The 110,530-nt window shown below is 62.1% G+C and carries 111 protein-coding genes, 2 tRNA genes and 1 pseudogene (2 of these 114 only partly in view); 65 read left to right on the top strand and 49 right to left on the bottom strand.

What is annotated here, in order from left to right:
* The 3 genes from ACP154_RS13975 to ACP154_RS13965 all read left to right on the top strand — a co-directional run.
* A protein-coding gene (locus tag ACP154_RS13975; protein WP_421858074.1) for a helix-turn-helix domain-containing protein crosses the window boundary here: on the top strand, nt 1–499 show its 3' portion. Its footprint begins 902 nt before the window's first position; 499 of the gene's 1,401 nt are visible here — the last part of the coding sequence; its start codon lies off the left edge, out of view; the stop codon is at nt 497–499.
* A gap of 70 nt (nt 500–569) precedes the next feature.
* On the top strand, nt 570–1,652 hold the full coding sequence (locus tag ACP154_RS13970) for a hypothetical protein (RefSeq protein WP_421858077.1): 1,083 nt from the start codon (nt 570–572) through the stop codon (nt 1,650–1,652).
* The gene (locus ACP154_RS13965; protein WP_421858080.1) at nt 1,652–2,173 is read left to right on the top strand and encodes a helix-hairpin-helix domain-containing protein; all 522 of its coding nucleotides are present in this window, start codon (nt 1,652–1,654) and stop codon (nt 2,171–2,173) included. Before ACP154_RS13970 ends, ACP154_RS13965 begins: the two co-directional genes overlap by 1 nt.
* 14 nt (nt 2,174–2,187) lie before the next feature.
* Here the strand turns inward: ACP154_RS13965 and meaB are convergent, their stop codons facing one another.
* The 8 genes from meaB to ACP154_RS13925 form a co-directional block, all read right to left on the bottom strand.
* Nucleotides 2,188–3,156, bottom strand: coding sequence for a methylmalonyl Co-A mutase-associated GTPase MeaB (gene meaB, locus ACP154_RS13960; RefSeq protein ID WP_421858083.1), 969 nt, complete (start codon nt 3,154–3,156; stop codon nt 2,188–2,190).
* A 60-nt stretch (nt 3,157–3,216) separates the two neighbouring features.
* On the bottom strand, nt 3,217–3,732 hold the full coding sequence (locus ACP154_RS13955; RefSeq protein WP_421858086.1) for a CC0125/CC1285 family lipoprotein: 516 nt from the start codon (nt 3,730–3,732) through the stop codon (nt 3,217–3,219).
* A gap of 69 nt (nt 3,733–3,801) precedes the next feature.
* Nucleotides 3,802–4,317 carry a CC0125/CC1285 family lipoprotein gene (locus ACP154_RS13950; RefSeq protein ID WP_421858089.1) on the bottom strand — a complete coding sequence of 172 codons (516 nt, stop codon included), beginning with the start codon at nt 4,315–4,317 and terminating at the stop codon, nt 3,802–3,804.
* Between the two features lie 177 nt (nt 4,318–4,494).
* Nucleotides 4,495–4,932: a peptidase S1 gene (locus tag ACP154_RS13945; RefSeq protein ID WP_107713518.1), complete on the bottom strand. Its 438-nt coding sequence runs from the start codon at nt 4,930–4,932 to the stop codon at nt 4,495–4,497.
* Between the two features lie 294 nt (nt 4,933–5,226).
* Entirely contained in the window at nt 5,227–5,658 is a 432-nt protein-coding gene (locus ACP154_RS13940; protein WP_421858093.1) for a peptidase S1, read from the bottom strand.
* A 268-nt stretch (nt 5,659–5,926) separates the two neighbouring features.
* The gene (locus ACP154_RS13935) at nt 5,927–6,247 is read right to left on the bottom strand and encodes a heavy metal-binding domain-containing protein (protein ID WP_009800528.1); all 321 of its coding nucleotides are present in this window, start codon (nt 6,245–6,247) and stop codon (nt 5,927–5,929) included.
* A 74-nt stretch (nt 6,248–6,321) separates the two neighbouring features.
* Nucleotides 6,322–8,463, bottom strand: a complete 2,142-nt coding sequence (scpA, locus tag ACP154_RS13930; protein WP_421858096.1) for a methylmalonyl-CoA mutase — start codon at nt 8,461–8,463, stop codon at nt 6,322–6,324.
* The gene (locus ACP154_RS13925) at nt 8,460–10,427 is read right to left on the bottom strand and encodes a methylmalonyl-CoA mutase family protein (RefSeq protein WP_421858099.1); all 1,968 of its coding nucleotides are present in this window, start codon (nt 10,425–10,427) and stop codon (nt 8,460–8,462) included. Before ACP154_RS13925 ends, scpA begins: the two co-directional genes overlap by 4 nt.
* A 143-nt stretch (nt 10,428–10,570) precedes the next feature.
* Here ACP154_RS13925 and ACP154_RS13920 point away from each other — a divergent pair, with 143 nt between their 5' ends.
* Nucleotides 10,571–11,392, top strand: a complete 822-nt coding sequence (locus ACP154_RS13920; protein ID WP_421858102.1) for a DUF2793 domain-containing protein — start codon at nt 10,571–10,573, stop codon at nt 11,390–11,392.
* Nucleotides 11,393–11,411: 19 nt separating this feature from the next.
* Here the strand turns inward: ACP154_RS13920 and ACP154_RS13915 are convergent, their stop codons facing one another.
* A complete protein-coding gene (locus ACP154_RS13915; protein WP_424993791.1) occupies nt 11,412–12,425 on the bottom strand; it encodes an alpha/beta fold hydrolase in 1,014 nt (337 codons plus the stop codon).
* A gap of 252 nt (nt 12,426–12,677) precedes the next feature.
* On the opposite strand from ACP154_RS13915, the gene ACP154_RS13910 reads away from it, so the two are divergent.
* A complete protein-coding gene (locus ACP154_RS13910) occupies nt 12,678–13,082 on the top strand; it encodes a response regulator (protein ID WP_421858108.1) in 405 nt (134 codons plus the stop codon).
* On the opposite strand, the gene ACP154_RS13905 is transcribed toward ACP154_RS13910, so the two are convergent.
* A complete protein-coding gene (locus ACP154_RS13905; protein WP_421858110.1) occupies nt 13,079–14,461 on the bottom strand; it encodes a sensor histidine kinase in 1,383 nt (460 codons plus the stop codon). The two genes, ACP154_RS13910 and ACP154_RS13905, sit on opposite strands and share 4 nt — an antisense overlap.
* 130 nt (nt 14,462–14,591) lie before the next feature.
* Nucleotides 14,592–14,666, bottom strand: a tRNA-Thr gene (locus ACP154_RS13900).
* Nucleotides 14,667–14,781: 115 nt separating this feature from the next.
* Here ACP154_RS13900 and ACP154_RS13895 point away from each other — a divergent pair.
* The 9 genes from ACP154_RS13895 (at nt 14,782) to ACP154_RS13855 (ending at nt 19,958) form a co-directional block, all read left to right on the top strand.
* On the top strand, nt 14,782–14,931 hold the full coding sequence (locus ACP154_RS13895) for a hypothetical protein (RefSeq protein WP_421858113.1): 150 nt from the start codon (nt 14,782–14,784) through the stop codon (nt 14,929–14,931).
* 152 nt (nt 14,932–15,083) lie between these two features.
* Complete coding sequence (gene murA, locus ACP154_RS13890) at nt 15,084–16,361, top strand: UDP-N-acetylglucosamine 1-carboxyvinyltransferase (protein WP_421858116.1); 1,278 nt, start codon at nt 15,084–15,086, stop codon at nt 16,359–16,361.
* Entirely contained in the window at nt 16,362–16,808 is a 447-nt protein-coding gene (locus tag ACP154_RS13885; protein WP_421858118.1) for a DUF2948 family protein, read from the top strand.
* Nucleotides 16,809–16,836: 28 nt separating this feature from the next.
* Nucleotides 16,837–17,310: a UPF0262 family protein gene (locus tag ACP154_RS13880; protein WP_107713507.1), complete on the top strand. Its 474-nt coding sequence runs from the start codon at nt 16,837–16,839 to the stop codon at nt 17,308–17,310.
* 2 nt (nt 17,311–17,312) lie between these two features.
* Nucleotides 17,313–17,735 carry a low molecular weight phosphatase family protein gene (locus ACP154_RS13875; protein WP_421858122.1) on the top strand — a complete coding sequence of 141 codons (423 nt, stop codon included), beginning with the start codon at nt 17,313–17,315 and terminating at the stop codon, nt 17,733–17,735.
* 154 nt (nt 17,736–17,889) lie between these two features.
* The gene (gene infA / locus ACP154_RS13870; RefSeq protein WP_009800516.1) at nt 17,890–18,108 is read left to right on the top strand and encodes a translation initiation factor IF-1; all 219 of its coding nucleotides are present in this window, start codon (nt 17,890–17,892) and stop codon (nt 18,106–18,108) included.
* A 7-nt stretch (nt 18,109–18,115) separates the two neighbouring features.
* Complete coding sequence (locus ACP154_RS13865) at nt 18,116–18,700, top strand: Maf family protein (protein ID WP_421858125.1); 585 nt, start codon at nt 18,116–18,118, stop codon at nt 18,698–18,700.
* Nucleotides 18,697–19,761, top strand: coding sequence for a ribonuclease E/G (locus tag ACP154_RS13860; RefSeq protein ID WP_421858128.1), 1,065 nt, complete (start codon nt 18,697–18,699; stop codon nt 19,759–19,761). The genes ACP154_RS13865 and ACP154_RS13860 overlap by 4 nt, the downstream gene beginning before the upstream one ends.
* Nucleotides 19,758–19,958: a DNA gyrase inhibitor YacG gene (locus ACP154_RS13855; RefSeq protein ID WP_421858132.1), complete on the top strand. Its 201-nt coding sequence runs from the start codon at nt 19,758–19,760 to the stop codon at nt 19,956–19,958. The genes ACP154_RS13860 and ACP154_RS13855 overlap by 4 nt, the downstream gene beginning before the upstream one ends.
* A 69-nt stretch (nt 19,959–20,027) precedes the next feature.
* Here ACP154_RS13855 and ACP154_RS13850 read toward each other — a convergent pair whose 3' ends face one another.
* A complete protein-coding gene (locus tag ACP154_RS13850) occupies nt 20,028–22,664 on the bottom strand; it encodes a TonB-dependent receptor domain-containing protein (protein ID WP_421858135.1) in 2,637 nt (878 codons plus the stop codon).
* Between the two features lie 194 nt (nt 22,665–22,858).
* On the opposite strand from ACP154_RS13850, the gene ACP154_RS13845 reads away from it, so the two are divergent.
* From ACP154_RS13845 to msrA, 8 genes are all read left to right on the top strand, one after another.
* Nucleotides 22,859–22,934 (top strand) — tRNA-Phe (locus ACP154_RS13845).
* Nucleotides 22,935–23,260: 326 nt separating this feature from the next.
* Nucleotides 23,261–23,701: a hypothetical protein gene (locus ACP154_RS13840; RefSeq protein ID WP_421858138.1), complete on the top strand. Its 441-nt coding sequence runs from the start codon at nt 23,261–23,263 to the stop codon at nt 23,699–23,701.
* An 87-nt stretch (nt 23,702–23,788) separates the two neighbouring features.
* Nucleotides 23,789–27,367 carry a S8 family peptidase gene (locus ACP154_RS13835; protein WP_421858140.1) on the top strand — a complete coding sequence of 1,193 codons (3,579 nt, stop codon included), beginning with the start codon at nt 23,789–23,791 and terminating at the stop codon, nt 27,365–27,367.
* Nucleotides 27,368–27,568: 201 nt separating this feature from the next.
* Complete coding sequence (locus tag ACP154_RS13830) at nt 27,569–28,291, top strand: helix-turn-helix domain-containing protein (protein WP_421858143.1); 723 nt, start codon at nt 27,569–27,571, stop codon at nt 28,289–28,291.
* Nucleotides 28,292–28,338: 47 nt separating this feature from the next.
* Complete coding sequence (locus ACP154_RS13825) at nt 28,339–29,868, top strand: serine hydrolase (RefSeq protein ID WP_421858146.1); 1,530 nt, start codon at nt 28,339–28,341, stop codon at nt 29,866–29,868.
* A 13-nt stretch (nt 29,869–29,881) separates the two neighbouring features.
* The gene (locus ACP154_RS13820; protein WP_421858149.1) at nt 29,882–30,322 is read left to right on the top strand and encodes a phosphoribosyltransferase; all 441 of its coding nucleotides are present in this window, start codon (nt 29,882–29,884) and stop codon (nt 30,320–30,322) included.
* Between the two features lie 112 nt (nt 30,323–30,434).
* Complete coding sequence (msrB, locus tag ACP154_RS13815; RefSeq protein ID WP_421858152.1) at nt 30,435–30,905, top strand: peptide-methionine (R)-S-oxide reductase MsrB; 471 nt, start codon at nt 30,435–30,437, stop codon at nt 30,903–30,905.
* On the top strand, nt 30,905–31,435 hold the full coding sequence (gene msrA / locus ACP154_RS13810; protein ID WP_421858155.1) for a peptide-methionine (S)-S-oxide reductase MsrA: 531 nt from the start codon (nt 30,905–30,907) through the stop codon (nt 31,433–31,435). The genes msrB and msrA overlap by 1 nt, the downstream gene beginning before the upstream one ends.
* Nucleotides 31,436–31,446: 11 nt before the next feature.
* Here msrA and ACP154_RS13805 read toward each other — a convergent pair whose 3' ends face one another.
* The 3 genes from ACP154_RS13805 to ACP154_RS13795 are packed head-to-tail and all read right to left on the bottom strand — an operon-like array spanning nt 31,447 to nt 33,487.
* Complete coding sequence (locus ACP154_RS13805; protein WP_421858158.1) at nt 31,447–31,824, bottom strand: helix-turn-helix domain-containing protein; 378 nt, start codon at nt 31,822–31,824, stop codon at nt 31,447–31,449.
* Between the two features lie 23 nt (nt 31,825–31,847).
* Nucleotides 31,848–32,162, bottom strand: a complete 315-nt coding sequence (locus ACP154_RS13800; protein WP_421858162.1) for a hypothetical protein — start codon at nt 32,160–32,162, stop codon at nt 31,848–31,850.
* A gap of 20 nt (nt 32,163–32,182) precedes the next feature.
* Entirely contained in the window at nt 32,183–33,487 is a 1,305-nt protein-coding gene (locus ACP154_RS13795) for a pyridoxal phosphate-dependent aminotransferase (protein WP_421858164.1), read from the bottom strand.
* A gap of 179 nt (nt 33,488–33,666) precedes the next feature.
* Between ACP154_RS13795 and ACP154_RS13790 the strand changes: the two genes are divergently transcribed.
* Nucleotides 33,667–34,641, top strand: a complete 975-nt coding sequence (locus ACP154_RS13790) for an NADPH:quinone oxidoreductase family protein (RefSeq protein WP_421858167.1) — start codon at nt 33,667–33,669, stop codon at nt 34,639–34,641.
* 128 nt (nt 34,642–34,769) lie between these two features.
* Complete coding sequence (locus tag ACP154_RS13785; RefSeq protein WP_421858170.1) at nt 34,770–36,155, top strand: serine hydrolase domain-containing protein; 1,386 nt, start codon at nt 34,770–34,772, stop codon at nt 36,153–36,155.
* On the opposite strand, the gene ACP154_RS13780 is transcribed toward ACP154_RS13785, so the two are convergent.
* A complete protein-coding gene (locus tag ACP154_RS13780) occupies nt 36,152–37,141 on the bottom strand; it encodes a LysR family transcriptional regulator (protein WP_107713493.1) in 990 nt (329 codons plus the stop codon). The two genes, ACP154_RS13785 and ACP154_RS13780, sit on opposite strands and share 4 nt — an antisense overlap.
* Before the next feature lie 101 nt (nt 37,142–37,242).
* Between ACP154_RS13780 and ACP154_RS13775 the strand changes: the two genes are divergently transcribed.
* The 7 genes from ACP154_RS13775 to ACP154_RS13745 all read left to right on the top strand — a co-directional run bounded on the left by ACP154_RS13775 (nt 37,243) and on the right by ACP154_RS13745 (nt 43,036).
* Entirely contained in the window at nt 37,243–37,827 is a 585-nt protein-coding gene (locus tag ACP154_RS13775) for a hypothetical protein (protein ID WP_107713492.1), read from the top strand.
* Between the two features lie 15 nt (nt 37,828–37,842).
* Nucleotides 37,843–38,496 (top strand): GNAT family N-acetyltransferase, encoded by a 654-nt coding sequence (locus ACP154_RS13770; protein WP_421858174.1) that lies wholly within the window; start codon nt 37,843–37,845, stop codon nt 38,494–38,496.
* The gene (locus ACP154_RS13765; RefSeq protein ID WP_107713490.1) at nt 38,493–39,077 is read left to right on the top strand and encodes an isochorismatase family protein; all 585 of its coding nucleotides are present in this window, start codon (nt 38,493–38,495) and stop codon (nt 39,075–39,077) included. Before ACP154_RS13770 ends, ACP154_RS13765 begins: the two co-directional genes overlap by 4 nt.
* A 149-nt stretch (nt 39,078–39,226) precedes the next feature.
* A complete protein-coding gene (locus tag ACP154_RS13760) occupies nt 39,227–40,276 on the top strand; it encodes an isoaspartyl peptidase/L-asparaginase family protein (RefSeq protein ID WP_421858177.1) in 1,050 nt (349 codons plus the stop codon).
* Nucleotides 40,277–40,380: 104 nt separating this feature from the next.
* Complete coding sequence (locus ACP154_RS13755; RefSeq protein ID WP_421858179.1) at nt 40,381–40,683, top strand: hypothetical protein; 303 nt, start codon at nt 40,381–40,383, stop codon at nt 40,681–40,683.
* A gap of 54 nt (nt 40,684–40,737) precedes the next feature.
* Nucleotides 40,738–41,877: a homogentisate 1,2-dioxygenase gene (locus ACP154_RS13750; protein WP_421858181.1), complete on the top strand. Its 1,140-nt coding sequence runs from the start codon at nt 40,738–40,740 to the stop codon at nt 41,875–41,877.
* A gap of 145 nt (nt 41,878–42,022) precedes the next feature.
* Nucleotides 42,023–43,036 carry a fumarylacetoacetate hydrolase family protein gene (locus ACP154_RS13745; protein WP_421858183.1) on the top strand — a complete coding sequence of 338 codons (1,014 nt, stop codon included), beginning with the start codon at nt 42,023–42,025 and terminating at the stop codon, nt 43,034–43,036.
* 68 nt (nt 43,037–43,104) lie between these two features.
* Here ACP154_RS13745 and hspQ read toward each other — a convergent pair whose 3' ends face one another.
* Nucleotides 43,105–43,476: a heat shock protein HspQ gene (gene hspQ / locus ACP154_RS13740; RefSeq protein WP_421858186.1), complete on the bottom strand. Its 372-nt coding sequence runs from the start codon at nt 43,474–43,476 to the stop codon at nt 43,105–43,107.
* Between the two features lie 173 nt (nt 43,477–43,649).
* On the opposite strand from hspQ, the gene ACP154_RS13735 reads away from it, so the two are divergent.
* From ACP154_RS13735 to ACP154_RS13725, 3 genes are all read left to right on the top strand, one after another.
* A complete protein-coding gene (locus ACP154_RS13735; protein WP_424993790.1) occupies nt 43,650–44,813 on the top strand; it encodes a Ppx/GppA phosphatase family protein in 1,164 nt (387 codons plus the stop codon).
* Nucleotides 44,800–45,540, top strand: a complete 741-nt coding sequence (locus ACP154_RS13730; protein ID WP_421858195.1) for an RlmE family RNA methyltransferase — start codon at nt 44,800–44,802, stop codon at nt 45,538–45,540. Before ACP154_RS13735 ends, ACP154_RS13730 begins: the two co-directional genes overlap by 14 nt.
* Nucleotides 45,541–45,648: 108 nt before the next feature.
* A complete protein-coding gene (locus tag ACP154_RS13725) occupies nt 45,649–46,419 on the top strand; it encodes a Coq4 family protein (RefSeq protein WP_421858198.1) in 771 nt (256 codons plus the stop codon).
* Here ACP154_RS13725 and ACP154_RS13720 read toward each other — a convergent pair.
* Nucleotides 46,416–46,793, bottom strand: a complete 378-nt coding sequence (locus ACP154_RS13720; protein ID WP_107713483.1) for a hypothetical protein — start codon at nt 46,791–46,793, stop codon at nt 46,416–46,418. The genes ACP154_RS13725 and ACP154_RS13720 overlap by 4 nt on opposite strands.
* Before the next feature lie 170 nt (nt 46,794–46,963).
* Between ACP154_RS13720 and guaB the strand changes: the two genes are divergently transcribed.
* On the top strand, nt 46,964–48,436 hold the full coding sequence (gene guaB, locus ACP154_RS13715; RefSeq protein WP_107713482.1) for an IMP dehydrogenase: 1,473 nt from the start codon (nt 46,964–46,966) through the stop codon (nt 48,434–48,436).
* Nucleotides 48,437–48,522: 86 nt separating this feature from the next.
* On the opposite strand, the gene ACP154_RS13710 is transcribed toward guaB, so the two are convergent.
* Complete coding sequence (locus tag ACP154_RS13710) at nt 48,523–49,575, bottom strand: bifunctional transcriptional activator/DNA repair enzyme AdaA (protein ID WP_421858203.1); 1,053 nt, start codon at nt 49,573–49,575, stop codon at nt 48,523–48,525.
* 249 nt (nt 49,576–49,824) lie between these two features.
* On the opposite strand from ACP154_RS13710, the gene ACP154_RS13705 reads away from it, so the two are divergent.
* Nucleotides 49,825–51,141: an RsmB/NOP family class I SAM-dependent RNA methyltransferase gene (locus tag ACP154_RS13705; protein WP_421858206.1), complete on the top strand. Its 1,317-nt coding sequence runs from the start codon at nt 49,825–49,827 to the stop codon at nt 51,139–51,141.
* Between the two features lie 47 nt (nt 51,142–51,188).
* On the opposite strand, the gene ACP154_RS13700 is transcribed toward ACP154_RS13705, so the two are convergent.
* The 3 genes from ACP154_RS13700 to ACP154_RS13690 all read right to left on the bottom strand — a co-directional run bounded on the left by ACP154_RS13700 (nt 51,189) and on the right by ACP154_RS13690 (nt 54,390).
* Nucleotides 51,189–51,986 (bottom strand): copper resistance protein B, encoded by a 798-nt coding sequence (locus ACP154_RS13700; protein WP_107713479.1) that lies wholly within the window; start codon nt 51,984–51,986, stop codon nt 51,189–51,191.
* Complete coding sequence (locus tag ACP154_RS13695; protein ID WP_421858209.1) at nt 51,983–53,899, bottom strand: copper resistance system multicopper oxidase; 1,917 nt, start codon at nt 53,897–53,899, stop codon at nt 51,983–51,985. Before ACP154_RS13695 ends, ACP154_RS13700 begins: the two co-directional genes overlap by 4 nt.
* A gap of 74 nt (nt 53,900–53,973) precedes the next feature.
* Nucleotides 53,974–54,390, bottom strand: a complete 417-nt coding sequence (locus ACP154_RS13690) for a hypothetical protein (protein ID WP_421858212.1) — start codon at nt 54,388–54,390, stop codon at nt 53,974–53,976.
* A gap of 110 nt (nt 54,391–54,500) precedes the next feature.
* Between ACP154_RS13690 and guaA the strand changes: the two genes are divergently transcribed.
* From guaA to ACP154_RS13675, 3 genes are all read left to right on the top strand, one after another.
* Nucleotides 54,501–56,069: a glutamine-hydrolyzing GMP synthase gene (gene guaA, locus ACP154_RS13685; protein ID WP_133723515.1), complete on the top strand. Its 1,569-nt coding sequence runs from the start codon at nt 54,501–54,503 to the stop codon at nt 56,067–56,069.
* 3 nt (nt 56,070–56,072) lie between these two features.
* On the top strand, nt 56,073–56,273 hold the full coding sequence (locus ACP154_RS13680) for a SlyX family protein (protein ID WP_133723514.1): 201 nt from the start codon (nt 56,073–56,075) through the stop codon (nt 56,271–56,273).
* A 178-nt stretch (nt 56,274–56,451) separates the two neighbouring features.
* Nucleotides 56,452–56,862, top strand: a complete 411-nt coding sequence (locus tag ACP154_RS13675; protein WP_107713474.1) for a hypothetical protein — start codon at nt 56,452–56,454, stop codon at nt 56,860–56,862.
* A 60-nt stretch (nt 56,863–56,922) separates the two neighbouring features.
* Here the strand turns inward: ACP154_RS13675 and ACP154_RS13670 are convergent, their stop codons facing one another.
* The 3 genes from ACP154_RS13670 to ACP154_RS13660 all read right to left on the bottom strand — a co-directional run bounded on the left by ACP154_RS13670 (nt 56,923) and on the right by ACP154_RS13660 (nt 59,742).
* A complete protein-coding gene (locus ACP154_RS13670) occupies nt 56,923–57,606 on the bottom strand; it encodes a type 1 glutamine amidotransferase domain-containing protein (protein WP_107713473.1) in 684 nt (227 codons plus the stop codon).
* Between the two features lie 69 nt (nt 57,607–57,675).
* On the bottom strand, nt 57,676–58,173 hold the full coding sequence (locus tag ACP154_RS13665) for a DUF4126 domain-containing protein (protein ID WP_421858217.1): 498 nt from the start codon (nt 58,171–58,173) through the stop codon (nt 57,676–57,678).
* Between the two features lie 9 nt (nt 58,174–58,182).
* Entirely contained in the window at nt 58,183–59,742 is a 1,560-nt protein-coding gene (locus tag ACP154_RS13660; RefSeq protein WP_421858219.1) for a LytTR family DNA-binding domain-containing protein, read from the bottom strand.
* Nucleotides 59,743–59,828: 86 nt separating this feature from the next.
* On the opposite strand from ACP154_RS13660, the gene ACP154_RS13655 reads away from it, so the two are divergent.
* The gene (locus ACP154_RS13655) at nt 59,829–61,319 is read left to right on the top strand and encodes an alpha/beta fold hydrolase (RefSeq protein ID WP_424993789.1); all 1,491 of its coding nucleotides are present in this window, start codon (nt 59,829–59,831) and stop codon (nt 61,317–61,319) included.
* 65 nt (nt 61,320–61,384) lie between these two features.
* On the opposite strand, the gene ACP154_RS13650 is transcribed toward ACP154_RS13655, so the two are convergent.
* Together ACP154_RS13650 and ACP154_RS13645 are read right to left on the bottom strand one after the other, a co-directional pair.
* Nucleotides 61,385–63,586 (bottom strand): M3 family metallopeptidase, encoded by a 2,202-nt coding sequence (locus ACP154_RS13650; RefSeq protein ID WP_421858225.1) that lies wholly within the window; start codon nt 63,584–63,586, stop codon nt 61,385–61,387.
* Nucleotides 63,587–63,704: 118 nt separating this feature from the next.
* The gene (locus ACP154_RS13645; protein WP_133723507.1) at nt 63,705–63,971 is read right to left on the bottom strand and encodes a hypothetical protein; all 267 of its coding nucleotides are present in this window, start codon (nt 63,969–63,971) and stop codon (nt 63,705–63,707) included.
* 139 nt (nt 63,972–64,110) lie between these two features.
* Here ACP154_RS13645 and ACP154_RS13640 point away from each other — a divergent pair, with 139 nt between their 5' ends.
* From ACP154_RS13640 to der, 8 genes are all read left to right on the top strand, one after another.
* Nucleotides 64,111–64,695, top strand: a complete 585-nt coding sequence (locus ACP154_RS13640; RefSeq protein WP_107713468.1) for an NnrU family protein — start codon at nt 64,111–64,113, stop codon at nt 64,693–64,695.
* 45 nt (nt 64,696–64,740) lie between these two features.
* Nucleotides 64,741–65,118, top strand: a complete 378-nt coding sequence (locus tag ACP154_RS13635) for a DUF6249 domain-containing protein (RefSeq protein ID WP_421858228.1) — start codon at nt 64,741–64,743, stop codon at nt 65,116–65,118.
* 26 nt (nt 65,119–65,144) lie between these two features.
* Nucleotides 65,145–65,687 carry an RNA polymerase sigma factor gene (locus tag ACP154_RS13630; RefSeq protein WP_107713466.1) on the top strand — a complete coding sequence of 181 codons (543 nt, stop codon included), beginning with the start codon at nt 65,145–65,147 and terminating at the stop codon, nt 65,685–65,687.
* Nucleotides 65,684–66,040, top strand: a complete 357-nt coding sequence (locus ACP154_RS13625; RefSeq protein WP_421858231.1) for a hypothetical protein — start codon at nt 65,684–65,686, stop codon at nt 66,038–66,040. The genes ACP154_RS13630 and ACP154_RS13625 overlap by 4 nt, the downstream gene beginning before the upstream one ends.
* Before the next feature lie 88 nt (nt 66,041–66,128).
* Entirely contained in the window at nt 66,129–66,956 is an 828-nt protein-coding gene (gene panB / locus ACP154_RS13620; protein WP_421858234.1) for a 3-methyl-2-oxobutanoate hydroxymethyltransferase, read from the top strand.
* 80 nt (nt 66,957–67,036) lie between these two features.
* A complete protein-coding gene (locus ACP154_RS13615; RefSeq protein WP_421858236.1) occupies nt 67,037–67,795 on the top strand; it encodes a tetratricopeptide repeat protein in 759 nt (252 codons plus the stop codon).
* On the top strand, nt 67,792–69,195 hold the full coding sequence (locus ACP154_RS13610) for a PQQ-binding-like beta-propeller repeat protein (protein ID WP_421858239.1): 1,404 nt from the start codon (nt 67,792–67,794) through the stop codon (nt 69,193–69,195). The genes ACP154_RS13615 and ACP154_RS13610 overlap by 4 nt, the downstream gene beginning before the upstream one ends.
* Nucleotides 69,196–69,220: 25 nt before the next feature.
* Complete coding sequence (gene der / locus ACP154_RS13605; RefSeq protein ID WP_107713461.1) at nt 69,221–70,600, top strand: ribosome biogenesis GTPase Der; 1,380 nt, start codon at nt 69,221–69,223, stop codon at nt 70,598–70,600.
* A 53-nt stretch (nt 70,601–70,653) separates the two neighbouring features.
* Here the strand turns inward: der and ACP154_RS13600 are convergent, their stop codons facing one another.
* The 8 genes and pseudogenes from ACP154_RS13600 to ACP154_RS13565 all read right to left on the bottom strand — a co-directional run bounded on the left by ACP154_RS13600 (nt 70,654) and on the right by ACP154_RS13565 (nt 79,050).
* Nucleotides 70,654–71,373, bottom strand: a complete 720-nt coding sequence (locus ACP154_RS13600; protein ID WP_421858242.1) for an SDR family NAD(P)-dependent oxidoreductase — start codon at nt 71,371–71,373, stop codon at nt 70,654–70,656.
* Entirely contained in the window at nt 71,370–72,842 is a 1,473-nt protein-coding gene (gene purF, locus ACP154_RS13595) for an amidophosphoribosyltransferase (RefSeq protein WP_421858245.1), read from the bottom strand. The genes ACP154_RS13600 and purF overlap by 4 nt, the downstream gene beginning before the upstream one ends.
* On the bottom strand, nt 72,839–73,426 hold the full coding sequence (locus ACP154_RS13590; RefSeq protein WP_107713458.1) for a CvpA family protein: 588 nt from the start codon (nt 73,424–73,426) through the stop codon (nt 72,839–72,841). Before ACP154_RS13590 ends, purF begins: the two co-directional genes overlap by 4 nt.
* Nucleotides 73,427–73,447: 21 nt before the next feature.
* Entirely contained in the window at nt 73,448–74,818 is a 1,371-nt protein-coding gene (gene radA / locus ACP154_RS13585; RefSeq protein ID WP_421858248.1) for a DNA repair protein RadA, read from the bottom strand.
* Nucleotides 74,819–74,896: 78 nt separating this feature from the next.
* A pseudogene (locus ACP154_RS13580) lies at nt 74,897–75,645 on the bottom strand (ABC transporter ATP-binding protein).
* A 5-nt stretch (nt 75,646–75,650) separates the two neighbouring features.
* Nucleotides 75,651–76,418: an MlaE family ABC transporter permease gene (locus tag ACP154_RS13575; RefSeq protein ID WP_107713455.1), complete on the bottom strand. Its 768-nt coding sequence runs from the start codon at nt 76,416–76,418 to the stop codon at nt 75,651–75,653.
* Nucleotides 76,415–77,506 carry an alanine racemase gene (alr, locus tag ACP154_RS13570; RefSeq protein WP_421858255.1) on the bottom strand — a complete coding sequence of 364 codons (1,092 nt, stop codon included), beginning with the start codon at nt 77,504–77,506 and terminating at the stop codon, nt 76,415–76,417. The genes ACP154_RS13575 and alr overlap by 4 nt, the downstream gene beginning before the upstream one ends.
* Nucleotides 77,507–77,568: 62 nt before the next feature.
* Nucleotides 77,569–79,050: a replicative DNA helicase gene (locus ACP154_RS13565; RefSeq protein ID WP_107713453.1), complete on the bottom strand. Its 1,482-nt coding sequence runs from the start codon at nt 79,048–79,050 to the stop codon at nt 77,569–77,571.
* Nucleotides 79,051–79,279: 229 nt separating this feature from the next.
* Between ACP154_RS13565 and ACP154_RS13560 the strand changes: the two genes are divergently transcribed.
* Both ACP154_RS13560 and ACP154_RS13555 read left to right on the top strand, forming a co-directional pair.
* On the top strand, nt 79,280–79,831 hold the full coding sequence (locus ACP154_RS13560; RefSeq protein WP_421858258.1) for an RNA polymerase sigma factor: 552 nt from the start codon (nt 79,280–79,282) through the stop codon (nt 79,829–79,831).
* The gene (locus ACP154_RS13555; protein WP_421858261.1) at nt 79,824–80,195 is read left to right on the top strand and encodes a DUF6768 family protein; all 372 of its coding nucleotides are present in this window, start codon (nt 79,824–79,826) and stop codon (nt 80,193–80,195) included. The genes ACP154_RS13560 and ACP154_RS13555 overlap by 8 nt, the downstream gene beginning before the upstream one ends.
* A gap of 65 nt (nt 80,196–80,260) precedes the next feature.
* Here the strand turns inward: ACP154_RS13555 and rplI are convergent, their stop codons facing one another.
* From rplI to rpsF, 3 genes are read right to left on the bottom strand one after another with little or no spacing between them, the layout of a single operon-like run.
* The gene (rplI, locus tag ACP154_RS13550) at nt 80,261–80,878 is read right to left on the bottom strand and encodes a 50S ribosomal protein L9 (RefSeq protein ID WP_107713450.1); all 618 of its coding nucleotides are present in this window, start codon (nt 80,876–80,878) and stop codon (nt 80,261–80,263) included.
* Between the two features lie 14 nt (nt 80,879–80,892).
* The gene (gene rpsR / locus ACP154_RS13545; protein ID WP_022701996.1) at nt 80,893–81,147 is read right to left on the bottom strand and encodes a 30S ribosomal protein S18; all 255 of its coding nucleotides are present in this window, start codon (nt 81,145–81,147) and stop codon (nt 80,893–80,895) included.
* Between the two features lie 13 nt (nt 81,148–81,160).
* A complete protein-coding gene (rpsF, locus tag ACP154_RS13540) occupies nt 81,161–81,511 on the bottom strand; it encodes a 30S ribosomal protein S6 (RefSeq protein WP_421858264.1) in 351 nt (116 codons plus the stop codon).
* A 247-nt stretch (nt 81,512–81,758) separates the two neighbouring features.
* Here rpsF and fabD point away from each other — a divergent pair, with 247 nt between their 5' ends.
* From fabD to ACP154_RS13495, 9 genes are all read left to right on the top strand, one after another.
* Nucleotides 81,759–82,700 (top strand): ACP S-malonyltransferase, encoded by a 942-nt coding sequence (fabD, locus tag ACP154_RS13535; protein ID WP_421858267.1) that lies wholly within the window; start codon nt 81,759–81,761, stop codon nt 82,698–82,700.
* Between the two features lie 6 nt (nt 82,701–82,706).
* Nucleotides 82,707–83,444, top strand: a complete 738-nt coding sequence (gene fabG, locus ACP154_RS13530) for a 3-oxoacyl-[acyl-carrier-protein] reductase (protein WP_107713447.1) — start codon at nt 82,707–82,709, stop codon at nt 83,442–83,444.
* Nucleotides 83,445–83,630: 186 nt separating this feature from the next.
* Nucleotides 83,631–83,867 carry an acyl carrier protein gene (locus tag ACP154_RS13525; protein WP_009800441.1) on the top strand — a complete coding sequence of 79 codons (237 nt, stop codon included), beginning with the start codon at nt 83,631–83,633 and terminating at the stop codon, nt 83,865–83,867.
* A 15-nt stretch (nt 83,868–83,882) separates the two neighbouring features.
* Nucleotides 83,883–85,172, top strand: coding sequence for a beta-ketoacyl-ACP synthase II (gene fabF / locus ACP154_RS13520; protein ID WP_421858270.1), 1,290 nt, complete (start codon nt 83,883–83,885; stop codon nt 85,170–85,172).
* A gap of 14 nt (nt 85,173–85,186) precedes the next feature.
* On the top strand, nt 85,187–86,239 hold the full coding sequence (mltG, locus tag ACP154_RS13515) for an endolytic transglycosylase MltG (RefSeq protein WP_421858272.1): 1,053 nt from the start codon (nt 85,187–85,189) through the stop codon (nt 86,237–86,239).
* Between the two features lie 15 nt (nt 86,240–86,254).
* Complete coding sequence (locus ACP154_RS13510) at nt 86,255–87,136, top strand: YicC/YloC family endoribonuclease (RefSeq protein WP_421858274.1); 882 nt, start codon at nt 86,255–86,257, stop codon at nt 87,134–87,136.
* A 5-nt stretch (nt 87,137–87,141) separates the two neighbouring features.
* Nucleotides 87,142–87,798 carry a guanylate kinase gene (gene gmk / locus ACP154_RS13505; RefSeq protein WP_107713443.1) on the top strand — a complete coding sequence of 219 codons (657 nt, stop codon included), beginning with the start codon at nt 87,142–87,144 and terminating at the stop codon, nt 87,796–87,798.
* 65 nt (nt 87,799–87,863) lie between these two features.
* Nucleotides 87,864–89,123, top strand: a complete 1,260-nt coding sequence (locus tag ACP154_RS13500) for a DUF2254 domain-containing protein (RefSeq protein ID WP_421858276.1) — start codon at nt 87,864–87,866, stop codon at nt 89,121–89,123.
* A gap of 88 nt (nt 89,124–89,211) precedes the next feature.
* On the top strand, nt 89,212–91,200 hold the full coding sequence (locus tag ACP154_RS13495) for a S9 family peptidase (RefSeq protein WP_421858279.1): 1,989 nt from the start codon (nt 89,212–89,214) through the stop codon (nt 91,198–91,200).
* Nucleotides 91,201–91,224: 24 nt separating this feature from the next.
* Here ACP154_RS13495 and rsmA read toward each other — a convergent pair whose 3' ends face one another.
* The 6 genes from rsmA to ACP154_RS13465 all read right to left on the bottom strand — a co-directional run bounded on the left by rsmA (nt 91,225) and on the right by ACP154_RS13465 (nt 98,855).
* Nucleotides 91,225–92,079 (bottom strand): 16S rRNA (adenine(1518)-N(6)/adenine(1519)-N(6))-dimethyltransferase RsmA, encoded by an 855-nt coding sequence (gene rsmA, locus ACP154_RS13490; protein WP_421858281.1) that lies wholly within the window; start codon nt 92,077–92,079, stop codon nt 91,225–91,227.
* A complete protein-coding gene (gene pdxA / locus ACP154_RS13485; RefSeq protein WP_421861444.1) occupies nt 92,076–93,062 on the bottom strand; it encodes a 4-hydroxythreonine-4-phosphate dehydrogenase PdxA in 987 nt (328 codons plus the stop codon). The genes rsmA and pdxA overlap by 4 nt, the downstream gene beginning before the upstream one ends.
* On the bottom strand, nt 93,062–94,297 hold the full coding sequence (locus ACP154_RS13480) for a peptidylprolyl isomerase (protein ID WP_421858284.1): 1,236 nt from the start codon (nt 94,295–94,297) through the stop codon (nt 93,062–93,064). The genes pdxA and ACP154_RS13480 overlap by 1 nt, the downstream gene beginning before the upstream one ends.
* 81 nt (nt 94,298–94,378) lie before the next feature.
* Entirely contained in the window at nt 94,379–96,553 is a 2,175-nt protein-coding gene (locus ACP154_RS13475; protein ID WP_421858287.1) for an LPS-assembly protein LptD, read from the bottom strand.
* A gap of 71 nt (nt 96,554–96,624) precedes the next feature.
* Entirely contained in the window at nt 96,625–97,728 is a 1,104-nt protein-coding gene (locus tag ACP154_RS13470; RefSeq protein ID WP_421858289.1) for an LptF/LptG family permease, read from the bottom strand.
* A 2-nt stretch (nt 97,729–97,730) separates the two neighbouring features.
* Complete coding sequence (locus ACP154_RS13465; protein WP_421858291.1) at nt 97,731–98,855, bottom strand: LptF/LptG family permease; 1,125 nt, start codon at nt 98,853–98,855, stop codon at nt 97,731–97,733.
* Nucleotides 98,856–99,011: 156 nt separating this feature from the next.
* On the opposite strand from ACP154_RS13465, the gene ACP154_RS13460 reads away from it, so the two are divergent.
* The 4 genes from ACP154_RS13460 to ACP154_RS13445 all read left to right on the top strand — a co-directional run bounded on the left by ACP154_RS13460 (nt 99,012) and on the right by ACP154_RS13445 (nt 102,067).
* On the top strand, nt 99,012–100,481 hold the full coding sequence (locus ACP154_RS13460) for a leucyl aminopeptidase (RefSeq protein WP_421858293.1): 1,470 nt from the start codon (nt 99,012–99,014) through the stop codon (nt 100,479–100,481).
* Between the two features lie 59 nt (nt 100,482–100,540).
* Nucleotides 100,541–100,990: a DNA polymerase III subunit chi gene (locus tag ACP154_RS13455; protein ID WP_421858295.1), complete on the top strand. Its 450-nt coding sequence runs from the start codon at nt 100,541–100,543 to the stop codon at nt 100,988–100,990.
* On the top strand, nt 100,987–101,283 hold the full coding sequence (locus tag ACP154_RS13450; protein ID WP_421858297.1) for an I78 family peptidase inhibitor: 297 nt from the start codon (nt 100,987–100,989) through the stop codon (nt 101,281–101,283). Before ACP154_RS13455 ends, ACP154_RS13450 begins: the two co-directional genes overlap by 4 nt.
* 79 nt (nt 101,284–101,362) lie before the next feature.
* On the top strand, nt 101,363–102,067 hold the full coding sequence (locus ACP154_RS13445) for a hypothetical protein (RefSeq protein WP_421858300.1): 705 nt from the start codon (nt 101,363–101,365) through the stop codon (nt 102,065–102,067).
* A 28-nt stretch (nt 102,068–102,095) separates the two neighbouring features.
* On the opposite strand, the gene ACP154_RS13440 is transcribed toward ACP154_RS13445, so the two are convergent.
* Both ACP154_RS13440 and ACP154_RS13435 read right to left on the bottom strand, forming a co-directional pair.
* A complete protein-coding gene (locus ACP154_RS13440; protein ID WP_421858303.1) occupies nt 102,096–103,721 on the bottom strand; it encodes an acyl-CoA synthetase in 1,626 nt (541 codons plus the stop codon).
* A gap of 117 nt (nt 103,722–103,838) precedes the next feature.
* The gene (locus tag ACP154_RS13435; RefSeq protein ID WP_421858306.1) at nt 103,839–105,728 is read right to left on the bottom strand and encodes an ABC-F family ATP-binding cassette domain-containing protein; all 1,890 of its coding nucleotides are present in this window, start codon (nt 105,726–105,728) and stop codon (nt 103,839–103,841) included.
* Nucleotides 105,729–105,836: 108 nt separating this feature from the next.
* Here ACP154_RS13435 and ndk point away from each other — a divergent pair, with 108 nt between their 5' ends.
* Nucleotides 105,837–106,259, top strand: a complete 423-nt coding sequence (ndk, locus tag ACP154_RS13430; RefSeq protein WP_107713428.1) for a nucleoside-diphosphate kinase — start codon at nt 105,837–105,839, stop codon at nt 106,257–106,259.
* Nucleotides 106,260–106,320: 61 nt separating this feature from the next.
* On the opposite strand, the gene ACP154_RS13425 is transcribed toward ndk, so the two are convergent.
* Entirely contained in the window at nt 106,321–107,772 is a 1,452-nt protein-coding gene (locus ACP154_RS13425) for a S41 family peptidase (protein WP_421858309.1), read from the bottom strand.
* 131 nt (nt 107,773–107,903) lie between these two features.
* Here ACP154_RS13425 and ACP154_RS13420 point away from each other — a divergent pair, with 131 nt between their 5' ends.
* Nucleotides 107,904–109,136 carry a winged helix-turn-helix domain-containing protein gene (locus ACP154_RS13420; RefSeq protein WP_421858312.1) on the top strand — a complete coding sequence of 411 codons (1,233 nt, stop codon included), beginning with the start codon at nt 107,904–107,906 and terminating at the stop codon, nt 109,134–109,136.
* On the opposite strand, the gene arfB is transcribed toward ACP154_RS13420, so the two are convergent.
* Both arfB and ACP154_RS13410 read right to left on the bottom strand, forming a co-directional pair.
* Nucleotides 109,133–109,546, bottom strand: coding sequence for an alternative ribosome rescue aminoacyl-tRNA hydrolase ArfB (arfB, locus tag ACP154_RS13415; protein WP_107713425.1), 414 nt, complete (start codon nt 109,544–109,546; stop codon nt 109,133–109,135). The two genes, ACP154_RS13420 and arfB, sit on opposite strands and share 4 nt — an antisense overlap.
* A 1-nt stretch (nt 109,547) precedes the next feature.
* Nucleotides 109,548–110,530 carry the 3' portion of an MFS transporter gene (locus ACP154_RS13410; RefSeq protein ID WP_421858314.1) on the bottom strand. It continues 334 nt past the right edge of the window, so the window shows 983 of its 1,317 coding nt (coding positions 335–1,317); the start codon falls outside the window, past its right edge; it ends in the stop codon at nt 109,548–109,550.

The raw sequence follows: 110,530 nt of genomic DNA, 5'->3' as shown, positions 1-110,530 counted from the left end.
TGAAGTCAGTTTTGAGCAAGTCTGCCATCGCCTGACCACGCTGCATCGCCCTGGGGCGCGCGGCGTACCGTTCTTCATGATCCGCATCGATCAGGCCGGCAATGTAACCAAGCGGTTCGGCGGCGGGGTTCTGGCTTTCGCCCGGTCGGGCGGCGGCTGCGCCCGCTGGCGGCTCTATGATGTGTTCCGGGCGCCCGAACAGTTACAGGTGCAGGGGCTTGAACTGACCGATGGCAGCCGGTTCATCTCCATCTCCCGCGCGGTCACGCGTCCCCTTGCGGATGGCGGAGCGGCGCTGAACGCGGTCGCGGTGGGATGTGAAGTCAGCGCGCAGGACCGGATCATCTACACCTCTGGCGAGCGCTTCACCCCGATTGGCCTGTCCTGCCGTTTGTGTGATCGGAACGATTGCGCCGTGCGTGCGTTTCCTCCTATGCAACGCGCCCTGCGCGCCGATCCTCATCTGCGCGGCGCCGCGCCGTTCAGTTTTGGGGAGTAATAAGCTTTTCCATCCTTGGGAGTAGGTCGTATGATCATACTCTCTCAGCCGCCGATTCCGGATCGCCGTCATGCTGTCTCCACGTCGAAAAGCCGCTCTCATCGCGGGCGCAGTCTTCCTTGTGCTCGGGGGCGTCGCCATCCACGCCAGTCCGATGTCTGCGCAGGTGCTTGAAGAGCGTCTTCAAGGCGCAGCGGATGATGCGCTATACGCCATGCGCGCGGATGAATGGGCGCGTGTAGAGATGAACGGGCAGTCCGCCACGCTCAGTGGCCTGGCGCCCTCGCGCCAGGCGCGCGATTCTGCATTGCAGGCCGTCGCGACCGCCAGCTGGGCGGGCGGCGTCGTTGCTGGCGGTGTGACTGAAGTGGTTGATCAGACCCGCTTGCCAGGCGAGGCGGAGAGTTTCGCCCTGCGGCTGGACCTGACAGGCGGGCGCATGCGTCTGGACGGCTTGATACCCGATGCTGAAACCGGTGAGCGCCTGGCAGAGCTGGCGCGTGAGCAAAGTTCTGGACGCGTGGACGTCCACTTCCGGCTCGCCCCGGGCGCAGCGCCCGCTGGCTGGGAGCCGATGGTGTCTGACGTGATCCTGGCCCTGGGGCAATTAGATGCCGGGGCCGGGCTTGTCACACGGGATCGCGCCGCCCTGACCGGCCTTGCGCCCAGCTCCGCCGTTGCGAGAGATGTGCGGCGCCAGTTTCTGGATGCGCCAGCGGGATATCAGTCTGCCGCACTCGTTCGGGCGGATGGCGAAAGCTATCAGGCCCGATACACAGACGCGGGTTTGTGTGAATTGCTGATCCAGGGCGCGCTGGGGCGTCGCCCTATCGCCTTCGCGCCAGGTCGTAATGGTTTGACTGCCGAGAGCCGAGCTGCACTGCGCCGTGCAGGCGAAGTTTACGCCGCCTGTGTGGGCGCAGGGGATTTGATCATTGCCGTGCGCGCCGACGAACCTGGCGACCAAGGCGCTAGCCTGGCGCTGATGCGCGGGGAAGCGGCTGCGGACGCCATGGCTGAAGCCGGGGTGGAGCGTGCTTATTTTCTGGCAGAGGCGGCGCCGCTGGGCGCCCAGGACGCATTGCAGTTCCGGTTGACGCCTCGACCTGACCCCGAACCCGTGACCGCCGAACTGGAAGAGGAACAAGGCTGATGATGTGGCTGATCTGGAATATGTGGATCCTGTTGCTGCTGGCCTTTATCGGCGGCGTTGTGACAGGCTGGATCCTGCACGGCAAATCCGACGAAACGCCGAAATCCGGCCCGCGGGGACTGCTTGAACCCGCCCAGGGACCGCACAGTCACGCCAGCAGCGCGACAGTGGACGCTGAGCCGCTCAAGGCCGAACCGGCGGCGCCGAAAAAGCGCGCCGCGGACTTGTTGCAAGAGGCGGCGCCGGATTTGGTCGCGTCTACGGACACGGACGCCTCTGCTGAGACGTCAGGCGCCGCCGAGCCAGTAACCGAGACCGCGCCCGTCAGCGATGACCTCACCAAGATCAAGGGGCTTGGGCCGAAAGCGGCGGCGAAACTGTCTGAGAACGGTGTGACGTCCTTAGCCCAGATTGCGAACTGGACAGCGGACGATGTGGCGCGCATGGACGACCTGATCAATGGTCGCGGCCGGATTGAACGTGACGACTGGGTGGGGCAGGCGAAAGCACTGTCCGCCTAGGCGCTCTTGGCGCTTTAGGTCTGGTTGGCCCGCCATAGCCGCTCTGCAGCTTCACTGGCGGGCAAACGGCCGTCCGCCACAGCTCGTTCAAGCTCCGGCGCAAGCGTTTTGATGTCGGGATCAGCGTGAAAGCTCTGCAAGACGCGCTCTTCCACCATCGACCACAACCAGCGCACTTGCTGGCCGGATCGTTTGGCGTTCAGCGCGCCTGCATTTTCGAGCGTCTGGCGGTGCTTCTTGATCGTCTCCCACAGCGCTTCAACGCCGTCTCCGGTCAGGCCTGAGCCTCTTAAAACCGCAGGATTCCAATGGGGGCTCACGGGCGCGAACAGATGTAGCGCCGCCTCCAAATCGCGCTGGGCGCGGCGGGCGCGGGTGTCGTTTTCCCCATCCGCCTTGTTTACGAACAGGATTTCAGCCAGCTCAAGAAGCCCTTTCTTGATGCCCTGCAGCTCGTCTCCGGCGCCGGGCAGCATCAGGGCGACAAAGACGTCCACCATATCCGCGACGACCGTCTCGGACTGGCCGACGCCCACGGTCTCAACAATCACCACATCATAGCCAGCCGCTTCGCACAGCAGCATGGATTCACGGGTTTTGCGGGCGACGCCGCCCAGGGAGCCGGCGCTGGGCGAGGGCCGGATAAAAGCGTTGCGGTCCACCGACAGCGCGCCCATCCGGGTCTTGTCACCCAGAATGGACCCCTTGGTGCGTGACGAAGACGGGTCCACCGCCAGCACGGCCACCTTGCGGCCCTGCGCGGTCAGATGCCCGCCCAGCCGCTCTATCAAGGTGGATTTGCCCACACCCGGCACACCGGTCAGCCCGACGCGCCAGGCCTTGCCCGTGCGGTCCATCACGTGTGTGAGCAGATCCCGCGCTTGGGCCTGATGCTCCGGGCGCGTGGATTCCACAAGGGTGATGCCGCGGGCGAGGGCGGCGCGATCCCCGTCGATCAGCTTGTTTGCGAGCGCATCTGTCATGGGTCTGTTCAAACGCGAGCCGGGGTGCGGGGCAAGCGCAATTGTGTCATTCGTGCGTGATTAAGGATAAGAGCCGATGATCACCACCGGATCATAAGCGCCGCCCGGACGCGCGCCGCGCCCGCCCTCCACGTCGAGGATTGCGGTGATCTGGCCTTGCGGGCCCTCCCGCAATATCCAGTTTCGCACCAGCCCCATCGGTCCGGCGCGCTGAACCTCGTCCACATAAGCGGGTCTTATGTCGCCTGACCGACTGACCGGACGATAGCCGTCTGCATGACGTGACGCCGCATCATATCGAATGCGAAACCAGTCATAGCCCGCGTTATGAACGGTCTCGGCGGCGTGGCGCAGGGCGTACTGCTCAACCTGCGCGTCGTCGGTGCGGGCGTGAGCGGTGTACCAGACCCGCCAGGTTTCAGGTCCCGTCCGTAGTGCGTCATAGCCCAATCCGTCCACGCTGGCGCTGGCCGGGCCATAAGCGATGAGCGGCGGGCTGAAAAAAGCATTGGAGGTGACCGCGCACCCGGTCAGAGCGACCAGGGCGAGCGGTCCCGTGAGCCATATCGCGCGCATACCCGCCTCGATCCTGTGACTATCCGCCTTGAAAAATCGACCGGTTCGCGGGTTTTCGCAAGTCAGTCGCTAGAGGGCGTTCGGGGCGTAGGCGCCGGCGGGGTTGGCCATACGCGCCGCGTCATAGGCGCCCTCAGGGCGGGGTTCGCCGCGGCCAGCGATAATCTCGAGGCTGAGTACGGTTTCCGTCTTGCCGGCGCCAGGATTGATGGCGATGCCGACGCCAACGCTGGAGCCGCGAAAGCCGCCTGTGCCGAAAGTCTGGCCGATCGAGCCGCCCACGCGCACTGGCCGCTCGTTTTCATCGCCCTCGGTGTCGACCTGGCGGTGGACTACCGTGAACCAGTCATACCCGTTGGTAATCGCAAGCTCGCCCGCGCGCCGCAAGGCTAACCGCTCGATATCATCCTCATCCTGACCGCGTGCGCCCGTATAGCGAATGCGCCAACGGTCGTTTTCAATCCGATAGTCGGAATAGCCTACCCCATTAGAATAGGCGCTGGACGGGCCGTAAACCGGTCCGGCGCTGGATGCACAGGCCGCCAGGGTGAGTGCAGTCAGGCTGACAAGGAGGGTGCGATGCATGGCAAATCTCCTGAAACGGATAGGCCGTCAGACTAACCTGATTGTCATGGCGAAACAGGGGCAAATCCGCGCTTGGGCGGAATGAATGACGGTTTCGGTGTTCTCAGGCGCCGTGATCAACAAAAAACGGCGCCCGATAGGGGCGCCGCTTCATGTCGTTTGATCAGGCGAAACGCCTTAGTATTCGGTGACGTAGAGCACTGCGGAGGCGGTGCCGCCATTATAGGTGCCGACCCAGATGTCATACTGGCCGCCCTGGTTGAACACCATTGCCGGGTCTAGACCATTCGCGTCGTCATTGCAGTACCAGCTGCCGTCCGGACCGTTGACCACAAGCGTGGTGTCCGAACCCGAGCGCGCGCCGATCGTCATGCGACCGCCCGACCACTGCAAACGCACGTCCGGCGCGTTGGAGATGTTGCCCGCGCAGCTGCCGCCCAGGCGGGAGGCGTTGATGGAGCCGCCTGCAACGATGTTGACTTCGGACGGATCCGGCAGGAAGCCCGGCGACAGCGAATAGGTGCCGAAATTCGGGTTCAGGCTGTAATCTTGAGCGATGGCGGCGGTGCTGGCGACTGCAGCGACGGCGATGGCGGTCAGGAAAGTGGTTTTCATGGCGTCCCCCAAAAGAGATTAAATGTACTGGCGATGACCGCCAGCCTAGTGCTCGCTTCGCGTATTGCGCAAGTCGGATGCGAGACCGGGGCACCATGACCTGCCAAACATGAACGCAAGGTGATCAAGGCGCAAAACACCATTAGTTTATTCTAATTGAGAGTTTGGGACCTGGACGTGACATCGGCCCATCACAAAGAACGGGCGGTTCAGGACTATTTGCCACGGCATGAACAGAAAAGGCGGCGCCCGTGATGAGCGCCGCCTGTCGGTCATCTGAGTGAAGCCAAGCGCCTAGTATTCGGTGACGTACAGGGTCGCCGGCGCTGTGGAGCCTGCATAAACGCCAACCCAAACATCATACTGGCCAGCGGCGCTGAAGGAGAGGGCCGGGTTCAGCCCGTTCACATCGTCAGAGCAATACCATTGGCCGTCCGGCGCATTGATCACAAGGGTGGTGTCGGCGTTGGAATTGGCGCCAATGGTCATGCTGCCGCCGCCCCACATCAGGCGCGCATCGGGCGCGTTGGCGATGGCGCCGGCGCAGCCAACGCTGGACGCGTCGAGCGAGCCGCCTGCGGTGATCGGAAGCTCTGCGGGATCGGGCAGGAAGCCGGCGTTCAGCGAATGCGTGCCATAGGTCGGGTTCAGGCTGTAATCTTGAGCAATGGCGGCGGTGCTTGCGATGGCGGCCACAGCGATGGCGGTCAGGAAAGTGGTTTTCATAATGTCCCCCAAAAGGAATTGATCGTCTGGCGCCTGTCGCCAGCCCGGCGTCGCCACCTTGGTTCATTCTGGCGGCGAATGCGAGAGGACCGTGCCCCGTAAAACATGAACGCAAGGTGAGCATAAGCTGCGATCAGGAATAATTTCGCGTTCATCATAAGGGGGTTGGAGGAAGGGGTACGTTCTTCACACGATGTCATCCCCCGCTTCATGCGGGGGATCCATGCCGGTCGGGCAGAGCTGTTCCAGCGCTTCAGAAGAAAAACGGCTACCCCAGGACCACCGCCGTGCCCGATGCTGACACCATCAGCATGGAGCCTTGCTCACCGATCACTTCATAGTCGAGGTCGACGCCGACCACGGCGTTCGCGCCGAGCTTGCGCGCTTCGTCTTCGAGCTCTGACAAAGCAATCTGGCGCGCCTCGCGCAGGGATTTCTCGTAAGAGCCTGACCGGCCGCCGACAATGTCGCGAATACCGGCGAACAGATCGCGGAACAGGTGCGCACCCAGAATGGCCTCGCCGGTGACGACGCCCTTATAGTCGTGGATATGGCGGCCTTCGACGGAGGGTGTGGTGGTGACGATCATGGGGAGGCTCCTTCGCTTTTGTCTTTGAGACCAAGCGTGGAGCTTCCCTAGATGGATGTCACCTTACGGTCCTGTCAGGCCGCGCCCGCCTTGGCGACGATTTCAATTAGCTCCACCGCCGAATCCGCGATCACCGTGCCGGGCGGGTAGACCGCGGCGGCGCCCATATCTTTCAGGATCGGCACGTCCTCGGGCGGGATGACGCCACCGACGATGATGGTGATGTCGGGGCGGCCCATTTCGGCGAGCTGTTTCTTGAGCTCGGGCACCAGGGTGAGGTGACCGGCGGCGAGGGATGAGGCGGCGACGACATGGACGTCGTTCTCCACCGCCTGACGGGCGGCTTCCTCGGGCGTCTGGAACAGCGGGCCGATATCCACGTCCCAGCCGAGATCGGCGAAGGCGGAGGCGACGACCTTCTGGCCGCGATCATGGCCGTCCTGACCCATCTTGGCGATCAGGATGCGCGGGCGGCGCCCCTCATTTTCCGCAAATCTGTCAGAGGCTTCGAGCGCCTTCTTGACCTTGGCGTCATCCCCTGAGGCTTTCAAGAACACCCCCTGAACCGATTTGATTTCCGCCTTGTGGCGGCCGAACACCTTTTCCATGGCGTCCGAGATTTCCCCGACTGTCGCCTTGGCGCGGGCGGCCTCGACGGAGAGCTGCAAGAGGTTGCCGCCGCGCTCGGCCGCATGGGTCAGCGCTTCGAGCGCGCTTTCAACGGCTTTGGGGTCACGTTCGCCGCGGAGCTTTTCAAGTTTGGCGAGCTGTTCGGCGCGGACCTTGGAATTGTCCACTTTCAGCACCGGAATATCTTCCGGCTCGTTGAGGCGGAACTTGTTGACGCCGACAATCGTCTGCAGACCGGAATCGATCTTGGCCTGGGTCTTGGCGGCGGCTTCCTCGATCCTCAGTTTGGGCAGGCCCTCTTCGATGGCTTTCGCCATACCGCCGAGCTGATCCACTTCGGCGATATGATCGAGCGCGCGGGCGGCGAGATCATGGGTCAGGCGCTCGACATAATAGCTGCCGCCCCACGGATCGATGGCGTCGGTGAGGTGCGCCTCTGTCTCAAGCACCAGCTGAGTATTCCGAGCGATACGGGCGGAGAAGTCGGTCGGCAGGGCCAGCGCTTCATCCAAGCTATTGGTGTGCAGAGACTGAGTGTGGCCATCGACCGCCGCCATCGCCTCGACCGCGGTGCGGCCCACATTGTTAAACACGTCCTGGGCGGTCAAAGACCAGCCCGAGGTTTGGCTGTGGGTGCGCAGGGCGAGGGATTTGGCGTTCTTGGGATCAAACCGCGCTTTCACAAGGCTGGCCCAGATCAGTCGCGCGGCGCGCATCTTGGCGATCTCCATGAAGTAGTTCATGGACACGCCCCAGAAGAAGCTCAGCCGCGGTGCAAATGCGTCCACATCCAGCCCCGCCTCGACGCCCGAGCGGATGTAATCAAGACCGTCGGCGATGGTGTAGGCGAGCTCGAGATCGGCGGGGGCGCCCGCCTCCTGCATGTGATAGCCGGAGATCGAGATCGAGTTGAAACGCGGCATCTCCTTCGCGGTATAGGCGAAGATATCGGAGATGATCCGCATGGAGGGGCGCGGAGGATAGATATAGGTGTTGCGCACCATGAATTCTTTCAGGATGTCGTTCTGGATCGTTCCTGAAAGCTGTTTATGGCTAACGCCCTGTTCCTCGGCGGCGACGATGTAGAGCGCAAGAACCGGCAGCACGGCGCCGTTCATGGTCATGGACACGCTCATCTGATCGAGCGGAATGCCGTCAAAGAGCTGGCGCATGTCGAGAATGGAGTCGATGGCGACGCCCGCCATGCCCACATCGCCAATCACGCGCGGATTGTCGCTGTCATAACCGCGATGGGTGGCCAGATCGAAGGCCACCGAGAGGCCTTTCTGGCCGGCCTTGAGATTGCGGCGGTAAAACGCGTTGGATTCTGCAGCCGTCGAGAAGCCGGCATACTGACGGATCGTCCAGGGGCGCTGGACAAACATGGTGGGGTAGGGGCCGCGATGATAGGGCGCGGCGCCGGGATAGCCGTCGGTGAAATCAAGCCCGGCCACGTCTTCGGCGGTATAGGCGGGCTGGATGGGCAGCTCTTCCGCCGTCATGAAGGGCGCGCGCTTCGGGCTTGGGCCGGATTGGATGTCGGGATGGCCCAGACCGATCTGGGTGAAATCCGGATGCTGGCTCATGCGCTCACTCCCAAAACCTTATGAGCGCGTTCGCCATCATGAAGGCTATGGCTGCGCATATGGATGAAATGGGCGACGCCGGGAATGGAGCCGGGCTTGCCCGCCACCCAGACCTCGCTCGCGCCGGCTTGTTTGAGCGCTTCTGCCAATTCTTCCGCCATGTCTGAATAGGCGTCATCCGTGCCGCAGATTACGGCGAGTTTGCAGCCGCTGCCTGCAAACGAATCCGCACAGGCGTCGATATCGGCGTATTCGCGCGCCTGATCGGTTTCAACGCCGGACACGGCTAGACGGTTTGATGCGAAGCTGGCGCGGGCGTTGAAATCCGCGAGCGCACCCAGCGTGGCGAGGAAGGCCTTGGGCGCATGACCGGTCTTGTTCGCATGGGCGTCCGCTGCGTCACGCAGCGCTTCAAAAGGCTCCGCCATGCGCATATATCGCAAGGGCGGCCAGTTCTGGTCCGGCGCGTCCAGAAGGCGGATGGCGTGGCCTTGGGCCGCGGCTTCAAGTTTGTCGGCGAAGGGCTGCGGCGCCAATGTCGGCGCATCAAGCTTGGGCGGTGTATAGCTGCGCTGGCCCGCCTCGACGGGACGCTCTTCCAAATTGGCGTATTGCGTCACGCCTATCAGGCTTTCACGGCCCTCTGCGTATTGCGCGACATAGGCGTCACGCGTTTTGGCGACTTCGTTTTGCAGCCAGCCCGCCTTGACCGTTTCAAACAGACCGCCGCGGCGCTCGATTTGCTGGAACAGATCCCAGCCCGCCTGCGCGAGGCGATGACCGAGAGTTTCGTGCAGATAGCTGCCGCCCGCCGGGTCTGCGGTCACGCCCAGATGGCTCTCTTCCATCAGCATGATCTGAAGATTGCGGCCGACACGACGGGCAAACGGCGTCGCCGCGCCCAGCGGTTCGTTGAACGGTCGCACGGTGATGGAGTCTGCTCCGCCCGCAGCCGCCCCAAGGCCCGCGCAGGCGTTCCGGATCAGATTGGTCCAGGCGTCGCGCGCCGTCAGCATGCGTGAGGAGGTGATGGCGCAGATGCGCATGCCCTGGGCCTCTGGTGAACAGCCAAAGGCTTCCGCTACGCGCGCCCAGACCCGCCGCGCGGCTCGCAGTTTGGCGATGGTCAGATGCACATCCGCATCGGCGGCGAAACTAAACTCCAGCGCCCGGGCCGCCTGATCCGGCGTCAAGCCATGATCGATGAAGGCGCGCATATAGCTGGCGCCGCCGCTGCAAGCGAAAGCGAGCTCCTGCGCCGCCGAGCCGCCCGCTTCATGAGGGGCGTTGGCGGTTATGGAAACGACCTTAATCTGGGGGGCGTGATCGGCGCACCAGGCAGCAGCCTCCGCCGTTCGTTCGAGGCGTTCCGGCAGGTTTTCGGCGCCGCCGCCGGCCAGGGATTTCTGCCCGATCGGTGACAGGCCGAGTCCGCCTTTCAGTGTGCTCAGATCCAGTCCCTGATCGCGCATATAAGCCAGCGCCAGTGCTGCATACTGCGGCGCCATGCGCGAGGGTTGCAGATAGACCGGCGCGAGATCGAGCATGACCCCGTCCAGTACGGTTTTCAGCTCATCGAGCGTCCGGACCGCGACGCCCATGGCCCCTGTAGGATCGAGGCTGAGAGCAATCTCGCTCACTCCGCCTGACAGCTCGCTCAACAGGGCGGCGTTTGCGGCCTTGGGATCTGGATCGTCAATAGTCTGGCGGATTCCCCAGGGCAGATAGGGATCACGCTCCGCCGTCAATCCGCGAAGATAGGGCGCGGCGCCTGGCGCGGGCAGTGGTCCGATTTCGTCACGGTCTGTTCGCGTGAATAAGGGGCCACGCGCAACACCGTCGAGGGTTTTGCGAACGAGCCGCTCCAGCGGGGCGCCCTTGAGGGCGGCCTCTGCCATGACGCGCCATTGCGCGTCGTTGATGGCCTCAAATCCCTCGGCCAGGGGGCGGATAGAGTCAGTCATAGCGTGTGGGTACACCGGCTTCGCCGATTAGAAAAGCCGCCCGTGTCGGCGTTTCGCCATTGCGGAAAGCGGCTCGGCTTATCCGCCACCGCCGCTCCGCCTTCTAAGCTTGGCCGTTGTCAGCGATGAAAGGAGCTATCCCCATGCAAGATCGCACTCCCCGGCTGGACCTGCCATGGCTGATGCCGGCCCAGGCTCAGAAACATGTGACCGTCAATGAAGCGCTGGCGCGTCTGGACATGCTGGTCCAGGCCAGCGTGCTGAGCCGCACGGTCACGCATCAGCCGCCAACGCCAGCGGAAGGAGATGGGTATCTGCTGCCAGATGCGCCTCAGGGCGAAATGTGGTCATCGCAGAGCGAGGGCGTTCTGATGGTGTTTCATGAGGGCGTCTGGACCGTGATTGAGCCTTGGGCCGGGCTCGCGGTCTATGTGGCGGATGAAGCGGTGAGCCTGGTGCATGACGGTGCTCAATGGAAAACGGTTTCAGATCAGGTCCGCACGCTGGGTGAACTTGAAGCGCTGGGTGTGGGGACGCAGGCGGATACGGTCAATCGCCTGGCTATCAAGTCCACCGGCGTCCTGATGTCAGCAGATGACGCCGGCCCGGGCGATATGCGCCTGACGCTGAACAAGTCTGACGCTTCGCATACGACAAGCCTGGTGTTTCAATCAAACTGGTCCGGACGCGCCGAGTTTGGTCTGGCGGGCGAGGAGGCGTTCTCCATCAAGGTCTCAGATGACGGCGCCGATTGGCTGGAAGCGCTGAAGGTGTCGCGAGCGGATGGTGTTGTGAATCTGTCGGGGCTGGCGGTGCATTCAGACCGGCTCAGCTTGAGCGCAAGTCACACGCCAGCGAACGCGACTGCGCCAGGCGAGACGGGCGAAATATGCTGGGACATGGCTTATCTTTATGTCTGCGTCGCACATAATCAGTGGCGGCGCGCAGCTTTGGCGGCGTGGTGAGCGGTCGCGCGCTTCCAGCTTAGCGCCGATCGGACGCCAGCGCCTCGAAAACGGCGCGGACTTCACGATGCACCGGTGTGGTCATGACATGCCCGGATCGCTCCACCCAGTGCAGGCGCGCATGAGGCGTGACCTCGGCGAGTCGTTGGGACGCGCGCCCCGGGCAGACCAGATCATACCGGCTCTGGATGATGTGAACCGGCATTGTCAGCCTGTGGGCGTTGTCCAGAATCTGCCCTGGTTCCAGAAAGCAGTCATGGGCGAAATACCAGGCCTCTAACAGCGAGTGCGCCGTCAGCCAGTCGGCGCCACGCTCGGCATAGTCCTTTTTGATCTCAGCATTGGACTTGTCGAGCCAACCCAGCGTTTCTTCATACTCGCTCCATCGGTAGAGAACCGATTGCTGAAGGGTGTCCAGCGGGGTGTCCGGGTCTTCAAGTCCCGCCAGAAACGGCCGGCCGGCGGCGATTTCATCTTGCATCTGCGCCAGCGCCCAGCGTCGAAATTCAAGCGGGGTTTGATAGGCGGTCGGCACGCCCTGCATCAGGCGTTCAAGCGCGTCAGGACGGATCGACCCTGCGCCCGCAGGATCGTGAAACCAGTCCATTTCCTCGCGTTCGCCGAGCAGCACCCCCTCAATCACCAGGGTTTCAACGCGATCTGGATGGGCTTGCGCATAGGCGAGCGCCAGCGTGGAGCCCCAGGACGGGCCAAACAGGGTCCATCGCTCCAGACCCAGCGCCTCTCGCACGCGTTCCATGTCCTCGATCAGGTGTGCAGTGGTGTTGGTCTTGAGCTCGAACAAGGGGCGTGAGCGCCCGCATCCGCGCTGATCAAACAGAACGATGTTCCATCTGCTGGGGTTGAAATAGCGCCGGTGCCGCGGGCTGGCGCCGGACCCTGGTCCGCCGTGCACAAACAACACTGTGGGCGCGTCAGCGTCGCCCGAGCTCTCGACATAAATCTCGCTACCCTGTTCGTCTGGAAGCCAGGTGCTTGAATAGGGCTCAAGCGCGGGGAAGAGCGGGGTCATGAGAGGCATTAAGGTGGGCCTGGAGTGGGGAGAATGGAATAAACTAAGAATTTTAATCGCTTACGATCGTAGCCTGTAGTCCGCCTTAGGCCAACTGGTCGGCGTTGATTGCTGTTGCGAATAAAAATATAAGTCTCGTCGCGTTAATAACCACAGCCTTGATTTGTTTTGTGCGTTGAATTGTCTACTAGTTATCGTCAGGTGTGTGATTAAAAACATGTCTTAGGCACGCTGCGACACAGGACCCACCAGATGACACAAACCATTCTGTTTGTTGAAGATGACGAGACGGATCGATTGTTTCTCAAGCTTAGTCTGGACGAAACAGATCTGGGTCTGAACGCGAGCTATTGCGAAGACGGTCTGCAAGCGCTTGAGTATCTCAAATCCAATGACGCGCCAGACCTGATCGTGACGGACTTGTCCATGCCCGGCATGGACGGGCTGGAGCTCACGCAGACCCTCAAGTCTGACGAGGTCTTCAGCATTATACCGGTTTTGATGTTATCCACATCCAACAGCAAGATTGATGTGCGCCGCTTTTACAGCAAGTCAGGCAACGCCTATATACGCAAACCGGAATCCCCTGAAGGCTATCAGCGGGTCTTAAGCGAGATTTCCCGCTTTTGGTTCGAGGTCGCAGAGCGGGGCGTCTAGGCGCCCATGCTCTCCGGTTGGGCTAGTGGAAGCGTGAATTGAATACTGGCGCCGCGTGGCTCACGCGCTCCGATGCTGATTTCTCCGCCATGGGCTGCAATGATGGTCTGACACAGGGTCAGACCCAGACCGCGTCCTGAACTCTTTGACTGTTTGGCGGCATCACCGCGCACCAAGGGACGAAAGAGCTCTGCGGACACTTCGGCGGGGATGCCGACGCCATTATCATCAACATAAACGGTCAGCATGGTGTCTTCCCGGGCAGCGTGGACCCTGACCTCAAGCGTGATATCCGGCTTGGCGTATTTCAGCGCATTTGTGAGCAAATTGATCGCGACCTGCCGGATCAAATCTTTGTCGCAATACGCCTCACCCAAATCCTCGATTTGAATATGGCGGGGCGCCTTGCGGTGTAAAAATGCGATTTCGTCTACGGCCTGCCGGAATATCTCGCCGATATCCTCCAGCGAGGTTTGTGGGGGTTGATCGTTGTGCTGCGCGAGATTCAGAAAGCTCTCAACGAGTGTGTTGGCGCGGTTGAGGCTATGCCGGGCCCGGTTCAAATGCGCGCTTCGGTCGTCATCGCTCGTGGCGCGCTGTATCAGATGCAGCAGCATGCTGGTCTGCCTGAGCGGAGCCTTGAGATCATGCGCCACCAGGGCTGTGAAATTCTCCAACGCGGCATGGCTTTCGCGCATGCGTTCAAGCGTCAGGGACTGGGTTTTCAGAGAGGCGCTCAAATCCGCCAGATGAGCCCGGGTCTGTCGCGCTGCCTTCAAGCGGTTTGCGACCATGCGGGCGGACATGAGAATAATAAAACCCAGCATGAGCAACTGAAGTGATGGCGTCAGTATGCTCTGTGTCACACTCAGCCGGCTGAGTCGGTCCATGCCCGAAATCATGATGTCATCCAGGCGGGCGTCCATTTCAGAAAGCTGATCGAGCGCTGGCCGGTCATCCACGCGCACCTGCGCATCCAACTCAGCGATAGGAACATTGTCAGCCCAACCGCTTTGCACCACGCCCAAACGATCAGTATAGGCTGTAATGGTGTCCCGGACCGCAGTCAGATCCTGATCCAGTCCAAGCTCTGCATTGTAGGCTTGGAGACGTTGGAGCCGCACATCCAGTGCATGGGCATTGGCGCGCACGGCGTCCCTGTAGGACGCGTCGCCCCGGATCACATAGTTTTTGAAATTATGGATCAGCCCGCCAAAGCCCAGCTCGTCATAAAGCTGTGTGGTTTCATGGCGACTGGCTGAAATGGTCTCAAGAAGTGCAGACTGTTGCTGACGCAGCTCCCAGTGAACCCTGATATCAATGGCGGTGATAATGATGAGTCCGGCCAGCCCGGCGAACAAGGCCCAATACCGTCGCATGCTACCCCCGCGGCAAAACCGGATGACGGCGGATGACTCACTCAGTCCGGTTTGTTCTTAACTCAATAGCTACGACAAATGCATCCGCAGACAAGCGCGATTATACAAATGGATTATCTGAGTGGTGGAATGGTGCCGCTAGAGTGAATTGAACACTCGACCTCTCCCTTACCAAGGGAACGCTCTACCCCTGAGCTATAGCGGCGTCCGGAGGCAAGAGCATGCTCTCGCGTCGTCGGAGCCGGGCTTATAGCGTTTGATTCTTCTCGCGCCAAGACCGGGCTTGACCTCTTTTGCAGATATAAGGCAGTTGAGTGCCCATGAGCACCTCAGATCACAAGCCTGCCAAGGGCGAAACCTCGCCCACCGATCGTGAGCAACGCCTGGCCCAGGCCTTGCGCGCCAATTTGCGCCGACGCAAGGCGGCCGCGCGCAAGAGCGATGCGCCAAAACCTGATGCAGGGTCATAAGCCCGTCAGCGCCCTTGCGTTCAAAGCGCGGCGTCTACAAATCTTCGCCTCTGTGACGCCCTTATTTCGTCATCGTGCGAATGCCCTTAGAAACGGGCGCAGCAGGGTGGGGCGCTGGCGTCGGCGCGCGCTTCTAGAACCATGAGGGCAGTATGGACAGCATTTCTATTCGCGGCGGATCGCACCTTTCCGGGGATATCGAGATTTCAGGCGCAAAAAACTCCGCGCTGAAACTGATGGCCGCCTGTCTGCTCACGGACGGGCCGTTGGAGCTGACGCGCATGCCGCGGCTGGCTGACACGCGCTTTCTGGGGCATTTGCTGGCGCGGCTGGGCGTGACCGTGGAAGAGCGGGCCGGAGCAAAGCTGTTCATGCACGCGAACACTCTCGGCGAGCCCTTTGCGCCCTATGATCTGGTGCGCAAGATGCGGGCGAGCTTCAATGTGCTCGGGCCTCTGATCGCCAGGGTCGGTCATGCCAAGGTCTCCTTGCCGGGCGGGTGCGCCATCGGCGCCCGGCCCGTCGATCTGCATTTGCAGGCGCTTGAGGCGCTGGGGGCCGAGATCGAGCTGTCCGAAGGATATGTAAACGCCAAGGCGCCGTCTGGCGGCCTGACAGGCGCGCGGATCGTCTTTCCCATGGTCTCTGTGGGCGCCACCGAGCACGCCATGCTGGCGGCTGTTCTGGCGAGGGGCGAGACAGTGCTGGAAAACTGCGCCCGCGAGCCTGAAATCGCGGATCTGGCGGGGTGCCTGAACGCCATGGGCGCCCATGTGAGCGGCGCCGGGACGGCTACCATCACCATTCAGGGCGTTGAGACGCTCCATGGTGCGAACTGGGCCGTGGTTCCAGACCGGATCGAGACCGGAACCTACGCTATGGCGGCCGCCGCGGTGGCGGGCGGCGACGTCCTGCTCAAAGATGCGATCTTTGACCATAATGGCGCGCTCTGGGCCTTGCTGCGCAAGGCGGGGGTCGAGGTCCAGGCGGAAGAGGGCGGCGTCCGCGTCAGACGCGAAGGAGCGCTCAAGGCGGTTGATATGCAAACAGCGCCCTTTCCGGGGTTTCCCACAGACCTTCAGGCGCAATTCATGGCGCTGATGAGCCTTGCCGAGGGCGCGTCTGTGATCCGCGAAACCATTTTTGAAAACCGATTCATGCACGCGCCGGAATTGTCGCGTCTGGGCGCTCGGATCGATGTGCGCGGCAATGAAGCGGTGGTGCGCGGCCCGTGTGCGCTGAGAGGCGCGCCGGTGATGGCCACCGATCTGCGCGCATCTGTCAGCCTTGTCATCGCCGGTCTTGCTGCTGAAGGTGAGACGATGGTTAGCCGAATCTATCATCTGGACCGGGGATTTGAGCGCCTGGAGGACAAGCTGTCCGCCTGTGGCGCGCAAATTCGCCGCGTCTCTGAAACTGCGGAGAACTGAATGACCGGCTACACGCCGATGCGCCTGCTCGCACAATCGCCGGATGATCTCACCGTGCTCTCGGCCGCCTTGCAGGACGCTGTGGGGCTATTGGGTGATTTTCAGTATGAGCCCAAGGCGCGTCAGTTCACCCTGGCGCTCAACCGGTTCCGCTGGGAAGGGCCCAGCAAGGGGCATGGCGAGCGCGTGCGCGCTGCGCTGCAAGTCGGCTCTGTGCTCAAGGCGCAGGCCAAGCGCCTTAATCAGGCCAATGAAGACGGTGTGATCAGCCTGCTGACGCTGGCGTTTGAGCCTGAGGAAGCGCCGGGCGGGGTGCTCAGCTTCACCTTTTCAGGTGGCGGTGAGCTGCGTCTTGAGGTGGAATGTATTGATATGGCGCTAGCGGATGTGTCTGAGCCCTGGCGGGCGGCGGCGCGGCCGAGCCATCCAGATAAAGACGAGGCATGATCCGCAAGAGGGTCGACAGGAGTTCTCTATGACCGATCAGCGCCTGGTCGCAGTCGAGCTTGACCAACTGACCATCGGCAAGGCCGATGAGGCCGTGGAGCATGAGCGCCGCGTGGCCATTGCTGATCTCTTGGATTCCAACACGTTTCATCCCGCCGAGTCCGAAGCCGGGCCCTATGCGCTGCGTCTCGCCATCGAGGACCAGCGCCTGGTGTTCGACATCAAGCGCGAGAACGGCGACGCCGTCCGTATGTTCGTGTTTTCGCTGGGACCGCTGCGTCGCATCATCAAGGACTATTTCTTGATGTGTGAAAGCTATTATGCGGCTGTGCGCGATGCGCCCCTGGGCCAGATCGAGGCGATCGATATGGGCCGTCGCGGGGTGCACAACGAAGGCTCCGAGCTGCTGCGTGAGCGCTTGCACGGCAAGATCGAAGTGGATTTTGACACCTCGCGGCGCCTGTTCACCCTGATTTGCGCGTTACATCGGCGAGGCGCCTGAACATGGCGGTCCCCTCCGTCGTTTTCGTGTGCGGCCGCAATGCGGTGCGCTCTCCCATGGCTGAAGGCTTCTGGAAAGCGCGCTTCGGCGCCGATTGCCTGGCGCGCTCCTGCGGCGTCGAGCCCGCCGCCTGGCCAGACGGCTTCATGATCAACGTGATGGGTGAGAGCGGGGTTGATCTCTCAAGCTTTGAATGTCGCGATCTGGCTGACACCGCAGATGATCCTGTCGAACTTGTGGTGTGTCTGTCCCGGGACGCCGATCCCGCCGCCAGCGCTTTTGCCGATGCGCGCGGGGCGGAGTATCACCTCTGGGCGATTCCCGATCCGGCCGAGGCGGAGGGCCGTCATGAAGCGCGCCTGGACGCCTATCGTGCTGCGCGCGACGCCATAAAAGCGCGTATTACAGCCTATAATCCGGACTAGTCCTTACAACCGCGCTCGACGATCGCCGCGATCACGCTTATATAGCGGCTCGAGACCGCCCGACGCTGGCATGATTTCTCATGCCTGAGCGTACGGGGTTTTTGCGTTTGGCGCACTCGCGCCTGAAAATACGCCATTGATCAAGAGGAGCTGCATGGCGAAGGAAGAACTGCTGGAGTTTCCAGGCGAAGTCGTGGAACTGCTGCCCAATGCGACCTTTAAGGTCAAACTGGAAAATGATCACGAAATCATCGCTCACACCGCGGGCAAGATGCGCAAGAACCGCATCCGCGTGCTGGCGGGCGACAAGGTGCTGGTCGAAATGACGCCTTACGACCTGACCAAAGGCCGCATCACTTATCGCTTCAAATAAGGTGAGCGTGGCGCCTGATTCCGTGCGCGCGCCCTTTGTGCTGGCGAGCGCCTCTCCGCGTCGACGCGATCTGCTGGTCGGGATCGGCGCGCCGCCTGATCAGATCGCGCCTACCGATATTGACGAGACCGAGCGACCTGGCGAGCTGCCGCGCGATCTGGCGCTGCGCCTGGCGGTAGAGAAGCTCGCCGCCGCTGAGCATCCAGGCGCATTTGTGTTGGCGAGCGACACGGTTGTGTCCGTCGGTCGCCGCATCCTGCCCAAATCGGAAGACCGCGAGACCGCCGAGGCGTGCCTCCGGCTTCTGAGCGGTCGCAATCACAGGGTTTATACCGGCGTCGCGGTGCGTGCGCCGGACGGTCGCGAAATCAGCCGTGTGGTTGAGACCCGGCTAGCCTTCAAACGGCTGAGTGATGACGAACTCACGGCCTATCTGAATAGCAGAGAGTGGGACGGAAAAGCGGGCGGATACGGCATTCAGGGCCGCGCCGGCGCCTATATCAGCAAGTTGATCGGCTCTTACACCGGAGTGATGGGACTTCCGGTTTATGAGGCGCGGCAGATGCTGGTCGGATTGGGATACAAGTTTTGAGAATCGTCGCTGCTGACCATGTGGGGGAAACCCGGGCTGCTGTCCTTGAGGGTGATCGCGCCATCGAGCTGCATCTGGAGCGCTGGTCCGAGCGCGGCCAACGCGCCTTGCGCGGCGAAGTGTTTCGCGCCCGCGTCACCAAGGTGGACGGATCGCTGAACGGTGCGTTTTGCGAGATCGGGCGCGGCCCCACAGCCTTCCTGCCCTTCGGCAAAGCCGGTCGCCCTGAAGGCTTGCATGAAGGCGCCGCCATCGGCGTTCAGATCGCACGCGAACAGTTTCAGGAGAAGGGCCCCACGCTCACCCTGTTTGAGGTCGAGCCGGGCGATGCGCCCGAAATCGTGGTCGCCGCGCCGCCGCTGGCTGAGCGTCTGTCCATGATGTATGAAGCGCCTGTGCGTACGCCCAAAGAGGCGGATGTTGCGCTTGATGAGTTGTTTGACGAAGCGCTTGAGGCTGTGGTCCCGTTGACGGGCGGCGGCAAGCTGATCATCGAACCTGTCACCGCCATGACGGTTATCGATGTGGACGCCGCCGGGCGCCAGTCCCAGGGCGGCGCACCGAAAATGGCGCTGGATCTGAACAAGACCGCCGCGCGTGAAGCGGCGCGCCAGATTCGATTGCGCGGCATTGGCGGCGTTGTCGCGATTGATTTCCTGCCGCTCAAGAAGAAGCAGGATCAGAGCCAGCTTGATCAGACGCTGAAGGGCGCGTTCAAGCGCGACCCCGCCAAGGTCGATGTAGCGCCGCCCAGCCGGTTCGCGATTGTCGAGCTGGCGCGCCAGCGTCTGGGACGCGCCCTGCATGAAATCTGTTGGGAGCGCTTTGGTGTCGAGAGCGTGGAGACCTGTGCGCTCGCCGCTCTGAGACGGCTTGAGGCGGAAGGCCAAGCCAAGCGCGGTGGCCGACTGGCGCTCCTGGCCGGTCAAGAGGTTCACGCCTGGCTGGACACTGATCCTGTCGGGTGGTCCAGGGCGATGAAATCGCGCCTCGGCGACCGGTTCGAACTGGTTCTGGATGAAGCCAAGGGGGCGCGCGATTTTGAGGTGCGTCCGCTATGAGCAAATCCAAACCCGGCTGCCCGATCTGCAAAAAACCTGTCGACCCCAAATACCGCCCGTTCTGTTCGGCGCGCTGCGCGGATGCAGATCTGGGGCGCTGGTTCTCCGGCGCTTACGCCGTGCCTGGAGAGCCGGTTCCGCCCGAAGCCTTACCGCCTGAAGCGCGTGGCGACGAGGAGGGCGGTGATCAACACTGATCCGCTCTCTGCTACAAAAAAGCCCCGCAGCACTGCTGCGGGGCTTTTGTTTGATCTGAGCTTAGAGCTCTAGCGCTTTACGCTGATCCGTGCATACAGCACGCGGCCGCGCGCATCATGCACCTTGGTGTCATAGCCCAGCGGCGTATTCACGGTGGGCGCGGCTTCATCAAAGACATTCAGAGCGCCCACAGAGGCCGTCAGGACATGGCCGCGCACGTCTTCGCTCCAGCCCGCCTGCAGGTCGTAGGCGGTCCAGCTGTCGATCTCGGAGCCGCCGTTCTCATCATCGTCATAAGAAGAGATGTAGCGCGCCTGGGCGTTGACGCTCCACGGCCCATTCATCCAGCCCGTCCGCACACTAGCGCGCCATTGCGGCAGAGAGCGGGCGAAGTTTGTGAAATTGCGATTGCCGGCGGCGTCGATTGTGGTGTTGAGCACCGGGTCAAAAAGCGTGAATTCGTCGATATAGACCGCGTCTAGCCCCGCATTGATCTGACCGAACCGGCCCAGATCCATGCCGTCATGGGATAGGGCGAAGTCCACGCCCTGCGCCTCGACGCTGGGGGCGTTGACGAAGTTGGCGCGCACCAGCACCACATCACCGGCCTGGGACAGCTCGACGCGCGGGTCGTTATAGATCCCGTCAGCGGCGAAATCGGCGGCCAGAATGGCGTTGGCGCTCTCTTCTACGATCAGGTCTTCGATCTCAAGCCGCCAGGCGTCCACGCGCGCGCTCCAGCCTGCTTGGCGCCAGCTGGCGCTGAGCGTGACGCTGTCAGAGGTTTCCGGATCGAGCGATTGGGACCCTACAGTGCGCACCGGGCGGAACAGGCTCTGATTGCCCAGGGTGAGCGATTGCAGCGTGGTCGTGGCGCTGACCTGCTGATGCAGGGAGGGCGCGCGGAAAGACTGCGACCAGCTCGCTGACAGGGTCAGCGTCTCGGTCACATCCACCGCCAAACCGACTTTGGGATCGGTGGAGGAGAAGGCTTCAAGGTCTTCATGCCGCGCCGCCAGCGTCAGCCGCGCGCGATCGTGAAGCGGGATGACGCTTTCCGCGAACAGGCTGACCACGTCGCGCTCGCCTGCATAATCGGGGCCGCCGACGATGAACAGGAAGGCGTCGTCATTGAAGGTCTGGCCGTGATTGACCTCCAGGCTTTCCGTGCGCAGCTGACCGCCGACGGTCAGGGACACGTCGCCAGCCGGCAGCGCAAACAGCGCGGCCGTGGTCAGGCTGGCGTCCAGACTTGTGAGTTCGGACGTGGAGGTGCGGATATCCTCGCCCAGCATCCAGGCTAGAAGGTCAGGATCATTATAGCGCGGATCGGACGGGTCAGTGACCAGGCCGCCCGAGCCGAACGGGTTAAACCAGTAACAGCCCGCGCTCTGATCGCCCGCGCTGGCGCCGGTTTGGCAATTGGCGCCGCCAAAGCCATTCAGCGCCGCGCTGACACGGTCTCCAATATGGTCGGTGATGGTGGCTTCCAGCTCATTGCGGGAATAGGCGAGGGTGACTGCGCCTGTCCAGGCCCGGCCCAGAGCGTCAAAGTCATGCTCCAGCCCGGCGTCCAGCCGCAGCGTGTCATGATCAAAGCGACGCCGCGCCGCGCCGGCGCTAACGCCCCGCGGGCGCCCGTTCCAGATCACGTCCTGCCCGAAATAATTGCCCGGATTGGCGACGTGGATGGTGGGAAAGCTCAAAGCGGGCAGGGAAGGGGAGTTGCCGCGCGTCAGCTGTGTATCGGCCCAGGCCGCCCGCACTGTGAGGCGCGTACCGCCGAAATCGCCCGTCAGCGCGCCATAGGCGTTGAGCCGGCTCTCGTCAGGGATGAGCGAGAAGAACTGGCCGTAATCGAGCCGACAATAGCCCGGCGTGCCAAATGCTGTGTCGGCGCCCAGAACCAGCGGCTGACCACCTCCCGCTTCGCAATCGCGATCAATGATCACCTGCGAGCCGCTTGGCGTGGAGATGGAATAGGCGCCCGGCTGGCCCAATGCGGACAGACCCGTGCCCGGGATGAAGTCGGTCTCGAAGCCTTCCACGCCATCGGTGTCGCGATAGCTGATCGCGCCGGTCAGATGCAGGCCGCCCAGTTCGGCGCCTGCGATGGCGGAGAAAACGGACGTGAAGCCTGCGCCCTCAAACCCGTCCGGTCCGCGCGCCTCAGCTTGAATTTCAACGCCCTCATACTGGTCGCGGGTGATGACATTGACTACGCCCGCAATGGCGTCCGAGCCGTGCAGCGGCGAGGCGCCGTCTTTCAGGATCTCCACGCGTTCAATGGCGATGTCGGGCACAAGCGCATTCATGTCCACAAAGCTGGCGCCGTCGTCAGACGCCACAGAGGACGGAGTTTGCCGAACGCCATTGACCAGCACCAAGGTCGCGCCCAGGCCCAGGCCGCGCAGATTGACGCTCGACGTGCCGGAGGTGTCGTTCTGCGTGCCCGGATCGTCGTTGAACTCAGAGCCGACAATCGCGGGATTGAACGCCAGGGCGTCACCCAGATCAGACAGGCCGCTCGCGGCGAGCGCGTCAGACTCAAGGGTGATCACCGGACGGTCACCCGCCTGCGCACCGGGTGCGCGGCCTGCCGTGATGGTGATGACATCATCAGTGACGGACTGGCCGAATGCCATGCCGCCTTCACCCAGCACGGCCACCAGGGCCAGCGCGCTGACGCAGACTTTTTTATTCATTATTCGCCTCGGAGGTTTTAAACATATTTATGACGCAGCGGGTAGCAGCCTCCGGCCTTGATGGGCAAGCAGGAAGGCAGACCGGACAAATCTGAAATTGACTGCACAAGACTGATTGGAGGGCATGGACAGCCCCCGCGCGCTTGCCTATAAACCGCGTCCTCAGCGCGGCGCACTTCTGTGAGCGCCACGCCGCCCGGGTAGCTCAGTTGGTAGAGCAGCGGATTGAAAATCCGCGTGTCGGTGGTTCGAATCCGCCCCCGGGCACCATCTCTTCTAAATCCTCATTGATGACAGTACTTGCGCCCGGGCGAAGCTGCGTGTGACCCATGGCGACGTCATCGTGTTTGGTCCGTTGTCTTTTGCCCCGCCGATTTTGCATGTGCTCAGTCATAATGATTTTGGCCTCGGTTAACCGAGGCGGCCTGCTTGAAGAATTGCACGCGCTTGAATTGAAGCCGGCGACTTCTTCTTACCGCGGTTGAATTGAGCGCGAAAAATCCCGTTAATGGCGCATTCAGGCGGCGGCGGCTTTAATGGGGTGCCTGCAGCCTACTTGTCAGCTGTAGCTGAAGCTCTGGGGAGGCCGGATTCATATGCGCAAACACGCAGTGTCTTTGATCGCGATGGCGGCGTTGAGCGCCGCACTGGTGTCCGCCGGGGGGTGCGCAGCGCCTGCAGCGTCAGATCAATCTGGCGTGCCGGAGCAGGCCATGACGGACCGGGTCAACTACATTATCTCGCTGGAAGCCGGTCCTGGCGATATCTCAACACCACAAGGGGTTGAGCGCGCCCGCCGGGAGCTTGTCCTGGCCCGTGATCGTGTTTTGACGGATGTATTCGGCGCCGATGGATATGCCGCTGCCGCTGACGGACGATCCGGCATGCCCCATTATGGTCAGAGCTTCATTTCGGCCTATGCTTTCGAAATAAGGCTAACAGCGGACGAAGCCCGACGTCTGGCTGGACATGACGCTGTTCGCGCCCTTGAAGAAGATACTCCCTCACGCCCGATGGGCGGTCGGTCAGACGGCTAAAGGCACACTGGAATGACCCTGCAAAAGACCCTTTTGATCTCTGTCGCCCTTGGATTGGGCGCTTGCCTTTTCGCAACGGCGCCGGTCATGGCCCAGAGCGCTGAGGCCGGGGTCGATGTCCCGGCGCTCGATGGGGAGGTCAGCGCCCGAGCGATGAGCCGACTGCAATCGGGGGAGCGAACATCGGTCATCATCATTTTGAACGTCTCACAGGATGAGACCTTGCTGGCGGGCGAGCCGGGATTCTCGGGTCAAATGATGCGTCAGCAGATTGATGCCATGCGTCACGACGTAACTGGGCGCGCTCTGGAGCGCGCTTTTGACGGGATAGACGATCTGCCCAATGAGTATGGCTATCAACCGTTCGCACTGACGCCGGGCTTCGCGATCCGGGCCAATGCTCAGGAAATCGCTCAATTCCGCGCCAATCCTAATGTGGAAGGCGTCTATGAGAACGCCCTGATGCGGCCGATGACGGACACCTCTGTTCAACAAGTTGGCGCGCCAGCGGTCTGGACCCAAGGGTATAGCGGCGGCGGCCTGGCTGTGGCTGTACTAGACACAGGCGTCGAGAAAGACCATCCCATGGTTGGCCCCGCCATCATCGCCAGCGCCTGTTACAACACCACTCAAGCGGGCGAATCGAGTTCGCTGTGTCCGAATGGTCTTGATGAGCAAATCGACTTGAACTCCGCCGATGCGGGCGATGCCTGCGTCGAGGACAATTTTGATTCCGTCAATGGCATTGATGGCTGTTTTCACGGCACGCACGTCGCCGCAACGGCGGCGGGGCGACCGTTGGGCCTTTCTTCGGGCCGGACGGTTTCAGGGGTGGCGCGAAGCGCGAATATTGTTGCAGTCAATGTGTTCAGCCGCGTTGAACCGGAAGGCTGCGTCGAGGAGGACGAAACTCCCGATGGCCCGTGCGTTCGCTCTTACAGGTCCGACCAGATTGCGGCCCTGGACTGGCTGTACCTGAATCGCGACACGCTCGACCTGGCGGCTGTGAATATGAGTTTGGGGGGATCTACAGAGTATTCATCCCCCTGTACCAGCAGCGCGTATGATCGCGCCATGGGGGCGCTGAACGACGCAGGCGTGGCAGTGGTCGTGGCCGCAGGCAATGACGGATTCGCCAATGGTTTGAGCTCTCCGGCCTGTATCCGTAGCGCCATTTCGGTGGGCGCGGTGGATGATGGCGATAACGTGCCGACATTCTCGAACGACGCGGATTATCTCGACCTGTTGGCGCCGGGCGTGGAGATCTATGCTGCGTTTGGCAGCGAGAAGCCTCCGGCAGGGCAAAACTGCGCGATTAATGACGCCACGCCAAACTCTCAAGGCTTCTGTCACTGGTTTTCGTCTTCAAACGGCACATCCATGGCCACGCCGCACGTGGCGGGCGCGATCGCCTTGTTGCGCGACGCTTTCCCAAGCGCCAGCGTGGCTGATTTTCTTGAAGCGCTTCAGATTACTGGCGAGCCGGTAATGGATGTGGCGACCCAGCGCGTTCATGCGCGCATCCAGGTGGACGCGGCCTATGAGTTTCTACGCGACGGTCAGGGCATTGTGAATTCCGTCAGCTTGGGCGACCTCGCCCGCTATGACGCCCGCAATACCACGAGCGATGTGGCGTCTTTTAACTCGGCCGTACGAGCGCTGACGAACACCAGTTTCCAGACGCGCACAGTTCGCGTCATCTCCAAGCCGAGCTGGTTGACCACGGAATTCTTTTCCGGATCGGGCGCGCCGTCCGGCTCCCCGGTCTCCACATCCGCTCTGGCCTTGTCGGCGAATGGATCCGGGCAGCTGCGCCTGAGCATCAACGACACTGGCTTGAGTGACGCCTTCAATTCCGGCGAGCTGGTTCTGGGCGTGGACGGGTCAAACACACGGATCCGCGTGAAAACGACAGCGTTCGTGGCCACCGCGCTGACCGCGGGTCAGGAAACGGTTCGCTTTGGTCCGTTCGAGTGGGTCAGCGACGTCGACCAGGGTACGTCCAGCATTTTCCGCGTGGTCGGGCTAAACACCGCTATGCCCAGCGCGGTCAGCGCGGATATCGAGCGCTGGGGCGATGCCGCTGGACAGTCTGTCAGCGACGCGTCCATACGCTGTGATTTCAGCGTTCGAGCCAATCGTTATTCGGGCAATGAGTACATTATCGGCGGGTCAGATTTCGTCGACTGCGCCCGGTTCGATCGTGGCGATCTATATATCGATGTGACCGTGGACCCCGCCGACGCGAGCACTGTGCGCATGCGGCGTTTCCTGTTCAATTCCAGTGGCGGCATCACGGACGCCGCGTTTGACCCTACAGGCGGTCAGGGGCAAGCGACCAGCGGGACGTCCGGCGTTCGGGTTCAGTCCGTTGCAGGACCTTCAAGCGAGACCTTTGACAGGGCTGCCGACGCGCAATCCGGTCAGAAAAGCGAGACTTCTGCACCGCAAGCGACCGTCCAGGCTGAGTATGGCCCGTTTGAATGGACCTATGACGCCAACGGCGCCTTGCGCAGCGAGTTTCGTCTGACGCCGGTGCTGCAGGGGGACGCCCTGACCATAGATGTCGCGATCGCAAACGCATCCCAGTCAGGATATGCAGGCGCGTTTTCAGATTGCCGTCTGACCATTCGCTCCAATCGGCGTAGCGAGAATGATTTCCTGATCTTGCCTGAGGACCTGGCGGATTGTGGCGCTTTCGGGCGAGCTGATCTCACCTTCCGGGTGACCGCAGAGGATAGCCGCGTCAATTATTCGCCTGGTGACATCGACAATATGCGCATGCAGCGACTGATCCGTCAGGCCAGCGGCTCTCTGACTGACTTTCATATCGACGCTCAATCCAGCGTCGGCGTGGTCCCGGCCAGCATTGGCGGCGGCGTCGGCCAGGTCAGCGTGGGGCCGTTTGAATGGACAGGCGACAGCACAGCGGCGACCTCCAACCAGTTCCGCATCGCTGGCATCGCCAATGGCGCAGTGACCCGTATTGACGTCTCCATCGCCAACGCCACGGCCAATGGCTATTCGGGCACGAGCGCCGATTGTACGCTGGCGATCCGGCCTCAGCGTGCGGGTGCAAATGACTATCTGATCCTGCGCGAGGACCTCGCCGATTGCGGCGCGTTCGGCCGGGGTGATCTGACCTTCACGGTCCAGGCGTCTCTGACGGATATGGCGAGCCGGATCAAGATCCGTCGAATCGCCTTTGGCGCTGAGGGCGATATCACCGATTTCGGATTTGACGCCGAGAATGGACAGGGCAAAAGCCCGACGGCGATCTCCGGTGGGCGCGAAGAAGTGGTGTTTGGTCCGTTTGAATGGGTCGGTGACGCGAACGCTGGCACGAAAGGCGTGTTCCGTATCACGGGCATCGATGGCGGACTGCCAGACTCCATCGAGGTGGCGATCGCAAATGCCGCGGGCGGCAATGGTCAGTTCACCGGCGCCTATTCAGACTGTTCGATCACCCTTCGCTCCAACCGGGCGGGGCGCAATGAGTATGTGATCGGAGCGGCGGATTTTGTTGATTGCGGCAGTTTCAGCCGCGGCGATCTCAGCTTCCGCATTCGCGCGAGTTCGGCTGTGCTCGCGGACACCGTCCGCATGCGCCGTTTCGCAGTCACCACCGCCGGCGGCCTCACCGATTTCGGCTTTGATAACGACTAGGCGTGACTCGCATCCTGTCGTCAAAACAACGCGGCTTCCTATCAAGGAGGCCGCGTTTTGCGTGAGGGCGGGGTCGTATGCTTCAAACCACCCCCGATATTCATGTCTTAGGCGCGGATATTCATCTGTCAGTCGCGCTCCGACTTTCCAAGACTGCGCTCATCGACGTACGGTTGGCGTACGCATTGAGCGGAGACGGTTATGACATTCGGCGAGTATCTGAGAGCCCAACGAGAACAGAAGGGCTGGACCCAACCCGAAGCTGCGGCCAAGGCCGAGATCGAGCAGTCCTATCTGTCCAAGCTGGAGACGGGGAAGTCCTTCCCCTCGCAGGAGGTCTTCGAGCGTCTGGCGGCGGCCTACGGGTTTGACGCTGAAGCTGTGGCTCAGTCGCTCGATGCGCAAAGCCTGAAAGATCTGCGAGAGGTAGCTCATGTTCGCTCCGCCATCATCACGCTCCAGAGCCGCAGCATGCGCCTGTCGCGCAGCTGGCTGAGCGCGGGTGTGGCCTGTGTCTTTCTGGGCGGGGCTTCCTTGGGATTGTCCGGCCTGGCTGAGGATGACGAAGACACTATCTATCATTATGTGTCGCCGGGCGTGATTGCGCCGGGTGAGGACATGAATGTCTATGCCATTCTGGATCGCAGCTTGCGGCCTGATCTGGGTGAAGACCGGCCCGAAGAGGCGGCCGCCCGCGCCTTGCAGGTCGCCATGATGGAGCGCGCCGATCCGCAGGTTCGCGTTAGCCAGGACATGCATGAAAACGGGTATCTGGAGCGCGTGGAGGGCGGCCAACGCTTTTTCCGGCCCGTTGACTCTGAACTCGTGATCACACCGTCGCCGCTGCGCTGGTTCCTGGCGCCGGCAGTTATGTTCCTGTTCGGCGCGCTGGGCTGTTTCTTCGTCAGCTTCCGCTGGAAGTAACCAAGCTCTTTTTCGTCTTTGAAATCATGAAATCCAAGGAGGTCGCCATGTCCGTATGGAAATGGTTGGGTGTTGCGTGCGCGCTTTTCGGAGCGGCGCCCTGTTGGTCTGTCCCATACGCGCCTGCGCCTTTGTCGGCACGGATCGAGTCCTATGTGCAGGCTTCAATAGCGGAGGGCGCCACGCCGGGCGTCATCTGGGTCTATCAGGGCGACGTGCCGGTCTATGAGGGCTATCACGGCGCCGCAGACCGGCGTTCAGACGTTTCGTTTCACCAAGACACACTGTTCGACATCGGGTCCATGACCAAGCAATTCACAGCGGCGGTCATATTGCGCCTGGTTGAGGATGGCGTGTTGGCGCTTGATGACCCTCTGGAGCGTTTCTTTCCGGAAGCGCCTGAGGACAAGGCGGACATCACCATCCACCAGCTGATGACCCATAGTTCGGGTCTGTCCGATGAGAACGGGGCGTTCGATGGGCGCGATTCAGATCCTTACAAACCTGTAGCAGATTTTCTCGCGCCGCTATGGGCCAGTCCGCTCAACCGGTCTCCGGGCACTGGATATGAATACACAAACGCCGGTTACTCCCTGCTCGCCATCGTGATCGAGCGCGCCACAGGGGAGGGATATGAGACCGTTCTTCGCCGGCTGGTTCTGGAGCCCGCAGGGCTGACGCAGACGGGTTATCGCCTGATGGAGTGGTCCGCCCAGAACGCGGCGCGCGGGTATGACGATTTCCACGCCGATCCTGATCGCGCGGATCGGGGCCTGTTTTATCTCGAGCGCTGGCGGACTGAGCCCGTCTCCTATCAATTGCTGGGCAATGGCGGGATTTATTCAACCCCTGCAGATATGCATCGCTGGATGACGGCGCTCCACGCAGGAGATGTTCTCAATGCGGACTCGCTGGCGTTGATCCAGTCGCCTTTGATGGCGCTTGATGACCCCTATCCGCCGACCTTCACCCATTACAGCTATGGGTGGGGTGTGGGCGCTCGCCCCTCCGGTGAACCCTGGATCAGCCATTCGGGGAGTAATGGCGTCTTCTTCGTCAGCGTTCAGTACGGGCCGCGCTCGGACACCTTGATCCTTCATCTGACCAATGCGGCGCGCGGCAATGTCGGCCGCATGGGGTATGAAATCGCGCGCATGATGGATGATCCGCGTTATGAGGCAGATCCCGTGCATGGGGGGGCTGTGCGGCTGGTGCATCTTTTCATGGCGGAGCACACGCCTGAAGACATTGACCAGCTTGCCGCTTATCTGGAAGCCCGGTTAGGCGACCCTGTTCCAGCCCCTTGGGTGTTAAACAGGACCGGTTTGCAGTCCATCGAGCGCCAACAGGAAGCTTGGGGTCTGGGCTTTCTGTCGCTGAATACTGAGCTGCACCCTCAAAACGGCAATCTGCAAGACAGCCTGGCCTACGCTTATGAACAGATCGGGCGGCATGACCTGGCTCGCCGACATTACCAGCGGGCTTTGACCTTGGGCGAGCGCGCAGAGGACTGCTATTGGTGTTCCAATGCTCAGGCGGCGCTGGACCGGTTGGATCAAGCCGCTGCGTCAGAATGAAAGGGGACGCTTCATGCTCAAGCTCAGCTGGACCGATATTGAAACCCTGTCCGCCTGCATCGCTGATCAGTTGATCGAACGGCACGGCCCGATTGATCCTGACACGGTGCTTGTAGGGGTGGCGCGGGGCGGGTTGATCCCCGCTGCGCTGGTGGCGCACCGGCTGGGCTTGCGCAAGATGACCTCTCTGGGGCTGATGTCCTATGCTGATGGGGTAGAGGGCGCGCAGGGCCGGATGCAAGCCTATGGCGCGGCTCCGGACAGCGCGGCTATCGTGATCGACGACATCATTGATTCAGGTCGCACGCTGGAAGCCGTCAGGGCGCGGTACCCCGACGCCATCGTGGCGGCGCTGGTGGACAAGACCGGCGGCGCGCCAGGCGTCGTCACCGGGCGTCAGACGCCAGCCGATGAATGGGTGGAGTTTCCCTGGGAAGCCATCGGCGCCCTGTAACATCGCGTCTATCGCCTCTTGTCTGAAAGCCCCTCCGCATCACATTGAAGAGAGGATGGTGGCGCGCACTCAATTGCGACCCAGCATCGTCTAAGAGGCTGAGGAGAGCGTGATGACCACTGACCCCAAATGGGCCCGCACGCCGGACGCGCTGGCGCGGCTGACGCCTGAACAGCGCTATGTCACGCAAGAGAATGGCACCGAACGCCCTTTCAGCGGCGAATTGCTGAACGAGAAGCGCGACGGCATTTTCGTGGATATCGTGTCGGGCGAGCCGCTTTTCGCCTCCGCGGACAAATATGAATCAGGCTGCGGATGGCCCAGCTTCACCCGGCCCATCACGCCGCAAGCGCTCGATGAGTTACGCGATGACAGCCATGGCATGGTCCGCACGGAAGTGCGCTCGACCCATGCCGACAGCCATCTGGGCCATGTCTTTCCTGACGGCCCGGAGGAAGCGGGGGGCTTGCGTTACTGCATCAACTCCGCTGCGCTGCGCTTTATTCCGCTCGAAGCGATGGAGGCGGAAGGCTATGGCGACTATATCGATTTCGTGAAAGCTGGCCGTAAGGAGGCCCAATAATGGTTGAGACCACCGAACGCGCCCTTCTGGCGGGCGGCTGCTTCTGGGGCATGCAGGATTTGATCCGGCGTCGTCCCGGCGTGATCTCCACGCGCGTAGGGTATAGCGGCGGCAAGACCGATAATCCTACCTATGACATGGTGAAGACCGGCCAGACCGGCCACGCAGAATCCATCGAGATCGTGTTTGATCCGAGTGTGACCAGCTATCGCGATATGCTGGAGCTGTTTTTCCAGATCCATGATCCCACGACAGTGGACCGTCAGGGCAATGATATCGGCGACCAGTACAGGTCCGCTATTTTCTATCTCAGCGACGCCCAGAAAGCGGTCGCCGAGGAGACGATTGCGGATGTGAACGCGTCGGGTCTTTGGCCGGGGCAGGTGGTGACGCAAGTGGTCCCCGCCGGTGAATTCTGGGAAGCGGAAGACTTCCACCAAGATTATCTTGAGCGCTATCCCAATGGCTATACGTGCCATTTCCCACGCCCGGGCTGGGTGCTGCCGAAGCGCAACGCCGGCGCGGCTTGATTGGAGAATAGTTAGCTGTTGGAGGTGCTTTCACTTGTTTCCAGTAGTTTTCTTATTGTGTTTAGTGCATGGTTGGGGTTTTTATGCTTCTTGAGTGATCGAAATGCAATAATTAGCTCAATCTCTTCGTCGCTGAGAAATATGTAGGCAGGCGTATGCGTATTCCCTGCTGTAGAATATATTATATCACTTTTTCCGAGCAGGTAATCTGTATCGCATTGTAAGGTGGTGGCTATAGCATAAAGGCTCTGAGCCCGTGGGCTCTTTGTTTTCCCACGTAGTATGTCGCCTATAGCATTAGGATTGAGACCTGCGGAAAGAGAGGCTTCAGTGGCTGATATTTTTAGAGATTGGATTCTCTCCTCAATTCTTGTGATTAACGTCGACATTTATTTTTCCTTTGGCAATGCGTTTATCCGCCCGTAGCCTGTCGCCATAGAAACAACACCACCGCGCCCTGAATGAAGAGCGGAATGGCGAAGCTGGCGCCGCCGAACAGGGCCGCGACCACCAGCAGCAAAAACCGGGTCGGAAGGCGCATCATCATGCGCGAACGTTCGCCCGCCGTGGCGTAGCGCGAAGTGATGACTTCGGTCATGTCCGTAAAGCCGCCGCGCAACAGTACGACAAACAGCCAGATCACGCACGCGACCCAGACCCAGATCATGATGCGGATCCAGGTGGAAAATCCCTCGGCGGCCATCACCGCATTCCAGTCAATGTCCATGACGGTCCCGCGCGTGAGGGTCAGCAGCGCGCCCAGTGCGCCATGGCTTTGATCCCCTCTATCACCCGTGGACAATGCCGGTTCAGGAAGGCTTCGTCGAGCGTTTCGCCCTCTGATAGGGCGCGCAGCGCCAGTTCCCCGTCAAAATCCACGAACGCCAGCCGTAGCGAGAGCTCGTTTTCGGGGCGTCCGAACGCCGAGCCGGGGAGGGTGGCGACGCCGGTGTCTTCCAGGAGCGCTTCACACAGTTGGGTGCTTGTCGTGATCCCCCGCGCATTCAGGACGCTGCGAATGGGGTCAAAATTGGGAAAGGCGTAAAAGCCGCCCCGGATCGGATTGACCTGAGCGCCGGCGTCAGTGAGTTGGTCGGTGACGAAATTCGCCAATGCCTCCAGTACCTGTCGGGACCGGGTGAGATAGAGCTCCATCTCCGGCCCTCCCTCAAACGCGAGCCGGGCTGCGTGCTGGATGGGGGCGGACACCGAGGTGTAGGTCTCGCTCGCCGCCGTGGCCATCGCGTCCTTCAGCCAGGTCAGAGATTTGGGGAAGGCGAAAAAGCCCAGACGCCAGCCGCCCGCGCCCGCCCATTTTGAAATGCCATCGGAAATGATGGTGCCTCCACGATAATAGCGCGCGGCGGAGTGGTGCTTGCCGTCAAATTGCACGCCGCCATAGATCTCATCCGACAACAACAATAGGCGGTGCTCGCGTGCGGCTTCTGCGATGCCGAGCATCTGATCTGGGGTATAGGCGGTGCCGGTGGGATTGCCCGGAGAGTTCAGGATCAAAAGGCGCGGGCGGTCCGGGTCCGCCTCACACGCCCGGTTCAACACTTCTGGCGTGACGCCTAAACCTGTGTCGGGCGCGGTCGGCAGCCAGCGGATCGGGCGGCCGATGATCTGGGCCTGGGGCGCATAGCTGACCCAGGACGGCGTCGGGATCAGCAAGTCGCCGTAATAGACAAGCTGCAACAGGAACATCAGCTCTTTGGAGCCGGGTCCCACCAGGATGTCTTCAGGATCAAAATCGAGCCCTTGAGTGCGCTCCAGATACCGACAAATGCTCTCGCGCAGGCCATATAGCCCCTGGACCGGCAGGTAATCTTTCTGGAAGGCGTTGTCGCGCAACGCCTTTTGCATGATGTCTGGAACCGGGAAGGGGGATTGGCCCAGCCCCAGCTTTGACACTTTCCGTCCCTGCTTCATCAGGGCTGAAGACCGCTCATTGATCGCGAGGGTCGCCGATAGACCCAGCCCGCGAATGTTGAGATTGAGCTGCACGGACGGAGCGAAAGTCTGGGGCGCCTGGATGTCTTTGGGGCTCATGGAGCGGCCTTTCTGCTCGGCTCTGAAGAAGGATGCAGCCTGTCGTCAGTCTTCACACTGCGCCATACGTAGAGATTCGGGAAGCGCAGGCGCTTTAGCGGTTAAGGAGTTGCTTGCGCCAAGCGTTTGCTGCTCTATCGTGCCCTCTAACAGACAGATGAGTCAGGGAGGAGCCGTTCATGCGCGCATTGATCTGCAAGGATTTCGCACCTTACAAGAACCTCACCGTGGAGGAGGCGCCAGAGCCGCCTCTGGGTGAAGGCATGGTGATGCTCGACGTCAAGGCGGCGGGCGTCAACTTCCCCGACATCTTGCTGGTCGAGGGCAAGTACCAGATGAAGCCGCCGACCCCGTTTGTGCCGGGTATGGAGGCGGCGGGCGTCATCTCTGCGCTGGGCGACAAGGTTCAAGGCGTCAAGGACGGAGACCGGGTGATCGCGGCGACCATGCTGGGCGCTTTTGCTGAGAAAGTGCCCGTGCATTTCAGCCAGGTCGTGCCGATGCCCGAGAGCATGAGCTATGAAGAAGGCGCGGCGCTGACCACGATCTACGGCACCAGCTATCATGCTCTGAAAGACCGTGCGCAACTGAAAGAGGGCGAAACGATCCTCGTGCTGGGCGCCGCGGGCGGTGTCGGCATCGCTACGGTCCAACTCGCCAAGGCCATGGGCGCCAAGGTGATCGCGGCTGCGAGTTCAGAAGAGAAGCTTCAGTTCTGCCGCGACAATGGCGCCGACGAGACAATCAATTACACCACCGAAGACCTCAAAGCCCGCGCCAAGGAATTGAGCGGCGGCAAGGGCGTGGACGTTGTCTATGATCCGGTCGGGGGCGACTTCGCCGAGCCAGCGCTGCGGGCGACGGGGTGGAACGGGCGCTATCTGGTGATTGGCTTTGCGTCCGGCCCGATCCCGAAAATTCCGCTCAATCTCGCCCTTCTCAATAGCCGCAATATCCAGGGCGTCTTCTGGGGCGCCTGGGCGGGCCAGAACCCGCGCGCTAACGCTCAGAATCTCAAGGAAATCTTTGATTTCTACGAGGCCGGGAAGATCAAGCCGCAAGTCTCCGCCAGCTATAAGCTTGAAGACTACGCCAAGGCGTTCGAAGACCTTCTTGAGCGCCGCGTGAAGGGCAAGGTCGTGCTGACGCCGTAAGGCCGACCAAAGTGCGGCATGGATCAAGCTCCCGAACGTTCAGTCGTTTGGGAGCTTTTTCATAAGCGGCGCTCTCGTGTTTGTCCTTGAGGCGACACGGTGCACTATGCCCCCGGATGGGGGACTTCATGCGGCTTATTCTGACTTCTCTAATGGCGGTCTTCACTCTGGCGATGAGCGCTATTGCGCAAGCTGCCGACAACGTTGACGCTTTTCTCGACCAGCAGATGGCGCGCTCGAATGCGCCCGGTCTTGCCTATGCGCTCGTGGATGAAGGGGGCGTCATCACGGGCGCGTCCGGTGTTCTGCGGCGGGGCGAAGACGCATCTGTGACGCCGCAGGCCCTGTTTCAGGTCGGCTCGATCACAAAGAGCTTTACAGCGCTTGCCATCATGCAGCTCAAGGAAAGCGGCGCCCTGACCCTTGAGGACGAGGTCGCCCTCCACCTTCCAGGTTTTGAGACGCAAACACCGATCACTTTGCGTCAGTTGCTCGGCCATACCAGTGGCTATTCGACGGTTCAGGGCAATGCGGCGCATCACGATCAGAGCCTCGCTGAACGGGTGTCTCAGCTCGCCGCTGATGGCCCTGCCCAAGCCGACGGCGCATGGGCCTATTCCAACGCCAATTACCAGATCCTCGGCGCGGTGATCGAAGCGGTTAGCGGTGAGGCTTATGCCGAGTATGTCACAGCGCACATCCTGTCTCCGTTGGGAATGACGAACACTCATGTCCTGACCGGTGAGCCGGTTGGTGGTCTGGCGACCGGGCATCTACCCTGGTTCTTCGGGCGCCGTCCGGTTGAGGCAGGTTGGGGGAGTAGCGTGACCGCGCCCTCCGGGGGCATTGTCTCCAGCGCCGTGGACATGGCGCACTACCTGCAAATGATGCTGAATGGGCGCGATGATGTGATCTCATCGGCGGGCAAGGCGATGATGCTGCGACCGGCCAGCGATGCTTCGCCCTATTACGGTCTGGGCTGGGCGCTGGACCCTGAGGGCGGCTACGCGCTGCATAGTGGGCTGACGCCGGGCTTTGAGGCGATCGCGGTTCTGGAACCGGCACAGCAGCGCGGGGTGGTCGTGCTGGTCAATGCGTCGGGGGGGATGGGCTTTGGCGAGGTCTATCCGCTACTTTATGGCGTGACCAATCGAGCGCTGGGCGAGCCCTATGCCGACGCTGGCGCCAACTGGGGGCCCAAATCGCTATACCTGCTTTTCGCGCTGATGCCGCTTGTCTATCTGGCGGCCAGTATTGTCGCTGTTGTGCTGCGCGACGGTTTGCGCGCCAAGTCCGGCCTGGGCGGAATGATCAGCCTTTGGTTTCCGCTGGTGATGGCGGGCGTACTGGCGGTTGTGCTGTTAAGGGTCGTGCCTAACCTCTTTGGTACGACGCTAACCGGTTTGGCGCTCTACCAACCCGATCTGGTGATCCTGCTCTATGCCAGCGTCATTGCGAGCGCGATCTGGGCGGTGCTGCGCCTTGTCATCGCGCATACCGGGCCGCGCACCTAGTCCAGCGCTCGGGGGCGTGGGCGTTCGCCGCGTACATGCACCACATCCACGTCCGAAAACGTGCTGGGAGGCAGGTAATCCTTGCGGAACCAGGGATAGAGGCTGCCGTCGAAAATCTCGCGCAGCCAGTCCAGAACCTTACGCACGCGGGTCACGCGGCGTTGGTCGGGATGGTAGACCATCCACAGAGTAATCGGCACTTCCAGCCCCAGATCCACATGCACCAGGTCGGGCTGGACCTTGGCGGCGTAGGTGGGGATCATTGAGATGGCTGTGCCTGCGCGCACCGCCTCAACCAGCGCCAGTGAGTTATCCGTCGTCAGAGACGGGTTCATCATCTGCTTGATGGCGCTGGCCTCCTTGGGCCAATGGGTTTGCTGTTCACGATAGCTCACCAGATCCGCGATGCGGTGATTGAGCACGTCCGCAACGCTTTTTGGAGCGCCATAAGTGTCGAGATAGGCGCGCGCGGCGAAGGGTACGTAATGCAACGTCGCCAACTCGGTCGCCACATGGCTCATCCGTTTGGATTCTGTCATTTGCAGGCTGATGTCGCTCTGATCGAGCGCCAGCTCACCATCCACGCGGGTGTTGATCTCCAGATTGATCAACGGATTGGCTTCCACAAAGCTGGGTAGCTGACGGGCAATCCAGTATCCGGCCACGCCTTCAGGCGCCGCCAGATGCACCGTGCCGGCATCAGCGCGGTCCGCCTGATGGGCGATGCGTTCGATATCGCCGGCAGTGTTTTGCATGATCTGGACCTGCGCCCAGATGCGTTCGCCGATATCGGTCAGCTCCACACCATCGGCGCCGCGTGTCACCAGACGCGCGCCGATGCGAGTTTCAAGCTGCTCCAGACGCCGACTCACGGTTGGCTGTCCGATACCAAGCTTGCGCGCAGCGCTGCTCATGGATCCAGAGGACACCAGCGCATGAAAAATACGCAGATCGTCCCAGTCAAACAATTGCGGCTTAGTGGTCATGAGCGGGTCCGCTTTGCGGATGAATAGGGGGCATGTCGACTTCGTTGGAGGGGATGAGTGATCAAAACCAGTAACATCCGATCCATTGGTTGAGGGGCTACATGCGCGATCAGGATAAGCAACACCGGCTTGTAGGGCCAGATGCGCCAGCAACCGCTGAACTGTTCCGCATTTTTGCGCGCCATGGCTTTACATCTTCTGAAGAGCCTCTTGACGTCGCAGACGCCTCCACAGTTGCAGTGACCGCGCTGGGCGGCGCCCTTGCGTCTCCAGACATTGTGCTGGCCTGTCAGGCGCGTACGGAGCGTTGCTTCTTCATACGGCGCAATGAAGCGGGCGAGGCCAGCGGCTTTATCGCCTTGTTGTTTCTGAATCCTGTCGGGTTTGAGGCGCTGATGTATGGGCGCCTGTCGCCGGACCAGCCTGATCTTGATCAGCTGACTGCGCCGGATGAGCGCGCATCCGCAATTTATGTCTGGTGCCTGGCGGGTGTCAGCGAAGCCGATAAACGCGCCGTAGTGCGCGCTGTCACAGAAGCACGCCGCAAGGCGTTTCCGCATGTCGCCCTTTTCGCCCGGCCGATGAGCCGGGAGGGCCGCATGATGACCGCCGCGCTTGATGCGCCGTCGGCGGGCGCAGCCTGGCTGGGGTGGGTGCCCCAGGCTGCAGACACCAGCAACGCTTAGGGTTTGGAGGGGGCTATGGACGGTACGCATGTTGAGGAATTTGAACCGCCTGTGATCGTGCGCGTAGCACGGACCATGGACGATATGCAGCGGATCTCGGTGGTTCGTGCGCTTGTTTACATGTCCGAGCAGGACTGCCCCTATGACGAAGAGTTTGACGGCAATGACCTTGCGGGCGCGACACATTTGCTGGCTGAAGCCGGAGGCGAGCCGCTAGGCTGTCTGCGGGTGCGCTGGTTTGCCGATTTCGCCAAAATCGAACGGGTCTGCGTGCGAAACGGGCATCGGTCAGGTCGTGTGGCGCGCCAGATGATGAAGGATGCGATCGATCTGATCCGTCGCAAGGGCTACCGCAAATTCGTGGGCCATGTGCAGGAACATCTGATCCCGTACTGGAAGCGTTATGGCTTTATCCACCGCGAGCATCGCGGGGTCTTCGTATTTTCAGATAGGGCGTATGCGGAAATGGAGGGGCGTCCGGACCCCCACCCCAAAGCGCTTCACATTGATACCGATCCTCTGATCCTGGATCGGCCCGAAGGGGATTGGGACAAACCGGGCCCCTTGGACAAGTCGGTGAAGCGCGGCGCTTCACCGTTACAGGGGAGGGAGCCAGGACGCGGAGCCAAAGCCGCGCCGGCCAAAAAACAGACGGAGACAGCAAAATGAGCCTGGGAGTTCCTGTACTGGTATGCCTGGACCTGCAAATGGAATTCGTCGCAAAAGGGCGTCCCTGGACGGACCCTGAAGGTGAACGTGTTGCTCAGGTCAGCGCATCCATCCTGTCCGAAGCGCGCGCGGCGAACTGGTCTATCGTCCATGTCCAGCTTCATCCTGGCGGCCCGATCATGGCCGATAACGGCCTGCATCAACCTGCGACCGGTTGTGAGCCGCGTCCGGGCGAGATTCTGCTCCGGCGCGCTGGCGTGTCCGCTTACGCGCACCCGGACCTCTCCGGCATTCTTGAGGGGGCTATGGGCGCGCCAGCCTATCTGATGGGCTTTTCCGCGCCGACATCTCTGACAGCGACCCTTTATGACGCTGAAGAGCGGATGCATCCGTTGAATCTCGTTGAGGAAGCGGTGGGATCCGCAGATGTGGGTGAATGGTCGGCCGATCACGCTCGCGCTCTGTGCAAGGATACCGCGCAGAAGCTCAACCGCCTCGCTTCACGGACGGGCATGTTCGGAGAAAAAGCCCAGTATGCGCTCGGGCGCGTGGGCATGCTGTCCCAGCCACGACTGAGCTAGACTGCAGCAGTTCAGACGTGCGCAGAGAGGCGAGGTTGGGGAACCTCGCCTTTCGTTTGTTTGGCGTGTGCCGTCTTGCGTGACTGCGTCCTTGCCAAGGCGCGCGCAAGCTGGTCCTCTCACTGACAAACGTTTTCGGGGAGAGTGAAATGCGGCGTTTGGTTTTAGGCGTGTGTGCGATGGTTCTGGCGAACGGAGCCGCATTGGCGCAAGAGCAAGACTGGTCGATCGTCCTGCATGGGGGCGCCGGGGTGATCGAACGCGGTGACATGGACGCGGAGACCGAGGCTGCCTATCGCGACGCCCTGGACGCCGCGATCCGGCTCGGCGGCGAGATGCTGGCGGACGGCGCCTCGGCCATGGATGTGGTCGAAGCGGTCATCCAGACGCTTGAGGACGATCCCAAGTTCAATTCCGGCGTCGGCGCAGTGTTTACCGCTGAAGGGCGCAATGAGCTGGATGCCTCCATCATGCGCGGCTCGGACATGCAAGCGGGCGCTGTGTCGGGCGTCACGACCGTGCGTCACCCGATCAGCCTGGCGAGGGCCGTACTCGAAAACAGTCCCCATGTGATGCTTCAGAGCCCGGGGGCGGAAGCGTTCGCCGCTGATCAGGGGCTTGAGCTGGTGGACAATTCGTATTTCTTCACAGAGCGGCGCTGGGCCTCAATGGAGCGCGCCGTGCGCCGCATGGGTCTGACGGTCCCGCCGCGCCCTGAAGGCGCGCCAGAGGCGGAACCCATTCGTGAAGGCGCGCTCGACCTGATGGAGCGCGAGCACGCCTTTGGGACTGTGGGCGTGGTCGCCCGCGACATGTCAGGCGAGGTCGTCGCCGGCACCTCCACCGGCGGCACCACGGCCAAGCGCTGGGGCCGGGTGGGCGACAGCCCGATCATCGGCGCCGGCACATACGCCACGCCGGATTGCGGCGTTTCGGCGACGGGGACTGGTGAATACTTTATCCGTCTCAATGTCGCAGCGCGCATATGCACACAGCTTGAGGTTTTAGGCGAGGAGGGTGGCCAGCAAGCCGCTGACGCCGTGATCCAGGACGCGCTTAGCGAGATGGGTGGTGATGGCGGCGTCGTCATGTTGAGCCATGGCGAGCCGATCTGGAGCTTCAACACACCGGGCATGTATCGCGCCAGCTGGACCCCGGGCGATGAGCCTGTGATCTCGATTTATGGAGATGAGGACTAGGTGCGATGAAGCAGGCGGCACTGGCGGGTCTCGCCTATTTCGCTGTCATCTTCGCACTGGGTTTTGTGCTCGGAAGTGTGCGCGTCCTTCTGATTGCGCCGGCAGTGAGCGAGTTCATCGCGGTGCTGATCGAGCTGCCTGTTATTCTGTTGGCGTGTTGGCTGGCTTCAGGGTTCTGGATCCGCCAACTGCGCATTTCAACCCTTCAGGCGGCGCTCATGATGGGCGCCGTCGCTTTCTTCTGCTTGATGATTGCGGAATTCAGTCTTGGGGCGCTGGCTTTCGAGCGCACGCTGTCAGATCAGTTGCAGAATTGGATAACGCCTGCTGGCGCGCTCGGGCTCTGCGGCCAAATCGCTTTTGCACTGTTTCCATGGATTCAGGTCCGCCGCGCGGCTTTTAATTAGTTGCAAATGTAACTATCTTGCTCGGTAACGGTTTCGCCAGTCAGGGAGCGACTCATGGCTCGCAAATGGATTTACGCATCGCGCGTTGAAGGCAATGCCTCGCGCCAGGCTCATGCCGACATGCCCGAAGGTACCTATGAGCGGGAGATGAGCAAGGAGGGGTTTTTCGGCCCCGCAGCCTTCCTGCATCACAAGCGTCCGCCCACGGGCTGGGTGGATTTTGAAGGTCCGCTGCAGCCGCGCGCCTTTGACCTGAACAAGCTGGGCAAGGCCGAAAACTCGCCCTGGGACTCGTCTTCAGTCCTGTTTAACGCCGCCACCGACATCCGCTTCTGGTCATTGTCCGAGCCGATGACCACGCTGGCGCGCAACGCTGATGGCGACCAGCTCTTGTTTGTTCATCGCGGCGCCGGTTCTCTGTTCTGTGATTTCGGACACCTAGCGTACGAGGCGGGCGACTATATCGTCCTGCCGCGCGGCACGCTGTGGCGGCTGTCGCCGTCAGAGCCGACCCTGGTGCTGATGGTTGAGGCCACCAACACCCATTACACCTTGCCGGACAAAGGGCTTGTGGGCCCTCACGCCGTGTTTGATCCGGCCATGTTCGACGTGCCCGCCATGGATGACGCCTTCAAGGCGCAGCAGACCGATGAGGATCATGAGTGGAAGGTGCTGATCAAAAAGCGCGGCCAGGTCTCCACCATCACCTATCCCTACAACCCGCTGGACGCGGTGGGCTGGCATGGCGAGCTGCATCCGGTGCGCCTGAATGTGCGCCATATCCGACCGTTGATGAGCCATCGCTATCATTTGCCGCCGAGCGCGCACACCACCTTCCTGTCAGATCGCTTTGTGGTCTGCACCTTCGCCCCGCGGCCCTTCGAGACGGATCCGGGCGCTTTGAAAGTGCCGTTCTTCCACAATAATGACGATTATGATGAAGTGCTGTTCTACCATGCTGGCGACTTCTTCAGCCGCGACAATATCGATGCGGGCATGATGACCTTCCATCCGGCGGGCTTCACTCACGGTCCGCACCCCAAGGCGCTGGCGAATATGCTGGAACAGAAAAAGCCGGCGACGGATGAATACGCTGTGATGATCGACACGCGCGACCCGCTCGATGTGGGGGAGGGCGCGTCGCGCGTTGAAAACCTGGACTATGTGAACAGCTGGAAGCCGAAGGCGAAGTAGGCTTCGCTTTCTTTGTCCCGGCCCCCAATCACGTTGAGGGTCATTTCCGGCCGGGACCCAGTGATGTAAGCGCCCGAGGCCAGATGGCTTTGGGCCCCGGTCTTCGCCGGGAACGAGACAGATCAAATAACAAGAAGGCTATCCCATGAAACTCGCCACGCTGAACAATGGACACCGCGACGGTCGCCTGGTGGTGGTCTCTCGCGATCTCGCCTGGTGCGCGGACGCCAGTCATATCGCGCCCACCTTGCAAGCGGCGCTGGATGATTGGGAGACGACGGAGCCGGCGCTGCGCAGCCTGTCTGAAGAGCTGGAGCGCGAATCCATCCCGCGCGAACGCTTCCATGAGCGTGACGCCCTGTCCCCGCTGCCGCGCGCGTTCCAGTGGGCGGACGGCTCGGCCTATGTCAATCACGTCGAATTGGTGCGCAAGGCGCGCGGCGCCGAGCTGCCGGACAGCTTCTGGACCGATCCTTTGATGTATCAGGGCGGCTCGGACAAGTTCCTGGCGCCCCGTCAGGACATTCCGCTGGGCGATGACAGTTGGGGCTGTGACTTTGAAGCCGAAGTCGCCGTGATCACCGGCGATGGTCCGGCCGGCCTCAACGCGGATGACGCCGCTAAAGAGATCCGCCTGATTATGCTCGTCAATGACGTGTCATTCCGGGGGCTGATCCCAGGCGAGCTGGCCAAGGGCTTCGGGTTCTTCCAATCCAAGCCGCCAAGCGCGTTTTCACCGGTGGCGGTGACGCCGGATGAGCTGGGCGACGCCTGGGATGGCCGCAAGCTGCACCTGCCGCTGCAATCCTGGCTCAACGGATCAAAGTTCGGCGAGCCTGAATGCGCTGTCGACATGACGTTTGATTTCGCCCAGCTGGTCGCTCACGCCGCCAAGACGCGCCCGCTAACGGCAGGCTCGATCATCGGCTCCGGCACCATTTCTAACAAGCTCGACGACGGTCCCGGCAAACCGGTCGCTGAAGGCGGCAAGGGCTATTCTTGCATCGCCGAAATTCGCATGATCGAAACGATCTATGACGGCGCGCCCAAAACCCCGTTCATGACGCCGGGCGACACCGTGCGCATCGAAATGCTGGACGCGGATGGCAAGTCCATCTTCGGCGCCATTGAACAGACGGTCGTGCGCTATGAGGGCTAGTTAGAGCCGTAATGCCACTGACGATATGAAAACGCCCGGATCCTTGATCCGGGCGTTGTTGTTTGCACTCAGTTCTGCAACAGCCCGCCCGTCTTCAGCGCGTAGCGCTGGCCGTCAAAGCCTTCAAAAATGTCTGCCGTGTCGGGATGACCGACCGCACCGTTCTCGGCGTCGGGCAAGAGATTGCCTTCAGAGACATAGGCCTCGTAATGGCCGTCTTCGTTTTCGGCGAGCAGGTGATAGAAGGGCTGGTCCTTGTCGGGACGCATGGATTCCGGAATGGAGAGCCACCAGTCCTCGGTGTTCGCAAACACCGGATCCACGTCAAAAATCACGCCTCGGAACGGAAAGAGGCGATGGCGCACCACGTCGCCGATTGTGAACTTGGCCTCACGCAAGGCGGACACTCCTAAATTCGGGTCGTCATATGTAGCTGTCATGGTATGCAATTCCAGTGCCTGACGCTGCAAGAGCCGGGTTCGGTGCTTTCACAAGCGTGAAAGGCGAGCTATCCTTAACGTCAAACTGAAGTATCGCCCGCGGCCGGTTAGTCGGCTCGCGCCGCTCGACTGGCGCGCTGACAGCCTTTGCGGGCGCGATGAGGACGAACATCATGGCGAAGGACGCCGCTGGCCCCGCGCCTGCGCGCCAGCGCCCGAATCGAGGCCGGAAATCCGCCCGCCAGGACCCGATTTACGGGGCTATCGATCTGGGCACCAACAATTGCCGCATGCTTCTGGCGCGGCGCACGCGGGAAGGCTTCCGCGTGGTCGACGCCTATTCGCGAATCGTTCGTCTGGGCGAGGGCATCACGGCATCCGGTGAATTGTCTGACGCCGCCATGGAGCGCGCGGTGGAGGCGTTGGCGGTCTGCGCGGAGCGGATCAAGCGGCGCAATGTCACCAAGTTGCGCGCCATCGCCACGGAAGCGTGTCGCCGCGCCAATAACGGCGAAATATTCGTCGAGCGAGTCAAGGCGCAGACCGGGCTGGATATGGAGATCATCGGCCCGGAAGAAGAGGCGCGCCTGGCGGTGCAAGGCAGTCTGGACCTGCTGGATGAGTCCATGGACGCTGCGGTTGTGGTCGATATCGGAGGCGGCTCGACCGAGCTGTGCTGGGTTGATCTGGCGGAATGGCGCAATCGCGGCGGCTATGGCAGCGGAGGTCGTCCGCCCTTGCGCGGCTGGTCATCCATGCCTTTGGGCGTTGTCACTCTGTCCGAGCGTTTTCCTGAGCCCAGGGCGGGCGGCGCCGAGGCGCGGGCGGACTGGTACGCCAAGATGAAAGCGCACGCCGTCAAACACCTCAAGCCGCCCAAGGGCGCCCGTCGATTGCGCCCTATCTTCGATGACGGACGAGCGCATATGGTGGGCACGTCCGGGACGGTGACCTCGGTCGCGGGCGTTCACTTGAACCTGACGCGCTATATGCGTGACAAGGTGGACGGGATGTGGATGACGTCTGAAGACGCACATCTCGCCTGCCAGCGTCTGGCCAGCCAGGATCGCAGCGGGCGGGCGCGTGAAGGCTGTATCGGTCATGACCGTGCAGATCTGGTGCTGGCCGGTTGCGCCATATACGAAGCCGTGATGGAAGCCTGGCCGACAGAGAAAGTCCGGGTTGGTGATCGCGGCCTGCGCGAGGGCATGCTGCTCAATCTGATGCGTCCAAAGCGCAGACGCGGACGGCGCGGTGCGGGCAAGCGCGATGACTCCCATGAAACCCGGAGCCAGACCACGGAAACAGAAAAGAGAGACGGTCATGAGCAAGGATGACGACACTGGCGAAGGCGAACCTGAACGCCGTCGCCGCCGGTCCGGTCCCGTCACTGCGGGCGGGGATGCGCGCTCGGCCAAGCAGTTCCGCACACGGGTGAAAACCGCGCGCGGCCGCAAATACTCGTCCAAGCTCTGGCTCGAACGCCAGCTCAACGATCCGTATGTGGCGCGCGCCAAGCAGGACGGGTATCGCTCTCGTGCGGCGTACAAGCTGATCGAACTGGATGACAAATTCGGCTTGATCAAGCCTGGCATGCGGGTGGCCGATCTCGGTTCGGCGCCTGGCGGCTGGACCCAGGTTGCGCTCAAGCGCGGGGCGTCGCATGTGGCGGGCATCGACCTCTTGGAGATCGAGCCGATCACGGGCGCCATCCAGCTGGAGCTTGATTTCACTGAAGAGGGCGCCGAAGACACCCTGAAGGAGGCGTTGGGCGGGCCAGCCGACCTTGTGATCTCGGATCTGGCGCCGTGGACGACCGGACACAAATCAACAGACCACTTGCGAATTGTCGCGCTTGTGGAGGCGGCGGCGTTTTTTGCGCTGGACGTCCTCAAGCCGGGCGGCGGATTCGTCGCAAAAGTGTTTCAGGGCGGCGCAACGGGCGAATTGCTGGATCTGTTGAAGGCTCGCTTTGAAAAAGTACGCCATTACAAACCGCCCGCCAGCCGGTCGGAGAGTGCGGAAACCTTTTTGATCGCGACTGGATTTCGACCTGAGACGTAATGGGCGCACCCTGGCGGTAAACGCTGTTCACTTTTAACTTGGCGTTTCCATTCAATTGTGGATACTTCCATTCAGAGCGGCATAAGCAAGACCGCCGGGAGGACCGTCATGACCGAGCAGCACGCAGCCTGCCCACCCTATCCGTGGGAGCCGTTCAACCCGATCCGCGCCTGGAGCGCCTTCTGGGGGCTGGTCGGTGATCGCGATGACACGCGCTATGTGTTCGAGTTCTTCCGCGCCGTGAACGGGCAGAGCATGGGCGGCATTCTGGGCCGCTTCGTCAATTCAGACTTCGGCCGCAGTCAGATTGAGGACCGGACGCGCTTTGCGAACAAGCTGCTGGATCGCGAAACCTTGAAATCCCACGGTCGGGGAACCTTCGCTGCGGCGTATCTGCACTATCTCGATAGTGAGAATCTCGACCCGCTGGGCGTTCACGTGGCGGCTGTGGAGAATGCGCCGGATCTGTATGCGCAGCTTGAGCGCGAATATCCAGAATTCGCGGCGATGACCTATACCTTTCACCTGGCCCATGACCTGCACCATGTGCTCACCGGCTACGGTCGCGATCCGTTGGGGGAGGCTTTGCTGCTGACCTATAACGGCAATCAGAACGGCACGCGGGGGTCGCGCCTGCTGGGTATGTTTGCAGGGCTGCGCATCCGCTCGGAGATCTGGCAATGGCCGGTCGGTCAGATGATGTCGAATGCGCGGACAATGGCGCGCGAGAGCACGGATATGATCGTAACGGATCTGACCGAACTGCTGCCGCTGCCGTTGGAAGAGGCGCGGGCGCGCTTGAATCTCGTGCCGGATCCGCTTTACCGCGAGGTCCGCGACAGTTGGACCGGTCCTGAACCGGTTAGCGCCAAAGCCTAAAGGCCGGGCGCGGGACGTCCGTTGAGCAAATATTCCATGACCTCGGGGTCCTGGATGTCGAGCTTCTCGTAAGGTCCGAGGAGCCGCAGCCGGCTTTTGGGTTTACCCGGCCCCAGTCGGCGGGCCGTCAGCATGACGACGATGCCATCAAAGCCGCAGCCGTCCAGCACGGGGATGCTCTCGACATAATCATTGTGAGGGGGCACACGGCGGTCGAGAAAGACAAGGTCATACTCGGACGCTTTCGGATCTTCGCAAAATAAATTCACTGAATTGTAATGGTCAAAGTGAAACGAGCCGGGAACATGTTCGGCAAGGCCTGACAGAATTGTCATCTCAACCGGGTCATCATCAATAACCGCAACGCGTCGCATGCAAAAAATCCTCATGCCTGTCAGGGGAATACGCGTATTACGCGCACAGGTTGGTTTACCATAACCATGTAGACTGAACGGAGCAATCCGTCGAGCCGCGCGGTTAAACAGCCTTGCGCTCACGCTGAAACCTGCTAAAGCGGCCCCGCAAGAGACAAGGAGGCCTCCCCATGCAGATTCGCGAGGGGCTTACCTTTGACGACGTGCTCTTGCAGCCCGGTTCGTCTGAGGTTTTGCCCGCTGACGCTTTGGTGCGGACACGGCTGACGCCGTCGCTCACCCTCAACATCCCCATTCTGTCGGCCGCCATGGATACGGTGACCGAAGCCGGTCTGGCGATCGCCATGGCCCAGGATGGCGGTCTGGGCGTCATTCACAGAAATCTGACGATCGAAGAGCAGGCTGAAGAGGTTCGCCGCGTCAAACGCTATGAGAGCGGCATGGTGGTCAACCCGATCACCATCTCGCCCCAGGCGACGCTGGCCGAGCTGCAGGCCTTGATGGACCATCACAAGATTTCCGGCATTCCCGTTGTGGAAGGCGGGGAAGGCCTGAACGGCAAGCTGGTCGGGATCATCACCAATCGCGATGTGCGCTTCGCTGATGACATGAACCAGTCCGTGGCCTCGTTGATGACCCGTGAGCGCCTGGTCACCGTCAAACCTGGCGTGGATCAGGCCGAAGCGCGGCGTCTGCTGCACAAACACCGCATTGAGCGTTTGCTGGTCGTGGATGACGCAGGTCATTGCGTCGGCCTGATGACAGTCAAGGATATGGTCAAGGCCGAAGCCTATCCCAACGCCGCCAAGGACGAACACGGTCGCCTGCGTGTCGCCGCGGCCACCACGGTGGGCGATTCCGGGTTTGAACGCGCTGAGGCGTTGATTGATGCGGGCGTGGACGCGGTTGTGATCGACACTGCGCATGGCATGTCCGCCTCGGTGCTGGAGCAGGTCAAACGCATCAAGGCCGCCTCTAACGCCACCCAGGTCGTGGCCGGCAATGTGGCCACTTATGACGGCGCGCGCGCCTTGTTTGATGTGGGCGCGGATACGGTGAAAGTCGGCATCGGGCCGGGCTCGATCTGCACCACGCGCATCGTGGCGGGCGTGGGCGTGCCCCAGCTGACCGCCATCATGGATTGCCGTCGCGCGGCGGACGGGTTTGACGGGTCGATCATCGCAGACGGCGGGATCAAGTATTCCGGCGACTTCGCCAAGGCTATCGCCGCTGGCGCGGATAGCGTGATGATGGGCTCCATGCTGTCGGGCACCGAAGAAGCGCCGGGCGAGACGTTCCTTTACAAGGGCCGCGCTTATAAATCCTATCGCGGCATGGGCTCTGTCGGCGCCATGGCGCGTGGCTCCGCCGACCGGTATTTCCAGAAGGAAGTCACGGACCGGATGAAGCTGGTGCCTGAGGGGATTGAAGGCCAGGTGCCGTACAAGGGGCCGATTGCGCCGATCCTGCACCAGATGGTGGGGGGCTTGCGCGCCGCCATGGGCTATACCGGCGCCAGGACAATCAAGGAATTTCAGGAGAAGGCCGAGTTCGTGCGCATCACCAGCGCAGGCCTGAAGGAAAGCCACGTCCACGACGTGACGATTACCCGCGAAGCGCCCAACTATCCGACACCGTCCTAGGCGGTTGAATGCACAGACCTGAAAAGCCCGGCGCATGCGCCGGGCTTTTTTGTTTTTGGTTCAGTGTCTTGTTTGCCGAGACCGTTTCAGGGCAGAGGCGCGGCCTGCTGTTCAAGATCGAGCAAGGCGCGCTTGCGATGAAGCCCGCCGCCATATCCGGTCAATGATCCGTCGGCGCCGATCACCCGGTGACACGGGATGATCAAGGCGAGCTGATTATCGCCATTGGCGCGGGCGACCGCGCGAACGGCGGAGGGTCGGCCCAGTTGTGCGGCGAGCTGGCTGTAACTGCGGGTTTGCCCCATCGGGATCGCCTGCAGTTCACGCCAGACCGCTTGCGTGAACGGGCTGCCATGTAACTGTACAGGAGCCCGAAAGTTTCGAAGCCTGCCGTTAAAATAGTCCTCCAGCTCATTTGCAATCATGGCATGTGGCTTTGTGCGTCCAAAGCCCAGCCCGCCCGGCGTCCGCTCTGACAGGCGTTTCAGCTCTGTGGGCAAGGCTTTGCGGTCCATGAATTCCAGCAAATGCAGGGCGTGGTCATCGGCGATGGCGATCATCGGTCCCAGGGGTGTTGAGATCGGAGCGCAGCGTAGTAGGGCGTCATCGCGAAAGGCGCCAGGCGCGAGACCCAGCAGCTTGCTGACGGCGGATCGGAAGCCGCTTGAGGACTCGTAATTGGCGGTCAGCTGGGCCTCGATCACTGGTTCGCCTCCGCCCAGAGCCGCAAAGCCTTCCTGCAGGCGCCGCAAGCGCGCCAGCTCCAGAAAGGTGACGCCCAGCTGGCGTTTGAAGGCGCGCCGCACGGTGGACGGGTCGTGGCCCATCGCCGTCAGATCGTCTTCGCGCCAACGCCGTCCCGGATCAGCGTTGAGCTTGGCTGAGAGGTCCGCGACCAGCGGCTCCATGCCGTGTTCCAAAGGCTTGCAGCGTTTGCAGGGACGGAAACCGGCATCAAGGCATTCCGCCGCCGTCTCGTGAAAGCGGCAATTCTCTCTGAGCGGCTTTCGGGCTGGGCAGGAGAGGCGACAGAAAATGCCAGTCGAGGTGACGCCCACGAACATCCGCCCGTCCCAAGACGGATCCCGGTTCAGAAGGGCGTCGTAAAGCGCGGTGTCGGAAGGGCGTGAAAACAACATGCAGACTGTGTATCAGAGGACGCGAAGGCCGAGCGCCGATTTTCGGGCGTTTATTGATTGTGATTTCAGCCTCTGAGATCAACACACCCCGGAGCGCAGCTCCGCAAGCGCAAAGCGCGCCCGCCGAATGGCGGAACACTAGCCCGTAGGGCCAAGAAACACCGGAGTGCAGCTCCGCAAGCGCAAAGCGCGCCCGCCGAACGGCGGAATAATTCAGGCCCGCAGGGCCAGCACAGAAGAGAGACAATCATGCGGGACGCAGGACGGATCGCTGGCGCCATAGAAGTGCTTGACGCGGTGATGACCCGGCATCAACCGGTGAAGGACGCCTTGCGCGATTGGGGTAAGGCGCACCGGTTCGCCGGATCGGGCGATCGCGCCTGGATATCAGGTCTGGTGCTGGACGCACTGCGGCGTCGCGGCGCGCTGCGTCATGTGATGGACGAAGATACGCCGCGCGCGCTGGTGCTTGGGGCGCTAGCCTATGCCTGGGATATGGACGCCCGCGCCATCAGCACAACGTTCGAAGGCGATGAGCATGCGCCTGCGCCCCTGACGGAGGGCGAGATCGAGGCGTTGTCCAAGGGCCTTGATGCAGAGGCACCGCTTCATGTGCGCGCGGATGTGCCTGAATGGCTGGGGCCGAGCTTTCAGCGCGCCTATGGCGACGCCGCAGAATTGGAAGGTCAGGCCATGGCGGGTCGGGCCCCGGTGGATCTGCGGGTGAACCGTCTGAAAGCCGAGCCGGAGAAGGCGTTCGGCGCCGTCTCCCCCAAAATCAAAAACATCGAAGTGTCTGATCTGATCCTGGATGGTCTGCGCATTCCCGAAACCGATCCGCGGGCCAAGGCGCCGGGCGCGGACAGCATTCCCGCTTTCGGCAAAGGCTGGGTCGAGGTTCAGGATATCGGCTCGCAACTCGCGGCGCTGGCGGCCGGCGATATCAAGGGCGCGCAAGTGCTGGATTATTGCGCCGGGGCGGGGGGTAAGACTTTGGCTCTGTCGGCGCTGATGGAAAACACCGGTCAGCTCTACGCCTGGGATTATGATGGCCGCCGCCTGCGGGCGATCTGGCCCCGCCTTCAGCGCTCTGGCGCGCGCAATGTCCAGGTGCGCGACGGCAAGGAAGCGGAAACGCTCGGTGATCTCGAAGGCAAGCTCGATTGCGTCTTCATGGATGCGCCGTGCTCGGGCTCGGGCACTTGGCGACGTCGCCCTGACAGCAAATGGCGTTTGAAGGAAGAGGCCTTCAAGCGTCGTCAGTCCGAACAGGACGAGGTACTGTCCAAGGCCTGGCGGTTCGTCAAACCGGGCGGGCGGCTGGTCTATGTGACCTGCTCGGTGCTGCCGGAAGAAAACGAAGACCGCGTGGCGGGCTTTCTTAAGGCGCATCCTGAGTTCAGGCCCGTCCCCGCCAGCGAGGCCATGGCCCAGTCCGGTCGCCTCGCCGAGGGCGCGCAGGAGCGCCTCAAAGCTCTTGAAGGCCGCTTCGGCGCGATCCAGCTCACCCCGCATCGCACCGGAACGGACGGCTTTTATGTCTGTGTAATGGAGCGTACGGCTTAGGATTTAATCGCCCAAAAAAAGGCCCCGGCAGTGCCGGGGCCTTTTGCTTAGAACCAGATGCGGACACCGGCGAGGAGGGCGGTTTCCTCCACCTCGTCGCCCATTGAGCGGGCAATTGAGGCTGTTTCGCCCAGCTTGCGCTCCCAGCTGACGCCCACATAGGGGGCGAACTGGCGGCGGATTTCATAGCGCAGGCGTAGACCGGCTTCGACATCGGTGAAGCCTGTGCCCTGATCAAGCGAGGGCGCGTCGCCAAAGGCAAAGCGCGTCTCGACGACCGGCTGCAGGATCAGGGCTTGGGTGAAGAGGATTTCGTACTCCAACTCCGCCTCGATGGCGGCCCCGGCCTCCCCGCCCAGATAGGCGTGGGCGTTCACCTCGAACCAGTAGGGCGCAAGGCCCTCTATCCCGATCACGCCCTGGGTTTCGTCCGGGCCGAACGCGTGGCGCAGGCCAGACTGGACGTTGAAATATCGGGTGGCGGCGCGGCTGTAGAGAAGCTCGACTTCGCCGCCGTCAAAGCTGTCCGCGTCGGGCAGATACGCGCCCTTGAAATTCATCACGAGGCGGTTGATGTCGCCGCCGGTCCAGACGCCGCCTTCCCATTTGAGGGCGGTTTCGCCATCCGCATCCTGCCATTCAAAACGGTCGAGCATCGCCATGGAATGCAGCGTGGCGCCTGAATGGTGCAGCACGTCATGACGCGCCTGGGCCATGACCTCGGCGTCGAAATACCGGTCCGCGGCATTCCAGAGCGGTACGTCATGACCCCTTTCATGGCTTTGCGCGAGGGCGGGAGCAGAGAAGAGGGCGCAGGCTGCGCTAAGAAGGATTGAGCGGATCATTGGGCGCCTCCGCCGTTATGGCTTCTGTGGTGGTTATGGTGCGAGGGCGTCGGTTCAGGGTCTGGCGCAGGGGCGTGATGGCCGTGATGACCGCCGCCATGGCCGGAATGGCTCGAATGGTTCATCGGCGCCGGTTCCGGCTGATGATGGTCCTGATGGGCTGCATGATCCATCGGGCCGGGGCGCACCGAGACGACCTGCATCATGCCCGCATGCATGTGATACAGAAGGTGACAATGAAAGGCCCAGTCGCCGGGCTCGTCCGCCGTGACGTCAAAGGCCAGACGTTCGCCCGGTTTGACGATGACGGTGTGCTTGCGCGGTTTATGGTCGCCGCCGCCATTCACGAGCTCGAAGAACATGCCGTGAAGGTGAATGGGGTGGGGCATCATGGTGTCGTTCACCAAAGTCACCCGCAGGCGCTCGCCTTCGTGAAAGATGATGGGCGCGTCAATTTCGGTGAAGCGCACGCCGTCAAACGACCACATGTATCGCTCCATGTTGGAAGTGAGATGGATCTGCATCTCACGCTCCGGCGCGCGGATATCCGGATTGCGGTCAAGGCTGCGCAGTTGGGAATAGGTGAGGACGCGGTGGTCCACATCCTCCAGCCCGATCCCCGGCTCATCCAGACGACTGATCGGCGCCCGGTTGAGATTGGCGACGCCGGGGCCTTGGGCATGATTATGGGTCACCGGCGCGCTGTCCGCCATCGCCATGGAGGCATGTTCGGAATGACCGGAGTGATCCATTTGGCCGTGGTCCATTGACCCATGATCCATAGACCCGTGCCCCATCGCGCCATGGTCCATGCCCATATCACGCATGGTCAGAAGCGGAGTAGGGCGTAGCGCGGGAACTTCGGCGCTCATGCCTTCGCGCGGCGCCAAAGTGGCGCGGGCATAGCCGAGGCGCTCGATGCTTTCGGCCATGAGGGTGAAGGCGCGATCCTCGCGCGGGGTAACCACCACGTCATAGGTCTCCGCGACGCCGATCTGCAGCTCGTCGGTCTCCACGGGTCGCACGTTCTGGCCATCCGCTTGCACCACGCTCATGGGCAAGCCGGGAATACGGACATTGAAGATCGTCATGGCCGAGGCGTTGATGATGCGCAGGCGCACCCGCTCGCCCGGTTCAAACAGGCCCGTCCAGTTGCTGTCCGGTCCCTGGCCGTTCACCAGATAGGTATAGGTCTCCCCGCCCACATCAGAGATGTCGGTGGGCTTCATGCGCATCTGGCCCCACATGGTGCGATCGGACAGGACAGCGCGGACGCCGTCCTCGCTCATGTCGCGGAGCAGATCCCCCAGCGTGCGGTGATTGTAATTGAGGCTTTCCGGGTTGGTCTTGAGCTGGTTGAACAGCGCTTCAGGCGACATAAAAGTCCAGTCGCTTAGCACCAGCACATGCTCGCGATCATAGCCGACCGGGTCATGATGGGCCGGATCGACGATGATCGGGCCATAGAGGCCTTCCTGCTCCTGCAGGCCTGAATGGCTGTGATACCAATAGGTGCCCGACTGGCGCAGCCGGAAGCGATAGGTGAACGTCTCGCCAGGGCGAATGCCGGGGAAGCTGACGCCGGGGACGCCGTCCATCTGGAAGGGCAGAAGAATACCGTGCCAGTGAATGGAGCTGTCTACGTCCAGATAGTTGGTGACATTGAGCGTCACCTCGTCGCCTTCGCGCCAGCGCAGAAGCGGGGCCGGCACCGTGCCGTTCACCGTCACCGCGCTATCGCGGCGCCCCTCCACGCGGAAGGGTGTACGGGCGATATCGAGGTTGAAGGTCGTGCCGGTCAGGGCGTCGGGGCTGCGCTGGGTGAGCGCACGGGCGCCATAGGCCCAGTTCGGGGTCAGGCTTGCGGCCGCCAGCGCGCCCGCGCCGGTCAGCCAGGATCGTCTCGTAAGCATGGTTTCGGTCTTTCAACAGGGTTCGTCAGACAAAGCGAAGCCCGCGCAATTCGCGGATCGGCGTGCCTGGAATCCTAGTTGAGCTGGACCGAATGAAGCTGGACAGGGGTTGGGCGTGGCGGTGGTCTGGGCCGCAGCGGATCATAGACGGGCGCTTGGGCGGCCATGCGCCGCAATTGCGCCAGGTCCGGGCGCGGCGCGGTCGGCAAGACCGCCGGGGCGTCGACCTGGGGCGCATCGCTGAGCACCAAAGCGGCGCCGCACAGCGCGTTGTCGTCGCAATGAGGGTCGGCCTGATCACTGGCGCCGGCGTGATGGGCGTGCCCCGACATCTGATGATGATCAGAGACGGCTGGAGCATGCGCGGCGTTATGAGCGTGCTCATGACCGGCGGGTTCAATCGGTTGGGCGCACACCTGCACGGTCCAGCACGCGATGAAAATCATCGCGGTCAGGATGTGGGGCAGGGAGGCGGAGATCCGTTGAATCATGACCGCAATATAGCGCTCTCCCGGCCTCAGGAAAACCATTTGCGTCCGGATGTCGCCCTGGCGTGCGGATACCCTCTGGCGAAACGCGTCCGTCTGCGCTATGCGCAGCCATGACCGAGATTCAGGCCCATCATGAAAAAGTGCTGGTGATCGACTTTGGCAGTCAGGTCACCCAGCTGATCGCTCGCCGGCTCCGCGAAAGCGGCGTGTATTGCGAGGTCCACCCTTTCAACCGCGTCGATGACGCCTTCCTGGACGCGTATGCGCCACAGGCGATCATCCTGTCGGGCGGTCCCAATTCCGTGCATGGCGAAGGCACGCCGCGTGCGGCACAGAGCGTGTTTGAGCGCGGCCTGCCGGTTCTGGGCATTTGCTATGGCGAGCAGACCATGTGCGCTCAGCTGGGCGGCAGCGTGGAAGCGGCAGAGGAACGCGAGTTCGGCCGCGCCGATATCGAGATCGTCGCCGACAGCCCGTTGTTTGAGGGACTGGGCGCGGTGGGCCATCTTGAGCGCGTATGGATGAGCCATGGCGACCGCGTCAACGCGATCCCGCAGGGCTTCCACCCCATCGCCGCCAGCGCCAATGCGCCCTTCGCCGCCATTGCGGATGAGAGCCGCCGCTTTTATGGCGTCCAGTTCCACCCTGAAGTGGTGAACACCCCGCGCGGCGCGCTGATCTTGCGCAACTTCACCCACAAGATTGCAGGGATGAAGGGCGACTGGACCATGGCCGCCTTCAAGGAAGAGGCCATCGCCAAAATCCGCGAACAGGTCGGCTCGGGCCGGGTCATCTGTGGTCTGTCGGGCGGTGTGGACAGCTCGGTCGCCGCTGTGCTGATCCATGAAGCGATTGGCGATCAGCTTACTTGCGTCTTCGTCGATACGGGCCTGATGCGCACCGGCGAGGCGGACCAGGTCGTTTCGCTGTTCCGCGAGCACTACAACATCCCGCTCGTGGCCGCCGATGAGGAAGAGCGCTTCCTGTCGGCGCTGGCGGGCGAAAGCGATCCGGAAAAGAAACGCAAGACCATCGGCAAGCTCTTCATCGACGTCTTTGAAGACAAGGCCAAGGGCGTGGGCGGCGCAGACTTCCTGGCGCAGGGCACGCTTTATCCCGACGTGATCGAAAGCGTCAGCTTTGATGGCGGACCGTCGGTGACCATCAAGTCGCACCATAATGTGGGCGGTCTGCCCGAGCGCATGAACATGAAGCTCGTCGAACCGCTGCGCGAGCTGTTCAAGGACGAGGTCCGCGCGCTCGGTCGCGAGCTGGGCCTGCCGGAAAGCTTTATCGGCCGTCACCCCTTCCCGGGGCCGGGTCTCGCCATTCGTATTCCGGGCGAGGTGACGAAAGAGAAGGCCGACATCCTGCGCAAGGCGGATTCGATCTATATCGAGGAGATCCGCAAGGCCGGGCTTTACGATTCAATCTGGCAGGCCTTCGCCGTGCTGCTGCCGGTTCAGACCGTCGGCGTGATGGGCGATGCGCGAACCTATGACAATGTGCTGGCCCTGCGGGCGGTGACCTCCACCGATGGCATGACGGCGGACTATTTCCCGTTCGATCATGACTTCCTGGGCCGCGTCGCCACCCGTATCATCAATGAAGTGCGCGGCGTGAACCGTGTCGTCTACGACGTCACCTCCAAACCGCCGGGAACCATTGAGTGGGAGTAGGCGATGACCACCGACCGTCTCGACCGTCTTGAAATCCATGTCGCCGAGCAGCAGCAGATGCTCGATGATCTCTCCGAGGTTCTGACCCGTCAGACCCAGGAGATCGAGGCGCTGAAGGCGCGTTTGAGCCAGTCAGACAATCGCATTGCGGAGCTGGAAGCGGGGCTGCCGGCCCCGACGGCCGAGAAACCGCCGCACTATTAAAGACGCGCTTTGAGCGGTGCGCGGGGCGCCCGCCTCATGACATATGTCATCGTTTTGATGTGACAGGCTTCCCTGATCGAGCCGTCGCGCCTGGGTCATAGTGTGCCTCAGATCACTCCTTGTGGGTGACGGACACGGCGCGCCGCTCGCAGGCGCGTCAGGCACAGGAGACCTGACCATGGACAGCTTCGTCGCACTCTTCAGCGCGTATTGGTGGCTACTGTTTCCGCTCGGCTTCTTTATCGCAGCCGGCTGGAGCAAACAGATGCAGTTCAAGCGCACGCAGGCCCGACTTGAGTTGCTGAAAGTCTATGCAGAGTCGGGTCAGGAGCCGCCTGAGGCCTTGCTGACCGATATTGATGCGCCTCATGCGGAGTTTGACGGCACGCCGCCGCGAGCAACAGGCGCCACCGGGTTTCTGGTGACCCTGTTCACGGGCCTCGCGGGCGTCTTCGCGGTCCTGGGATATACGGGGGCGCTGGGCAATTATGAGGCTGAATTCTACGTCGTCGCGGCCATATTGGGCGTGCTGGCGCTGGCCTTTCTGGTGTCGGGCGTCGCTACGGGCGGCCGCGGTCCTCGCGCTTGAACCATTAAAAAGCCCCCGAGCGAGCACGCTCGCCGGGGGCTTTTGGGCAGATTGCGAAGCCTAGCCAATCTTGAGCTGGGCCATCAGCGCTTCGGCGACCGGCTTGGACGAGGCCGGGTTCTGGCCGGTGATCAGGCGATGATCGGAGACCGCGAACGGCGCCCAATCCTCGCCCTTGTGATAATCGCCGCCCTTTTCCTTCAGCGCGTCTTCCAGCAGATGGGGGACCACATTCGTGAGGCCCACAGCCTCTTCTTCTGAATTGGTGAAGCCGGACACCTTGCGCCCCTTCACCAGCGGGTGGCCGTGCTCGTCCTTGGCGTTCAGAAGAACGCTCGGGGCGTGACAGACCGCTGCGACCGGCTTGTCAGCCTTCCAGAACGCTTCGATCAGCGCCACGCTGTCATCATCATTGGTCAGATCCCACATCGGGCCGTGGCCGCCCGGATAGAAGACAGCGTCAAAGTCTTCTGAGTTGACCGTTGAGAGCTTCACCGTGTTCGCGAGCGCTTTTTGCGCGTCTTCATCGCCCTTGAAGCGTTGAGTGTCTTCGGTCTGGGCGTCTTCGCTATCGCTTTTGGGATCGAGCGGCGGCTGGCCGCCCTTGGGCGAGGCGAGAGTGAGTTTCGCGCCGCCATCCTTGAAGGCGTAATACGGCGCGGCGAATTCTTCGAGCCAGAAACCGGTCTTCTCGCCGGTGTCGCCAAGCTCATCGTGTGAGGTCAGGACCATCAGGATATTCATGGGGGGAGCTCCTATCGGGGGTGTGCGGTTAGAAGTAAGGGGGCGGATCAGGCGTTCAACCAGCCCGACTCAGACAAGACAGGCGATCACCAGCAGTGCGCCTGTAGCGGCGAGCAGGTCTTCGGTCAGAGCCGCGCGCAGGTCAGTGCCCAGACGTTTTGACGCCCAGCCCCGCAACTGGGCGCAGCCATATGTGCCGACGGCCGCGCCGATGACGCCGACGAACATCACCCAGAGACCGCCGAGCGCTGCCCCGACCAGAGCGCCAGCGGCGAGTCGGGCGATCAGGCCGGGCATTTGCGTTCTGGACGGCGTTTGTGGGCGTTTGTCGGCCCAAAGTTCAAGCGCAGCCAGGGCGGCGAGGGGGGCGAACGCCCACACGCTGCCCAGCCAGCTAAAAGGCGCGATCACGACCATTGGCGCGATAAACAGTGCATAGCCGCTTAACAGGGCGAGCGCGAGAAAGGTCCGGGCGCCCGTGATCAAACCCAGAAGAAAGGCGGCGAGCATCACCATGTCAGACCGTTCATTGCCAGCTTGAATAAAGCTAACGTCACGGTCCGGCATTGGTTCCGGTCAGCGTGGAGTGGCGGAGGCCAAGCTCGTTTGAGAAAGCGCGCTTCTGACCTTGGGCATGATGCGGCGGCTGACCGGGGCTTCGGCGCCGGTTGTCAGCACCAGTCGCCCGCCGCCGCCCGGCTCACGCTCCAGCCGCACCACATGGGCGGTGTTGACGATATGAGAGCGGTGCACCCGCAAGAATGTGGGCGGCAGACGCTGTTCGAGCGCCGTCAGCGTCATCGTGTAGAGCACGGTGCGTCCATCGCTGTAGACCAGATCCACGTAATCGCCAGCGCCTTGTATCCGGATAATCTCTTCAGTGCGGACATAATCGGTTCGCCCCGCACTTTCGAGCGTCAGAACGGCGGGTTCAGACGCTTGCTGCGCCAGGGCCAAAGCGGCGTCCAAAGCCTCCGCCCGGCGGGTTTCCGCGCGGCGACGCGCCTGTTCGCGGATCAGGCTCAGCGCTTGTCGGATGAAGAGCGCAATCAGGAACACCGCTCCCAGCCAGTACAGGTGCAAGTCAATGAACCGGCTCTGGGTGAGGACCGCCAGGACCATGGCAACGCTGAAGCCGACGGCGTAAGGCCAGGCGTGCCGTCTACCGTTCAAGGCTGCATGTCCGGCGCCGAGCGCAACCAGTCCGAACGCCAGCGCCAGCGTGGTCCAGGTCTTGGCGTCAAAGCCGCGAGCCAGCGCGATCGGCGCCAGGAGTACGAGGGCGGCCCCGGCCAGAGCTTTCAGGCGGTGTCTGAAGCGGAGAGCCGTGAATTCCTTCAAGCCATAGGCGATCAGGCTGAGCGAGAAGCCATAGGCGCTTAGAACAATACCGATCAACCGCGCATCATGCAGCGGATAAGGATAGGAGACGAGCCCGCGAGATGTCTCTATCAGGAGTTGGGCGCCCAGACTGGCGCTGATCAGGGCGAGAATGATCGGCGCTTCGCGTTCTTCTGACCGCGTGGCCATGGCCAGAAACACCATTACGCCCAGAATGAAGACGCCGAGCATGATCAGGCCGGGCCAGTAATAGCTGAGTATGTCGGCCGTGGGAGAGCCGTACTCGTCCAGAAAAAGGCCTTGCATCGGCGCTGTCAGAGTCAGAACGCCGTGATGGCCGGACAGATGCACAACCAGCGTATTATCGCCCGCTACAAACAGATCGCGCGGGGCGTGGGCGGCGTAATCAATGCGGCCGGGACTTTCCGACGCCCGGTCTGCGCCCGGCTGGCCATTGGCGCCGATCACCACCCCGTTCAGATACAATTCACTGGCGACAAGGCCCGAGATGAAGACGCCTTTGGGCTCGGACGTGTCTATCCACTCCTGATCCACGGTGAAGTCAAGCCGCGCCCAGAGCTCCCGTCCTTGCGGATCAAGGGCGTAAAATCGACTAGGCTCACAACTGGACGCTTCGAAATTCGGAGGAGCTTGTTGTTGAGCCTCGGCCGGGCAGACGACCATGGGAAGACTGCTGAGATTAATGGCCTGGCGCGCGTGTGCGCCAGTCGGCGCGACGAACCAAATCAGCAGCGCCAATACGAGCTGAAGCCGGGTGTGCGCTTGGGACTTCAACTGGGCTCTCTCCCGGGCGCCGTTCACCGATCTGGCCGCGCCACTGACCGAAGCGCGCCTGACACAGGGCGCTCTGAAGACCAACCATGCTCCGTGCCCCGCCGCAAGAGCGGGATGATGTCATAATGGAGAGATTAATGCGGTCAGGCCTGTTTGTAATCGTTTCCGCTCTGGCGCTCACCGGCGCCGCTCAGGCGGAAGATCCCATAATATTCACCAGTCATGCGGGCGAGAGCGTCGAGGCGTATCAAGGCGCGTTCCAGGCGCCGGAAAACCGCAATGATCCGGACAGCCGGATGATTGAGATCGGCTATGTGCGCTTCCCGGCGCTCGAGGGCGCGAGTGGTTCGCCCATTGTCTATCTCGCCGGAGGACCGGGCGGCTCTGGCACAGGAACGGCGCGTCGTCAGCGGTTCGATCTGTTCATGCAGATGCGCCGCCATGGTGATGTGATCGCTTTTGACCAACGCGGTACCGGTCTTTCAAGCAATGATCTGCCGCTCTGCATCTCGAGCGTCGCAGTGTCAGAGACTGAACCTACGACCGACGCGGCGTATGCAAACGCTTATCGTGAGGCCGCGCTGGAGTGCCGGGCTTTCTGGCATGAGCAGGGTGTGGCGATCGAGGGATACACCACCCAGCAAAGCGTTCAGGACATCTCCGACCTGCGTGCGCATCTGGGCGCTGAAAAGGTGACCTTGTGGGGCATTTCCTATGGCACGCATCTCGCTATGGCCGCGCTCAAATCCATTCCTGAAGAGATTGATCGTGCAATCCTCGCGAGCGCGGAAGGGTTAGACCAGACCGTCAAACTGCCCTCCCAGACAGAATCTTATATCGAAAGACTGCAGCAAGCTGTGAATGCCCAGCCCGCCGCAGCTGACGCCTATCCTGATATCGCAGGCATGATGCGACGCGTGCATGCGCGTCTGGAGGCCGAGCCGGTGATGATCGAAGTCGCAGTTCGTGACAGCGGCGCACGCCCGTATCTGCTGCAACGACGCGACCTGCAACAGATGACGTCCGGCCTGATTGCGGATCCCGGTTCAGCCGCCATCGCACTGGCGATGTACACAGAGCTCGATCAGGCCGGCAGTGCAAACATCGCCGCGGCCCTGATCGGCCGGTTTTATGATCTGGGCGAACCGATCAGCCTCAGCCCCATGTCTACAGCGATGGATATGGCGTCCGGGATCACCGATGCGCGGCTGGTGCAGGTCGAGGCCGAAGCGCAAAACGCGCTTCTGGGCGCCTATCTGAACTTTCCCATGCCGCAGCTCAACCGCCTCTGGGACGGGCTCGATCTGGGCGACGGGTTTCGCACTGCGCCGCAGGGCGATACGCCGATCCTGTTGCTCTCTGGCACGTTGGACGGTCGCACCTATCCGGGCAGTCAGCGTGCAGCGTTGGCCGGAATGAGCGATGTGGACTGGGTGATAGTCGAGAATGCGGGCCATAACCTCTACATGACCACGCCGGACGTGCACACGGTGATGCACGCCTTCATGGAGGGAAGTTCCGTGGATGGCGAACGCATCGTCGCGCCGCTGCCGGACCTGACCGACCTGCCGTTTTAGGGCGTAACGCAAAAACGGGCGGCTCAATGAGCCGCCCGCCTTGTCTTGCAGATGTGGGGAAGGGCTTATTCGCCGTCTTCCCTTTCGCCCGGGACCGGGAAGCCCCGGTCGCGCATGAGCGGCTCGACCGTGGCGTCGCGGCCGCGGAACTGGCGATAAGCCTCGGCAGGGTCAATCGAGTTGCGCGGTGCGAAGAGGTACTGAACCATGCGTTCGGCCATCTCGGCGTCGTAGAAACCACCGGGGGCTTCCACGAAGGCTTCGGTGGCGTCCGAGGTCAGAACGTCGGCCCACATATAGCCGTAATAGCCAGCCGAATAGCCTTCACCGGAGAAGATGTGGCCGAAATGCGGGGTGCGGTGACGCATGGGCAGCTCTTCGGGCATGCCCAGACGCTCCAGCGTTTCCCGTTCGAAGGCGTCCGGGTCGATGCCTTCCGGGTCGGCGGTGTGGAAGTACATGTCCACCAGCGCCGAGGCGAGATACTCGGTGGTCGCAAAGCCCTGGTTGAAGGTGGAGGCGGCGCGGATGCGGGCCACCAGATCATCCGGCATTGGTTCACCGGTCTCAGCGTGACGCAGATAGTTCTCGATCACCGGATCGGTGAGCACCCAACGCTCCAGCAGCTGGGACTGGAACTCGGTGTAGTCACGCACGCCGCCGTTCAGCGACGGATAGGCGACGTTGGAGGACAGGGCGTGCAGTGCATGGCCCATTTCATGGAAGAAGGTCGTGGCGTCCGAGAAGCTGATCAGCACCGGTTCGCCAGGCGCGCCCTGAATGAAGTTGGAGTTGTTGGACGACAGCACGGTTTCCTGGCCGTCAAAGGTGGTGTGACCGCGATAGCTGGTCGCCCAGGCGCCCGAGCGCTTGCCCTGACGGGCGTAGGGGTCGAGATACCACAAGCCGATATGGTTGCCGGTTTCGTTATCGGTCACCTCCCAGACGCGCACATCGGGGTGGAAGACCGGCACGGAGCCGTCGGTGATTTCTTCAAACTGGAAGCCGAAGAGCTCGCCCGAGACGAAGAACATGGCCTCGCGCAGGTTCTCGATGTCGAAGTACTGCTTTACTTCCTCAGAGTTCAGGTCGTATTCGGCCTGACGCACTTTTTCCATGTAGTAGCGGTAATCCCACGGCTCGATGGTGATGTCGTCGCCGCGCTCATCGGCCAGCGCCTGCATCTGGGCGACTTCTTCCTCGACGCGGGCGATGGCGGCCGGCCAGACGGTCTCCATCAGCTCCAGCGCGTTCTCCGGATTGCCCGCCATGCGGTTTTCCAGGCGCCATTGGGCATAATTGTCATAGCCGAGCAGTTCGACGCGCTCGTCCCGCAGCGACAGGATCTCGGCGATGATGGCGTTGTTGTCGTACTCGTCGCCGTTATCGCCGCGATTGTAATAGGTGCGCCAGACCTCTTCGCGCAGATCGCGTTCGTCGGAATAGGTCAGGAACGGATCCATGGAGGAGCGCGTGTTCAGGACCGCGTATTCGCCTTCACGATCACGCTGGGCGGCCAGATTGGCGGCGGCGGTGACAAAACTGTCCGGAAGGCCCGACAGCTGGTCCTCGCTCAGATAGGTGACGTAGTTTTCTTCATCCGCCAGCACATTGTTGGCGAAGCGGGTGTGCAGCTCTGCCAGGCGTGATTGGATGGCGGCGTAACGCTCGGCTTCGGCGCCCTCAAGAGTCGCGCCATTGCGGGCGAAGCTGTCATAGGTCAGCTGGACAAGGCGCTGCTGGTCGGGGCGCAATGTCGCCATTTCCTCGCCTTCATAGACGGCGCGGATGCGCTCAAACAGCGCTTCGTTCTGGGTGATTTCCGACGAGAAGGCGGACAGGACCGGCGCCATCTCACGCTGGATTTCGCGGAATTCCGGCGAGCTCATATTGGACGACCAGATGCCGTAATAGGTGAACACCCTGTCCAGAGTGGAGCCTGAGCGTTCCATGGCGACGATGGTGTTTTCAAAGGTCGGCGCGTCGGTATTATTTGCGATTTCCTCAATCTCGGCGCGGGAGCGGTCCATGCCCGTCTGCAATGCCTCGCGCAGATCGGACAGCTCCATCTGGTCAAAGGCGGGCACACCGCCGAACGGACCATCCCATTCGGCGATGAGGGGGTTCGCACTCTGCGCCGGATCAGACATGGAGGCGTCCTGCGTCTGCGGCGCCGTTTGAGATTGGGTGTTCGCCGTGGTGTCGGCCGGTTGGCTGCAGGCGGCGAGGGCAAGCCCGCTGGCGGCGGCGAGAAGAAGTGAACGCATGAAAAGTCCTCCCTGAGGGAATAGCTTGATTGCGCGCACCCTAGGGCATCATCCCTCCGCCATGAAACGATCCACGCAGCAGACGGGTCCCGCGCAGGCGTCAAAGAGGGGAAGGCGGTCAGTCTTCGCCAGCTTGCTCTTCGTCATCGTCAGACTGTGAGCCGCCAGGAGGGTTGTACATCACCGCGATTCCCATCTGCAGGCTGGCGAAGGTGGAGCCGATGAAAAAAGCCAGCAGCAGCCGGACACCGGTTCCGCTCACACTGCCTTCGGTCAGGCGCCTGAGATGACCCACATCCAGAACCAGCAACACTGCCGTAAAGGCGATGCCGATCGCCATGCCCAGAACAGCGTGGCGGAGCAAGAAGCGCAATAGATCGGTCATACGGGCCTCCGACGTGCGCCCCAGTCTGGCGATTGTCAGACAGGGGATAACTAGACTTAGCGCCGCAGACAGAGAAGGCCACTCGCCAGAAAGGACAGAGTCGGTTTAGGGTTCGCCCGGCTCAAGGGGAGGGCGGCGAATGGGCGTGCTGATCACAGGCCTGGTGTTTTTCATCGGCGTGCATCTGACGCGGGTTTTGGGGATCAAGGCGCAGGTGGTCAAAGTCACTGGCGAAGCGCTGTTTGCGATCTTCTATTCCGTCATCAGCACGATCGGACTGACTTTGATTATCTATGGGCAGATTCTGGCCCATCCTTCGGTCAATATCTGGTGGCCGCCCGCCTGGACTCGGACATTGGCGCTGGTAGCGGTGCCACTCTCTCTGATCTTGATCATCGCGACCTATTTACCCAGCCATATCCGCTCGATTACGCGTCATCCGATGACGCTGGGCGTGTTTCTGTGGTCGGGCTCGCATCTTCTGGCCAATGGCGAGCTCGCCTCCATCGTACTCTTCGGCGCCTTTGCCGGCTGGTCTGCGATCTTGCTGATCGAGGGCTACTGGAGCGGCGGGCATTTTGCGCGACCCGGTCAATTATGGGCCGATCTCACGGCTGTGCTTGTTGGCTTGCTGGCGTCTGCGTTGATCGCTTATTTCCACATGCAGCTTTTCGGCGTTGCAATCGTCGAGTTTGCATCCAATCGCACCGCACCCGGCATCTAATCGATACAGGGCGCCTTGAGCGCGTCCCCAATCTGGAGGTTGATTATGGAAGACATTCTGGTTCCGCTGGGCCTGTTCGGCATGGTCGTGGCGATCGTGGCGCTGAACGTCGCGGGTTCCGCATCGCGGCGCAAAGCCGTGCTGGAGACGGTGCGTGAAGCGGTCCGCAGCGGTCAGCAACTGAGCCCGGAGACCATCAAGGCGCTGGGCGTGCAGGAAAAGCCCAAAGGCGGCGATCTGAAAGCGGGCGCGATCCTGGTCGCAGTGGCGGCGGCGCTGGTGGTCATGGGCTGGACGATCCAGACGACGACAGCCGATGATGAAGTGTTTGCGATCATGCTGGCTGTATCGGCTTTCCCTGGCTTTATTGGCCTGGTTCTGATGCTGTTTGGTGTGTTCTCGCGCAAGAAAGACCGGGACTGATCCGGTCTTTAAGGGGGAGCTGCGGGATGACGCCTAGTGACGGCGAACTGATAGCGATGGTGATCGCGGGCAAGGACCAGAGGGCGTTCTCTTCTCTGGTCACCCGCCACCAGTCCGCTGTGCGCGCCGTGCTCATGCGGCTATGTCGCAACGCAGCTCTGGCGGATGATCTGGCGCAGGAGACCTTTATCAAGGCCTATAACAAGATCTCAGCCTATACAGGCGCAGGATCGTTCAAGGCCTGGTTATGCCGGATTGCTTACAATGAGTTTTTGATGAGCGCGCGCAAGCGCAAGGCGATCGACAAGACGATGGACAAGCTCAAGGCCCAACCCATGGAGACCCATCAGGCGCCCGCAGACGGCGGCGCCCGAGTGGATCTTGACCGGGCGCTCGCCACGCTGGGCGAGGAAGAGCGGGTCTGTGTGGTGCTCTGTTATGCGTCAGGGTTGTCGCATTCTGACGCGGCGGAGGTTACAGGCCTTCCGCTGGGTACGGTGAAGAGCCATGTTAATCGTGGCAAGGGCAAGCTGAAAGCCTGGTTCGAGCGCAAGGAGGCGGCGGCATGACGGACGAACATGATCATCTGAACGACGACGCCTTTGATGCGGACCTGACGGCGATGTTCGCCGAGGTGGCGCCGCCGCAGGACGACCCGGTCTTTGTGGAGCATGTCTCCAAACGCCTCGCCAATCCGGATCGCATGCGCTTTCTGGCGCTGGGCGGCGCCGGTGCGACAGGCTCTGCGGTCGCCGGCAGCCAGCTGGAGAATCTGGTCACGCTTGTTCCGTCTGATCAGATGACGGGCGTGATGGGGCAGGCCATGTCCTTCTTCGGCCCGGAAGCCTTTGTGACGGCGATCCTGGCGCTGGTGGCGCTTGGCTTCGCCTGGGTTCTGCCTGGCGTGCGCAGCTATATCTGAGGCGTACACGACCGGGTGAAGACGCACCGCTTGTGCGCCTGCGAAAGCGCGATACTCTGCCGGGCTCTGATTGCTAGGGAGTCCCGCCATGTCCGCTCAAACCCAGGCGCCGATCAAGCGGCTCACCCCGCCCGACATTCGCGCCCGCAAGGGCGCTGAGCCCATTGTCTCCCTGACCGCCTATGACGCGCCGATGGCCGCTGTGATGGATCCGCACACGGACTTGATTCTGGTGGGCGATTCGGTGGGCATGGTGGTTCATGGCCTGCCCAACACCATTTCGGTGACGCTGGAGATGATGATTCTTCACGGTCAGGCGGTGATGCGCGGCTCCAAACAGGCGCTGGTCGTCGTGGACATGCCGTTTGGCAGCTATGAACAGTCCAGGGAACAGGCTTTCGTCAATTGCGTGCGAGTCTTGCAAGAGACAGGGGCGGGCGCCGTGAAGCTCGAAACCAGCGTGCAGATGGCGGACACCGTGCGATACCTGGTGGAACGCGCCGTTCCGGTCGTGGCTCATGTAGGGCTACGTCCCCAGGCGGCGCTGGCTGATGGCGGGTTCAAGGCCAAGGGCCGCGATGACGACAGCCGCGCCAAGGTGCTGGCTGAAGCGCGCGCGATGGACGAGGCGGGCGCCTTCGCCATCGTGGTGGAAGGCGTCGCCGAGGATGTGGCGCGTGAGGTGACTGAGATGGTGTCTGCGCCCACCATCGGCATCGGCGCCTCGGCAGCCTGTGACGGTCAGGTTCTCGTGATGCAGGACATGCTGGGCCTGTTCGATTGGACGCCGAAATTCGTCAAGAAGTACGGTAATTTACGCGAGCTGGCCGAGGCGGCGTTTAAAGAGTACGCGCAAGACGTTCGGTCGCGCGCCTTTCCGGGCCCTGACCATGTCTACGGCGCCAAGAAGCGCTGATACCGCAAGCACGTATTGCCCGCTGCGATGCACGCGGCTAGGGTCCGCCGCACAGAGATTTAAACAAGTGGAGCGCCCCTGTGGTCGACGTTTTCGACGAAGTTGAAGAAGAGCTGCGCCAGGAACGGTACAAAGCCCTTCTCAAAAAGTGGGGCCCGTGGGTTGGGGGCGGAGTCGCCGCCATCGTTCTGGGCGTGGGGACGTACCAATTTGTTGAATGGTCGACCAAGCAGCGCGCGGACAGCGCCTCTGACGCCTTTCAGGCGGCGGCGGAGCTCTATGAAGCCGGCAATGTCATGCAGGCCGACAGTCAGTTTCAGGCGCTCGCTGAGTCTGCGCCGCGCGGGTATGAAACCCTGGCGCTGATGCGTCGTGGCGACATCGCGCTCTCCCAGGGCAATCGTGAAGACGCGGCGCGCCTGTTCACGCAGGCCGGCGAGATCAGTCCTGAGCCGATGATCCGTGATCTGGCGCGCTATCAGGCGGCGCTCGCCCAGTTTGACGCCCTGTCATATGACGACCTCGCCAACCGGCTGGAGCCGCTGACCGAAGGCGAAGCGCCGGTCGGGCTGCTGGCGCGCGAACTGATGGCCGCTGCGGCTTTGCGCGATGAGCGCTGGGATGAAGCGCGGCAGCGTTATCAACTCCTGTCCATTGCGCTTGATATGCCAGAAGGCATGAGCCAGCGGGTGGTGGAGGCGCAGTCCTTTCTCAATCAGCGCGCGCCTGTCGCTGCGCCCGCAGAGATGGCTGAGCAACCTGCGGACCTTCAAGAGCCGGCGCAAGCCCCGGCCGAGACTGCGGGTCAGACCGCCGAGCAAGAGGAGGACGGGCAGTGACCCTGTCTCGCACCCTGCCGCTTTACGCCCTGATGGCCGCCAGCCTTGTGCTGACGGGTTGCGGGGCCGGCGAACGTCTGAGCAATCTGAACCCGTTTCAGGGCGAAGAGACAGATGACCCCAATGCGCCGCCCGAGACCGAACGCCGGTCTGTGCTGGAGCTGGGCGATACGCTGCGCGTGGACGAGGCGGGCGTCGTTTCCCTGCCGCGCGCGTATGTGAATACGGCCTGGCCCCAGGCGGACGGGTATCCGACCCACGCCATGCAGCACACTCAGGCCAGCGGCGATCTCAACATTGTCTGGCGCTCTCGCATCGGCGACGGCTCCAGCCGCAACGCTCGCATCAACGCGCGTCCGGTCGTTTCGGACGGCGTGACCTATGTCATTGACGCCCGGGGTCGCATCTCGGCGCTGAACTTGTCAGACGGGGAAGAGATCTGGCGCACGCGCCTGGACGATCCCAGCCTGCACGAAGCGCAAGGCGACGGCTTTTTGCCTTTCTTCCGGGGCGGCGACCAGGTTCTGACATTTGGCGGCGGCCTGTCCTTTGACAGTGGCCGCATCTACGCCCATTCAGGCGGCGGCTTCTTTGTGGCTCTGGATGCTGCAACGGGCGACGAAATCTGGCGCACTCATTCGCTGACCCCGTTCCACTCTTCGCCCACCGTGGCGGATGGCCGGGTGTTTGTCTCGACCGATGACAACGAATTGCTGGCTTTGGATGCGAGCACGGGCGACGTGTTGTGGACGCATCGCTCCATCGCTGAAACCGCGCGCATCCTGACCTCTCCGAGCCCGGCCGTTTTGGGTGAAGTGGTCATCGCCCCGTATTCCTCGGGTGAGCTGGTGGCCCTGCGGGCGCAGAACGGCACCGTGCTGTGGTCAGATTCCCTGACCCGTGCGGGCGGTCTAACCCCGCTGTCCACCATCAACGACATCGCCGCGAGCCCCGTCATTCTGGGCGATGCGGTCTACGCCATGAGCCATTCGGGCTCGATGGCGGCGTTCGATATTCGCAGCGGCGAGCGTATCTGGGAGCAGCCGGCGGGGGGCTTGAACGCACCGACCATAGCCGGTGATTTTCTGTTCCTGACCACCGTCAATGCCGAGCTTGTCGCGATTGAACGTAATACCGGCGCTGTGCGCTGGCTGACCCAGCTGCAGCAGTTCCGTAATGAGCGCAAACGCAAGAATCGCGTTTCTTGGGCGGGGCCGATTCTGGCGGGAGATCGCCTTGTGGTGGCGTCCTCTGAAGGGGATTTGCGGTTCTATGATCCGGCCAATGGCGAACAGATGGGTGAACGCAATCTGGGAGATTCGGTTTACATTGCGCCCGTGATCGCAGATGAAACGGTGCTCGTGCTGACCGATGAAGGCCGCCTGATCGCTTTACGCTGATTTCAGGGGGCTCTGGAGCCATTCTTTGAAATCGACCCTGCCTGCCCTCGCCATTGTGGGACGGCCCAATGTGGGCAAGTCCACGCTGTTTAATCGTCTCGCTGGCAAACCGCTGGCGATCGTGGACGATCGTCCGGGCGTAACGCGCGACCGGCGCGAAGCGCGTGGCCGTATCGGCGACCTCGAACTGCGTCTGGTGGACACCGCCGGCTATGAAGACAACAAGGCGGGCATCGAGGCGCGCATGCGCGCTCAGACCGAAGCCGCCCTTGATGAAGCTGATGTCTGCATCTTCCTGATCGATGGGCGCGAGGGCGTTACGGCGATGGATGAACGCTTCGCCGACATTCTGCGTCGCCACGACATCCCGGTCATTCTCGCCGTCAACAAATGCGAAGGCTCCAAGGGCGAATACGGCGCCCTGGAAGCGTGGAAGCTGGGCATGGATGAGCCTGTGCCCATTTCCGCGGCGCATGGTGAAGGCATGGGCGATCTGTATGCGCGGCTGACTGGCGCGCTCAAACAGGTGCGTGCGCGCATCCGCTCCGAACTGGAAGCGCAGGGCCTGACAGGTGAAGAAGATGAAGAGGGCGCGCCGCTGCGTCTGGCGGTCGCCGGCCGCCCGAATGTGGGCAAATCCACGCTCATTAACGCCCTGATTGGCGAAGACCGTCTCATCACGGGCCCCGAAGCGGGGCTTACCCGGGACGCGATCGCTGTGCAATGGGAATGGGATGGCCGCCGCGTACGCCTGCACGATACGGCGGGGTTGCGAAAACGCGGCAAGGTGGATGACCGGCTGGAGCGCATGAGCGCGGCGGACACGCTGCGCGCCATCAAGTTCGCCGAGATCGTCTTGCTTCTGGTGGACGCCGAGCGCCCGTTCGAGAAACAGGACCTGACCATCGCCGACAAGGTGGTGAACGAGGGCCGAGGTCTGATTGTCCTGATCACCAAATGGGATCTGATTGAGGATAAACAGGCCAAGCTGGTTGAGTTGCGCGAAGAGTTCGAACGCCTTCTGCCGCAGATCAAAGGCGCGCCGCTGATCCCGATATCCTCGATTTCAGGTCGGGGCCTCGACAAGATCATGCCGGCCGTCACAGAGCTGCACAAGAACTGGGACGTGAAGGTGAAAACCCGCGACCTCAATGACTGGCTCGCCGAGATGGTCCAGCGTCACCCGCCGCCCGCCGTGGATGGTCGCCGGGTCAAACCGCGTTATCTGAGCCAGACCAAGGCGCGACCGCCGACCTTTGTTCTGATGGCCAGCCGGGCGTCGCAATTGCCCGACAGCTACAAGCGCTATCTGATGAATGGCCTGCGCGAGGCGTTTGATCTGCCCGGCGTGCCGATCCGCCTGATCGTGAAGGGGCAGAAAAACCCCTACGCCAAGGACAAATAAAAAAGGCGGCCTGCGGGCCGCCTTTTTCGTGTCTGGGTATCAGCGCCGTTGGATCAGCCCTGCGCGCTGACGATCTCGCCATTGCGGATCTCGCTTGGCAGGCATAGCTCGACGACCTTGGGCGCGATCTCTTCAGGCGTCGGCAGGGTGTCGGGGTCTTCGCCCGGCGCCGCCTTGGCGCGCATGCGGGTGCGCGTCGCGCCGGGATTGAGCAGGTTTGCGCGCAGGGGCGTGTCAGCCAGCTCGATCGCCCAGGACTGCACCAGATTGTCGAGCCCGGCCTTGGAAGCGCCGTATGCCGCCCAATAGGCCTTGGCGCGTTGGCTGCCGACGCCGGAGGTCATGAAGACGGCGCGGCCAGCGTCTGAGGCTTTCAGAAGGCTCTCAAAAGCGCGGATCATGCGAGCCGGGGCGATCAAATTGGTCGCCAAAACTTCATTCCAGACCTTGGACGGGATTTGAGCGGCGGGGGTCAATGTGCCGAGAACTCCGGCGTTCGCCACCATGATGTCGAGTTTTTTCCAACGGTCTGAGACCGCTTCCGCCAGCTTTTCAATGCCATCAGGCGAGTTGAGGTCAAGCGGGACCAAGGTGGCCTTGCCGCCCATCGCCTTGATGGCGTCGTCCAGTTCTTCAAGCCCAGCCTGGGTGCGGGCGGTGGCGATGATTTCAGCGCCGGCCTCAGCCAGTTTCAAAGCAATAGCGTAGCCCAGGCCCCGTGAGGCGCCGGTCACCAGCGCCACGCGGCCTGCAAGCGGTTTTGTATCGGTCATGCGTCAACCAGAAGCGAGAGTTGTTCATCCTTGGAGGACGCAGCGCGATCATGGTCCACAAGGCGAGTGGGGTAATCCCCGGTGAAATAATGGTCAGCCAGCTGAGGGCTTTCAGGATTGCGGGCTTCGCCGTGAACCGCCCAATACAGGCCTTCTACAGACAGAAAGCCCAGGGACTCACATTCCAACATCTCGATCATCTTGTCGGGCTCATGGCTGGCCGCCATCAACTCTTCGCGCATGGGCATGTCGATGCCGTAAAAATCGGGATGAGTAATGGGCGGACAGGCGGATCGGAAATGCACTTCGGTCGCGCCAGCTTCGCGCACCATGCGCACGATTTTTTTCGACGTGGTGCCGCGCACGATGGAATCGTCCACTAGCAGCACTTTCTTGCCGCGCAGGACGGATGCGTTGGCGGAGTGTTTGCGCCGCACGCCCAGATCACGCTTGGCCTGGGTGGGCTGGATGAAGGTCCGGCCGGCGAAGTGGGCGCGAATGATCCCCAGATCAAAAGGCTTGCCGATCTCTTCAGAGAAACCCAACGCCGCCGCCATGCCCGAATCCGGCACCGGCACCACCACATCGATGTCGGCGGGGCATTCCTGGGCCAGGCGGATGCCCATGCGTTTGCGCGCTTCATAGACAGAGATGCCATCGATGACTGAGTCCGGGCGCGCGAAATAGATGTATTCGAACGCGCAGGTCTTGGCTGGACGCGCCGGGGCGTAACGCCGGGTCTCGAGCCCTTTGTCAGAGACGATCACCACTTCACCCGGTTCAATATCGCGGATATAGCGTGCGCCGATCATATCCAGCGCGCAGGTTTCGGACGCGAAGATCGTCGCGCCATCCAGCTCGCCCATTACCAGCGGACGAATGCCCAGCGGGTCACGCGCGCCGATCAGAAGATCATTGGTCATCGCCACCAGCGCAAAGGCGCCTTCGATCTGGGTGAAGGCGGAAATCAGGCGCTCGACCGAGTCCGGTTGTTTGGAGCGCGCTGCGAGCTGCAAGATCACTTCGGAATCCGAAGTGGACTGAAAGATCGCGCCGCCGGCGACCAGCTCTTCACGCAGCATGCGGGCGTTTGTCAGATTGCCATTATGCGCCAGCGCGATGCCGCCGCCGCGCACATCCGCATAGAGGGGTTGCACATTGCGCATGCCCGATCCGCCGGAAGTGGAATAGCGGACATGGCCGATCGCCATGTCGCCGGTCAGGCGCTCGAGCCGCTTGGGTTCGGTGAAGTGCTCGCCCACCAGCCCCAGATGGCGCTCTGTGGTGAAGCGGCCTTTTTCACGGTCATAGCTGGTGATGCCGCACGCTTCCTGCCCGCGGTGCTGCAGGGCGTGAAGGCCAAAAGCGGCCAGGACCGACGCATCGGCCACGCGACGCACGCCGAACACGCCGCATTCTTCCTGCGGCCGGTCGGTGGCGGGATCATAGGTCAGGCTGGGAAAGCTCATCCGTCCTCGTCCTCATTTGTGCGCTCGATAAGCCGACCGATAGGGTCTTCGTCAACGCTCTGTTGCGGTTGGTCTGCAGCCTTCTTGGCGTTGACCCAGCTGGATTCAGGGGCAAGCGACTGCAAAAGATTGGCGCTGGCCTCGGCCAGTGGATAGACGCGAGAGCCCGTCAGCCAGTTCGGCGTGGCGCCGGGCAGGGTGTTCTTGAACACAAGAACCAGAAGGCCCAGCAGCACCAGACCGCGCGCCAGGCCAAACACAAATCCCAAGGCCCGGTCCAGAACCGGCACGTCCTCGCCCTGTTTGACGTTATGGGTCAACGGGCCTGTCACAAAGCTGACCGCCAGATAGACCAGCAAGAACACAACGCCCATCGAGAGCAGGTTGGCGAACAAGGCCGAGCCGACCACCGACTGGGTGAGGGGGGCGAAGACAGGCCGGGTCCACAGCGCAGCGAGCGCGGCGGCGACCAGCGCAGTCACGGTCAGCGCTTCGCGCACAAAGCCGCGCATCAGCGCCATGATTCCAGACGCAAACAGGATGACGAGGGCGAAGAGATCAAATCCGGCGAGTGCTGCGTTCATCTTGTCCCTCTCTCCTGCGCGCTAGACGGCGTCCTGGCCCAATCGGCGCACAAGCGCCTGAACCGTGGAAACGCTGTCCACCTTCACGCCCGCGCCCTCAACGCCTTCGGGAGCGAGCGCGCGGTTAAATCCCAGTTTTGCGGCTTCTTTCAGGCGCGCATCCGCGCGGCCGACCGGGCGCACATCGCCAGACAGGGAAATCTCGCCGAACGCCACGCCCTCTTTGGGCAGGGGAGTATCCAGGAACGAAGAGATCAAGGCTGCAGCCACCGCCAAATCTGCGGCGGGTTCGTTGATCTTCAACCCGCCTGCGACGTTCAAATAAACGTCACGCCCGCCGAATCCAAGGCCGCATCTCGCCTCTAGCACCGCGAGCACCATGGCGAGGCGTCCTGAATCCCAGCCTACAACTGCACGTCGCGGCGTGCCAAACGCCGCCGGAGCCACAAGCGCCTGTATTTCCGTCAGAACCGGGCGTGTGCCTTCCATGCCGGCGAAAACCGCCGCGCCAGAGGCGGCTTCACCGCGTCCATCCAGAAAAAGCGCGGACGGGTTCGCCACTTCCTGCAAACCGGCGTCCACCATTTCGAAAACGCCGATTTCATCTGTGGGGCCGAACCGGTTCTTCACCGCGCGCAGGATCCGGAACTGGTGGCTGCGTTCGCCTTCAAAATACAAAACCGCATCTACCATGTGTTCGACCACGCGCGGGCCGGCGATCTGGCCGTCCTTGGTCACGTGGCCGACCAGAATGATGATGGTGTTCTTCTTCTTGGCGAACCGCACCAGCTCCTGAGCGCAGGCCCTCACCTGCGCTACTGTGCCGGGGGCCGCCGCAAGCTGGTCTGACCACAAAGTCTGCACCGAATCGATAACGGCGATGTCAGGTGTTTCTTTTTTCAGGCCATCCAGAATGACCTCAAGGCTGGTCTCCGCCGCCAGCGCCACGGGCGCATCCGCAAGTCCCAGGCGCCTGGCGCGGCGGCGCACCTGATCGGCGGCTTCCTCGCCAGAGACATACACCGCTTTCGCGCCCGCCTTGGCCAGTTGGGCGACGGCTTGCAACAGGAGCGTGGACTTGCCGATGCCGGGATCGCCGCCCACCAGAACCGCCGAGCCGGGCACCAGCCCGCCGCCTGCGACCCGATCAAGCTCACGCAATCCGGTTTCAAAGCGTTTGGGGTCTACGGTGGCGCTGCCCAGATCCACCAGCTCAAGACGGGAGCGCCGGGTGGACCGGCTGGGCGCCTTGGCGCTTGCGCCGAGCGGCGCGCTGGCCCCGCTTTCTTCGACCAACGTGTTCCACGATCCGCACGCATCACAGCGCCCCGCCCATTTGGCGTGAACCGCGCCACAAGACTGGCAGACATAGACGGTGTCGGAACGGGCCATGAAGGCTCCTTGCGGACGGCGTGGACGGACTATAACGCAAAGCGCCTGATTCGGCTGGCGCCAGAAAGGCGCAGACAATCACTCTTCCGAGCTTTCGCCCCGTACAAACCGGCACACCTCGTCATTGGCGCAGCTTTCCACGCCTTCGAGCGCGCCGCGCCACAGGATCTGGCCGTCTTTGACCATGGCCACATCATCGGCGATGTGGCGCATCGAGGTCATGTCGTGGGTGATCGACACCGCGGTGGCGCCGAGATTCTTTACCTGCCGCACGATCAGCTTGTTGATGACGTCTGCGGTTACAGGATCAAGGCCCGTGGTGGGTTCGTCAAAGAACAGGATTTTCGGCCGCGCGACGATGGCGCGGGCCAGCGCCGCGCGCTTGAGCATGCCGCCGGACAGCGAGCCGGGCCGCTGATCGGCCACATGGGCGTCCAGATCCACCTGCTCTAGCGCCTCAATGGCGCGGGTGCGCGCTTCATCGGCCTCCACATGCTCGGCGTGCAGCAGACGGAAGGCGACGTTTTCCACACGGGCAGGGAGTCAAACAGGGCGCCGGACTGAAACAGCATGCCGATCTGGGCGACGCCGGGATCGTCTTCACGGCCTGGATGGACGGCGACGCTGTCAATCTCGACCTGTCCGGACAGCGGGCGGATCAGCCCCAGAGCCGTCTTGATGGTGACGGACTTGCCCGTGCCCGAGCCGCCGATGATCACCAGCGAGCGGCCCTCATGGGCTTCAAGATTTAGATCCTTGAGCACCGGCTTGCGGCTGTCAAAGCCCACCGTGATGTTCTTCCAGGCGATTTTAACGCGCTCGGTCATGACGATCACACAAACAGGGAGGTGAGCAGATAATTGGCGGCGAAGATCAGCACCGCCGCGGCGACGACGGCGTTGGTGGCGGCCCGGCCCACCCCTTGTGCGCCGCCCTGGGCGTAATAGCCATGATAACAGCCCATCAAGGTGAGGATGAAGCCAAACACCGCCGCTTTGATCAGGCCGGATATGATGTCCCAAGTCTCCAGGAAGTCCCAGGTGTTGCGCACATAGATAGTGGGATTGAAGTCAAGCGAATGCACGCTGACCAGATAACCGCCGTAAATGCCGATAATGTCCGCCGTCGCCACCAGTATGGGCAGCACCAGAACTCCCGCCAGCACGCGTGGCGCGATCAGATAACGCATGGGGTCTGTGGCAAGGGTATGCAGCGCGTCGATCTGTTCGGTGGCGCGCATGGCGCCGATCTCAGCCGCGATGCCTGAGGATACCCGGCCCGCCAGCATCAGGGCGGCGATGACCGGGCCCAGCTCGCGCACAATGCCCATGGCGACGATGTTCGGCACGAAGCTTTCCGCGTTAAAGCGCGAGCCGCCCGTGTAGATGTTGAGCGCCAAGGCGGCGCCCGTGAACAGCGCCGTCAGCCCAACGACTGGCAGGGAAAGAAAACCGATCTTGATGAGCTGTTGAAGGAGCTGACCGCCGAAATAGGGCGGGCGGACCATGGCCGCCAGCGCATGACCCGCGAACAGGGCGACAGCCCCGGCTGAGCGCAATAGCGCGAGCAAGCCGGCTCCGATGGCGCGAAACGGGTTCATGGCGCTCCCTTGTAAATGCGCTCCGCCCGGGCGCCGAGCCCGGTCAGGATTTCATAGGGCAAAGTGCCGTCCAGCGCCGCCGCCTGATACAGGTCCGGCCCAAAAAACTCAGGCACGGCGCCTTGGGCGATGTCGGCTTCCAGGCCTGTGACGTCGATCATGGTCAGATCCATGCTGAGCCGTCCCACAATAGGGGCGCGTAATCCGTTGATGCGTGCGCATCCTGACCCGGACAGCGCCCGGGGCAAGCCATCTGCGTAGCCTGCCGACACTGTGGCGATCAGCCGTGGCGAATGGGCCACATAGGTTGCGCCATAGCCCACCGTATCGCCCGCATCGATCTCGCGCAGCTGTAAGATCGGCGCTTGCAACGTCACGACAGGCTCAAACGGATTATCCGCATTCAGGTCAGCCGTCGCGCCATAGAGCCCGATGCCGGGCCGGGTCAGGTCAAAATGATACCGCTCATCGAGCAAAACGCCGCCGGTATTGGCCAGGCTCAGCCGTGTATCGGGCAGGGCGTTGATTAGGGCCGTAAAACGCTCCAGCTGGCGAAGGTTCTGGGCTGACGCCGTCTCTTCAGAACAAGCGAGGTGGCTCATCACCAGTGAGACGTCGAGCGTTTGCAAGGCTGTCAGCAAGCCGCTGATATCGCCCGCGCCATAGCCCAGCCGTGCCATGCCCGTGTCGATGTGGACCGCGCACGGCCCCACAGGATTTTGGCGAAACTGCGCGGTTTCACCCGGTTGGTTCAGCACGGCGCCCAATCGGTGTTTGGCGTAGAGCGGACGGTCTTTCGCGCGATAGCCGGAAAACACCCAGATGTCGGGCGTGGGGTCCGCCAGCGCTTCACGCACTTCGACGCCTTCTTCCACGCTGGCGACAAAGAAGGTCCGCGCGCCGTCTTTCATAAGCCGTCGCGCCACAGGCCCCGCGCCCAGCCCATACGCATTGGCTTTGACCACGGCGCTGGTTTCAGCGTCTGGGCTGAGCTTTTGCAAGGCTTTGAAATTGCGCGACACCGCGTCCAGATCAACGATCAGGCGCGCACGGGTATTGTCAGGCGAAGGGGTAGCGAGAACAGACATCTGACGCTCTATGTGGCTGTGCTCGCGCCGGGGAGCAAGCGCTGGGGCGCAGCTCACGAACGCTAGTCGTGATCCTGACGCCCAGTGTAGTCGAGATCGGAGAACTTCGTGCGATCAGGGTCGAACGCCACTTTCACCGAGCCGATCGGGCCGTGACGCTGCTTGCCGATGATAACATCCGCCTGATTGCGGATCTCACGCATCTCGTCTTCCCAGGCCAGATGCTGCTCGGTGCCTTCCTTGGGCTCGAGGCGCTCAAGGTAATAGCTTTCGCGATACACAAAGAGCACCACGTCGGCGTCCTGCTCGATCGAGCCGGATTCGCGAAGGTCAGAGAGCTGGGGTTTCTTGTCCTCGCGTTGCTCCACCTGACGGCTGAGCTGCGAGAGCGCGATAACGGGCACAGACAGTTCTTTCGCCAGCGCTTTGAGCGCCTGAGTGACTTCCGAAATTTCCTGCACCCGGTTCTCGCCCGAGCTTTTCGAGCCGGTGACCAGCTGCAGATAGTCCACCACCACCATATCAAGCCCGACCGTTCGCTTGAGACGGCGGCAGCGCGCCATCAGCGAGCCGATGGGCAGGCCGCCCGTATCATCGATGTAAAGCGGGATGCCGGCGATCTCGTGCACGCCGTCGCGAATGTCTTCAAACTGGGCGGCGTCGATCTTGCCCTGACGGATCAGATAGCCCGAGATCCCGGTATAGTCGGCGACCAGGCGCGTCGCGAGCTGATCAGAGGACATCTCCAGCGAGAAGAAGGCGACGATGCCGCCATTGGTGGTCTTGCGCGTGCCGTCGGGTTGTTCCTCGGCCTGATAATTGCGCGCCACCGAGAAGGCGATATTGGTCGCCAGCGCGGTTTTCCCCATGGACGGACGCCCGGCGAGAATAACGAGGTCGGACGGGTGCAAGCCGCCCATTTTCGCGTCCAGCGATTTCAGGCCTGAGGAAATGCCGGACAGCCCGCCGCCGCGTTTGTACGCCGCCGAGGCGATTTCCAGCGATTTGTGGACCGCCAGGTGAAACGGTTCGAGCGCCTTGGAGGTGCCGCCCTGTTCAGCCAGCGCAAACAGGCGGCGTTCAGCGCCTTGCAGAATGTCTTCCGCGCTGTCGTCGGGGTCCGGCATATTGGCGGCGTGTGAGACTTCGTCGCCAAACCGGATCAGCTCGCGCCGCATGGCCAGATCATAGATCAGGCGGCCATACTCGCCTGCCGACGCCGGTTCGGGCGCCTCGCGCATCAGATCGGCGAGATAGACTGCGCCGCCCACTTCCTTCATTCCCGGGTCGCGCTCGAACCGGGTTTTCAGCACCACGGCGTCCGCCAGCGCGCCGGAAATGATCAGCTGGCTCGCCGCTTCATAGATGCGGCCATGCAAAGGATCATAGAAATGATCGGGCTTCAGCCAGTCGCCGACGCGGTGATACACCTCGTTGTCAAACAACAAGGCGCCCAGAAGCGCTTGCTCCGCCTCGATATTGTGGGGCGGCGCGCTGGAGGTTTCGAGCGGTGCGGGGGCGTGGTCGTAGGAGTCTGCGGTCATGGTTCTCTTTGATTAGCCCCATCGTCCGTGAAGTGCACGACTTGACCTTTTGGAGGGCCGATTTCCAACACTCCACAGCCACGTGTGGACAAGCCTGAAAGCTTTGGCCCGTCAGCGTTGAAGCCTGTGGATAGCGTAAGGGCGTCTGATGTGCGGTGAAAAAATGTCTGCGTCAATGAACCCGAAGCGATGAAGACTGCACCTTATGTCCTGAACGAGAGGACAAGGCATGAGCCAGGATCTTGAACGCGCACTGGACGGCTATCTCGCAGCCTCCGCCCGCACCGGCGACCGCCGAGCGCTGGGCGCGCTGGCGGGCCGCTGGACGCCGCGCTTGTCCGCTTTCGCCTGGCGCCTGATGGGTGATGCGGACGGTGTGGAAGAGGCCATACAAGATGCGTGGGTTGAAATTCTCAAAGACCTGCCGCGGCTTCGAGATGTGGACGCCTTTCCGGCCTTCGCCTTTCGCATTGTCCAGCGCCGCTGTGCGCGCCTGATCCGGCAGCGCCAATCCGGTCGCAAGCTCAAAGCAGGCGTGGAAGCTGAACCCCCGCCCGAACCGCCCGACATGGACCGGTCCGTGGATGCGCAGCGCATCCGCACGGCCATGCGAGAGCTACCGCCTGAGCAGCACGCCGCGCTCTGGCTCTACCACATCCAGGGTTTGACCGTGGCGGAGATCGCCGCCGCGCTCGACGTCCCGACGGGCACGATCAAGACCCGTCTCATGCATGCGCGCCGGAAAATCGCCGCGCAACTTCAAGGAGGATCCGATGAGTGATCTCGACCGCATGATTGAAGACAGCCTGCGAGAGGCCGATGGCCGTTCGCCCCAGCTCGACCTTGAGCCGGGATACTTCGCCCAGGCGCTTAGCCTGTTCACCGGCCGCACCGCCTGGGTGCACTGGATGATCATGATCGCCCAGGCGTTGATGTTTGTCGGGGGTGTTATCTGCGCCGTGCAATTCTATCAGGCCGACGCCGTTATGGAGGCTTTGCGCTGGGGGCTGCCCTCGGTGGTGCTGTTGGTTTTCGCGGCCATCTTCAAGACTGCGCTCGGCCCCCGGATGGAGACCAATCGCCTGTTGATGGAGATCAAGCGCGTGGAGCTGCGCATCGAACGCCTGCGGGCGGAGCGCGGCTAGTCCGCAAACGAAAACGGGCGGCTCTATAGAGAGCCGCCCGTGATCTGATCAGAAGATCGAAAGCCTTAGCTTTCGGTTTCTTCGGTCTCTTCAGAGGCCTCAGAGGAGGTCTCGTAATCGTCGTCGCCTTCGACGCCGGATTCAGCGAGTTCGACGGCCTGGGCTTCGGCCAGAGCGCGATCTTCATCGGCAGCCGCCGCGATCACGTCTTCACCAGCCGCCTGACGCTCGGCTTCGTCTTCAGTGCGGGCGATGTTGATGGTGATGGTCGCATCCACATCTGCGTGCAGGATCAGGCGCACTTCGTGCAGGCCAAGGGTCTTGATGGCGGTGTTCAGGTCCACCATGCCGCGGCTGACGACGAATTCCGGCGTGGAGGCCGCATCAGCGATGTCACGGGTGGACACCGAGCCGTACAGCTGGCCGGATTCAGACGCCTGACGGATCAGCACGAAGGTCGCGCCGTCCAGGTGAGAGCCTTCCTCGCGAGCCTTGGCGGCGCGCTCGGCATTGAGCTTCTCAATCGCTTCGCGCTCGCGCTCAAAGCGTTCCATGTTGGCGTTGGTGGCGCGCAGCGCTTTGGCTTGCGGCAGCAGGAAGTTACGGGCGTAACCCGGCTTCACCGTCACCACGTCGCCGATGGCGCCGAGCTTTTCGACACGTTCAAGCAGAACAACTTGCATGGTCTTAAGCTCCCTTAATCGACGGCGTAAGGCAGAAGGGCCAGAACACGGGCGCGCTTGATGGCGCGGGCGAGTTCACGCTGCTTCTTGGCCGACACGGCGGTGATGCGAGACGGCACGATCTTGCCGCGTTCAGACATGTAACGCTGAAGCAGCTTGATGTCCTTGTAATCGATCTTCGGCGCATTTTCGCCGGAGAACGGGCAAACCTTGCGGCGGCGCTGGAACGCGCGGCGGGCAGGGACGTTGGAGATAGAGATCTCAGCCATGGTCCGGGACTCCCTAGCGGCGTTCGCGGCGCTTGCGGTCTTCGCCTTTGCGAAGCACAGCGCTCGGTTCATCGTTCAGCTCGTCGACGCGGCAGGTCATGTAACGCATGACGTCGTCGGCGAAGCGCTGGCGGTAATCGAGGGCGTCAAGCACCTCGTTGCCAGCTTCCATGTCCAGATAGCCGTAATGGCCTTTCCGGTTTTTGTTCATGCGGTAAGCCAAAGTGCGCAGACCCCAGTATTCGGTCTTGTGCACCTTGCCGCCTTTTTCCTCGATCAGAGCCTTGAGCTCTTCAATCGCGGATTCCATCTGCGTCGGAGAAACATCCGGGCGCGCGATGAACACGTGTTCGTACTTGTTCATAAGACGTTGTCGTCCCTTCTAAAGGGCCGCGGCGCAAGCAACATCCGAAGGGCGGATGGTCTCACGTCGGCTCCCCTGGTCCCGCCCGACAAACAGAGCCGAGACGGACCACGACCAGAGGACCGCAGCCGGTGAAGCCGCGGTGTATAAGCGAAGGCAGGCGCGGGTGCAAGCGGGTCGAGACCTTGCCACCTCAGGCGCGCCCGGCTATCCCGCCTTCAAACAGAGTTGCGAGGGAGGACGCCGGATGGCGCTTGCATTCACATTTCCCGGACAGGGCAGCCAGGCCGTCGGCATGGGCAAGGCGCTGGCGGACAGCTTCGCATCGGCGCGCGCCGTCTTTGACGAGGTGGACGAGGCTTTGGGGCAGAAGCTGTCCCAGCTGATGTGGGACGGGCCGATCGAAGAGATCACCCTGACCGAGAACGCCCAGCCCGCCATCATGGCGGTGTCGCTGGCGGCCATGGCGGCGCTGAAATCCGAGTTTGATGAGGATGTGAGCGCAGCGAAATTCGTGGCCGGCCACTCGCTCGGCGAATATTCCGCCCTGTGCGCTGCGGGCGCTCTGTCGATTTCAGACGCCGCGAAGCTTCTGAAGCTCCGCGGCCAGTCCATGCAGAAAGCCGTGCCGGTGGGCCAAGGCGCCATGGCGGCGCTGCTGGGCGCCGAGATGGCGCAGGCAGAACAGGCGATTGCGCAGGCCTCCACAAGCGGCATCGTGACCATCGCCAATGACAACGCGCCAGGTCAGATCGTGATCTCGGGCGACAAGTCGGCCGTGGACGCCGCGATCGCGGCGATCAAGGAGATGGGCGTGCGCAAGGCGATGCTGCTGCCAGTCTCTGCGCCCTTCCATTGCCCGCTGATGCAGCCCGCCGCTGACGCCATGGCCGAAGCGCTCAAAGACGCGCAGATGTCCAACCCCTCTGTGCCGGTGGTGACCAATGTCAGCGCCGCGCCGGTTTCGGATGCGGAAACGCTGCGCAGCCAGCTCGTTGAACAGGTGACGGGTAAGGTGCGCTGGCGTGAAAGCGTCGATGCCATGCATGCGGATGGCGTCGAGCAATTTGTGGAGGCGGGCGCCAAGGTGCTGACCACCATGCTCAAGCGTCATATTAAAGCGGCTCAAGGCACAGCGCTTGTGACCGCAGACGATCTCGGAGCCTTCGCCGCTTCGCTTAAAGGATAAACCGATATGTTTGATCTTTCAGGTAAAAAAGCACTCGTCACCGGGGCCACTGGCGGTCTGGGCTCTGAAATCGCCCGTGCGCTTCACAAGGCGGGCGCGTCTGTGGCGCTGTCAGGCACCCGCGAAGCCGTGCTCAATGATCTGGCGTCCGAGCTGGGTGAGCGCACAGCGGTCTGCCCCGCGAACCTGTCAGACGCCGACAGCGTCGATGCGCTGCCCAAACAGGCGTCTGAAGCGCTTGATGGCCTGGACATCCTGATTTCCAACGCCGGCGTCACCCGCGACCAGCTGCTGATGCGGATGAAGGACGAGGACTGGGAGACGGTCATCAAGGTCAATCTTGAAGCCCATTACCGCCTGTCGAAGGCCGCCATGCGGGGCATGATGAAGCAGCGTTTCGGGCGCATCATCGGCATCACCTCCATCGTGGGCGTGACGGGAAATGCGGGCCAGACCAACTACGCGGCCTCCAAGGCGGGCATGATCGGCTTCACGAAAGCGCTGGCCCAGGAAGTCGCCTCGCGCGGCGTGACGGCCAATTGCGTGGCGCCCGGGTTCATCGAATCGCCGATGACCGACGCGCTGACCGATGACCAGAAGGCGGCGATTCTGTCGACGATTCCGGCTGGCAAGCTGGGTCAGGGATCAGATATTGCAGCTGCGTGCGTATATCTCGCCAGTGCGGAAGCCGGGTATGTCACGGGTCAGACCTTGCACGTGAACGGCGGTATGGCGATGATCTAGGCTTGATCGGTCCGGGCGCCCGGACCGACTTGCCAGACAGTGGGCGGCTGGCGTACGAGTTTTCGGCGTGTTATCAGCCCGCACGCTTCACGGGGGGAGGACTTGAACCCTCCTTGCGTAAACAACACCTAGGAAGCGCGACGCCCGCCGGGATGTCCGCAAAACAGAATTTGAAAAGGGACCGACATGTCCGACGTTCTTGAGCGCGTTAAAAAGATCGTTGTCGAGCATCTCGACGTTGAAGCCGAAAAAGTGACCGAGAAGGCTTCCTTCATCGATGATCTGGGCGCTGACTCACTCGACAATGTCGAGCTGGTGATGGCGTTCGAAGAAGAATTTGATATCGAAATCCCCGACGATGCCGCTGAGCACATCCAGACTGTCGGTGATGCGGTGAAATTCATCTCCGAAAAGCTCGGCTAAGCCGGAGCATATCTCATGTCGAAGCGTCGCGTCGTCGTGACCGGGTTGGGGCTTGTGACCCCGCTCGGCTGCGGAACTGAACATGCCTGGTCCCGGATTATCGCCGGGGAGTCAGGCTTGGCGAAGATCGAACACTTTGATGTGTCCGATCTATCCAGTCACGTGGCGGGTATTATCCCGCGCGTCGACGGGCGCAACGGCGGGGGCGAAAACGTCCCCGGGTCGTTCGACCCCGATGCGGTGATGCCCGCGCGAGATCGCAAGCGCATCGACGAATTTATCCTTTATGGAATTGCTGCGGCTGACGAGGCGCTCGCGCATTCCGGCTGGACAGCCGAGAGTGAAGAGGCCAAGGAACGCGCCGGCGTGCTGATCGGCTCCGGCATTGGTGGTCTTCAGACCATCTATGACGCTTCAGTCACCTTGCACGAACGCGGCCCGCGCAAGCTGAGCCCGTTTGTCATTCCCGCCATGCTGATCAACCTCGCCTCCGGCCAGGTTTCAATCCGTCATGGTCTAAAGGGTCCGAACCACGCTGTTGTGACGGCTTGTTCCACCGGCGCGCACGCCATCGGCGACGCCGCCCGTCTGATCGCCTATGGCGATGCGGACATGATGGTGGCGGGCGGCGCGGAAAGCGCGATTACCCGGCTGGGTTATGGCGGCTTTGGCGCCGCGCGGGCGCTGTCCACCAGCTTTAATGACAATCCCAAAGCGGCATCGCGTCCCTGGGACACCGACCGTGACGGCTTCGTCATGGGTGAGGGCGCGGGCGTCGTCATCCTGGAAGAGTACGAAGCCGCGAAGGCGCGCGGCGCGACGATTTACGCCGAAGTGCGCGGCTATGGTCTGTCCGGTGACGCCCACCACATCACGGCCCCGGCCGATGATGGCGATGGCGGCTTCCGGGCGATGAAATCAGCGCTGAAAAGCGCCGGCCTTACGCCCGCTGACATTGGCTATGTCAACGCGCACGGCACCTCGACGCCCAAAGGCGACGAAATTGAACTGGGCGCGGTTGAACGCCTGTTCGGCGATGCGGCCTCTGATCTGGTGATGAGTTCGACCAAATCCGCCATCGGCCACCTTCTGGGCGCTGCGGGTGCGGTTGAAGCCGTGTTCTCCATCCTCGCCATGCGCGACGGCATCTGCCCGCCGACGCTCAATCTGGACAATCCGTCCGTTGAGACGCCGATCAATCTGGCGGCCAAGGGCGCGGTGAAGAAAGAGCTTTCGGCGGTTCTGTCGAATTCCTTCGGCTTTGGCGGCACCAACGCCTCGGTCGTCTTCGCCAAAGCTGACTAGCGTCAGGATTGGATATGGGCGAGACGCAGACCCCCGCCACGGCCCCAGAAAAGACGCGCGGGGGTGTTGCGCGCCTGCTGATCTGGCTTGCCGGAATTCTGGTCGTAATGGCGCTGCTGGCGGCGGGCGCCGCCTATGGCGGTTGGGTTTGGATCAATCAGCAATTCGTTGCGCCCGGACCGGCCGGCGCCAATGAAACCGTACTGCTGCCGCGCGGCGCCGGTCTGATCGCCATCGCCAATCAGCTGGAGCGCGAAGACCTTGTCGCAGACGCCCGGCTGTTTCGCGTCATGGTGATGATTGATGGCGGGGACCGTGATTTGCGGGCGGGCGAGTTCGCGATCCCGGAATCGGCCTCCATGGCCGAAATTTACGACATTTTGCGTTCGGGCCAGACCATCCAGTATCCGGTGACCGCGGCGGAAGGCCTGACCACGGCGATGATCGTACGTGTGGTTGAAGCGTCTGATATGCTGACCGGCGAGATCGAGCGCGTGCCGGCCGAAGGAACGCTGCTGCCTGAAACCTATCTGGTCAGCCGGGGCGATACGCGCCAGGGCGTGATCGACCGCATGGAGGCGGCCCAGGACGCGTTGATCGCAGAGTTGTGGCCGAACCGGGCTGAGGATCTGCCCTTTGACACGCCGGAAGAGGCGATCATTCTTGCTTCCGTGGTGGAAAAAGAGACCGGCATCGCCCATGAGCGGCCGATGGTGGCGTCTGTGTTTGTGAACCGCATGCGCCGCGGCATGCGCCTGCAAAGCGACCCGACGATCATTTATGGCATCACAGAAGGCGAGCCTCTGGGCCGAGGCATTCGCCGGTCCGAACTCGACAGCACGTCCAACCCTTACAACACCTATCAGATTGACGGGCTGCCGCCGACGCCGATCGCCAATCCGGGCCGGGACGCGATCGCGGCCGTCCTGAACCCGCCAGAAGGCGAGTATTATTATTTTGTGGCGGACGGCACGGGCGGGCACGCCTTTGCCTCCACCCTGGCCGAACATAATCGCAATGTGGCGCGCTGGCGCCGGATTGAACGCGAACGCGCCCGAGGGGGCTAGCGGGAGGCTATCATCATGACGCTGTCTGGCATGACAGGCTTCGCTCGCACCGAACGGTCGGGCGCGTATGGCGCCGTTTCCGTCGAAGCGCGGTCGGTCAACGGCAAGGGGCTGGATGTGCGTCTGCGCCTGCCGCAAGGGCTGGATGCGCTTGAGAACCCCATCCGTGAGCTGGCCAAGGCGCGGTTCACGCGCGGTTCTGTGTCGCTCACCCTGACTGTGTCCGCGCCCGAAGATGCGGGGCTTGCCAGCGTCGATCAGGCGCGGCTGCAGGCCTATATCGAAGCCACGCGGCTTCTGGTGGACAAGGGCGTGTTGGAGCGCCCCTCGGCGGGCGAACTGTTGGCGCTGAAGGGCGTCATCACCTCTGAGGATGCGGTGCTGAGCGATGAGCAAACGTCGGCGCGCAACGCCGCCGTGCTCGACGCGGTCGAAACGGCGCTCGATGATTTGAAAGCCGCGCGACTTGAAGAAGGCGCGGCGCTCAAGGGCATGCTGGACGCCCATCTGGGCGAGATCGCGGACTTGCGCACCCAGGCTGCGGCCTGCGACAGCGCCATGCCAGCCGCCATCAAGGCCCGGCTCCAGGCCAAGCTTGAAGACTTGCTGGAGGGCGTGGTCGATCCTGAGCGTCTGGCCCAGGAAGCGGCGATGATGGCGGTGAAAGCGGATGTGCGCGAAGAGCTCGACCGGCTCAAAGCCCATATTGACAGCGCTCACGCCCTCATCAAGGCGGGTTCGCCCTGCGGCCGGAAACTTGATTTCCTGTCGCAGGAGTTCAATCGCGAAGCCAATACGCTGTGCTCGAAATCGAGCGACACCCAGCTCACCAATATCGGACTGGCGCTCAAGGCGACGGTCGATCGCCTGCGTGAGCAGGTTCAGAATGTGGAGTAGGCGTCATGCACGGTGATCATCTGTCCGGCCCGGTGTTTCGCGGTCAGAGGCGCGGCTTCATGCTGGTGCTGTCGAGCCCGTCCGGCGCCGGCAAGACGACCCTGTCCAAAAGACTTTTGACCCAGAACCCCGATCTGGTGCTGTCGGTCTCTGCGACGACGCGTGCGCCGCGTCCGGGCGAGAAGCATGGCGAAGACTATTATTTCATGGAGCAGGGCGAGTTCATCGCCAAGACCAAGTCCAACGAGTTTTACGAATGGGCGAAGGTTTTTGACCATTATTACGGAACGCCGAAAGGCCCTGTGGAAGAGGCGCTGGACGAAGGTCGTGACGTGATCTTCGACATTGACTGGCAAGGCGCTCAGGCGCTGGCTGAAAGCGCGCCAGAAGATGTGGTGCGCGTCTTCATCCTGCCGCCCTCGCTGAAACTGCTGCGCGACCGTCTGCACAAGCGCGCCCAGGACAGCGATGAAGTGATTGAAGGGCGGATGAACCGCGCCAAGGCGGAAATCGAGCATTGGGACGAGTATGATTATGTCGTCATCAATGACGATTTCTCGCGCGCCCTGGAAAAGCTCAGCCAGATCCTGCACGCCGAACGCCTGAAGCGCTCCCGCCACCCCTGGATTGAAGGCTTTGTCGACGCACTGATGGAGGAGTAGGGAACCGGACGCGCAGGTCAGGCGTTTGTCTTGACTGAGAGTTCTTCGCGCAGAAAGACCCTTTCATGCTGTCCAGGGCCGAGTTTATCGTCAATCGCGTGCTTCGGTCTATCTGGCTCCGCCCCGCTGCTTATGCTGCGGGCGCGGCGCTGGTCGTGCTGATCACGCCGCTGATCGACCCCTTCTTGCCCTTTGAGTGGAAAGAGCTGGTCTCGGCTGAGACTAATGAAGCGGTGCTGACCATTCTCGCGTCCAGCCTTCTGGCGGTGGCGATCTTTTCGCTCTCCACCATGGTTGCGGCCTTGCGCTCCGCGTCCAGCTCAGCCACGCCTCGCGCCCGCGCCTTGCTGGTTGAAGACGCCGCGGCGCAAAACGCCATCTCCACCTTTATCGGCGCATTCCTGTTCAGCCTGCTCGGTTTGATTGGCAGTTTGCTGGGCCTTTATTCCGGCTCTGGCAGAGTGATCTTGTTCGCCCTGACCGTGCTATTGGTGCTGATCGTCGTGGCGACTTTGATCCGCTGGCTTCAGCGCCTGTCAAGGCTGGGCGACGTCACCGAAGCCATCCGCCGTGTGGAGGAGGTTGCCCAGACCGCTTTTGATCATGCGCCTGCGGCTCATCAGATGGACGAGCCGCCGACATTTGACGACGGTGTGAACCTCTATCCCAAAGCGCCGGGATTTGTTCAGAACGTAGCGCTCGAAGACCTCAAAGCGCTCTGTGAGCGTCTCAATCTGCAAGTGATCGTTCTGGCGCCGCCGGGCGCCTTCGCGGACGCCGGGGCGCCCTTGGCCCGGTTGTCTGAACCCGTCGACCCGGCCTGTGAGGACGAGCTGTGCGCCTGTTTCAATCTGGGCTCGGATCGGGATTATCGATCTGACCCATGCTTTGGCTTGATCGTCCTGTCGGAGATCGCCTCAAAAGCGCTCTCGCCCGGGGTCAATGATCCCGGCACGGCCATTCACACCATTCGCGCCATACAGCGTGTGCTCCATAAATGGGCGGTTACATTGGCGGAAGAGGCCGATAAGGATACGGAGGCGGCGGACCGGACGCAGCGCGTGTTCCTGCCGGGCATATCCGTGCGCCATGCACTTGCGTGCGGGTTTGATCCGATCTCGTTTGACGGGGCGAACCGGCCCGTGATCACGCGCACCTTGCTCAGCGCCCTGTCGGGTCTGAAGGCACAGGACGATGCGCTGTTCGGCGACGCTGCGGATGAGCTGGCGCAGGCCATGCTCGCGCGGGCCCAATCTGCGATACCCCATGAGGCGGACAGGCAATCGCTGAGTGCAGCCGCCAAGCGTCTGGGGTTTGAGAACTGAGGATGTCATCACGCCAAAGCCATGGTGCTTCGCCAGAGTGTTAACGCGTGGTAGCCTCTCCCTAGATCAAACTCAGGGGAGGGACTCCATGACCTTTAAAGCCAGCCTGCTAATCGTCTCGAGCCTGTTCGTATTGTCCGCGTGTAGCCCTGCCTCTACGGGTCCTGCCGCCTCAGATTCGTCTGAAACGACTGCAGAGATGACGGGCTCCGTTCAGTCAGAGCCTGAGCTGGGCCATTCCGCAGAAGTGTTCTTCAACACGACTTCTTACGGCATGAGTGCGAGTTCGGGATATGCGTTTTCCAGCCAGACCGGGGAGATCCTGATCTCTTCTGACGAAACCGGTGTGATCAACGCCTATGCGCTGGACCCAGAAAGCGGCGATAAACGTGCGCTGACAACGTCTGACACCAACGCCACCTATGCGCTGTCCTGGTTCCCAGAAGATGACCGCATCCTGGTGACCGCCGATGGCGGCGGGGATGAACTGAACCATATCTACGTGCGTGAAGCGGACGGCGCCCTGCGTGATCTGACGCCAGGCGAGAACGTCAAGGCAAGCTTTATGGGCTGGTCCGCAGACGGCTCGCAGATCTGGATCAGCACCAATGAACGTGATCCGGCTGCGTTTGATCTTTATGCCTATGATGCAGAGACTTACGAGCGAAGCTTGGTCTTTGAGAACACCGAAGCGCTCTCCATGTCCGCGATCAGCCCGGATGGACGCTGGCTGGCGCTGGACCGGCCGCGCACCTCGGCGGACAGCGACATTCTGCTGGCGGATCTGACCTCGGATGAAGCGCCGGTTCTGATCACCGAGCATGAGGGCAACATCGCCTATGGCGCCTATGACTTCACGGCGGATTCATCAGCGTTGGTCTACGCGACGAATGAATTTGGAGAGTGGAATCAGGCCTGGACCTATGACCTCAGCACCGGGGAGCGCGCGCCCCTGATCGAAGCGGACTGGGATGTCATGTATGTGGGCTTTTCGCCCAGCGGCCAGTATCGGGTCAGCGCCGTCAATAATGACGGCTTCACTGATGTGACCGTGCTCGACACCGCGACGGGCGAGACGGTCAGCCTGCCTGACAGCGTACCCGCCGGTGACCTGGCCGGCGTTCGTTTTAATGAGGACGAGACCCAGATGGCGTTTGGGGTGACCTCATCGGTAGCGCCCAACAACATCCACTGGGTTGATCTTCAGACCGGAACGCATCGTCAGCTCACCGAAGCGCTCAACCCCGAACTCAAACCCGAAGACCTGGTGGAAGCTGAGGTGGTCCGCTTTGAGAGTTTCGATGGCCTCACCGTGCCGGGCATTATGTACCGTCCGCACAACGCCAGCGCAGACACCCCCGTGCCGGCTTTGGTCTGGGTGCATGGCGGGCCGGGCGGGCAAAGCCGGGCGGGCTATAGCGCGGCGATCCAGCACCTGGTGAACAATGGCTATGCTGTGTACGCCGCCAACAATCGCGGCTCGTCAGGGTATGGCAAAACCTTCTTCCACATGGATGACCGCCGTCATGGCGAGGAAGATCTGCAAGACATCGTCGCGGCGGGCGACTATCTGCGCTCCCTAGACTGGGTGCGTGACGACGCCGTGGGCGTGATTGGCGGCTCCTATGGCGGTTATATCACCGCTGCCGCTCTGACCTTCCATCCGGAAGCCTTTGACGTGGGCATCAATATCTTCGGCGTCACAAACTGGGTGCGGACGCTGGAATCCATTCCGCCCTGGTGGGAGAGCTTCCGCGAGGCGCTCTATGACGAGATGGGCGATCCGGCGACGGATGCTGACCGTCACCGCGCGATTTCGCCGCTGTTCCACGCCGACCAGATCGTCCGCCCGATGCTGGTGGTGCAAGGCGCCAATGATCCGCGCGTGCTGCAAGTAGAGAGCGATGAGCTGGTCGCTGCTGCGCGTGAGAACGGCGCCATTGTGGAGTATGTGCTCTTCCCCGATGAAGGGCATGGCTTCCGCCGCCGCGAAAACCGCATCACCGCGTCAGACGCTTATCTGAATTTCCTGGATGAGTATCTGGCAGGTGAACCGGTGATGGCTGAGGGAGAATAAGACGCCAGAATTGGCGGCCCGGGATCAGTCCCGGGCTGCACGCCACGCCTGAGCCAGTTTGAAAAAGCCTTCGGGCGGAATGGTTTCCGCGCGCGCGCCTGGATCAATTCCGGCCTCACCCAGCAGGGCTTCAGACGTGGCTTGCGTTTGGCTGGCCGCAGGGCCGAGGGATTTGCGCAGAGTTTTGCGTCGCTGGCCAAAGGCGCTTTCGGTCACGATGGAGAGCGCCTTGAGGTCTTGAAAGCGCTGATCTTCGGGCAGGGGCTCCAGCACCACGACCGCGCTGTCGACCTTGGGCGGCGGGGTGAAGGCGCGGGCGGGTACGGTGAAGGCGTAGCGCGATTTGGCCACAGCCGCCGTCAGGATGGCGAGCCGCCCGTATTGCTTGTCACGGGGCGTGGCCACCACGCGCTCAGCCACTTCCTTTTGAAACATCAACACCAGCCGCGTCCACCAGACGGGGTCGGCCTGCAGCCATTTGATCAACAGCGCCGTGCCCACATTATAGGGCAGGTTGGAGGCCAGCATCCGCTCGCCTTCAAAGGACAGGGCGGCTTCGTCCACTTTCAGAGCATCGGCTTCAATGATGGAGAAGCGGCCCGGCGCGGCCGCGCCGATCTGCTCAAGCGCGGGGATGAAGCGGCGATCTTTCTCGATCACCGTGACGCGGGCTGCGCCTTCGCTGAAGAGCGCTCGCGTAAGCCCGCCAGGCCCGGGGCCGACCTCAAAGACGGTGGCGGCGCGCATATCCCCGCACAGGCGGGCGATCTTGGCGGTCAGATTGAGATCGAGCAGGTAATGCTGGCCAAAGCGCTTATCCGCGTTGAGCCCGTGTTCGGCGATGACCGTGCGCAGCGGCGGCAGCTGATCCATGCTCATGACGCCGCCTCACGGTTTCGCACCATCAGATCCGCCTGACGCAGGGCGGCGATCAGGCTGTCAGGTCGGGCAATGCCCTTGCCGGCGATATCAAAGGCCGTGCCGTGATCGGGGCTGGTGCGGATGAGTGGAAGGCCCAGCGTGATGTTGACGCCGCCATGAAAGTCGAGGGTTTTCACCGGGATCAGCCCCTGATCATGATACAGGCAGATCGCAGCGTCATAGTCGGCGCGCGCCTCTTCATGAAACATGGTGTCAGGCGGCAAGGGGCCGATGATGTCCACGCCATCCGCCCGAAGTTGATCCAGCGCAGGGGCGAGGATGTCGATCTCCTCACGGCCCAGGGCGCCATTTTCACCCGCATGCGGGTTAAGTCCCGCCAAAGCCAGTCGCGGCTCCGCCAGCGCGAAATCGCGCTTGAGCGCATCGCGAACCACACGCGCCGTACGCACGACCGCGTCGGACGTCAAAGATTGGATCGCTGTGAGAATGGGGATGTGGATGGAAACGAGCGCCGTGCGCAGGCCGCCGCCTGACAGCATCATCACCGGGCCGCGCGCGCCGGTCATCGGCAGGTCTTCTGTGAGATGGGCGATAAACTCGGTATGGCCGGGAAATCTGAACCCGATTTCGTAAAGCCGCGCTTTAGAGACGGGGTTGGTGACAATGGCGCTGGCTTCGCCTGCGCGGACAGCGTTCACGGCCGCCTTGATCGAGCGCACGGCGGCTTCAGCCTGGGTTTCACTCGGCTCGAGCGCGATCACGGGCAGGAAGTTTGAAAAGACGCCGCGTGCTTCGTCTGCGTCTTTGACCCGTTCGGGGCGTGGAAGGTCAAGCAGCTTCGCCGCCGTCAGAAGCGGCGCCGGATCGCCATAGACGACAAAGCACGCATCTTCGTCGCGCAAAGCACGCCAGGCTTTCAGACAGAGTTCAGGGCCAACCCCAGCGGGATCCCCGAGGGTCAGAGCCAGAGGCGCGCAGATCACCGGATTTCGATGGTGGCGTCACGGCGCAAATCGCGCAGCCAGCGGCGCGATAGCAGGGACAATTGCTGGTTGATCAGCTGGTTTTCGATCTGATCGGTGCTTGGCACGCCCGGCCCCGTGAGCGCCTTATCGCATAACACAAACACCTGAGCGCCCGCCGCTGTATCCAGCACCGGGGTCGCCGAAACCGGCTCAAGACCGCTCAGGGCGTCCCGAATGGTGGGGACAAGCGCATTGGCGCCCACATCGCCCAGATTAGTGACAAAGACGCCTTCAATGCCGCTGACCACGTCTTCGAGCGCGTCGCAACTATTGATGCCGCTTGCCGCCTCAGACAGCGCGGCGCGCTTTTCATCGGTCAGCTGAGAGCGGGGCAAAGTGATCTGGGTCAGGGTCAATTGCTCGACCACCTGACCTTCGCGGCTGTCGATCAGGGCGACCATCTGAAAGCCGCCAGGCACGCGGATCGGATTGGAAATCTGTCCGGGCTGCATCTGTTCGACGACCTCGGCCACCTGGGGGCGAAGGCCCGACAGGGGCAGATAGCCGGTATCGCCGCCGGCGCTGGCGCTGGCGGCGTCAGAGAATTGCTGGGCGACCGCCTGGAAAGGCGCGCCCTGACGCAGTTGATCATAAATGGTCTGAACAATGCCGACCGCGCGCTCTTCGCCGCCGTCAGGGGTGATCTGCACGAAAATTTCGCCCAGACGATATTGCGGCTGGGAGGCGGACTGGATGAAGCGGTCCAACGCCATCTCGATCTGCTGATCAGAAATGCGGATACGCGAGCGATACCGGCCGCTGACCAGAATTTGCCAGGCGATTTCCGCTTTCACCTGCTGGCGAAGGGTGTTGATGTCGATACCGCTGGAGGTGAGGTCGGCTTCCACCTCCTCGACGGTCGCGCCGGAACGGGCGGCGATATCGGCGATGGCGTCATCCACTTCCGCTTCTTCCACATTGAGATCGAATTCACGAGCCTGTTGGAGCTGAAGGGTTTCATCCACCAGACCGCGAATGGCCTGATCCTGAATGCGCGCCAGCATCTCTTCAGTCGGCTGCACGCCGGCCGAGGAGATGATCAGCCGCATGCGGTCGCGCACATCCAGCGTTGTGATCGGCTGGTCATTGACCACAGCTGCGATGCCTTCCACCTGTTGGGCGGAGGCCGTGGGCGCAGCGGTCATCATTGCGATGCCGGCGAGGAAAGTCAGCGCGAGTCGGAACGCCATGTAAGAACCATACGGTTAGAGGTGTTCGGGAAAGATACCGATACCACAGACTGACGCAATCGCCCGACTGCGTGTCAGGGGTTAATCGTCACTCAGGCCGCCCAGGGTGAACAGCACGATCTCGAGTTTTACGGAGTCGCTGGGGCCCAGATTGGCCACATCGATATTGTCGCGCTCCCACAGAATGCGCAGATTGGTGCACTCATCGCGGTATTGCAGGCCGGCGCGCTGGCGGCGGATTTCGTTCTCTTCAAGGTCGATCACACCGTCATAGACCACGGACCAGTCCTCGGTGATCGCGAAACCGGCGCTCGCAGTCACTTCCTCCAGCTGGCGCGTGGAGGCGGCGTCTGTTCGGCGGGTGTAGCGCGTGTTCATCGAGACCCGCCAGGCGTCAAAACCGGCGGTGAGGTCCAGGCGGTTGATCTCCTGGCTTTCAGAATCGATCCGGGCGCGGGCGTCCAGCTCAAACTGGCCCAGATCCAGCTCGATCTGACCGATCCAGTCCGAATCATCATCCGCCAATCCACTGGAGGCCGGAAACCGTTGATCGCCGTCGAGACGGAAGCTGCGGCCGGCGAAGACTTCCAGCTCGCCCGGCAGGCTGCCGCGCCAGTCGGCGACGACGGTCAGGCCCACATCCAGACGCGCTCCGTCTTCCCAAAGGTCATAGCCAGTGGCGCGCGCCGCGTCGAACAGCTGGCTTTGCTGGAACTCGACAGATGCGCTGTCCACATTGACCGGCATGCTGTCGGCATTGTCGCTGCTGGCGATGATCGCGGCCATGCGCGGTGCGATCAGCCAGTTCACATTTTCGCCCGGACGAACGAAAGGCAGGCTGAGATCCAGCCCCGCCGCGCCCAGCGAGCGGGTCAGATTGGTGCTGTCAATCTCATTGCCCGACGCATCGGTCTCGTTGAAAGCGTAAGCGTCCGCGCGCGCCAGCGCGAAGGCTTCGGCCCGCAATCCGCCAGGCAGGATCGTCGGCCGGGTCCAGTCCAGCGACAGGCTGGCGCGCGTATAATCGTCGCCGGCGTTTCGCTGCAGATTGGCGGTGTTGAAGCTGAAATCGAGATCGCCCGCCCATCTTGGCATTGGCAATTCAGCGCCGAACCGGATCAGGGGCGAAATCAGCGGCAGGGTGTCGTCATCGACGTTTTCCTGCAGCTTGTTGAAATGGATGACCGTGGCGTCGCCATGGAAATGTTCGCCATCACCGATGAAGAACACCTGGTTGAGCAGCATGCGCTGATCGCGAATTTCGAACAGGCCATTAGCGCGGTCCGGCGATTCTTCAAATCCGTAGCGGCGCAGATACAAATCACCGCTCACCGCCTCAACGCCAAACCCCCAGCGGAAAGTCTGATTGAATCGGAACAGGCCGTCAGCGAACACATGGCCTCTCAGCTCTTCATCGCCAAACTTGCCGTCCTGATCAAACTCCTGCTCATAGGTGAAGCTGGTCTGGACGTTCATCTCGCCGGAGTAAAAGCGGCGGCTCCAGTCCAGCTGCAACAGCGGGTTCACCTTGCCCATATAGCGCGGTGAGACGATCAGCTCCTGTGACGGTCCGATCGCCCACAAATAGGGCTGTTGGTAAGTGAAGCCTGTACGGCTTGAGCTGTTCAACACCGGAAACAAAAAGCCCGACTGGCGCGCCGCTGACGGGTCGGCATGGGCGAAAACCGGTGAATACAGGATCGGGCGGCCCAGGACTTCCAGCCGCACATTGCGGTAATAGATCACCTTGTTCTGGGTGTCGCGCACCACCCGGCTCGCCCGCAGGCGCCAGGTCGGCTCGCCTTCGCCGGTCTCGCACAGCTCACAGGCGGTGTAATAGGCGTTCGACAGCTCCACCGAGCCGTCCGGGCGGCGCAGGGCAGCGCCTGCTGCGGCGCGCCCATTGTTTTCAAGCAGGGTTGCAAAGCCGCGCGCCACGCCTTCGCGCAAATCGTCGCTCAGTTCGACTTCTTCGGCGAATTGCGCGGGTTCGCTGCCATCAAATATCTGTACGCCGCCGCTGGCGACCACACGGTTGAGGGCCGGGTTGTAGATCAGCTCCTGTGCGAACAGCACCCGATCGCCCGACTGCAACCGCACATCGCCTCGAGCGATATACAGGCCTTGCTGCTGATCCTGGATCAGCTCGTCTGCGTCCAGATAGACCCGATCAGAACTGACAGTCTGCGCCATGGCTGCAGGGCTCGCCGCCGCAAGCAGGGCGGCCAGTGCCGCAGATCGGTACAACGCATTCATGATCAGTGTTCAGTCCCTTGGCCCACGCCCTAGCTAACCCTGTATCGGATTGGGGCGCCAGCGTCCACGCATCAGCCGTCTTCGGTGAGTGCGATAAAGAATAATCCGGCCAGAGAAAACAGGGCGGGCGTCGTCCAGGCCGCTGTGGGCGGAGTGATCGCCCCCGACGCTCCTAGGCCCAGCATCAACTCCTGGCTGAAATAGAGAATGAAACCCGCCGTCGCGCCCGCCACTGCAAACGCTGCGGCTCCGCCCAGTCGGTGCAGGCGCAGCGTGGCGGCGATACCCATCAAAGCCGCCGCGACCAGCATCAGCGGTTGCGCCAGAAGGCCGTGCCAGCGCAGCTCATAAGCCAGAGACGACAAACCGGCGTCGCGTGCGGAATTGATGACGGCGGGCAATTGCCAGAATGAGACAGCGCCGGGCGAGCGGGCGCGCTCAAACAGGGCCTGACGCCCCACATTCGTCGGCAAAGCCACATCACCAAGCGCCATCGCCTGTCCGCCGGGCGCGTACTCCACCGCATTCACAAGGCTCCAGAAGCCGCCATTGAGCTCGGCCCTATCGGCGGTGATGCGGCGGTCCAAGGTCGGCGCGCCGGTCTCAGACAGGACGTATTGGCGAAACACCGGCTGGGTCAGGGAGGCGTCATCCGCGCCCTGCTGCTGGGCGGTGATCATGGTGTAGCCCGTCGCCGTCGTCTCGCGCAGCCAGATCGGGCCGGACTGGTCAGCGCCGCTGGATTGGCCTTCGCCTTCAAACAAGGCTTCGCGGGTGGACTCAAACCGGGCGTTCGACGCGGCGCCCAGCGGATTGAGCGCCAGCGTGCTGAGGGCGCCGGTGAGTGCGGCCAGGATCGCCACCGGCGCCAGAATCCGCCAGGCGGAGTAGCCGGAAGCGCGCATGACGATCAGTTCGGAGCGGCGGTTGAGCCGGAAGAAGGTGAACAGAACGCCGAAGAGCACGATGAAGGGCAAGGTGTCCTGAACCAGCAGCGGCACCTTGAGCAAAGACAGATGCAGCGCCTGAAAGGCGGAAATGCCGACCCGAGTGCCAATATCGCGAGAGGTTTCGACGAAATCGATCAGCATGATGACTGCAGTGATGATCAGCGCGGCGCCGAGCAGTCCAATCAGGGTCTGAGTGAAAATATAGCTCCAGAGCCGTCCGAACATGGTCACGCCTCCGCCATCTGGGTCGGCGATGCTGCAGTGAGCGGCGCCCGGCGGCGCGGACGCCCAATGATGGCGATCGCAACCGCAATGCCCAGGAGCGGCACGAGATACTGCACGGCGTTCATGCCGTCATCAGATTCCGCCGCCGCCTGCACGCCAAAGCCCACAAGGCGCAAGATCACGGCGCTGGCGCCGGCGATGATCAGATTGCGCCCATAGCCGATCCGGCGATGCTCGCCGGACATATAAGCCGCCAGGGCGATCAGCGCGAAGGCGAGGCTGTAGAGCGGGGCGGAGAGGCGGTAATGCCCTTCGGCCAGCAGCCGATCCTTGCCGCCCGCGCGGGCGATGTCTGCGGGAGTTGGCCTGAGCAGCTCGGACAGGAATTTGTCGCTCTCCTTGAAGAAAAGCGAAGCTGTGTTGTCCACAAACACCGTGAGCTCGACCTTGGTGCTGTCAAAGCTGAGATTGGTCAGCACGCCCGACTGGTCGACCTGGGTGCGCACACCGTCTTCGAGCAGCATGACAGGGCCGCGCTCTGTGGCGGCGATCCGGCCGCGTCGGGCGGCGTAGGCGGCGGACTGGCCGGTGCGACGGTCGACGATGAACACATCATTGAGCACGTTGTCATCGCTGATTTCGCGCACATAGAAGGTCACCTGATCGCCCAGCGGCACAAACTCTCCCTCGCGCATGAAGCTGGCGGCGAGGTCGGTGCGAATCTCAAACAATTGCTGGCGCATTTCGCGAAAGCTCGCTGGCTGGACGAACAGATTGATCACCAGATTGAGCAGAACCACATAAATGGCGAGGCGCACGAACGGGCTGACGCGCTGAAACCGGCTCATGCCCGCTGCCGCGGCGACCGTCAGTTCAGAATCGCTCGTCAGCCGGTTGAGCGAAATCGCCACAGCCAGAAAGACGGCGATCGGGAGCAAAAGCGCGATCACCTGCGGCATGGCCAGCACGGTGATGTAGATCAGAACCAGTGCGGTTTCGCCGCGTTCCGCCATAAGATCGAGATTGGAGAGCGATTGCGTCAGAACCGCCAGACCGGTCAGCGCCGCCATCGCGCCCAGGAAGGGCCAGAGCGCCTGTCTGAAAGTATAGCGTTGAAACAGGGTCATTCGGCGCCAATGTGTGAACGGACGAGCAGTCAGTATCCATGAAGACCGCATCTTCTAACGCGGGTTGGGATGCGATACCACTGCCCGCATGGAGTTCTCCTACGGGCCGCGCGGTCCTCGCGCGCCGTAATCTTGCAGATACTAGAAAGGCTTGCCATGAAAATCCTGTTTGCCGCCTCAGCGTCTGGCGATGCAGTTGCAGCGCCGGTTTACGCCGACCGCAAATTGTCGGACGCCGCGAAAGCGCTTGATTCGGCGACCTCCGGCGCAGTGACCCGCGCGATTGAAGCGTCTCGTTTCAAGGGCGGCGCCGGCGATCTTCTGGAAATTGCAGCGCCGGCGGGCGTGGATGCGACCCGCATCGTCCTGTTCGGCCTGGGTGAGAAATCCAAGCTCGACGGCAATAGCGCTGAAAAAGCCGTGGCCGGCGTCATCAAGTCGGTCCTGACCTCTGGGGCTAGGGCGGTCTCCGTGCATTTGGATGGCGACGCCGAACAGCTGTGTCGCGGCGCGCTGGGCGCGACCCTGGCGAGCTATCGGTTCGACACCTATCGCACCAAATTGGCTGAGGATAATAAACCCTCCGTCACCAGCGTCGAGATGGTGTCAGGCGATGCTGCTGCAGCGGAAAAGCTTTGGGCGGATTGGGCGCCGGTTGCTGAGGGTGTGACCCTGGCGCGCGATCTGGTCAACGAAACGCCCAACGCGCTCTATCCTGAAAGCTATGCCGAGAAGGTCAAGGAACTCAGCAAGCTGGGCCTTGAAATTGAAGTTCTTGGCGAAGCCGAAATGGAAAAGCTGGGCATGAAGGCCCTGCTGGGCGTCGGGCAGGGCTCGGTGCGCGAATCCAAAATGGTCATCATGAAATGGAATGGCGGCAAAGAGGGCGAGAAACCGATCTCTTTCATCGGCAAGGGCGTCACCTTTGATTCCGGCGGCATCTCTCTGAAACCGGGCCAGGGCATGGACGAAATGAAGGGCGATATGGGCGGCTCCGCCGCTGTGGTCGGCCTGATGGCGGCGCTCGCGGGCCGCAAGGCGAAGGCGAACGTCATCGGCGTGATCGGCCTCGTTGAGAATATGCCGGACGGCAACGCTCAGCGTCCGGGCGATATCGTCACCTCCATGTCGGGTCAGACCATTGAGATCCACAACACCGACGCCGAAGGCCGCCTCGTTCTGGGTGACGTGCTCTGGTACACCCAAGAGCGCTTTGACCCGAAATTCATGATCAATCTTGCAACCCTGACCGGCGCTATCCTGATTGCGCTCGGCCATGAGCATGCGGGCGTGTTCTCCAATGATGACGATCTGGTCGCCAAGCTGGAGAAAGCGGGCAAGGCATCTGACGAGACTGTCTGGCGTCTGCCGATCGGTCCGGAGTATGACCGTCAGATCGACACCCCGAACGCAGACATGAAAAATGTGGGCGAGGGCCGTCTGGCCGGTTCGATCACCGCGGCGCAATTCCTCAAGCGTCACGTCAATGAGAAGCCCTGGATCCATATCGACATCGCCGGCACCGGCATGCACGCAGGCTCCAAGGATCCGCGTCAGCCCACATTCGGCACCGGCTATGGCGTGCGCCTGCTGGACCGTCTGGTGCGCGACAATTACGAGGGCTAACGCCCTTGCTGCAGCGCCCCCGACCCCAGGGTCGGGGGCGTCGCCTTTCAGGACGCAACATGGCTGAGCTGTGGTTCTATCATCTGGAAAACGCCAGCGTTGACGAGGCGTTGCCAGAGCTTCTGACCAAGCTGATGGAGCGGGGCGGTCGCGCCGTGGTGTGCAGCCAGGAAGAGTCCCGGCTCAACCATCTCGACAGCCATTTGTGGACCTTCCGAGACGACAGTTTTCTGCCCCATGGCCGGGCGGACACGGAGCATGTGGAGCACCAGCCCATCGTGCTGTCAGACCGCATCGATAATCCCAACACCGCCAGCATGTTGTTTTGCCTGGATGGCGCTGATCCGGGCGATGTCGGCGCCTGGGACCGGGTGGTGGTGATGTTTGAAGCGTCCGACGAAACCAGCCTGGCGCGGGCGCGCGCCCTCTGGGCCGCCCAAAAAAAGTCTGATATTCCGATTAGCTATTGGAAACAGAACGACATGGGCCGTTGGGAGCGCAAAGCATGATCCGTACACTCGTTGTCCTCGTTGCCGGTCTGACCCTGACCGCCTGCGCGTCGTCCCCTTCCATGAAGAACCCGAATGCGGGCGCCGATCCCATGCCCGAACCCCAGCCCTGCGCCGCCGAGGCGTATCAGGTGCTGGTCGGCCAGCCCGTGGGCGGCGTGCACACCGACAGTCTGCCGCGTCCGTACCGGGTCTATGGTCCCGGAGACGCCGTGACGATGGATTACCGCCCCGACCGCCTGAACATTGTTGTCGGCGATGACGGCGAGATCATTGAAGTGAAGTGCGGCTGAGGCCGTTAACGCGCCAGCTTGATCTCTTCGAGCATCTGAAGGACTCTTCTCGCCATTAATCTGGGCTGGGGAGAGCACCATGATGACACTGATGATGCTAGCGGTGACGCTGGCGACGGCTCAAGACGCATCGCAAGATGCCATGCCGCAAGACGTCGCTCCGATGATCGAGCGTACGCAAAGTCTCGAAATTCGCTACGGACGATCAGACGGCAGCAATACCTGGGCGGCTGGCCCGTATTCAGGCACGTGGTCGGGACGCGCATCATCAATGAATGTGATGAATCTGCGACGCCGCAACAGCACGCGCACGCAATTGACCGTAAACGGCCCTGGGTTTGAGGACGGAACCGTCAGCCTGTCCTGTGCCGGCGGGGAGTTCGAGTTTGAACTGTTCTGGATCACCTGGGACCGTCAAGACTTGAGCTATGTGTGCGAAATCAGTCGGAATGGCGAACCGATCGACAGCCGGTTTGAGCTCGCCTTTCAGCGCGGTCGCGGTCTGTTGCGAGCCGGACGCAATGAACGCGCCGGGCAGATGGTCCATGAAGGCCAGACCGTCCAGTTTGAGACCCAACGCTTGAGCGGCATAGCCTTTCCATCCGGGAAGGTGCCCGGTTATGTGGTCCGCGCTGACTGGCGCGAGATCGCCGGCATGGATTACGGGGTCATACGGCCAACGCTTTATCTGCCCGACGACGAGGATCCCTATCGTGAAATCGCCCTGTTGACGACAATCGCGCTGGCGACTTTTTTGGATCCGGCGAATATGGGTAATAATTAGGGGGCGTCGGTCACTCCGCCCCATTGCTTTAGCCCATTTCTCTTGCCTGGTCGCGCAGGACAAATTTCTGGATCTTGCCGGTGGCCGTTTTGGGCAGTTCGCCGAACACCACGATGCGCGGCGCCTTGAAGTGCGCCAGATGCTCGCGGGCGAAGGCGATGATGTCTGTCTCGCTGACCGTCGCGCCGGTTTTCAGCTCGATAAAGGCGCAGGGTGTTTCGCCCCATTTGGCGTCGGGTTTCGCCACCACGGCGGCGGCGGCCACGTCTGGATGGCTGTAGAGCACATCCTCCACCTCGACCGAGGAAATGTTCTCGCCGCCCGAAATGATGATGTCCTTTGAGCGGTCCTTGATCTCCACATGCCCGTCCGGGTGGGTGACGGCGAGGTCGCCGGTGTGGAACCAGCCGCCCTTGAAGCTTTTCTGCGTAGTGGCGGGGTTCTTCAGATACCCTTTCATCACCGCATTGCCGCGGATCATGATCTCGCCGAGACTCTCCCCGTCCCAGGGCAGGGGCTCCAGGGTTTCAGGGTTCGCCACCATCAGGTCTTCCTGGGTGATGTAGGGCAGGCCCTGACGCGCCTTCAGCCGCGCGCGCTCTTTTAGCGGCAGCGCATCCCATTCTGGCTTCCACGCGCAAGCGATGGAGGGGCCGTAAACCTCGGTCAGGCCATAAGTGTGGGTGACCGTGACGCCCATCCCTTCCATGCCTGAGATCACGGTGGCGGGCGGCGAAGCGCCGGCGGTCATCATCGCGACGGGATGGTCAAAGCCCGGCCGCTCTGTCTCAGGCAGCTGGATCATCATGCTCATCACGATAGGCGCGCCGCACAGATGCGTGACGGTGTGCTCGGCGATGGCGGACAGGATGGCGTAGGGCTCAACCTTGCGCAGGCAGACATTGACGCCCGCCTTCGCCGCAAGGGTCCACGGAAAGCACCAGCCATTGCAATGAAACATCGGCAGGGTCCACAGATAGACCGGGAAATGGGGCAAATCCCATTCCATCGCATTGCCAAGCGCGTTCAGATAGGCGCCCCGATGATGGGTGACCACGCCCTTGGGGTCGCCCGTGGTGCCCGAGGTGTAGTTGAGCGCAATCGCGTCCCATTCATCGTCGGCGCGATGGAATTCAAAGTCGGGGTCGCCCTGCTTGAGGAAAGCCTCATACTCAATCTCGCCAATCAGCTCGCCATGCTCGGCCAACGGGTCGTCGATATCGATGATGAGCGGCTTCGTTTCAAGCGTCTCAACCGCTTGGGCGATCACGGCTGAAAACTCGCGATCCACCAGGATCACCTTGGCTTCGCCATGCTTGAGGATGAAGGCGATGGCGTCTGCATCGAGGCGGATATTGAGCGCATTGAGCACCGCGCCCGACATGGGCACGCCGAAATGGGCGTCCACAAAAGCAGGAATATTCGGGGCCATCACCGCGACGGTGTCCCCCTTTTTGATCCCGCGCTTAGACAGCGCCGAGGCGAGCCGCTTCGAGCGTTCATACACCTCGCCCCAAGTGCGGCGGATGTCGCCATGAATGACGGCGAGCTTTTCAGGGTAAGCGCGGGCGGTCCGCGTCAGAAAGCTGATCGGGCTTAACGGCACATGGTTGGCGGCGTTCTGATCAAGATCGGTGTCGTAGATTGAGCCCATGTCTAATCACTCCCCAGGATCACGTTCTTCGGACGTTTGATCCGCATTTGGACATGGGGAGGGTATCTGGACAAGGTGACCGCCGGTCACACGACTTTAGGCTTAGATCGCCAGGGTTTATCCGCCCTGGGCCGTCTGGGTGGCCGCCTCGAGCGCTTCTTCCGCCTCCAGCCAGGCCATCTCCGCCTCGTCGATCATATCCACGCATTTTGAGCGCTTCTTCGTCAGCTCGGTCGCGAGATTGGGGTCTTTCTCCCATAGACCATCCACGGCGAGACCCGCGTCGATCTTGTCCAGTACGCCTTTGAGGCGTTCAATCTCTTTCTCGCATTTCGCTGCTTGCGCCTTGAGAGGTTTGAGCTTTTCGCGGGCCTGCGCGGCCTCGCGCCGGTCCTGGGTTTTCTGGCCGCCCGTGGGTTTGGATTTGTCGCGGGGCTTGGCTTCGCCGGCCAGCAGTTCGCGGCGATAGTCATCCATATCCCCGTCATAGGGCAGAATCGTGCCGTCCGCGGCGAGCCAGAGCCGGTCCACGCAGCTCTCGATCAGATCGCGGTCGTGGGAGATGATGATCACCGCGCCGGCAAACTCGTTGATCGCGGCCTTGAGCGCCTCGCGGCTGTCGATATCGAGGTGGTTGGTCGGCTCGTCGAGTATCAGAAGATGCGCGCCATCAAAGGTGATGAGGTTCATCAGAAGGCGCGCCTTCTCACCGCCTGAGAGGTTCTTGGCAGGCGTTTCCTGACGATTGGCGGGCAGGCCGAAGCGCGCCAGACGCGCCCGGCGCTCGGCTTCAGTGGCGTCCTCCATCCGCTCGAGCACATGGGTGTAGGCGGAATGATTGGCCGACAGGGCGTCGATCTGGTGCTGGGCGAAATGGGCGACCACGGCTTTCTTGTGCATGCGCATGGCGCCCGAGGTGACGGGCAGGGCGCCGGTCAAAAGCTTGGCGAAGGTGGACTTGCCTGCGCCATTGCGGCCCAGAAGGCCGATACGGTCATCAATATCGATGCGCATGCCGAGATTTTTCAGGATCGGCGTGTCTTCGCTATAGCCGGTCTCGCATTCGTCAAAGCGCACCAGCGGATTGGCCATGCGGCGCTCGGCGTTCGGAAACTCAAACGGAGCGACCGGATCTTCGACCATTGTGGCGATGGGCTGCATCTTCTCGATGCGTTTGACGCGGGACTGGGCTTGCTTGGCCTTGGTCGCCTTGGCCTTGAACCGGTCCACAAAAGCTTGCAGGCGGCGCTTCTCGTCCTCCTGCTTTTCCACCAGCTTCATCTGCAGGCGCTGACGCTCGGCGAGCTGACGTTGGAAGCGATCGTAACCGCCCTCCCAGACCGAGAGTTTGAGATCCTTGAGGTGGACGATGGAATGCACCGAGGCGTTCAGAAGATCGCGGTCGTGCGAGATGATCAGCGCGGCGCCGGGGAATTTCTGAAGGTGGGTTTCCAGCCAGACCGCGCCTTCCAGATCGAGATAGTTGGTCGGCTCATCAAGCAGCAACAGATCGGGCTTGGCGAACAGGGTCGCCGCCATCGCCACACGCATGCGCCAGCCGCCGGAAAACTCGGCGCAGGCGCGCCCCTGATCGGTCGCACTGAACCCAAGTCCGTTGAGGATCGCGCCCGCGCGCGCTTCCGCTGAGTGCGCGTCGATATCGGCGAGCCGGGTCTGGATCTCGGCGATGCGATGGGGATCGGTTGCGCTTTCCGCTTCAGTCAGCAGGGCGGAGCGTTCGAGATCGGCGGCAAGGACGAAATCCATCACCGAGGTCTGACCCGCCGGGGCTTCCTGGGCCACCGTGCCGATCCGCGCGCCCGGCTGCACGCTGACCGAACCGTCATCGGGGCTCTGATCACCCAGGATCAGCCGGAACAGCGTGGATTTGCCCGTGCCGTTGCGCCCCACCAGCCCCATGCGGGTCTTGGCGGGCAGGAACAGCGTCGCCTGATCAAACAAGAGGCGACCGTCGATACGGTGGGAGAGGTCATTGATGTGCAACATGGGAGGCGCGGACTAGCACGGGTTCACAGCCGAGAGAAGCGCCGCTATAAGCCGCGGCAAATCCATTCCCCTCTCAATCCTTGAGAGGCCAGACAGGGACACCGTCACATGGCGATCCAGCGCACCTTCTCCATCATCAAACCCGACGCCACCGCGCGGAACCTCACCGGCGCCATCAACGCCAAGATCGAGGAAGCCGGCCTGCGCATCATCGCGCAAAAGCGCATCCGTCTGAGCAAAGACCAGGCTGAAGGCTTTTACGCCGTGCACAAAGAGCGTCCGTTCTTCGGCGATCTCGTCAGCTTCATGATCTCCGGTCCGGTGGTCGTGCAGGTTCTGGAAGGTGAAGACGCCATCGCGAAATACCGCGAAGTCATGGGCGCCACCAATCCTGAAGATGCGGCTGCGGGCACCATCCGCAAAGAGTTCGCGGAATCCATCGAAGCCAACTCCGTACATGGCTCCGACGCGCCGGAAACCGCCGCTCAGGAAATCCCGTTCTTCTTTTCGGACGACGAAATCGTCGGCTAATCTGCTTGCTGCAGGGCTGAACGCAAGACCCCGGCGGAGCGATCCGCCGGGGTTTTTTGTATCAGCGTGTCAGACGCTCGATATGCGCGATCGCCGCGTCCAGCATTGCATCGCCCTGATCGCCGAGCCTCGGGCGGGGCAAGCGCATATCCGGCTCCAGCGGATGGGTGTGCGTGTCGCCATTGGGGCGAATGATCAGCGCCTTGGGATAGCCCGCCACAAGGCCTGAACGGGGCAAGGTGAACTGCTCCATGGCGCCCAGCGTGGTGGTCATGTCGGTTGTGGCTTCGCCGATCACGGCGCCGAAGCCGTAATCTTGCACAATGGCGCCTACCGAGACGGCGTTGGAAAAACTGCGCCGGTCAACGAGCGCATAGACTGCGCCGTCAAACTGTTGACCCTCTCGGGGATGCGCATAAGGCAGCTCAAAGCTCACCGTCTCGCCATTGGGCGCGCTGTCATAAAGATCAGCCAGCATATGCGATGTGCTGGAGGGCGTATCCGGCGCCGCGTCGATCCGCGCCTGATTGGAGGCCGTGCTCAACGCGCTCACGCGGATCCGAAACTCGGAGGCGAACCGGAAGGGACGGTCTGCGAACCAGGAGATGACAGGGTCTGACCAGGAATTGTCCCCGCCCGGATTGTCGCGGAGATCGAGGATGAGCGCCTCTGCGCCCTGATCAATGAAGCTCAGAAAGGCGTCGTCGATGAACGCTGTATAGGCGGCCAGCGCCTCAGGATCATAGGCTTCCTGTGGATTCTGGGCGGCCGTATTGTAGAACGGTCCGGGACGCAGATAGGCGATGGCGCCCTTCACCATGCGCGCTTCGCGGCCTGACAGATCAATGCGCTCAACACCGTCACGCACTGACAGGGCGGACATGGGTATGGCGTCCAGTTCGACGTCGCGCCTGTGGCCTGCGGTGTCTTCCAGCGTGAGCGTGAATCGCGACAGCGGGCCATATTCGAGCCAGATGTAATACAGCTCCATACCCTGCATCTGGCTATAGGCGAGGGCGGGCGTATCCGCAGAGATATTCCGGGTCAGGCGCGCCAGCCCGTCCGCATTGGACGCGCCCTCCAGCGCCACGATCCGGTCGCCGGGACGCACGCTTGAATCAGACGGCGCGCGGGTGACGATAACCTCGCCCTCGCGCACCTCAAAGCTCAGGGGAAAGACCAGAGCGTCATCAGACGCATAATCGAGAAAGCCCGGATTAAGCCCTTCAATCCGGGTATGGGCGATATGCGCCTGGGCGGCGAAGCGCTGCAAGGCCGAGTGAAGCGCCGATGGGGTGATCGGTCCGTCGTCGAGCCTGTCTTGCAGCTCTTGGAAATACTGGTCAAAGACTGGCTGGGGCGTGTTGACGTAGAGATCGTAATGCGCCGCCTGAAAGCCCTCATAAAGCGCTTGAGCGTCCGCTTGGGCGTCGCTGGCGGAGATCAGCTCCTGCGCCTGACAGGTGGGAAGCAGGGCGGCGCCGAGCACGCCGAGCAAAAGGGATCGAACCATGTGTGTCATCCTGAACTGTGTGGCGTCCCGCACCGGACGCCCCTACACACAAGATCGACGGGGGCGTGATTGCCATGACCGCCGCTTCCTGATTGTCTGACCTTTCCTCCTTTAACCTCGCCGGGACTGAAATGAGAGCTGAAACCGCGTTCCAGATGGGGCCCTGGCGAGTTGACCCCGGGCTCAATCAGATCATCGGTCCGGAGGGTGGCGTCGAACTCGAGCCGCAAGTGATGGACTTGCTGGTTTATCTGGCCGAGGCGAACGGTGAGGTGCGCTCCAGGGATGAAATCGCCAGCGCGCTCTGGCCGGCCGCAAGCGTCAATGATGACGCGCTCTCTCGCACGGTCTGGAAATTGCGCCAGGTGCTGGGCGATGATGCGAAGTCGCCGCGCTATGTGCAGACGGTGTCCCGGCGCGGCTATCGGCTGCTGGAGACAATCGAGCCGGTGAACGACGCGCCCCAGACGCCCCTCCGCAAGGTGGGGGCGCCGGTTTTTCTGGCGGCGGCGGTGGTGGTGATGATCAGTCTTGTCGGGATCAGCGTGCTGTCACGGAGCGGGGCGGCGCCGCGCCTGGAGCCGTCAATTCAGTCAAACGACGAGACTTTGGCGCTGCTGGATCGCGCAGACGGGTTTTACGCCCAGTATACGCGTGCGGACAATGAAGCCGCCTTGCGCCTCTATGAGCGGGTGCTGGCGCAAGACCCAGACAGTGCGGCGGCGCTGGCGGGACAGGCGAACGCCCTGACCCAGCGAGTGATCCGCTGGGGGCTGGACGGCGAAGCGAACCGAACCACGCTGACGCAGGCGCTTCAGTCGGGCGAAATGCAAACACAGCGTGCGCAAGCGGCGCTGTTGCGCGCAGACGCTTTGGCTGAGGAAGCGACCGAGCTCGACCCCGGACATGCCCGCGCCTGGCGGGCGCTGGGGCTGGTCAGGGCCGCGCAGTCAGATTTTGACGCCGCGCGCCGCGCCTATGACCGGGCGCTGGTGATCGACCCTGAGAACTGGGGCGCGATGATCAATTTGTCAGAACTTGAAGCGCTGACCGGCCATCCTGAGCGGCAAGCGGAGCTTCTGGCGCGCAGTTTTGAGGCGATGTCGCGCGATTACGCCGACAACCCGGTGGCGATCCGGCCCTGGCACAGCGCTGTGGGGTTGTCTGTGGCGCGCTTGCGGGCCGACGCCGGGGAGGCTCAACAGGCTGAGCTGTGGTATCGCCGCGTCCTGGCGCTGGACCCGCTCAACGCCGAAGCGGTAACCGGCTTGGCTGCGGTTTTGCGCGCAAGCGGGGATGTGGCCGGGGCCGACGCGCTCTGCCGCGAGCTGGAAGCAGCGGGCGGCGGGCGGTGCGCCCGTTAATCCAGGCGCGGTTTCTGGCGCAGGCTCTTGGTCTGGCTCTTCTTGGCCTTCTTGTCCTTCTGGCGCTTGATCGAGCTGAGCGACGGGCGCGATTTGATCCGCGGTTTGGGCTTGCGGCTCGCCTGTTCGATCAGGCGTTTCAGGCGAGTGCGGGCTTCGGCGCGATTGCGATCCTGAGAGCGGTGATCTTCCACATGCAAGATCAAGACGCCGTCCTGGGTCATCCGGGTTCCGGCCAGTCTGACCAGGCGTTGCTTGATTGCGGGGGGCAGGGCGCTGGCGCTAACGTCAAAGCGTAGCTGCACCGCGCTTTCAGTCTTGTTCACATGCTGACCGCCGGGCCCGGACGAGCGCACGAAGCGCTCGGTGATCAGGCTTTCATCAATGCTGAGATCGTCATTGATGCGCATGTCAGCCCGAGACAGGTTTTAGACGGATCGCCAGAGCAGCCCCCGCAAGCGCGCTGACGGCCAGTCCGATCATGACCCACGGCCCGCTCAGTTGATAGAGCCCGCCCATGATCAGCCCATAGACCAGCAACAAGACACCGATCACGGTGTTGGAAACGGCGGTATAGCTGGCGCGGGTGTCTGCGTCAGCGAGATCCACCAGATAGGTGGAGCGCCCGAGCCGGACGCCCTGATGCCCGAAGGCGAGCACGAACAGCACGCCGGCATGGAAGATCATCAGTTCAGACCAGGGTGCGTCCATCAGAAGGCTCGCCCCGCTTGCAAGGCACGCTATAGCGCCCGCCAGCCCGCCCGCAGCCAGCACCCAGCGGCTCGATTTGTCCGCCAGCCGCCCCCAGGCCCAGCCGCTGACAAAGCCGGCGCTGGCCGACGCCACCAGAAATCCGCCGAGGCCCGCGAGCTCGGCGCCGGTCCGGTTCTGAGCGGCGGACACCAGAAAGGGCGGCGCGATGGAGGTGGCGATCATCAAGGTGCGCGCGGCGACAAACTGACCAAAATCACGATCGGTCCACAGAAGGCGGATCTGCTTGATCGCCTCGGGGAAGGCGTTGGCGCCGCCTTCGGTCGAGCCGGGCGCTTCTTCGAGCTGCAGATACACAGCCGCAGCGGTCATCCACAGGCCGGCGCCCAGAAATAACAGGCCTGCGATGACAGGCGCGCCCGTATCGGGTGAGACCACCAAGACAGCCCCGAAAACCAGCGCGACGAGCCCCGAGATGGTGGTGGCGTAGCCGCTGACCGCGCCGCGGCGGGTTTTCGAAACGGTCTTGCCCAGAACATCCTTGTGACTGACCGAGCACAGGCTGCGCGCGACCGCGAACACGCCGACCATGGCGATCAGCAGCCAGCCCGCCAGCGCGCCGTCGAGCGTCAGCGCGATCACGGCCATGATCACCAGCGCCAGCGCCTGCCCCAGCGAGCCCG

The sequence above is a fragment of the Oceanicaulis sp. genome (genome assembly GCF_965249665.1).
Taxonomy (GTDB): domain Bacteria; phylum Pseudomonadota; class Alphaproteobacteria; order Caulobacterales; family Maricaulaceae; genus Oceanicaulis.
Note: the sequence above shows the minus strand (reverse complement) of the source record. Positions and strands in the feature narration are given on the sequence as shown.

What these genes read in the sequence shown, in the direction of transcription:
- ACP154_RS13970 (WP_421858077.1), top strand. Translation starts at nt 570, where the DNA reads ATGCTGTCTCCACGTCGAAAAGCCGCTCTCATCGCGGGCGCAGTCTTC.
- ACP154_RS13965 (WP_421858080.1), top strand. Translation starts at nt 1,652, where the DNA reads ATGATGTGGCTGATCTGGAATATGTGGATCCTGTTGCTGCTGGCCTTT.
- meaB (WP_421858083.1), bottom strand. Translation starts at nt 3,156, where the DNA reads ATGACAGATGCGCTCGCAAACAAGCTGATCGACGGGGATCGCGCCGCC.
- ACP154_RS13955 (WP_421858086.1), bottom strand. Translation starts at nt 3,732, where the DNA reads ATGCGCGCGATATGGCTCACGGGACCGCTCGCCCTGGTCGCTCTGACC.
- ACP154_RS13950 (WP_421858089.1), bottom strand. Translation starts at nt 4,317, where the DNA reads ATGCATCGCACCCTCCTTGTCAGCCTGACTGCACTCACCCTGGCGGCC.
- ACP154_RS13945 (WP_107713518.1), bottom strand. Translation starts at nt 4,932, where the DNA reads ATGAAAACCACTTTCCTGACCGCCATCGCCGTCGCTGCAGTCGCCAGC.
- ACP154_RS13940 (WP_421858093.1), bottom strand. Translation starts at nt 5,658, where the DNA reads ATGAAAACCACTTTCCTGACCGCCATCGCTGTGGCCGCCATCGCAAGC.
- ACP154_RS13935 (WP_009800528.1), bottom strand. Translation starts at nt 6,247, where the DNA reads ATGATCGTCACCACCACACCCTCCGTCGAAGGCCGCCATATCCACGAC.
- scpA (WP_421858096.1), bottom strand. Translation starts at nt 8,463, where the DNA reads ATGAGCCAGCATCCGGATTTCACCCAGATCGGTCTGGGCCATCCCGAC.
- ACP154_RS13925 (WP_421858099.1), bottom strand. Translation starts at nt 10,427, where the DNA reads ATGACTGACTCTATCCGCCCCCTGGCCGAGGGATTTGAGGCCATCAAC.
- ACP154_RS13920 (WP_421858102.1), top strand. Translation starts at nt 10,571, where the DNA reads ATGCAAGATCGCACTCCCCGGCTGGACCTGCCATGGCTGATGCCGGCC.
- ACP154_RS13915 (WP_424993791.1), bottom strand. Translation starts at nt 12,425, where the DNA reads ATGACCCCGCTCTTCCCCGCGCTTGAGCCCTATTCAAGCACCTGGCTT.
- ACP154_RS13910 (WP_421858108.1), top strand. Translation starts at nt 12,678, where the DNA reads ATGACACAAACCATTCTGTTTGTTGAAGATGACGAGACGGATCGATTG.
- ACP154_RS13905 (WP_421858110.1), bottom strand. Translation starts at nt 14,461, where the DNA reads ATGCGACGGTATTGGGCCTTGTTCGCCGGGCTGGCCGGACTCATCATT.
- ACP154_RS13895 (WP_421858113.1), top strand. Translation starts at nt 14,782, where the DNA reads ATGAGCACCTCAGATCACAAGCCTGCCAAGGGCGAAACCTCGCCCACC.
- murA (WP_421858116.1), top strand. Translation starts at nt 15,084, where the DNA reads ATGGACAGCATTTCTATTCGCGGCGGATCGCACCTTTCCGGGGATATC.
- ACP154_RS13885 (WP_421858118.1), top strand. Translation starts at nt 16,362, where the DNA reads ATGACCGGCTACACGCCGATGCGCCTGCTCGCACAATCGCCGGATGAT.
- ACP154_RS13880 (WP_107713507.1), top strand. Translation starts at nt 16,837, where the DNA reads ATGACCGATCAGCGCCTGGTCGCAGTCGAGCTTGACCAACTGACCATC.
- ACP154_RS13875 (WP_421858122.1), top strand. Translation starts at nt 17,313, where the DNA reads ATGGCGGTCCCCTCCGTCGTTTTCGTGTGCGGCCGCAATGCGGTGCGC.
- infA (WP_009800516.1), top strand. Translation starts at nt 17,890, where the DNA reads ATGGCGAAGGAAGAACTGCTGGAGTTTCCAGGCGAAGTCGTGGAACTG.
- ACP154_RS13855 (WP_421858132.1), top strand. Translation starts at nt 19,758, where the DNA reads ATGAGCAAATCCAAACCCGGCTGCCCGATCTGCAAAAAACCTGTCGAC.
- ACP154_RS13850 (WP_421858135.1), bottom strand. Translation starts at nt 22,664, where the DNA reads ATGAATAAAAAAGTCTGCGTCAGCGCGCTGGCCCTGGTGGCCGTGCTG.
- ACP154_RS13840 (WP_421858138.1), top strand. Translation starts at nt 23,261, where the DNA reads ATGCGCAAACACGCAGTGTCTTTGATCGCGATGGCGGCGTTGAGCGCC.
- ACP154_RS13835 (WP_421858140.1), top strand. Translation starts at nt 23,789, where the DNA reads ATGGCCCAGAGCGCTGAGGCCGGGGTCGATGTCCCGGCGCTCGATGGG.
- ACP154_RS13830 (WP_421858143.1), top strand. Translation starts at nt 27,569, where the DNA reads ATGACATTCGGCGAGTATCTGAGAGCCCAACGAGAACAGAAGGGCTGG.
- ACP154_RS13825 (WP_421858146.1), top strand. Translation starts at nt 28,339, where the DNA reads ATGTCCGTATGGAAATGGTTGGGTGTTGCGTGCGCGCTTTTCGGAGCG.
- ACP154_RS13820 (WP_421858149.1), top strand. Translation starts at nt 29,882, where the DNA reads ATGCTCAAGCTCAGCTGGACCGATATTGAAACCCTGTCCGCCTGCATC.
- msrB (WP_421858152.1), top strand. Translation starts at nt 30,435, where the DNA reads ATGACCACTGACCCCAAATGGGCCCGCACGCCGGACGCGCTGGCGCGG.
- msrA (WP_421858155.1), top strand. Translation starts at nt 30,905, where the DNA reads ATGGTTGAGACCACCGAACGCGCCCTTCTGGCGGGCGGCTGCTTCTGG.
- ACP154_RS13805 (WP_421858158.1), bottom strand. Translation starts at nt 31,824, where the DNA reads ATGTCGACGTTAATCACAAGAATTGAGGAGAGAATCCAATCTCTAAAA.
- ACP154_RS13800 (WP_421858162.1), bottom strand. Translation starts at nt 32,162, where the DNA reads ATGGACATTGACTGGAATGCGGTGATGGCCGCCGAGGGATTTTCCACC.
- ACP154_RS13795 (WP_421858164.1), bottom strand. Translation starts at nt 33,487, where the DNA reads ATGAGCCCCAAAGACATCCAGGCGCCCCAGACTTTCGCTCCGTCCGTG.
- ACP154_RS13790 (WP_421858167.1), top strand. Translation starts at nt 33,667, where the DNA reads ATGCGCGCATTGATCTGCAAGGATTTCGCACCTTACAAGAACCTCACC.
- ACP154_RS13785 (WP_421858170.1), top strand. Translation starts at nt 34,770, where the DNA reads ATGCGGCTTATTCTGACTTCTCTAATGGCGGTCTTCACTCTGGCGATG.
- ACP154_RS13780 (WP_107713493.1), bottom strand. Translation starts at nt 37,141, where the DNA reads ATGACCACTAAGCCGCAATTGTTTGACTGGGACGATCTGCGTATTTTT.
- ACP154_RS13775 (WP_107713492.1), top strand. Translation starts at nt 37,243, where the DNA reads ATGCGCGATCAGGATAAGCAACACCGGCTTGTAGGGCCAGATGCGCCA.
- ACP154_RS13770 (WP_421858174.1), top strand. Translation starts at nt 37,843, where the DNA reads ATGGACGGTACGCATGTTGAGGAATTTGAACCGCCTGTGATCGTGCGC.
- ACP154_RS13765 (WP_107713490.1), top strand. Translation starts at nt 38,493, where the DNA reads ATGAGCCTGGGAGTTCCTGTACTGGTATGCCTGGACCTGCAAATGGAA.
- ACP154_RS13760 (WP_421858177.1), top strand. Translation starts at nt 39,227, where the DNA reads ATGCGGCGTTTGGTTTTAGGCGTGTGTGCGATGGTTCTGGCGAACGGA.
- ACP154_RS13750 (WP_421858181.1), top strand. Translation starts at nt 40,738, where the DNA reads ATGGCTCGCAAATGGATTTACGCATCGCGCGTTGAAGGCAATGCCTCG.
- ACP154_RS13745 (WP_421858183.1), top strand. Translation starts at nt 42,023, where the DNA reads ATGAAACTCGCCACGCTGAACAATGGACACCGCGACGGTCGCCTGGTG.
- hspQ (WP_421858186.1), bottom strand. Translation starts at nt 43,476, where the DNA reads ATGACAGCTACATATGACGACCCGAATTTAGGAGTGTCCGCCTTGCGT.
- ACP154_RS13735 (WP_424993790.1), top strand. Translation starts at nt 43,650, where the DNA reads ATGGCGAAGGACGCCGCTGGCCCCGCGCCTGCGCGCCAGCGCCCGAAT.
- ACP154_RS13730 (WP_421858195.1), top strand. Translation starts at nt 44,800, where the DNA reads ATGAGCAAGGATGACGACACTGGCGAAGGCGAACCTGAACGCCGTCGC.
- ACP154_RS13725 (WP_421858198.1), top strand. Translation starts at nt 45,649, where the DNA reads ATGACCGAGCAGCACGCAGCCTGCCCACCCTATCCGTGGGAGCCGTTC.
- ACP154_RS13720 (WP_107713483.1), bottom strand. Translation starts at nt 46,793, where the DNA reads ATGCGACGCGTTGCGGTTATTGATGATGACCCGGTTGAGATGACAATT.
- guaB (WP_107713482.1), top strand. Translation starts at nt 46,964, where the DNA reads ATGCAGATTCGCGAGGGGCTTACCTTTGACGACGTGCTCTTGCAGCCC.
- ACP154_RS13710 (WP_421858203.1), bottom strand. Translation starts at nt 49,575, where the DNA reads ATGTTGTTTTCACGCCCTTCCGACACCGCGCTTTACGACGCCCTTCTG.
- ACP154_RS13705 (WP_421858206.1), top strand. Translation starts at nt 49,825, where the DNA reads ATGCGGGACGCAGGACGGATCGCTGGCGCCATAGAAGTGCTTGACGCG.
- ACP154_RS13700 (WP_107713479.1), bottom strand. Translation starts at nt 51,986, where the DNA reads ATGATCCGCTCAATCCTTCTTAGCGCAGCCTGCGCCCTCTTCTCTGCT.
- ACP154_RS13695 (WP_421858209.1), bottom strand. Translation starts at nt 53,899, where the DNA reads ATGCTTACGAGACGATCCTGGCTGACCGGCGCGGGCGCGCTGGCGGCC.
- ACP154_RS13690 (WP_421858212.1), bottom strand. Translation starts at nt 54,390, where the DNA reads ATGATTCAACGGATCTCCGCCTCCCTGCCCCACATCCTGACCGCGATG.
- guaA (WP_133723515.1), top strand. Translation starts at nt 54,501, where the DNA reads ATGACCGAGATTCAGGCCCATCATGAAAAAGTGCTGGTGATCGACTTT.
- ACP154_RS13680 (WP_133723514.1), top strand. Translation starts at nt 56,073, where the DNA reads ATGACCACCGACCGTCTCGACCGTCTTGAAATCCATGTCGCCGAGCAG.
- ACP154_RS13675 (WP_107713474.1), top strand. Translation starts at nt 56,452, where the DNA reads ATGGACAGCTTCGTCGCACTCTTCAGCGCGTATTGGTGGCTACTGTTT.
- ACP154_RS13670 (WP_107713473.1), bottom strand. Translation starts at nt 57,606, where the DNA reads ATGAATATCCTGATGGTCCTGACCTCACACGATGAGCTTGGCGACACC.
- ACP154_RS13665 (WP_421858217.1), bottom strand. Translation starts at nt 58,173, where the DNA reads ATGCCGGACCGTGACGTTAGCTTTATTCAAGCTGGCAATGAACGGTCT.
- ACP154_RS13655 (WP_424993789.1), top strand. Translation starts at nt 59,829, where the DNA reads ATGCTCCGTGCCCCGCCGCAAGAGCGGGATGATGTCATAATGGAGAGA.
- ACP154_RS13650 (WP_421858225.1), bottom strand. Translation starts at nt 63,586, where the DNA reads ATGCGTTCACTTCTTCTCGCCGCCGCCAGCGGGCTTGCCCTCGCCGCC.
- ACP154_RS13645 (WP_133723507.1), bottom strand. Translation starts at nt 63,971, where the DNA reads ATGACCGATCTATTGCGCTTCTTGCTCCGCCACGCTGTTCTGGGCATG.
- ACP154_RS13640 (WP_107713468.1), top strand. Translation starts at nt 64,111, where the DNA reads ATGGGCGTGCTGATCACAGGCCTGGTGTTTTTCATCGGCGTGCATCTG.
- ACP154_RS13635 (WP_421858228.1), top strand. Translation starts at nt 64,741, where the DNA reads ATGGAAGACATTCTGGTTCCGCTGGGCCTGTTCGGCATGGTCGTGGCG.
- ACP154_RS13630 (WP_107713466.1), top strand. Translation starts at nt 65,145, where the DNA reads ATGACGCCTAGTGACGGCGAACTGATAGCGATGGTGATCGCGGGCAAG.
- ACP154_RS13625 (WP_421858231.1), top strand. Translation starts at nt 65,684, where the DNA reads ATGACGGACGAACATGATCATCTGAACGACGACGCCTTTGATGCGGAC.
- panB (WP_421858234.1), top strand. Translation starts at nt 66,129, where the DNA reads ATGTCCGCTCAAACCCAGGCGCCGATCAAGCGGCTCACCCCGCCCGAC.
- ACP154_RS13600 (WP_421858242.1), bottom strand. Translation starts at nt 71,373, where the DNA reads ATGACCGATACAAAACCGCTTGCAGGCCGCGTGGCGCTGGTGACCGGC.
- purF (WP_421858245.1), bottom strand. Translation starts at nt 72,842, where the DNA reads ATGAGCTTTCCCAGCCTGACCTATGATCCCGCCACCGACCGGCCGCAG.
- ACP154_RS13590 (WP_107713458.1), bottom strand. Translation starts at nt 73,426, where the DNA reads ATGAACGCAGCACTCGCCGGATTTGATCTCTTCGCCCTCGTCATCCTG.
- radA (WP_421858248.1), bottom strand. Translation starts at nt 74,818, where the DNA reads ATGGCCCGTTCCGACACCGTCTATGTCTGCCAGTCTTGTGGCGCGGTT.
- ACP154_RS13575 (WP_107713455.1), bottom strand. Translation starts at nt 76,418, where the DNA reads ATGAACCCGTTTCGCGCCATCGGAGCCGGCTTGCTCGCGCTATTGCGC.
- alr (WP_421858255.1), bottom strand. Translation starts at nt 77,506, where the DNA reads ATGTCTGTTCTCGCTACCCCTTCGCCTGACAATACCCGTGCGCGCCTG.
- ACP154_RS13565 (WP_107713453.1), bottom strand. Translation starts at nt 79,050, where the DNA reads ATGACCGCAGACTCCTACGACCACGCCCCCGCACCGCTCGAAACCTCC.
- ACP154_RS13560 (WP_421858258.1), top strand. Translation starts at nt 79,280, where the DNA reads ATGAGCCAGGATCTTGAACGCGCACTGGACGGCTATCTCGCAGCCTCC.
- ACP154_RS13555 (WP_421858261.1), top strand. Translation starts at nt 79,824, where the DNA reads ATGAGTGATCTCGACCGCATGATTGAAGACAGCCTGCGAGAGGCCGAT.
- rplI (WP_107713450.1), bottom strand. Translation starts at nt 80,878, where the DNA reads ATGCAAGTTGTTCTGCTTGAACGTGTCGAAAAGCTCGGCGCCATCGGC.
- rpsR (WP_022701996.1), bottom strand. Translation starts at nt 81,147, where the DNA reads ATGGCTGAGATCTCTATCTCCAACGTCCCTGCCCGCCGCGCGTTCCAG.
- rpsF (WP_421858264.1), bottom strand. Translation starts at nt 81,511, where the DNA reads ATGAACAAGTACGAACACGTGTTCATCGCGCGCCCGGATGTTTCTCCG.
- fabD (WP_421858267.1), top strand. Translation starts at nt 81,759, where the DNA reads ATGGCGCTTGCATTCACATTTCCCGGACAGGGCAGCCAGGCCGTCGGC.
- fabG (WP_107713447.1), top strand. Translation starts at nt 82,707, where the DNA reads ATGTTTGATCTTTCAGGTAAAAAAGCACTCGTCACCGGGGCCACTGGC.
- ACP154_RS13525 (WP_009800441.1), top strand. Translation starts at nt 83,631, where the DNA reads ATGTCCGACGTTCTTGAGCGCGTTAAAAAGATCGTTGTCGAGCATCTC.
- fabF (WP_421858270.1), top strand. Translation starts at nt 83,883, where the DNA reads ATGTCGAAGCGTCGCGTCGTCGTGACCGGGTTGGGGCTTGTGACCCCG.
- mltG (WP_421858272.1), top strand. Translation starts at nt 85,187, where the DNA reads ATGGGCGAGACGCAGACCCCCGCCACGGCCCCAGAAAAGACGCGCGGG.
- ACP154_RS13510 (WP_421858274.1), top strand. Translation starts at nt 86,255, where the DNA reads ATGACGCTGTCTGGCATGACAGGCTTCGCTCGCACCGAACGGTCGGGC.
- gmk (WP_107713443.1), top strand. Translation starts at nt 87,142, where the DNA reads ATGCACGGTGATCATCTGTCCGGCCCGGTGTTTCGCGGTCAGAGGCGC.
- ACP154_RS13500 (WP_421858276.1), top strand. Translation starts at nt 87,864, where the DNA reads ATGCTGTCCAGGGCCGAGTTTATCGTCAATCGCGTGCTTCGGTCTATC.
- ACP154_RS13495 (WP_421858279.1), top strand. Translation starts at nt 89,212, where the DNA reads ATGACCTTTAAAGCCAGCCTGCTAATCGTCTCGAGCCTGTTCGTATTG.
- rsmA (WP_421858281.1), bottom strand. Translation starts at nt 92,079, where the DNA reads ATGAGCATGGATCAGCTGCCGCCGCTGCGCACGGTCATCGCCGAACAC.
- ACP154_RS13480 (WP_421858284.1), bottom strand. Translation starts at nt 94,297, where the DNA reads ATGGCGTTCCGACTCGCGCTGACTTTCCTCGCCGGCATCGCAATGATG.
- ACP154_RS13475 (WP_421858287.1), bottom strand. Translation starts at nt 96,553, where the DNA reads ATGAATGCGTTGTACCGATCTGCGGCACTGGCCGCCCTGCTTGCGGCG.
- ACP154_RS13470 (WP_421858289.1), bottom strand. Translation starts at nt 97,728, where the DNA reads ATGTTCGGACGGCTCTGGAGCTATATTTTCACTCAGACCCTGATTGGA.
- ACP154_RS13465 (WP_421858291.1), bottom strand. Translation starts at nt 98,855, where the DNA reads ATGACCCTGTTTCAACGCTATACTTTCAGACAGGCGCTCTGGCCCTTC.
- ACP154_RS13460 (WP_421858293.1), top strand. Translation starts at nt 99,012, where the DNA reads ATGAAAATCCTGTTTGCCGCCTCAGCGTCTGGCGATGCAGTTGCAGCG.
- ACP154_RS13455 (WP_421858295.1), top strand. Translation starts at nt 100,541, where the DNA reads ATGGCTGAGCTGTGGTTCTATCATCTGGAAAACGCCAGCGTTGACGAG.
- ACP154_RS13450 (WP_421858297.1), top strand. Translation starts at nt 100,987, where the DNA reads ATGATCCGTACACTCGTTGTCCTCGTTGCCGGTCTGACCCTGACCGCC.
- ACP154_RS13445 (WP_421858300.1), top strand. Translation starts at nt 101,363, where the DNA reads ATGATGACACTGATGATGCTAGCGGTGACGCTGGCGACGGCTCAAGAC.
- ACP154_RS13440 (WP_421858303.1), bottom strand. Translation starts at nt 103,721, where the DNA reads ATGGGCTCAATCTACGACACCGATCTTGATCAGAACGCCGCCAACCAT.
- ACP154_RS13435 (WP_421858306.1), bottom strand. Translation starts at nt 105,728, where the DNA reads ATGTTGCACATCAATGACCTCTCCCACCGTATCGACGGTCGCCTCTTG.
- ndk (WP_107713428.1), top strand. Translation starts at nt 105,837, where the DNA reads ATGGCGATCCAGCGCACCTTCTCCATCATCAAACCCGACGCCACCGCG.
- ACP154_RS13425 (WP_421858309.1), bottom strand. Translation starts at nt 107,772, where the DNA reads ATGGTTCGATCCCTTTTGCTCGGCGTGCTCGGCGCCGCCCTGCTTCCC.
- ACP154_RS13420 (WP_421858312.1), top strand. Translation starts at nt 107,904, where the DNA reads ATGAGAGCTGAAACCGCGTTCCAGATGGGGCCCTGGCGAGTTGACCCC.
- arfB (WP_107713425.1), bottom strand. Translation starts at nt 109,546, where the DNA reads ATGCGCATCAATGACGATCTCAGCATTGATGAAAGCCTGATCACCGAG.